Origin of the sequence: Micromonospora sp. NPDC005173, from assembly GCF_040608515.1 — a bacterium.
Classification (GTDB): domain Bacteria; phylum Actinomycetota; class Actinomycetes; order Mycobacteriales; family Micromonosporaceae; genus Micromonospora.
Genome location: NZ_JBEXIK010000009.1, coordinates 1 through 115,343, shown reverse-complemented (window position 1 = coordinate 115,343; position 115,343 = coordinate 1). Strand labels below are relative to the sequence as shown.

Here is a 115,343-nt window from a genome sequence, read left to right as displayed (position 1 = left end):
CGTGGCCGCGACCTGCGAGGAGCAGCCCGGCGTCACCGCCCGCCGGCTGCACTACGACCACGAGTCGCAGGCCCCGGCGATCGTCGAGGCGCACGCCGGCCAGGTGGACGCGTGGCTGTTCACCGGCGTGGTGCCCTACACCCTCGCCCGGGAGGCGAACTCCCTCAACCGTCCGGCGGTCTTCGTCGACTACACCGGAGCGACGCTGCTCCAGGCCGCCGTGCGGTTGTTGCGCGCCGGGCACGACGTCACCCGGATGTCGATCGACACCGTCACCGGCGCCGACGTCGCGACCACCTTCGGCGAGGCGGTCCTGCCGGTGGACCGGGTCCGGTCGCTGCCGTACCGCAGCGGCCTCAGCTCGGAGGACGTGGTGGCATTCCACCAGCGGCAGCGCAAGGCCGGCGCGGACGTCGCGGTCACCTGCATCAGCTCGGTGTACGAGGTGCTGCGCCACGAGATGCCGGCGTTCCGCCTGGCCCCGTCGAACCACTCGGTCCGCACGGCGCTGCGCCAGCTCCTGCTGCAGGTGGGCAGCCAGGCCCAGGAGGACGCCCAGATCGCGCTCGGCCTGGCCAACCTCTCCGACGGCGACGACGGGCTGCTCAAGGAGGTCGCCGGGCTCGGGGGCACGCTCGCGCGGTTCGCCCCGGACACGTACCTCATCGTCACCACCCGTGGCCCGCTGCACGACGCGACCGGCGGGTTCACCGCGCTGCCGATGCTGCGCCGCCTCGCCGACCGGCACGAGACCGTGCAGATCGGCTTCGGCCTGGGACGCAGCGCCGCGGAGGCGGAGAACCTGGCGCGGCGGGCGCTGAGCCGGGCGCGCCGGGTCGGCCCGACCACGGCGGTGCTGTCGCTGCGCGGCGAGACCGATATCGTGCTCGAGTCGACCACGCCGGCCCCGCCGCCGTCGGAGGTGAACCTGGCCGTCATCGCCCAGCGGGTCGGCCTGTCGGTGCCCACCCTGCTGCGGCTGCGGGAGGTGCGCACGACGGTCGGCGACGAGCCGCTGACCAGCCGGGAGGTGGCCGACCAGCTGCGCGTGCAGCAACGCACCGCCCGGCGGATGCTGCACCGGCTGGAGCTGGCCGGCCTGGCCGAGAGGACCGGCAACCTCGCCTCCGGCACCAGCGGCCGCCCGCTGACGCTCTACCGGCTGACCCTCTGAGACGATCCCGTCGACGTGGACCGGATCCTCTCGGCACGCGTCAGGACAGCCACTCGTCCAGGTGCTCGGCGACGAAGTCGTCGTCGCGCAGGTGCTGGTAGGCCCGGTGCACCCGGTCGAGTTCGGCGAGCTGTCCCGGCGAGAGCTCCTCGTCCGGGTCCAGGCACCACCGGCCGGCCAGCAGGCCCTGCCGGCGCAGCACCTCGTGGATGCCGGGAATGCAGCCGTGGTAGCCGTTGGCGGCGTCGAAGATGGCCGCGTTGGCGTCGGTCAGGTGACCATCCAGGGTGAGCAACCGGCGCAGCGCGGTGTCGTCACCGGCCCGGGCCCGCCGGGCCTCGTCGAGCAGGGTCACCGCGGTGCGCGCCCAGACCGCCCACTGGCCGAGCAGGCCGCCGACGAACTCGACCTCCACCGCCCGCCTGTCGACGACGACCCGGTGCGGCGCCACCAGGTCGGCCAGGATGTGGTCGTCGTTGCCGGTGTAGAGGGCGAGGTCGCCGTTGCGGCCGGCCGCGCAGACGCCGTGCAGCACGTCGAGCGTGCGGTAGCGGTCGAACGGCGCCACCTTGATCCCGACCACCGAATCGAGGGCGGCCAGCCGGGCCCAGAAGTGCCGGGACAGCACCCGGCCGCCGACGGCCGGCTGCAGGTAGAAGCCGATCACCGGCAGCACCTCGCCGACCGCCCGGGCCCGTTCGACGAGAGCGTCCTCGTCCAGCGGCCCGTACGGCGACAGCAGCACCATGTGGTAGCCGAGCGAGGCCGCCAGCTCCGCCTCGGCGACGGCCTGCGCGGTGTCCCCGCAGGCCCCTGCGACCAGGATCGCGTCCGAGCCGGCCGCGGTCTCGGCGGCCAGTTCCAGCACCGGGGCGAGCAGGCCCACCTCCGGGTCGTGGATGGCGAACTGGGTGGTGTGCACGCCGACGGCGATGCCGCCAGCGCCGGAGGCGAGGTAGTAGCGGGTCAACGCCCGCTGCCGGCGCTCGTCGAGCTTGCGGTCGGCGTCCAGGGCGAGCGGATGGGCGGGGATGACGCACCCGTGCCGGAACCGGGCCAGCGCGGCGGCCTGTCGGGTGCTCGATGCGGTCAACACGGTCTCTCCTAGAACTTGCCGTCGCGGCGCTGGAAGCCGGTCGGCTTGTCGAGCAAGGGCTGGCCGTCGGCGACCCAGTCCGCCGTCAGCTCGATCAGCTCGGCGAGGGGTACGTCGGGGTAGCCGAACAGGCCGTGGCAAAGCTGGGCGTTGGACAGCAGCGCGGTCGGCGCCTCGGTGCCGGTGAGGATCGGCTCGCGGCCCAGCCGCGCGGCGACCGCGGCGGCTACCTGGCGGACCGAGACCAGCTCCGGCCCGGTCAGGTTCAGCACGAACGGCGGTGTGGCTGTGTGGTGCAGGGAGCGCAGGACGACCTCGTTGGCGTAGCCCTGCCAGACGACGTTGGCGTGTCCCATGGTGAGGTCCACCGCCTGGCCGGCGTGCACGGCGCGGGCGATGTCCACGAGCACGCCGTAGCGCATCTCGACGGCGTAGTTGAGGCGGATCAGGGCCAGCGGGGTGTCGTCGCGCAGCGCGAAGTTGGTGAGGATGCGCTCGCGGCCCAGGCAGGACATCGCGTACTCGCCGACCGGCTGGACCGGGGTCTGCTCGACGCAGCCGCCGGCGGTCACCGGCACGAGCGGGTAGACGTTGCCGGTGCTCAGCGCCACCAGGCGCGACCCGGCGAAGCGCTGCGCGACCCGGCCCGGCAGGTAGGTGTTGGTGGCCCAGGTGGCGTGCTCCCGGCCGGAGGTGCCGAACTTGGCACCGACCAGGAAGACGACGTTCGCCGCGTCGGGCAGCGCGGCCAGCATGGCGTCGTCGGCGACGTCCGCCTCGACCACCTCGGCGCCCTCATCGCGCAGCGCGTCGGCCAGGCCGGCCTCGGAGAAGCGTGACACGGCGACGACCCGCGCGCCGGTGCCCGCCGCCGCGACCCCCCGCAGCGCCAGCCGCACCAGGCTGGGCCCCAGCTTGCCCCCCGCGCCGAGGACCAGGATGTCGCCGTCGAGCTTGCGCAGGTCGTCCACCAGGACGTCCCGCGGGCGGGAGAGCCGCTCCTCCAGGTCCGCCACGGTACGCATGCCACCACACCCCTTCCGAAGTAACGGTCATGACCGTAACTTCCGGCCACGGGAGCGTCAAGGTGTCCGGGGAGGTGGGTCGACCGGCGCGGGCTCGACGGGCACGGCGAACCGGCCGTCCGGTTCGCACCTCAGGGGCAAGCGGCCGGCTGCGCGGTGTCATGCCGGGGCGGCCGGACGGGCTGCGCGGTGTCAGGCCGTGGCGCGCGCCGCGGCGAGAAGGCCCAGCACGGCCCGGGTCTGCGCCCACGGCACCGGGCTCGGCCCACCCCGGACCATGCCCAGGAACGCGTCGATGGTGGCCCGGTAGCCGAGCTGGTCCGGGCCGCCGCGCAGCACCACCCGCTGCTCCCCACCGCCGGTGTGGACGGTCACCTCGTACGCCTCGCCCTCGCTGACCCCGAGCACCTCGACCGCGCCGGGCACCCCGTCCTCCCACTGCAGCGCCAGCAGCCCGGTGTCCTCGGAGCGCAGTCCCCGGTGCCGGCGTACGGTGCCCGCGGCCCCGACCAGCCGTACCGCCGGCCCGAGCAGCGCGACCAGCAGCTCCACGCCGTGCAGTCCCATCATCACCAGCGTGCCGCCACCCACCGCCGGGTCGTCCTGCCACGGGTTGTAGCCGGTGGCCCAGAGGCCGACATCGTGGCGCACCGTGGCCCGGACCGACAGCACCTCGTCGCGCGGCACGTCGAACGCCACGAAATCCGGCGCGAAGCGCAGCACCGAGGAGGTGAGCACGAGCTCGGGCGCCCGCTGCACGACGCGTTCCAACCGGTCGAGCTGCCCGAGGGTCGCGGCGGCCGGCTTGTTGACGAAGCAGGGCAGCTCGCGGGCCAGCACCTGGGCCAGCGCGTCCGGCACGTCCGGGGTCGGGACGGTGAGCACCACACCGTCCGGGCCGGTCGCCAGCAGCGCGGCCAGGTCCGGCGCCACGGCGACGTCCGGCTGCTCGGCCCGGAACCGGGCCAGCCGCTGCGGATCGGGCTCCCACACCACCAGCTCCGCGTGGTCACGCAGCGCGCGGGCGTCGGTGTAGGGGTGACTGGTGGCGAGTCCGGCCAGAGCGATGCGCATGAGCGCAGAGGCTACTTCTCCGATCTCCGGCCGCGCCAGCGCAGGTCAGCCCGGGTCAGCCCGTCCGGTCGAGCTGCTCCGGCCGCACCTCGTAGGCCAGCGGCCGCCCGCGGAGGAACCGGTCGATCTCGGCCACCACGATCGCGCCGGCCCGCCGCCGCGACTCCACCGTCCCGGCCGCCTCGTGCGGCGTCAGCAGCACGTTCGGCAGCCCGCGGAGCGGATGGTCGACCGGCAGCGGCTCGGCGTCGAAGACGTCCAGCGCGGCGTCGATCCGGCCGGTGCGCAGCGCGGCCAGCAGCGCGGCCTCGTCCACCAGCGCCGAGCGGGCGGTGTTGACCAGCAGCGCCCCGTCCGGCAGCAGGGCGAGCTCGCGTGCCCCGATCATCCCGGCGGTCTCCGGCAGCACCGGAGCATGCAGGGAGACCACCAGGCTGCGGGCGAGCAACTCGTCGAGGCCGACCCGCTCGACGCCCAGCGTCACGGCCTCCGCGCCGGACAGGTAGGGGTCGGCCACGAGCACCCGCGCTCCGAGCGCCCGCACCAGGCCGAGGTACGCCCGGCCGGTCCGGGACGCGCCGACCACCCCGACCGTCGCGCCGCGCAGCTCCCGGCGGGGCGGGGCGCCCTTCGCGCTCGCCCAGTCGGCCCCGGTGCGCAGCGCGTGGTCGAACCGGTGCAGCCGGTGCAGCAGCGCGAGGGTCAACGCGAGGGCCTGCTCCCCCACTGCGTACGCCATCGCGTCGCCGGCCTGGGTGACGCGTACCCCGCGGGCGAAGCTCTCCGGGGTGACGAACGGTTTCACGCTGGCCCCGGTGTGCGCGAGCAGCCGCAGCCGGGGCGCGGCGGCGAGCGCCGCGGCCGTCAGCGGTGCGGTTCCCCAGCCGGTGACGACGACGTCGGCGTCGGCGAGCAGTCCCGCGAGCACGGCCTCGTCGCCCACGTCGGCGCGGTCGGCGGGCAGCCGCACCTCGCCGAGGCGCTGCAGCGCGGCCCAGGTGTCGGGGTCGAGGAACAGCTCGCGGACGTACGGCGTGGCCGCCACGGCGATGACGCTCACCCCTTGATGCCGGTGGTGGAGACGCCCTCCTGGAAGTACCGCTGGCCAATCAGGTAGGCCATGAAGATGGGCACGAACGCCACCACCGAGCCGGCGAGCAGCATGTTCAACGGCACGTTCTCCTGTTGCAGCGAGGCGATGCCGGTGGTGAGGGTCCGCATGTCGAGGCTCTGCCCGACGATGAGCGGCCACAGGAAGTCGTTCCAGTGCCAGAGGAAGACGAAGACGCCCAGCGTGGCCAGGATCGGCTTGATCAGCGGCAGCACGATCGAGACGTACACCCGCCACTCGGAGCAGCCGTCCAAACGGGCCGCCTCGAACAGCGAGTCGGGCAGCGACGCGATGAACTGGCGCATGAGGAAGACCGCCTGGGCGTTGGCCAGCGTCGGCAGGATCATGCCCCAGTAGGTGTCCACGCCGTTCAGCTCGGAGATGATGATGAAGGTCGGGATCATCGTGACGTGGTACGGCACCATCAGCATCGCCAGGAACGACCAGAACATCGTCTCCTTGCCCGGGAATCGCTTCTTGGCGAAGGCGTAGCCGGCCATCGAGGCGAACAGCAGCACGCCGACGACCGACACCACCGAGTAGACGAGCGTGTTCCCCATCCAGCGCAGCACGCTCTTGGCACCGATGACCTGGTCGTACGCCTCGGTGGAGAACGGCCAGGGCAGCAGACTGTCCGGGAAGGTGACCGGCCCGGTCGGCTTGAGCGACAACACGACCATCGCGTAGAAGGGGAAGAGGGTGAGCACGGCACCAGCCAGCAGCAGCGCGGTGCGCCCGATCACCCAGCCCCGGCCGGCCCGGTCCGCGAGGTAGGGACGCCGGGCGCGCCGGGGCCGTTCGGTGGCTGGCGCGGCGGTGGCCGGGGGCGTGATGGTGTCGGTCATTCTTCCCTCCCCAGGGTCAGCCGCTGTATCAGCGCCACGACGATCGTCATCACGAACAGGGCGACCCCGACCGCGCTGGCGTAGCCCAGGTCGAAGTACTTGAACCCCTGGTCGTAGAGCAGGTAGACGAGGCTGTAGCTGGAGCGGACCGGCCCGCCGCCGGTCATCACGTAGATCATGTCGAAGACCTGGAACGACACGGTGGTCTCGATGATGGCGACGAAGAACAGCGCGGGCCGCAGCTGTGGCAGCGTGACATACCGGAAGCGCTGCCAGGCCGAGGCGCCGTCGGTCAGCGCCGCCTCCTCCAGCTCCGCCGGGATGTCCTGGAGCCGGGCGAGCAGGATGAGCATGCCGTAGCCGAAGCGGGACCAGACCGATACCAGCACTAGGGCCGGCACCACCAGCGCGCTGTCGGCGAGCCAGGAGCCGGCCGGCAGGCCCAGCGCGCCCATCGCCCGCGACCACGGCCCACCGTCGGCGAAGACCCAGGTGAAGACCACCCCGGCGAGGACCAGGCTGGTCACCACGGGCAGGAAGAAGATGGACCGGAAGAGCTTCGCGCCGCGAAAGGCGCGGCGGGTCAGCAGTGCCATGCCGAGGGAGGCCAGCATCGACAGGGGTACGGACAGCGCGGTGAAGACGACCGTGACGCGCAGCGCCGACCAGAAGGTCGGGTCGTCGACGAGTCGGCGGAAGTTCTCCAGGCCGGCCCAGCTCGTGTCACCGCCGATGGTGTAGTCGGTGAAGCCGAGGATCATCCCGGCGATCGCCGGCCCGAACCGGAAGATGGCGAAGAGCAGCAGGAACGGCAGGACGAACAGCAGGGCCGTGCCGGCCTCACGGGCGGATGGCCGGCGGAGGCGCCGAACCTCGCTCCCCGGCTGGCGTGGCCGCCGGACTTGGCTCTCCGGTAGTGCAACCATCTGACAACCTTTCTCGGCGGCTCGCGGTGGGCAGGGTACGCCCACCGCGAGCCGCGCCAGGATCAGCGAAGCAGCGGAGCGGCGGCCTTCGCGGCGTCGTCGAGCGCCTGCTCCACCGACTTCTTGCCGAGCAGGGCGGCCTGGATCTCCGGGAAGAGGACGCCCTGGACGTCCCGGGCCTTCTCGTGCAGCGGGCCGACGGTGCTGGTGGCTACCTGCTGCTCCTGCACACTGAGGACAGGGTCACCGGCGTAGAGCGTGCCGGTGGACTTCCGCGGGGAGAAGAAGTTGGAGGACAGGTCGTACTTCTTGGTGTTGTCGGCGTTGGTCGCGAAGGCGATCCACTTGCCGGCCGCCTCCTTGTTCTTGGCGCCCTTCAGCATCGACAGGGAGCCAACGGTGCCGTAGCCGATCTGCTTGACGTCGGTGAAGTGCGGGACGGCCTGGATGTTCTCCTTGCCCCACAGCTTTTCGACCTCCGCCACCGGCACGTGCCAGACGCAGCCGACCTTGTTCTGGCCGATGCGGGTCTGCTCGATCGACGGGACGTTGGTGATCAGGCTCTTGTCGACGTAGCCGCCGTCGACGAGTTGCTTCACGAAGGTCAGCGCCTTCTTTGCGGCGTCGCTGTTGAAGGCGACCGACGTGCCGTCCGGGCTGAACACGTCACCGCCGGCCGACCACATCAGCGGGTAGAAGGTCTGGTTCAGGGTCTGCTTGGAGTCACCGGGGTACGCCGCGATGTCGTAGCCCTTGGCCTTGAACTTCGGCGCCAGGGTGAGCAGGTCGTTCCAGCTGGTGGGGTAGGTCGTCTCGCCGACGGCGGCGAAGACCTTCTTGTTGCAGATCGGGGTGGCGGCGCTGGTGAGGATCGGCGCGCCCATCATCTTGCCGTCGATGCTCACCGACTTCGTCACGTTCTCGTGGTAGTCGCTCTTGGCCGCGTCGTCGAGGTACTTGTCGACCGGCTCGATGTTGCGGGCGTACTTGGGCAGCTGGTCGGGGATCAGGTAGACGACGTCGGGCCCCTTGTTGCCGGCGATGGCGGTGGCCAGCGCCTGGTCCCGGTTGGCCCAGGGGAAGATCTCGGTCTTGACCTCGATGTTCGGGTTGGCGGACTGGAACGCCTTGACGGTCTCGTCCCAGTGCGCGCGGTGCTTCGCCTCGTCGACGATCACCGGATATATCCACATCGTCACGGTGGTCTTGCCGGAGTCACCGGAGCCGGAACCGCCACAACCCGTGGCCGCGAGTGCGGCGACGAGCGCCACCGCGACGGCCGACAGGCTCTTGCGAACACTCATCTCGCATCCTTCCGGGGGAGTCAGGTTCGCCGTACATTAACTTACGGTCCGGGCCGATACTAGAGCCGAAGAGTATCGAGGTCACACCGTTACTGTTCGTACGAGCGTCGCGCCGGATCGATCCAGCCCCGTAATAGTGAAGGAACCCGATGACCGTCTCCCTGGCCATCGTCGGCGCGGGCGACCGCGGTACCACCTACGCCGGCTACACGCTGCGTTCCCCCGACGAGGCGCGGGTCGTCGCCGTCGCGGAACCCCGGGACGCGCACCGCACCACGCTCGCCGACGCCCACCGGGTGCCGCCGTCCGCCCGGTTCGACTCGTGGCAGGCCCTGGCCGCCCGGCCACGGCTGGCCGACGCGGTCGTGCTGGCCACCCCCGACCGCGAGCACGCCGAACCGGCCGCCCGCTTCGCCGCACTCGGCTACCACGTCCTGCTGGAGAAGCCCATCGCACCGACCGAGGCCGAGTGCGAGGCGGTCACCGCGGCGGCGGAACGCGCCGGCGTCCTGCTCGCCGTCTGCCACGTCCTGCGCTACACCCGCTACACCGAGGCGGTGAAGCGGTACGTCGAGGCGGGCACGCTCGGCCGCATCGTCGGCGTGGAACACCTGGAGCCGGTCGGCTGGTGGCACTTCGCCCACTCCTACGTGCGCGGCAATTGGCGCCGCGCCGACACCTCGTCCAGCAGCCTGCTCACCAAGTGCTGCCACGACCTCGACTGGCTCCGCCACGTCGTGGACGACACCCCGGTACGGGTCAGCAGCGTCGGCGGGCTGCACCATTTCCACCCCGGCAACCGGCCGGTCGGTGCCGCCGACAGCTGCCTCGACTGTCGCGTCGAGCCGCGCTGCCCGTACTCGGCCGCCCGCTTCTACCACGACTGTCTCGCCGATCCCGACCGTCGGGTGTGGCCCCTGTCGGTGCTGACCCGCGACCTGACCCCTGCCGGGGTGACCGAGGCGCTGCGGAACGGCCCGTACGGGCGGTGTGTCTTCACCGGCGGCAACGACGTCGCCGACCACCAGAGCGTGACGATCTCCTTCGCCGGCGGGGCGACCGCCACCCTGACCATGAGCGCCTTCACCCCCGGCGGTCACCGGCGCACCCGCATCATGGGCACGCACGGCTACCTGGAGGGCGACGGCGAGCAGGTCACCGTCACCGACTTCGTTACCGGCGCCACCGTCACCACCGACACGCGGGGCGGCGGGGCGGACGCCGGAACCGGCCACGGCGGCGGGGACATGCGGTTGATGGCGGCCTTCGTCGAGGCCGTGGCGACCGGTGATCGGTCCGCGGTGCGGTCGGGGCCACGGGAGTCCCTGGACAGTCACCGGATGGCGTTCGCGGCGGAACGCAGCCGGCTCGCGGGCGGCATCCCCGTCGCGCTCGCCGCGCCCGACAGGGGCCGACCGAGCCCGGCCACGTCCCCGCCGGCGCCCCGGGCCGATGTTGATTCTTCGATGCCTTGATGATTACGGTGAGGGCCAAAATAGACGAAGGGATGGTTCATGGCTCTCGATCGACCACGGCGCGCCGCGCCGCTCGCCGCCCTCGTGACCCTGCTCGCCGCCACCGCCGTCGGCGTCCCCGCGCGCGCTGCACCGGTGACAGAAGTGCTGGTGGGAACCCCTCACCACAACCTCGCGATCTACGGCGCGACGTTCGGGTCGACCGCCGCCGGCGACTACGCGTACGCCGTCGCCCGCGGCACCACCGGCGAGCTGAGCGTGGTGGACACCCGCACAGCGGAGGTGATCCGGACAATGCCGTTACCCGGCGCCGGAGGATCCTGGGGCGGCACGGTCATGCCCGACGGCACCGCCTACATCGGTGCCGACAGCAAGCTCTTCCGCTACCGGCCCGGCGCCGACCAGGTGGAGGACCTGGGCTCGCCCGCACCGGGCGAGACCGCCACGTGGCGCCTGGCGAACGACGGCCGGCGCGTGTTCGTCGGCACCTTCCCCAACGGAAAGATCTACTCGGTCGACCACCGCAGCGGGGCGGTACGCGACTACGGCCAGGTCTGGCCCGGCGAACAGTACGTGCGCAGCCTCGGCGTGGCGAACGGAAAGGTCTACGCGGGCCTGGGCACCGTCGCCCGGATCGTGGAGGTGGACGTCGAATCCGGCGACCGCCGCGAGATCCCGCTGCCGGAGCAGTACCGGGCCGAGCAGTTCGTCTACGACCTCGACGTCCACCAGCAGACCCTCTTCGCGCGGCTGACCAACAGCAACCGGCTGCTGGTCCACGATCTCAGAACCGGCGAGTGGGTCGCCGACCTGGGCACCAGCCCCGGGTTGAACGTCTCGCCGCCGGACGCCAAGAAGAACGTCTACTTCGGATCGACCGGTGGCCGCCTCATGGCCTACAACCTGAACAACCGCACCGTCACCCCGACCGGCTTCACCGGATTCGGCACCGCTCGCGGCTTCGGCTGGACCCACCTCGACGCCGACGGTTGGCCCGGCCGGACGCTGGTGACGATCAGCCTGGGCGGGATGCTCTCCTACTTCAACCCGCAGACCGGGGCGCACAAGGTCGTCTCCTCCGGCGTGCAGGGCCTGCCCGCCCAGTTGCAGACCGTGGTAGCCGGCCCCGACGGCAAGATCTGGTCAAGCGCCTACCCCAGTGGCGGGATCACCTCGTACGACCCCGCCACCGGCACCTTCACCGAGAATCCCACCGCACTGGGCCAGGCCGAAGGGCTGCACTCGTACCGCGGCCTGATCTACGCCGGCGTCTACCCGGGCGCGAACCTGTTCGAGCTCGACCCGGCCAGGCCCGTCGTCCGGGGCAGCAACCCGCGCCAGTTCGGGTCGCTCAGCTCGGCCCACCAGGACCGCCCCTTCGCCATCACCGGCCTCGGTGACCGAATCGCGTTCGGGACGATCCCGGAGTACGGACAGCTCGGTGGCGCGCTCGCGATCGCCGACCCGGACACCGGCGCGCAGCAGGTGCACCGCGACGTCGTACCCGACCAGAGCGTCACCGCCCTGGCCACGGTCGGAGAGTTGGTGCTGGGCGGCTCCGGCGTCTGGGGTGGGCTAGGCGCGGTACCGACGCAGACCGAGGCGAAGCTCTTCCTGTGGGATCCGGCGACCTCGACGAAGGTCTGGGAGGGCGTACCCGTTCCCGGCGCGAAGGCGATCACCCGGTTGATCGTCGGCGCGGACGGTCACGTGTGGGGCGCCACCGCCGGGACGCTGTTCGAGTTCGACCCGGTGGACAGGAAGGTGCTCACGACCGTCGAGGTGGAGCCGTTCGACTGGAACGTCGACCACGTGTGGCGCAGCGATCATCTGGCCTTCGCGCCGAACGGCGACCTGTGCGGCAACTTCCGCACCACCGTGGCGTGCGTGGACCCGGCCACCCTCGCCGTCAAGAGGCTGGCGACGGGGATCGACGACGTCTGGACCATGGACACCACCGGCACGATGTACTACGCCCGAGGGGGCCAGCTCTACCAGCTCACGCGCTGAGCCCCGACGCCGACCAGCCCCGCTCTCCTCTCGGGGGGAGAGCGGGGCTGGTCCGTCTGATCGCCGCCACCCGGCGGTGGCTCGACACGCCGGGGATGACCCGCTCAGGGCGAGAAGCCGCCGGCGCGGCGGCTACCGGCCGATGCCGGACCGCGCGCCCGCCGCCACGATCGCGTCCTTCTCGCCGCCGCTGAGCAGGCCGGCCTCGACCAAATCGCCGGTGACTGAGGCGACGTGTGCGACGAACGCGCCGTGGCTAGTCCAGTGCGCCTCGTCGCGGATCAGGTCGTTGACCGTGCACCCACGCTCGGCGTACCGGTTCGGCACGCCGGACCCGCCGCCCGCGTGCACCTGGGCCCGCAGGTCGGAGCGGGGGCAGTCGTCCGGCTCCGGCACATACCGCAACAGGTGCGAGCCGTACTGGACCGCCCCGTTGGCCGCCTTGACCCCGTTGCGGAACCAGAGGTTGCCCTCGCCGTCCTGGGTCACCCGGTAGGTCTGCGTGTCCCGGATGGTCCGCACGGCCTTCGACAGTGGATCGATCCTGTGCAGGTACCCGTCGAGCGCGGCGTAGACGTGCTCGTCGGCGGCGCTGACGACGAGTTCGTCGGCCACCCCGGAGGAGCGGCCCGGCACGTCGAGGCGGTGCGTCACCGCGCCGGTCGCCGGGTCGAGGACGAACACCTCGCCGTCGGCGAGGCCCCAGATCATCCCATCCGGGCCGGCGACCAGCGAGGTGATCGAGTCGGCGCCGGGCACCGGGGTGTACTCGGCGGTCTTCTCGCCGGTCGCCAGGTCGGCCGTGAACACCTCCGCCTCGGCGGCGCGCGGCACGGTGCCCCCGCCGCCACTGATCGTGGTGCCCGCCCACAGCTGGTCGCCGACCACGGCAAGGCTGATCACGCCCTGGTCGGCGACGATGTTCCGGCGGGTGGTACGCGCGCCGGTCGCCGTGTCGTAGACCGTCAGCGCGCCGCCCCACAGGCCGTAGTCGGGGGTGCTGCCGACGTAGATCCGGCTTCCCGACGAGGCAAAGGCGAGCGGCCGGTTCTGCCCGTCGGGCTGGAGGCGGAACAGCTCGCGCGGGTTGGTGCCGAGCTGGTACGGCCGGGCCGGGTCGTAGACCAGCACCCCGCCGTACGGGTACACGCCCTGGTACATCCTGCCCTCGTGCCAGCCGAAGCCGTCCGCCTGCCCGAGCCGGCCCACGTTGATCGCCGTGCCCGTGGCCGGGTCGAGGACGGCGAGGTTCCCGTTGATGTAGAGGTTGGTCCAGATCCGGCCGTCCGGGCCGGCGGTGATGGTGTTGATGTCCAGGGCCTGCGGCGGGAACGGCAGCCGGTACCGCTCGCTAGCCCCGGTGGCCGGGTCGTAGCGCAGCGCCTGCCCGCCGTAGTTGCCGATCACGGCGTACAGCCGGCCGTCGAGGAAGCCGAACCCGATGCCCGCGCCGTCGCTGCGCACCGGCGCGCCGGCGGCGTCGCGCACCGGCCCGACGGTGTCGGTCGGCAGGTCGTAGCGCCAGAGTTCGGTGCCGGAGGTGAAGTAGACCGACCGGCCGTCGGGGGCGAGCGGCGAGGTACCGCGCGAGCCCATGGTGAACCCGTCGGCCAGGACCGCGCCGGTGTCCGGGTCGAGCACCAGCCCCTGGAGCTTGTTGCGTTTGACGAAGAGCTTCCCGCCGACCAGGTTGATGTCGTACGGGTAGTTCGCGTCGCCGCGCAGCGCCTCCGGCCAGATGTCGCGCTTCTCCCCGGTGCCCAGGTCGAGGCGGACCAGGTGGCCGGCGGTGCCGACCGCCGCCCAGAGCACGTCGCGCGAGGGGTCCACCGCGACATCGACGACGTACTGCTCGCCGGCGTACATCCGGCCGTGATCGCGGAAGCCCTCGCCCGGGGCGTAGGAGAAGACGTGCGCGCCGGGGTAGGTGCCGCCGTAAACCCGGCCGTCCGCGCCGGGCCGCAGGCCGTAGAGGACGGTCTGCCCGGCGACCGGGGCGCCGAGGTCCACGGTGGTCCGGGTCTGCGGGTCGTACGAATAGAGATGGGCGTTTGGGTAGCTGCCGGCGTACACGGTGCCGTCGGCCGTCTGGGTGATCCCCCAGGCGCCGGAGGAGTCGGGCAGGTAGGCGGTGTCCAGCAGCTCGCGGGTCACCGGGTCGGTCACGCTGAGCACCCCCGGTGATCCCATCTGGACCCCGTAGACGACCGGCCGGTTCTCGGCGCCGGTGCCGTAGTGGGCCTCGAAGACGGTGAGGGCGGTCTGCTGGACACCGAAGTCGGTGACGGTGCCGGGCGTCGCGCCGGCCGGAACCGCCGAGGCGGCAGCGGCGGCCGGGAACAGGGCGGCGACGAGCGCCAGGACGGCGACGGGCACGAGGGTACGGCGGAACGACGACACGGGCGACCTCCACGTTCGACGATGCCGGCACCCTATTACGGTGGCGTCCGGAATTCCAGAGCCGGTGATCGATGCATGCTATCGGTGGCGAACTTGCGGGTGGAGCCTCGACACGATGCGCCCGGCATGGTGCGCTGTAGCAGTTACAGCCCTGACCGAAACCCTGAATCCCTGGAGGTCGTGTTGCGACGTATCGCGCTGACCGCGGCCCTTGCCCTCGCCGCCGCCGCGCTGGCGGTCCCGGCGGCAACCGCCCACGCCGAGCCGCTGGCCGCGGCGGCAACCGTCCACGCCGGAGCACCGCCCGGCACCGTCACCGACCTCGGACCCGCGTCCGAGGTCACCTCCGTCAACGGCGCCGAGCTGATCGACGGCACGATCTACACGGCCACCGGTGGTGTGACGCCGATCGTGGTGGGCGGCTACGACCTGGCCGAGCAGCGGGTGAACCGGAGCTACGAACTGCCCACCGGCGGTGGCGCCTGGGCCACCGCGGCGGTCGGCACCGACCTGTACGTCGGCACCTATGACCCGGGGGACCTGTACCGGGTGGACACCACCGGCACCGCGGTCACCAAGGTCGCCGACGTCTCCCCCGACCAATTCATCTGGGCCCTGGCCACCGCGCCCGACGGCGTCCTCTACGGCGGCACCTATCCCAACGGCCGGGTCTTCTCCTACAACCCGGCCACCGGCGCCACCCGCGACTACGGCGTCGCCGTCCCCGGCGAGCAGTACGTGCGCAGCATCGCCGTCGACGCGACCACCATCTACGCCGGCGTCGGCGCGCACGCCCACCTGATCGCCATCGACCGGGCCACCGGCGCGAAGCGGGAGATCCTGCCACCGGAGTTCGCCGACCGTACCTTCGTCGGCACCCTCGCCCTGGAGGACGGTCTCCTCGCCGCCGCCCTCTCCCCCACCGGCACCATGCTGCTGATCGACACCGCGGACCCGTCGCGCTACGAGGTCGTGCAGACGCCGGACAGCTACATCACCGCGATCGCCATCGACCCCGGCCGCAACGACGTCTACGTGGGCACCCGGCCCTCGGGCACGCTGCGCCGGTACGACCGGGAAACCCGGCAGCTCAGCACCCTGGCCGTGCCCTACGACGGCGCCTCCTTCGGCCGGCTCTTCGTCACGGGCGACCAGCTGCGCGGCGTGGTCACCAACACCGTCGTCACCTACGACCTGACCACCGGCGAGTTGACCGGCGTCGACCTCACCGAGGCCGGCATGCCGCCGGCACCGGAACTGGCCATGGCGATCGCCACCGACGGCCCCCGGGTGTACGTCTCCGGCAAGGCCGGTGTGCAGGTGCACGACCTGGTCGCCGGCACCTCCACCCGCCGGTTCCTGCCCGGCGAGGCCAAGGCGATGACCCCGGTCGCCGGTGAGATCTGGATGTCGGTCTACACGCTGGCGTACCTGTTCCGGATGGCACCCGACGGCGACCCGCGCAGGGTGACCACGATCGGCCACGAGCAGACTCGGCCGCTCGACGCGACCTGGTCCCCCGCCGACAAGCTGCTCGTCGTCGGCACCGAACCGGAGTACGGCCGCCACGGCGGCGCGGTCTCGGTCTACGACCCCCGGTCCGGCGCGCTGGACGTGCACCGCGACGTCATCCCGGACCAGTCGATCCGTTCGGTGGCGGTCAAGCACGGCACCGCGTTCCTCGGCAGCAGCATCAACGGTGGACTGGGCACCACGCCCCGGGCCACCGAGGCCCGGCTCGCCGGCTTCGACCTGGCCACCCGGACGAAGACCTGGGAGATCAGCCCGGTACCCGGCGCGAAGCAGATCGTCGAACTGGTCGCCACCGGCGACCGGATCCTCGGCCTCACCGAGACCGGCGTGCTCTTCGCCGTCGACCAGCGGACCCGCCAGGTGGTGGCCACCACCACTGTCGCGTCCGGGCAGAACACTCTGGTGCAGGTCGGCCCGGCGATCTACGGCACCAACGGGAGGGACGTCTGGAAGCTGGACCCGGCGACGATGACGGTCACCCCGTTCGTCACCGGCCTGAACGCCGAGTGGTACGGCGGCGGGGCGCTGCTCACCGCCGCCCCGGACGGCTCGGCGCTGTACGCCCTGCGCGGTCGCAACCTGGTCCGCCTCCAGCTGTAGACCCCGCATTCCGGTGCGCAGGACGCGGGCCGGCGATCCCGAGGGGGATCGCCGGCCCGTCTCCGTCTCTGCGTTGTGCGCGGCGAACGGGCGGCGGTCAGCCGGTCACGGTGACCCGGTACAGGTGCTCGCCGGCGCCGAGGAAGAGCCGGCCGTCCGGATGCACAGCGAGGAACTCCGCCGGCTGCTCCAGCAGCTGCCGCGTGGCGCCGGTGGCCAGGTCAACCTGCACCACCTGCTCGCCGCGGACCAGCGCGTACAGCAGGTGACGCGGGGCGTCGTAGCCGAGCTTGCCGCGGCTGTCGGCGACACCCGGGGCGAGCTGGAGGCGCTGGACGACCGAGCGGGTGGCCAGGTCGACGGCGAAGAGCTGGCCGCCGGCCAGGCCCCAGAGCAGCCCGGTGCGGTCCACCGCCAGCGTGGGGATCGCCGTCGCGCCCGGTACCGGTACGAACTCGAACGTCTTGGCGTCGCCGGCGACGTCCCAGCCGAACAGCATCGCCTCGGTCTGGGTGGGCGGGGGCACGCTGTACCCACCGGAGATGGAGGTGCCGCCTACGAGTAGGCCGTTGACGTGGCTGAGGCTGACGATCGACTGGTCGGTGAACACCGGCCGGTGCACGCGCGACGCGCCGCTGGCCTTGTCCACGATGGCCAGCACGCCACCGAGGGTGGTGTTGGGCATGGTGCCGTACGCGACCTTGTCGCCGGCGTCGGTCAGCGCCCGGGCCCGCACCTGGTCGGCGGCCTTCAGGTCGAGCAGCTTCGCCGGGTTGTCGGCGCTGCCGGGCAGGCCGGGCGAGTACTCGGGGCTGTGCCACGGCGCGGCCGGGTCGTACCGGTACAGCCGGGAGTCCGGGTACGCCCCGAGCCAGATCCGGTCGCCGGTCTCCAGCACGCTCTCTACCTGGGCGAACCGCTGGAAGGTCGACACGCCCGTGTCCGGGTCCACCCGGGCCAGGCCGCCGTTGAGGTAGCCACCGAGCCAGACTGTGCCGGTCGGGCCGACGTGCAGCGCCGCGATGGGGATCGGCGCGCCGGGCACGTCGGTCGGCACCACGTCGGCCCGCCCGGTGAGCGGGTTCCAGCGGAACATGTCGCCGCGCCAGAGCAGCCCGACCAGCGTGCGACCCGGCCAGTCCCGGTCGTGGAGGTTCACCCAGCCGATGCCCCGGTTGTTGACCACCCGGCCCGGGAAGACCAGCGGGGTGTCGGTGAACGTCCGCTTGCCGGGGTGGTAGCCGATGAGCCGCCCGGCGCGGGTCAGGTAGACCAGGCCGCCGGGTCCGGGTGCGGAGACGTCCAGGCCGGCGACGTCGTCGATCAGGTCGGTCCACCGCCGCCGGGCGATGTCGTACACGCCGAGCCGGCCGGTGGTGGCCGAGCCGAACCGCGCGTACACGCGGCCGTCGTGGGCGTTGAGGTCGTACACCGTCTGGCCGGTGCCGTCGCCGAGACCGTCGGGCAGCGGGAGTTCGCGCCGCTCGCCGGTCAGCTTGTCGATCTCGAACAGGTGGGCGTCCGGCTGGGTGCCGGCGTAGATCGTGTCGGCGGTGACCGCGAGGCTGCGGACGTACTGGGCGCCGGGCAGCACCTGGCCGTAGTCGCGGGTCGTCCCGGTGGCCGGGTCGTGGGCGAAGACCCGCGCGCCGGGGAAGGTGCCGCCATAGACGATGCCCGCGTCGTCCACGGCGATCCGCCAGATGTACGTCTCGGACGGCAGTGGACGGCCGAGGTTCTCGATCGGGCTGTCCGGGCCGGGCTGGCGGCGATACAGGTCGCCGGTGTTGTACGCGCCGACGTAGACGGTGCCGTCGGGTGCGGCGGCCACCGCGTACGAGCCGGGGGCGCCGGTGAGGTCCTGGACGGAGACGGTCCGCCCGGTCGCCGGGTCGATCGCGGCCAGCCGGGCGGGCTCCCCGGACACCGCGGACCAGAGCACCGGCGTCCCGGTCGGGCCGGGGGCGACGGTGCCACCGATCAGCAGTACGTCGCGCAGGGGGATGCCGAAGGGGTCCACGGTCACCCCGGCGGCGGAGTCCCCGGTCGTGACGCCGGCGGTCGCGGGGCCCGCGGTCCAGGCGACGGGCAGGGCCGGCACCGCGGTGAGGGCGACGGCGGAGCGGAGCAAGGTACGGCGGTTCGTCATGGGGCGCCTGCCTTTCTTCCAGCGGCCACCGGGGAGCCGGCGGCCGAGCCGTGACGGTCAGGTACCGGAATCTCGATGAGGGCCGGGACAAGCGATCCATCCCGGGCATCGGTGAGCTGTTGCTGGTGCGACCCCTTGCGATTCATATCGGGCGGGACCGCAATGACCCTAGGCCGCGTTCTTCGTCGGCGTCAACGCCTCGCGGTCACCTGCCGGCGGCTGTGGTCCCGGTAGGTGTCACCCTCAACTAATCAACGAATTCTCCTTCGACCATGTCCCGGCGGCAGGCAGCCGTACTAGACTCTCCGCAATTCCGGTCCCGGCCGAAAGGCAGTGCCCATGGTCGCCCGTCGTCATCTCCTGCAGGCCGCCGCGCTCACCGGCGGAGCGGCACTCCTCCCGTCAGCCCCTGCCCACGCCCAGGCCGCCGCCGAACCCGAGGGCACCGTGACCGATCTCGGCCCGGCCAGCGTCACCACCCCGCTGGGGAACGGCGAGTTCGTCGGTTCGGTGCTCTACGCCGGCACCCGCGGCCTCTCGCCCAACCTCGTGGGCGGCTACGACCTCGCCGCCGACGCCGTCACCTCCCACACCGACATCCCCAGCGGAATCGGCGTGTGGGCGATGTGCCGGGTTGGCACCGACGTCTACGTCGGCACCCACAGCCGCTCCGACCTCTACCGGCTCGACACTGTGACGGGTGTCCTCGACAGGGTGGGCGCCTACCCGTACCACTTCATCTGGAACCTCGCCTCCGCACCGGACGGCAAGGTCTACCTCGCGATCTCCGAGCCCGGCCGGGTCGTCGAGTACGACCCGGCGACGGGAGAGAGCCGCGACCTGGGCGTGACAGTCGACGGTGAGGCGTACGTGCGCAGCATCGCCGCGGACGAGACCACCGTCTACGCGGGCGTCGGCGCGCACGCCCACCTGATCGCGATCGACCGGGCGACCGGAGCCAAGCGCGACATCCTTCCCGCCGTGCTCGCGGGCCGGGACTTCGTGGCGAGCCTGACGCTGTCCGACACCCACCTGGCCGGCGGCATCTCCTCCAACGGCGAGGTGCTCGTGCTCAACAAGGCCGACCCGGCCGATCACCGGGTACTGGCCACTGGCGAGAAGTACGTGACCTCGGTGCTCATCCACGACGGCTACGTCTACTACGCCGGACGGCCGTCGGGGATGCTCTACCGCTGCGCGATCGACGGCGGGGCCGTCGAGACCCTGGGCGTGGCCCAGCCCGAAGCCGCCACCCACCGGCTCCTCATCCGCGACGGCCTCGTCTACGGCGTGCAGGACGGCGCGATCGTCGTCTTCGACCCCGCCGACCGTTCGCTGCGCTACGTCAACGTCGTGCAGCGCGGCTTCCGGGCCGCGCCCGAGGAGCCCATGTCGGTACACAGCGACGGGAGGCGCGTCTACGTCGGCGGTAAGGGCGGCGCGGACATCCACGACCTCGCCACCGGCACGCGTACCCGCGTGGGCATACCAGGCGAACCCAAGACGGCGCTGACCGTCCGCGACGCCACGTACCTCGGCGTGTACACCCAGGCCCTGCTCTACCGCCACCGCGCGGGCGAGCCCGAGGCCACCCTGCTGGCCAGGACCGGCAACCAGCAGGACCGCCCGCGGGACCTGGCGTACGACGACGCGACCGGGCTGATCGCCATGACCACGCAGCCGGAGCCGGGACACCTCAACGGGACGCTGGCGCTCTACGCCCCGCGGACCGGCCGGTTCGACACCTACCGGCCCGTCGTCGAGCGGCAGAGCCTCTACGCCGTAACCTGCCGCGCCGGCGTCGCCTACCTCGGCACGAACATCCAGGAAGGGCTCGGCCTGCCGCCGGTCACCACCACCGCCCGGCTCGCCGCCTTCGACCTGCGCAGCCGCCGGTTGTGCTGGCAGGTCGAACCGGTGCCCGGCGCGAAGGTCATCCCCGGCCTCGCGCACACCGCACTCGCCGTCTACGGCATCACCGACAGCGGGGTGCTCTTCGAGTACGACCTGCTACGACGCCAGGTCACCCGAACCACGAAGGTCGGCGCGCGCGGTGCGGACCTGCACGTCGTCCGCCGGGTCGCCTACACCACCGACGGCAACGCCGTCCACAAGATCGACCTGGTGACGTTCACGGTCACCACCATCGTCGACGGACTGGCCGGAGAGTGGTTCGGCGCCGAACCCAAACTCGCCCTGGACCCGTCCCGGCGCGCCCTGTTCGGCCTCAAGGAACGCAACCTGGTCCGCATCACGATCGCCGGCCACTGACAACGGGTGACCGCCCGCAACCCGCCAGTGACAGCCGGACTCCCACGGGCCGCGGATAGGGCCCGACTTCGAGACATCTCTCATGGAAGAGGAGCAGGCGCATGACGCATCTCAACCGACGTAACGTGATCCAACTAACGGCACTGTCCGCGCTGGGCGGCAGCGTGCTCGGCGAACTGCCGGCCGCAGCCGACGGACTACGTCAGCCGGGGCAGTTCGGCCCGGCGTCGCTGAGCGCGGCCATCGTCGGCATGGCCGTGGACGGCACCACCGGGTACTTCGTCACCCGGGGGCAGACGCCGCCGAAGGTGGTCACATACGACATCGTGTCCCGCACCGTGACCGACGTGGTCTCGCTCGAGCGGGGCGACGGCGGGTGGGCCTGCACCGTCTCCGGCGGCAAGGTCTACATCGGCACGTACTCGTTCGGCGACATCATCGAGTACGACCCGGCGACCAGGGTCGCCCGGCGACTCGGCACCATCGGCCCGTCGGGCACGATCGTGTTCGCCGCCACCACCGCGCCGGACGGCGTCGTCTACTTCGGCACCTATCCCCGTGGTGAAGTGTGGTCCCTGCAGCCGGCGACCGGAACGCTGACCAACCTCGGGCGCGCCTTCCCCGGATCCCAGTACGCCCGCCTGCTCGCCGCGGACGAGACCTACGTCTACGCGGGCACGATCCCCGCCCACATCGTCCGGATCGACCGCAGCACCGGGGCGAAGGTCGACATCATGCCCGTCGGCACTCCGCTCGATTCGGGTCTAGGCGCACTGGCCGCGGGTGGCGACCGGGTCTACGCCGCATCCTCCTTCGGGGTCCACGACATCGCCCGCGACGGCTCCGGCTACGTCGAGGTGCCCGCCGACGAGGAGTACCTGGTCGACTCGCTGACCGTCACGGACGACGGTGGGCTGCTCGCCCTCGGACGGCTGACCGGATCGATTCTCCGCCGGGAAGGCGACCGGTTGGCCAGGATCGCCCAGGGCCCGGAAGGCGACGAGGGACGCGGCGTGGCGCTGCTCCCCGACGGCACCGTCTTCGCCGCCAACGGCAGCGGTCGGGTGTCCATCCTCGCGCCCGGTCGGGACACGGTGGAGCAGGACGATCTGACCAACGACGCGCGGGCCGCCGGACCCGAACTTCTCCAGTCGATGTGCGCGGCGCCCGACGGCTCGGTGTATGTGGGCGGGCACTTCGCAATCACCGTGCACGAACCCGCTCGCGGCATCAGCCGCCGGTATCCCGTCGCCGGCGAGGCCAAGGACATCGCCGCGTGGCGGAACCGGATGATCAGTGCCCTGTACCCGAGCGGGGAGGTCATCGACCTGGACCCACGGACCGGTCGGGTGCGCAGCTTCGGCAGGATCGACAACAATCAGCAGCGGCCCTGGGACGTAGTGCACCACAAGCCGTCGGGCCTCGTCCTGATCGCGTCGGCCCCGCGTTACGGCAGCCTGCAGGGCGCCCTCACGCTCCTGGACCCAGCGACCGGGAAGATGGAGGTACGCCTCGACATCCTGCCGAACCAGGCGCTGAACGCCATCGCGTTGGACGGGGATATGGCCTACATCGCCGGGGACACCTGGGGCGGCAACGGTATCCCGCCCACCGAGCCGACCGCCCAGGTGGCGGTGTTCGACATCAGCCGGCGCGAGGTGGTCGACCGGTTCGCGCCGCTGCCCAACCAGCCCAGCATGCAACACGTCGAGGTGCTCAACGGGGTGCTCTACGCGCTCTACAAGCGTACGAGCGGCAGCTGGCTCGCGTACGACCTCGCGACCCGCACCGTTCTGCAGTCCGACAAGCTCAGCGGCTACGGGGAGATCGTCGCCCACCGCGGCCGCATCTACGCCGGGGCGAACTTCGGCGACAACATCTACGAGCTTGGCCCCGGGCTGGAGTCGGCGGTGCGGCTGCACACCGGCATCGGCACCAACTGGTACACGGTTCCTCGGATCGAGCCTGTCCTCGGGGCTCGCAAGGCATGGGCGGCGGTAGATCGGAACCTCGCCCTGATCGAACTGCCCTCCTGACGGGCCGCGGAGGGTGTGGCTCCGTTGCGTTGAGCGTAGGCAAGATCGAGGCAGACTTGAGCAGTGAGGTCATCGAGCCAGCCTGACCCGTGGCTGCCGCCGAAGTCGGCGTTCGCCGGGTTCCGGGTCTCCGCCGGAGGTGATCGTCGTCGCGGTGCGCTGGTATCTGCGGTTCAACTTCCTGCGCTCCCAGGCCGACGCCCTACTGGCGTGCGACTTTCTCGAGACGGTCATCCTGTCCGGGGCACGGATGTACGTATTCGCGGTGATTGAGCACGGCAGTCGCCGGATCCGGATCCTGGGCGCTACCGCACACCCGACAGCGGCCTGGGTGGTGCAGGCCGCGAAGAACCTCGTCATGGACCTCGAGGACGCCGGCTGTGGGGCGCGCTTGCTGATCCGGGACCGGGACGGCAAGTTCCCCGAGCTGTTCGACGCCGTCCTCAACGACTCGCGGATCGAGGTCGTGCGCAGCGGTGTCCGGGTGCCACGAATGAACTCGATCATGGAGCGGTGGGTGCAGACCTGCAGGCAAGAGCTCCTCGACAGGACCTTGATCTGGAATCAGCGCCACCTGCTCCACGCGCTGTGCGAGTTCGAACAGTTCTACAACGGGCACCGGCCTCACCAGGGCATCGCGAACGTCCGTCCACTCCGCTCGCTACCCGCGCCGGTCGCCGATCCAGACAAGATTGCCCATCTCGACATACGCCGACGTGATCGGCTCGGCGGCATCCTCCACGAGTACCAACATGCCGCCTGACCTGTGCGGATAAGGTTTTCGGCAAGGGCAACGCTGCCCAGGGACAGGCTGCGGTATTTGGGAAGCCACCGTGGGAGCAGGGGGCGTCGGTTGTGGCGCCACCGCTGCCGTAGCCGAGGCTTCCGCGATCCACAGTTGCCATCCGGGCGGCGGCGATCCCCATGCCGGGTCCGGCTTCCATCCAGGGCCCGGTATCCAGCCCGTCGGCGGCGTCGGCCAGGTCGGCGGCGCATTGAAGCGGTAACCCACAGCTCCAACCCCCATTTGTCACCATTGAACCGCAGACGTTAGCCCCCGAGGATGGGGCGGACATCCATCACCTGGCCACCAAATGCCCCCGCCCAGCCGCTCGAGAGTGTCCAACTGAACACCCGGCGTCATGCGTTGGTCGCGCAAACACAGCAATCAACGGCACGAAGCGGGCGAGTGGATTGGTGAAGGCCGGCGACCGGAGTCAAGTCGCCAGACGAGAAGCTCGAGGTAGATGCTGTCCGATCGCAGTGTCGGACTTGAGGTCATTCCGGGGTTGACACAGCCATGTCCGACCGCCGATCACGCTCGGCACAACTTTGAGGCTCACAGAGCATTTAGGCGTCTCAATGACATCTTCGGTGCCGCAGAAGAGGTGACAACGACGGAGGCACTGGTCATGGCGCCGCGGCTGGGATCCGGGTCTCAGCTGACGGGACCAGCTACCGGATCGGCATGGTCTGACGCTGTGCCGCTAGGCAAACCGTACCCCGGCGAAAACCAGCCATCCAGGGAGCAGGCAGCCCTGACCACTTCGGCGTCCGTTGGAAGGTCAAGGCATCGTTGCTGCTCATCGGCCTGGCCGGGACACCGGCGGGTAAGTAGTTGACTACAGTGACCACTACGCCGGCCAGCACCCGATCTGCTCCCAGCGCAAGCCCCGGTCACCACAGCGGGTCATTACCACCCCGCCCTGCCCACACTCCCCCACCAGCCGGGATAGACAGCAGTTGAAGTTCGTTCAGAGCCGTTGAGCACTGCTCGTGAAAATCGACGCCCTCCTGGCGTGACCATCAAGCCGAAACACCCACCCCATCACAGGCTTGAACGCGACGCCCTTTCAGGAACCAGCACCGAGAGGATCTCGGCGACGCAGACCGGCTTGTCACCGCCCTCGCGTTCGATAGTCACGCGGACCGTCGCTCGCGCGCCGTTTCGGCCACGGTTGAGCTCGACGAGCTCGGCGCCTGCACGGACCCACGACCCCACCGGCACCGGGGAGGGGAAGCGGACCTTGTTGGCTCCGTAGTTCACGCCCATGCTCAGCCCTTCGACCGTGTAGATCTGCCAGATCATCTTCGGGACCAGGGAGAGGGTCAGGTAGCCGTGCGCGATGGTGCTGCCGAACGGTCCACGGGCCGCCCTCTCGGCGTCGGTATGGATCCACTGGTGGTCGCCGGTCGCTTCGGCGAACAGATCAATCTGCTCCTGAGTGATGGTATGCCAGTCGCTGTCGCCAAGGTGACTGCCGACGGCCCGCTCGAACTCGTCGATCCCGTTGAAGGTTTTCATGATCTTCTTCCTCCGTACGCTCCGTCGAGGTCAGTCGCCGGGCATTGGCGAATTTCTCGATGTCTGCTTGACCGCGTCGGCCTGGTGCTTGCTGGGACCGATTTGGCCACTGGCCCCGGTGACGACGGCGATGTCGCCCTCGAAACTGTTGCTCATCTGCTGCCCCGCTCGACGTGTCGCGGTCGGTGTTTCGGCAGGTCATGACAGGCGCTCGAGGACCATCGCCATGCCTTGGCCCCCGCCGACGCACATGGTCTCCAGACCAAACTGCTTGTCGTGGTACTGCAGGGAGTTGATGAGCGTGCTGGTGAGCCGAGCGCCGGTCATGCCGAACGGATGGCCGACCGCGATCGCCCCGCCGTTGACGTTGAGCTTGTCGAAGTTAATCCCGAGGTCGCGGGCGGAGGCGATGACCTGGGCGGCGAACGCCTCGTTGATCTCGACCAGGTCGATGTCGTCGATGGTCATGCCGGCCCGATCGAGCGCCCGCTTCGACGCCTCGACCGGGCCGAGCCCCATGATTTCGGGCGACAGGGCGGAAACCCCGGTAGACACGATCCGGGCGAGGGGGGTTAGGCCCAGCTCGCTGGCCTTTGTGTCGCTCATGATCACGGCGACGGCGGCTCCGTCGTTCAGCGGGCAGCAGTTGCCGGCGGTGACAGTGCCATTAGGACGAAAGACCGGCTTCAGTTGCGACACAGCTTCCATCGTCACCCCCGCCCGGGGGCCGTCGTCCTTGCTGACCACGGTGCCGTCGGGCAGGGTCACCGGGGTAATGTCCCGCTCCCAGAACCCGCTCGCGAGCGCCTTCTCGGCCAGGTTCTGACTACGGACACCGAACTCGTCCTGCTCCGCGCGGCTGACACTCTTGAGCTGAGCGACGTTCTCCGCGGTCTGCCCCATGGCGATGTAGACGTCCGGAACCGCGTCGTAGCCGCGCGGGTCGATCCAGGTCTGTCCCCCGCCTGCGAACTTCTCGGTACGGGCCTCGGCCTCGGCGAACAGCGGGTTCCTGGTGCCGGGAAGACTGTCGGCGTTGCCTTTGGTGAAGCGGCTGACGGTCTCAGCGCCAGCCGAGATGAACACGTCACCCTCGCCCGCCCTGATCGCGTGCATGGCCATGCGGGTCGTCTGCAGGCTTGAGGAGCAGTACCGGGTTACCGTGGTGCCGGGCAGGTGGTCGAAACCGGCCAGGACCGCGACGACGCGGCCCATGTTGAAGCCGGACTCGCCGCCCGGCAGCCCACAGCCCAGCATCAGGTCATCGATGTCGGCGGGGTCAAGAGCCGGGATCTTGGTAAGTGCGACGCGGAGCATCTGCGCGGTCAGGTCGTCGGGGCGCACGTCCTTGAGCGATCCCTTAAACGCCCGGCCGATCGGAGACCTGGCGGTGGCGACGATAACTGCTTCAGGCATGCTGGTCCTTCCCGGGTGGGGTGTGCAGGTGTGGGGAATGGCGCTGGGTAAACAGCCGAGTTTTCGGCCGCTGCTCATTCGTGAATGCGTTGCCGCCGCTTTCGAGGCGCCGGACTCGGAGGGGATTGTCGGGCAGGCGACGGCAGGCGTCAGCCGGCAGCGCCCAGGTACGCCTCACGAACATCGGGATGACCGGTCACCTCGGCGAGGGTTCCCTGGGTGATGATCCGCCCATGGTTTAGCACCACGGCGGTGTCCGCCAGCGCATTCACCGCCTGCATCACGTGCTCAATCATCACGATGGCGATGCCGTCCGCGCGGCACTCACGCACTCGCTCGATCACGATGTCCACCTCGTGCGGGGTCAACCCAGCCATAACCTCGTCGAGCAGCAATACCCTCGGCTTCGAGACCATGCCGCGGGCGAAGTCGACGATCCGGATCATTGCTGACGGGATGTCTCCGATGGCCTCCCGCCGATACTGCCAGAGGTCGAACCGCTCAAGTTGCTCGCGAGCCAGTCGATTCGCCTCCCGGTAACCGCTCGCGCGTCGGTAAGCCGCCAGCGCAACACACTCGAAGACGTTCAGCTCGGCTACGTTGCCCGACACCTGGAATGTCCGCGCGACGCCCGCTTCGAACACCTTCGCTGGCGGCAGACCGGTGATGTCCACGCCGTTTAGGAGAATCGATCCACTCGTCGGTCGCAGCACGCCGGCGATCAGGTTTACTAGCGTCGACTTGCCGGCGCCGTTTGGGCCGATCAGGGCGGTCACCAACCCGGGCTCAGCCGTGAAGGAGACGTCCTGCAGTACCTTGAGACCGCCGAAGTTCTTGGCGATCGCCGTGACCTCAAGCATGCTCGCTCACCATTTCAGGGTCGTGGCTGCGATCGGGTGCGTGCCGGTCGGACGGAGCCTCGGACTTCGGGGCGCGCGGCGTGCCGGTACCGAAGAGGCGCACGATTAGCTGGTTCCATAGCGGAACAATGCCGGCGCCACCGAATCGGAGGATCAGGATGACGCAGATCGCGTAGGCGATCTGCGTGTAGCTGGAGACGTTGGAGCTGGACACGGCGAAGGAGCGCATCAGCTCTTCGAGCACCGCGATGCCGATCCCGGCCACGATCGGCCCTGCGAGGGTGGCCGACCCGCCAATGATCGCGCCCACGAGCATCGCTACACCGACCTCCACTGTGAGGACCGAGTCGTAGCTGACGAAGTTCGTGTACTGCGCCATGAGTGCACCGGGAATGGCGGTGAGCCCCATGCTGATGGCCATGGCGATCGCCTGGTTTCGGACCACCTTGATGCCCATGCTCGCCGCGACCACCTGATCCTCGCGGATGAACGGCAGCGAACGGCCAAAGCGGGTGCGGCGCATCATGAACGACACCCCGACCGTCAGGAGGATCAGGAAGCCGAGGGCGACGTAGTACAGCGGGGTGGCGTCCGTAAACCATTGCAGATGCAGAATGCCCTCCTGCATCGTGAGATTCTGCAGGCCGTCAACGCCGCCCGTGACGCTCCACGAGGCCGCGATCCCGGACACCGCGATCGCCAGGGCCAAGGTGCCCAGGGTAAAGAACAGCGCACTGACGCCGAATCGGCTCATGATCAGGCTGACAACCGTACCGATCGTCGCCGAGAGCAGGATACCGACGACGATCGCCAACCAGACGTTCCAGCCCTTCCCCCAGGTCAGCACCGCGACAGAGAACGCACCGATGCCGAACGCGCTGGCGTGCGCGACCGACAGCAGCCCGGCGAAGCCACCGGCGATGTTCCAGGTGAGGTTGCGTATCGCGAAGACCAGGGCGACGAAGCCGACGCCGATCATCGGCGCCTCGGCGAACAGCGGAAAGGCCACCGCCACGACGAGTGCGACCGCCACGACGAGGGTGTTCACCCGGTTGAGCGGGGTGGAGACGAGCCCACGAACAGATCTCATGCCGAGGCCACCGTCCTTCGCGCCAGGCCCTGCGGGCGGAACAGAATGACCAGGAGGAACAGGGTGTAGATCACGGAGGAGGCCAGCGAGCCACTGATGTAGACGCTGCTGGCCGCCTCGGCCATACCGAGGAGGATGCCGGCGGCCACCGTCCCCCACAGCGCGCCGCTGCCACCAATCACGACGACGATGAACGCCTTGACCGTCAACTCCAGGCCGTACAGGGGGGACACCGGCTGGAACGGGATCAGGAGCCCGCCGGCCACTGCGGCGGCGGCCGCACCCAGCGCGAAGGTCGAGCGGTACACCCGACGAACGTTGACGCCGACGAATATGGCGCCGTTGAGGCTCTCCGCACAGGCCCGCATGTAGACGCCCAGGCGGGTCCGGTAGATCAACCATGACAGAGCGAGCGCCAGGAGGAGGCTCACCGCCCCGGCCGCCAGCCGGGCGAAGCTGATCGTGACGCCGAGTGCGTTGATGGCCTCCATCGGCCAGGGGTTCCGGATGGTCTGGTATGGCTCGGGATAGAGGACCTGGAAGAGGTACTGCAGGGCGACGCCGATACTGAGCGTGATCACCAACTGCGCGTGGCCGGTCTTGTCGAGGGTCGACTCGATCAGGAAGCGCTCGACGAGATAGCCGAAGGCTGCCGCGATCGCGGCCACGAAGAGTAGAGCCACGGCATAGTCGGCCAGCGACCGAGGCGCCAGGGACAGCACCCCGTACATTCCGATCAGGACGAAGTAGCCGTGGGCGAAGTTCACCACCCGCATGACGTTGAAGATCAGGTAGAGGCCCAGTCCGATCAGGGCGTAAATCAGTCCCTGGAGCACCCCGGTGGTGGCGATCTGGAGAAGGGTCATCACCTACCTCTCCTCTCGTGTGCTGGTCGTGGATCCGAGGTATCCGTCTTCCACTAGATTGGAGGCGAGCAGCGATTCCGCGGTACCGGCCGCGATGATCTTTCCGCCGTCGAGCACATAGCCGCGAGAGGCCAGCCGCAGCGCCTGGTGGACGTTCTGCTCGATCAGCAGGACCGAGACGCCGGCAGCGTTGATGTCGCCGATTGTCCGCATGATCGTCTGCACGATGACCGGTGCCAGGCCGAGCGAGGGCTCGTCGAGGACCAGGGTTCGCGGTTGGAGCATGAGCCCTCGGGCGATGGCGAGCATGCTGCGCTCGCCCCCGCTCAGGGTTCCCGCGAACTGACCGGCCCGATCCTTCAATCGCGGAAAGAGCTCGTACATGGCCGCCAGGTCGAACGGGCCCGCTTTGGACCTCGGTTTCGCCCCGACCAGGAGGTTCTCCTGAACGGTCATTCCCGCGAACAGCGACCGTTCCTGCGGGACTAGAACGATTCCCGCCCGCACCCGGTGCCAAGGCCGCAGACCGGCAATCGCACGACCGTGGAACTCCAGCTTCCTGGCACGGGCGGGGATGACGCCGAGCAGCCCCTCGGTGAGCGTGGTCTTGCCTGCTCCGTTGGAGCCGAGCAGGCAGACGAGTTCGCCTTCACCGACCTCGAGATCGACAGATCGTACGATCTCCGACCGTCCGCGCCAGACACTGAATCCTTCGACCGACAGGGCCGTCTTCATCATGGTCCCCCGATCCGCCTATGGCCTCGGGTAGACGGTCGAGTTCGCGGCCGCATCCGCCGGGTACACCGGGACGTACTTGCCGTCCTGAATCTGGGTGACGAGACCGATTGCCCGCTCGTTCGTACCCTTGGCGTTGAATTTCACGCCGTGGCTGACGATCCAGAGCCCGTTCTTGTCGCCGTTGATGCCGGCGATGTCGACGGCCCGGAGGGCCGAGGTGATCGACTCCTTGTCGTCCGGGTTGCCGGCCGACGAGAGGGCGTCCGCCAGCACCCCGACTGACGCGTAGTAGTAGGCACCGACGCCGTCGGGTGTCTGTCCCTTGTACTTGGCCTTGTAGGCGTCCGCGTAGCCCTGTGGCGTGTGCTTGGCGCCGTCTGCTGACTTGAGCAGAGAGGTCCAGTAGTTGCCGGTGATGTCACCATCGGCGATGGCACCCACCGTCGGGATGAACTGCGCGTTGGTGTTCCCGCCCAGCACACCGACCGTCGCCTTGGGCTTCCAGCCTGATCGGGCGAGCGCCGGGTAGAAGAGGAATGCGCCCTGCGGGTTGCCTCCGAACAGGAGGATGTCGGGGTTCGCACTCTTCGCCTTGCTGATCAGCGGGGCGAAGTCCGTCGTCGCCGCCTCGTCGTAGGAGGTGGAGTTGAGCACCTTCACGCCCGGGTATTCCTTCTGCAAGGTTCGGCTCCACGCCTCCTTTGCGTCCGGGAAGGCCCCGGCGCTGGCGTAAATCAACATCGCCGTCTTCGGCGTCTCGCCCTTCTTCTCCGCGGCCCCCATCACGGCGCGGATCGATTGTGCTGCCCAGCCGTTGTCTGCAAGGACCGAGGGCGCCAGCTTAAAGACGTACTTGCGACCGGCTCCGATGATGTCGTCGGCTGCCTCCATCGGCACGATCAGGGGCACCTTCAACTGGTCGGCGGTCTGAGCTGCGGTGATGGTCACCGGGCTGGACGACGCTCCGACGATGACGTTCGCACCGCCTGATGCGAGCCGGCGCATCAGGGCGGGGACCTCCTCCGGCTTCGAGCGGTTGTCGAGCACCTCTACCGCGAGCTTGCGTCCGTTGATACCACCGGCCGCGTTGAGGTCGGCGATGCCCATCTGGAAGGAATTGACACTTTGTACGCCGTAGGGTGCGGCGATGCCGGTCAGTGCGGCGATCACGCCGACCTTGATGTCGCCGCCGCCCTCACTGCCGCCTGAGGGACCGCTTCCGCATGCGGAAAGGACGAGGCTGGCGGCTAGGGCCACGGCGATTGAGCGGCATATGGTGCGAGACCGTTGGGGTGGCTTCATTGCTGTTCCCTTCGAACCGGTGGGGACGAGTGCGGTGGGGTGATCCGGACGGAGACGGGGTGGGATTTCATCGGCCGGACCACTGCGGAGGTCGCTTTTGCCGGAAGGCTGCAGTGCCCTCCGCGCGGTCCTCGCTGAGGTAAGGGCTGGGTCCGGGATTGAGGCGTAGCGCGGTAGCGATCGGTAGGGACGACCCGAGGTGCACCATCGCCTTGTACCGCTGCAGGGTGATCGGGGCCCTGCTCACGAGGGTCGCCACCAAGGCCTGCACCGTCGCGTCGAGTTGCTCGGGCGGCGTGACCCTGTTGAGCAGCCCCATCCGGAGGCCGGTCTCAGCGTCGAACGGTTCGGCGAGGTAGAGCACCTCAAAGGCGAAGCCGGCGGGTACCAGCCGCGGAAGCATCTGGCTGCCAAAGTTGGCGCCCAGGCCCACCTTGGACTCGGGCATCAGGAACCGCGTGGTGTCTGTGGCGATGCGCAGGTCGCATGCCATCGCCAGTTCGAATCCGCCGCCGACGACCCAGCCCTCCAGCGCCGCGATCGTGGGCTTGCGACACTCCAGCACTGTTTCGTACGGATTGCGGGTGGCCTCGCGCATCGGCTCGTACGGCAGGTCCTCGGCCGTGTCCCGGGCGTGCATCTCTTTCAGGTCGGCCCCGACCGAGAATGCCCGTCCACCGGCCCCCCGCAGCACGACCGCCCGGACGTCGCGGCGCCGGTCGAGCTCGGTGAAGACCGTCGTGATGTCGCTCAGCAGGCCGCGGCTCAGGGCGTTGAGGTGGTCGGGACGGTTCAGCCGGACGAAGGCGACGCCGTCCGCGCTGACGTCGACCAGGAGATCGGGCTGGCGGTCTACCATGGGACCACCTCCCCGAGGGGAGACCCGACCTGGGTCCCCTCTGTCGAGGAGATCAAGCTCCAGAGGCTCGGCAGGCTCTTGTTCAGCGCCGCACGGCCGATGAAGATCGACCAGTCCCGGCTGGTGCCGAACTCCCCCTGCCAGCTCCACAGCCGTGTGGTGAAGGCCGGCAGCTCGTGCTCATCGGTGACGCCGATCGCGCCGAGCACCTGGTGAGCCGACCGGTTCAACTTGCGCGTGTCCTCCTTGGCGGTCACGGCCGCAGACGCGGCGGCCAGCAGTCGTTGACCGGGGTCGGCCAACACGGCGGCTCTGACCGCGAGCATCGCTCCGGCCGCAGCTTCGGCCACGTCGACCAGGTGGTGCTGCACCGCCTGGAAGGTTCGGATCGGCTTGCCGAACTGCTCGCGCGTGTCGGCGTAGGCCAGCACCATGGCGAGGACCCGCTCCATGGCGCCGGCGGCAGAGGCGGCACGCAGCAGGACTCCGCGGGCGCGCAACTCCGTGGGCGACGGCCCCGCAGACTCTGCGATCGCCGCAGAGGGTACTCGTACCCGGTCGAACAGGACGGTGTCGCGCGGCTCCCCTGCGAGGTTCTCTCCGGTCCGGACCTCGGCCGGGCGCGGCAGGAGAACCGTGCGGGCGGTGCCTTGGACATCCGCGACCGCCACCAGATGATCCGCCCTGCGCCCCCACGGGACTCGATGGAGTGTCCCGGAGATCTCTACGTCGCCGCCGGGCAGTGGCTCCGTCCGGAGGTTGTCCAGCGGATGCGCGACGGCGCTGAGGGTCAGGCCCTCCGGGCGGTCGAGGGCGGATCGGGCGAACAGCCAGGACACCAGGCCGGTGGTCTCGACTAGGGGGATCGGGATGGCGTGGCGGCCGACGCAGGTCGCGACGCCGACGATCTCCTCCAGGCCGATGTCGCCCTCGTCGAGGTCGAAGTAGGTGAACCCGCCGGCCTCCACGGCCGACCAGACGTCATCCGGCCAGGTCGCGCCCCGCTGCGCCGGACCCGAGCCGGAGCGGGTGAAGATGGAGGCGAGCGCCTGCTCGAGCATCTCGGACGTCTCCGACATCAGGTGCTCCTCGAGGTGCGGGTCAGATGCTTGGCAATGACGGTGCGGAGGACCTCGTTGGTGCCGCCGCGCAGCGTGAAGGTCGGGGCCGTCACCACGGCGTCCGCCAGCAGGGACCGCAACCCCCCGGCCGAGGGATCCAGGTCGTCCGCCACGAGTTCGCGCAGGATCTCGATGACGTCGTTCTCGAACTGCGTGCTGATGTCCTTTACGAGGGCCGCCTCGACGGCAGGGGTCTCACCCCGATCGAGGGCGCGGGCGATGGACAGCGACAGATTGCGCAGGGTCCAGTAGCGCGCGGTGACCAGTCCGATGAGACGTTCTGTCTCCTCCGACGGGCTTGTCTCGGCCAGCGCCGTGTAGACCAGTTCCAGCACCGGGACGACCGACATGAACCGATCAGGGCCTGAGCGCTCGTGTGCAAGCTCGGATGTGACCTGGCGCCACCCGTCGCCGATTTCTCCCAGCACCATGTCGTCGGGAACGAAGACGTCGTCGAAGTAGACCTCGTTGAAGTGGTGGAACCCGTTGAGCAGGCGGATCGGGCGGATGGTGACGCCGTCGGCACGCAAATCGACGATCAGCTGACTGAGCCCGGCGTGTTTTTCCTCGGCCGAGGTCCGGCAGAGGGTCACCGCGAAGTCCGCGTAGTGCGCGCCCGAGGTCCACACCTTCTGCCCGGTCACCAGCCAGCCGTCCGCCGTCCGGGTGGCCCGGGTGCGTACAGAGGCGAGGTCGGATCCACTGCCGGGTTCGCTCATGCCCAGGCAGAACCAGACCTCCCCCCGGACGATCGCCGGAAGGAAGCGCCTTTTCTGCTCCTCAGTGCCGAAGCGCAGGAGGATCTGGGCGGTCTGCCGGTCGCCGACCCAGTGGGCGCTGATCGGGGCCCCGGCGGCCAGCATCTCCTCCGCCACCACGAAGCGGTCGACGGCGCTGCGTCCCGGGCCGCCGTACTCCTTGGGCACGACCATCCCGACCCAGCCGCGACGGGCGACCTCGCGACTGAACTCGGTGTTCGCCTCCGCGTTGATGCCCAGGCCAACGGAGAAGCGGTTCTCGCGCCGCGCTGCGGCCAAGAACTCACGTACCTCGTCGCGAAGTGCGATCTCCGCCCCGGTCAACCGAGAGGCCTCGAAATCAATCATGGCTGGCCGCCTCAGCGCGGTCGGAGGCCGCCAGATGCTTGAGGCGACGGTTCTGCGTCCACAGCTGGACCCCGCGTTCCAGCTCCAAGGCGACCGGCCAGGGAAGCCGCTGATCCGAGGTCTCAAGCCGGAACGAGCGCGCGACCCGAGTGGCCAGCAGCGGGTCAGCGGCGATCCGCCCGGCCATTTCCAGCGCCGTGGCCTCCACCTCGCCGTCCGGCACGGATCGCCAAGCCAAGCCGAGGTCGCGCGCTCGGTCGCCGTCAATCTCGTCGCTGAACAACCCCATCCCGGCCGCGGCCTCACGCCCGGCCAGCCGGTTCAGGATCGTGAAGAATCCACCCCCGGGGTGGATGCCGGCGCGCAGGAAGCCGGCCAGCAGCCGCGCGCTGCAGGAGACGATCCGCAGATCGGTGGCGAGCGCCAGGTTGAGCCCCGCCCCGACGGCGGCCCCGCGCACCGCCGCGATCGTCGGCACCCGAAGCTCCCCAACCCGGACGAACGAGCCGTACATCTGGTCGGTCTCGGCGTACGCGCGGTCGCTGAGGGCGTCCTCGGCGTAGGAGTCTCGCCACGAGTTTGTGTCCGCACCCGAGCAGAACGTCCCGGCGTCGCCGCGGATCACCACCGCCCCGAAGGTTTCGTCGCCGTCGATCCGCTCGCAGCAATCCGCCAGCTGCCCGGCCATGTCCATGGTCAGCGCGTTCTTGATCGCCGGATTGGAGATGGTCACGAGCGCCACGTTGCCGTGCCGCTCAAGGGTGACCGAGGGGTTCATCGGGCTTCTCCTTCAGAGTTCTTCGGATGGAACATGCGTCGCTGCCGGCGACTGGAGCAGGAGGAAGTCCAGGGCGATCGCCTGGCCGTCCGGAGTCACCCGCAGCGGGTTGACCTCCAGGTCGCTCAGGCGCGCACCGATCGCGACCGCCAGGAGACTGATCCTGGAGATGGCCTGTGCGGCACCGGACAGATCCACCGGGGGGCTGCCGCGGAAACCTGTCAACAACGGGGCCGCGGTCAGCGAACGCACCATTTCCTCGGCCCGCTGCGGGGACACCGGCGCGAATGCCGAGACCGCGTCCCGGTAGATCTCGGTGGCGTATCCACCCAGGCCCACGGTGACGATCGGCAGGCTGCCGGTGGACCGCGTAACGCCCACGATCAGCTCGACGCCCGTCGGGGCCGTCTCCTGGACCAATACCCCCGCGGGCTGCTCGGCCTCGAAGGACGTCATCAGCTCGCGGTAGGTCCGCACCAGCTGTTCCGCAGGCACGCCCAACCGCACGCCGCCACGCTCGGACTTGTGGAGCACGCTGCTCGCCTGGATCTTCAGGACGCTCGACCCGGTGACCTGGGCGGCCAGCGCTTCCGCCTGGTCCACGGAACGCACCAGGACCGAGTCGGGCCGGGTCACCCCGGCGAGCCCGAGCAGGGTCGCACCCTCGGACTCGGTGACCACCGCACCGACCCCCGCGGCCGCCTGCTGGATCTGGTCGACCGGGAAAGTCGCTGAGGCGAAGCTGTTCTCCACTACCTTCGGATTACGGAGCGCGGCCAGCACACGGGCTGCCTGACGGGTGGAGTCGAAAACCGGCCATCCCGCCTTCGCCAGAAGGTCCCGCGCCTCGGCGGTCTGCTCGTGGGCCGCCAGCCAGACCAGAACGATGGGCTTTGCCGGGTCACGCCAGGCCTTTACGAAGGACTCGGCCATCCGAGTGGCCAGCGTCCCCGTGACGAGGGTGAGGGTGATCATCACGGCGTCGATCCCGTCCGCCTGGTAAACACGATCGCAGACGTCCACAAAGGCCGAGGGGTCGCTATCGTGGAAGATCTGGGCCGTGACGTCGACCGGGTTGTCAACGGCGCCGAAATTGGGCACGAGAGTGCCCAGCTCGGCTCGGGTCTCTTCGGGGAGGTCGTCGACCGAGAAGCCGACAGCCGAGAGCTGGTCCGCGGCAAGGCTACCGGCGCCGCCTGACGTGGTGACGACCGCGATCCGCTCGCCAGCGATCGGCGGAGAGATTGTCAGGCCATGCGCGAGCGCCATGAGGTCGTCGACGTCCTCGGCCTCGATTACCCCGAACTCGCGGACGGTCACCCTGTAGCCGGCGTCGTCGCCGACGATCGCGCCCGTGTGTGAGGCGGCGGCGCGAGCACCGGCGGGGCTGACCGCGGAGCGCAGGACGACCAGCTTCTTCCCCAGCTCGACGACCCGACGGGCGAGGTCGCGGAAGGCGTAGTCGTCCACGGCGGTTTCGAGGTACAAGGCGAGGACGCGAGTCTCGTCCTCGTCCACCAGGTAGCGGGCGAGTTCGACGGCCGTCAGGTCGGCCTGGTTACCGGTGCTCGCCCAGGCGGTGATACCGAGGCCGCGCTCGCGCGCCAAGCTGAGGATCGATCCACCGACCGCGCCGCTCTGGCCGATGTAGGCCAGCCCTCCGGTGGCGACCGGACCGGGCTCGAGGGCGGCGGTGAACGTTCCGAACATCCCTTCGCCCGTGTGGATCACGCCCTGGCAGTTGGGCCCGAGCAGTCGGACGCCCAGCTTGCGTGCGGTGTCCCGGAGCTGCGCCTGTAGCGCCTGGCCCTCCTGCATCTCCCCGAAGCCGGAGGCGAAGACAACGGCGGCGCGCGCACCGGCCGCCGCGACGGCGGGCAGTTCCTCCAGCACCCGTGCCGCCGGAATCAGCATCAACACCAGATCGACCGGGCCGGGCAATGCGGCGAGAGACGGGTAGCAGCGCATGCCGGCGAGCTCTGCGTACCCGGGGTTGACCGGGTAGAGGTCGCCGGCGAATCCGAACTGCGCCAGGTAGTGCAGGGGGCGAGCGAACGGGTTCGCCTCCCGGCCTGACGCGCCCAGGACCGCCACCGCCCGCGGGTGGAAAAGCGCATCCATGCCCGCGTGCGGTCCGTCAAGGTCGCGGGGTCGCCCGAGCGGAACTCGCATACCCCCTCCTTCTGCTGGAGCTGAAGCCTTGAAGTGTGGTAGCTCTCACAGCTAAGTTGAACTTGGCGTCGGAGTCAAGTAGTCGCCACGACGAAGTCGAGGTCTGGAGCGAAGCGATGAGATTCGGCATCAGCCATTGCAATGTCGGTGAGTTCGCCGAGCCCGGCCGGGCACGCGACCTGGCACGCTTGACCGAACAGGCCGGTTTCGAATCGCTCTGGACCGTCGAGCACGTGGTCATCCCGGAGGTCTACGAGCCTCGTTACCCCGAGACACCTGACGGGCGCTTTTGGTTCCGGCACGACCTGCCGCTCGCCGACCCACTGATCTGGATGGCCTTCGTCGCGGCCGCGACCACCCGGCTCCGTCTCGGCACCGGGATCATGATCGCCCCGCAGCGGAATCCGTTGATCACGGCGAAGGAGATCGCGACCCTCGACCGACTCAGCGGCGGCCGCATCGAGATCGGCGTCGGGTCGGGCTGGCTCCGCGAGGAATTCGAGGCCCTGGGCGCCAGCTTCGACCGGCGAGGAGCGGCCTTGGACGAGTCGATCGCCGTGATGCGTGAGCTCTGGCGTCCGGGTCCCCGCACGTACCGGGGTGAATTCTTCACCTTCGACCTGGTGCACAGCGAACCCTCACCGCACCGGGCCTCGGTGCCGATCCATATCGGCGGCTCAAGCACTGTGGCTGCGCGGCGGGCAGGTCGGACCGGCGACGGGTTCTTCCCGGGCGGCTACGACCGGGAGGCGGTGGCGTCGCTGGTCGCCTGCGCCCGCAAGGAGTTCGAGGCGTCCGGACGCGTGGGCAGCCTGGAGATTACTGCCCGCTGGACAAAGGACCCGAGCCGGCTGGGGGATCACGAGACCCTTCGGTTCATGCAGGATCTCGGCGTCGACCGGGTCCTGCTGCCCGCGCAGACCATCGCCGAGAACGGCCTGGAGCGAACCATCGCGGAACTCGGCTCCAACATCCTCCCCACCTTCGCCTGAGCCACCGGCCCAAAGGAGCGCAGAGCATGAGTACCGTCCCCACCGTTCGCGGCCCTGTTGACTCCAGCGAACTCGGCCAGACGCTGATGCACGAACACGTCTTCGTGCTCGACACCGAGGTCGAGCGCAACTACCCCGGCCGCTGGAACGAGTCGGCCCGCCGGGCCGATGCCGTCCAGAAGCTGGAGAGCGCCTACGACCACGGCATCCGAACCATCGTCGACCTCACTGTGATCGGACTTGGCCGTGACGTGGAGCGGGTCGCCGAGGTCGCCCAGCAGGTCCGGATGAACATCGTGGTCGCCACCGGCCTCTACACCTACAACGATGTCCCGATGTTCTTCAATTTCCGGGGCCCCGGGAAGCTCGTCGACGGCCCGGAGCTGCTGACCGAGTTTTTCATCAAGGACCTTACGACCGGGATCGCCGAGACGGGCATCCGCGCGGGCATCATCAAGTGCGCCACCGACCAGAGCGGCCTCACACCTGGAGTCGAACGTGTGCTCCGGGCGGTGGCTATCGCGCACCGCGAGACCGGGGCGCCCATTTCCACCCACACCCATGCCGGCACGCGGCGCGGTACCGATCAGCAGCTCGTCTTCCGGAGCGAAGGGGTGGATCTCGAACGCGTGGTGATCGGTCACTGCGGCGACACGACCGACCTTGACTACCTACGCTCCCTGATGGACGCCGGATCCTTTATCGGCATGGACCGCTTCGGCCTGGATCTGATGTTGCCGTTCGAGGCACGGGTGCAGACCGTTGCCGACCTCTGCGCGCAGGGCTACGCGGACCGTATGGTGCTGTCGCACGACGCCTCGTGCTTCACGCACAACTTCGATGTCGCCGACAAGGCCCGCCTGCTCCCGAACTGGCATTACAACCATCTCCACGAGGATGTCCTGCCCGCCCTGCTCCAGCGTGGCGTGACGCCCGAGCAGATCCATACGATGCTCGTGACCAACCCCGCCCGGATTCTCGGCTGAGCCGCCCGGCGGATGGTGCACGCGCGACTTCTTCAGGTGGTCGGATCTTGGTGAACGGAGGACCTCCGCAGTCGGCTGTGGAGCTGCCGGACAGCCGACTGCGGAGGCCTTCCCCACCCTTGCGGGCGGAACGGCTAGGAGTCGCTGGACGCAGTCCGCGGTTCGACCTCGATACCCAGCGCTTGGGCCCAGAGCCGGCTCAGCGTGAGAATGGCCGTCTCCTCGTCGTAGTCCTCGTCTAGGACCAGCCACATATAACAGAAGTTGCTGACCATCGAAATGAGCGCGGCGGCGGTGTAATCCGGCGGCAAGCTCGGCGAGACCAGGCCAGCCTCCTGGAAGCGGCGGATGCCGCGCTCGGTACGTGAGCGGAAGGACTTCCGCGTCTCCCGACGCATCTCCCGGAAGGCGGGACTGAAGCTCGCCACCTGCTCCAGGATCATCAGCAGGCCGGCCTCCTCACGGTAGGCCCGGACGTATGCCCGCGTGGCGTGCTCGATGCGTTGGTAGGGGCTAGAACCGGCGCCGGCGGGCACCCGCGACTTCGTGAACATCCGCTCGTTCACCTCATCGATGACCGCGCGGAAGATCACCTCCTTCGACTCGAAGTAGGTGTAGAAGCTCCCGTTGGCGACGCCGGCCTCTGCCGTGATGTCAGTGATCTTGGTATCCAGGAAGCCCTTGCGCGCGAAGACCACTGCGGCCGCATCGACCAGCTTGGTCATGGTCCGCCGGCCCCGCTCGGTCACCGGAGAGGCCTGCTCCGTCGTTGACATGGCCCCCCAATATCGATCGACGTTTCGGAACGCAGCGTAGCATCACCAAGTTGACTATGACGCCATGTTCAGTTTACTGTGTTCGAGATTACTTTGACGTCTCCGGGAGGGCCGATGACCCGCTCCGACATCCCCGCACCTGAGTGCCTCCGAGTCGTCACCGAGTGGCTTCAGAACCTCGAAGCCGCGATGGACACAGAGGACCTGAACCGGCTCGCCGATCTCTTCATGCCAAATGCCGACTGGCGTGACCTCGTCTCATTCACCTGGGACGTCCGAACCACGCTCGGCGGCCGAGAGGCTGCCGCCGGCCTCATCGCGCGCAACCGCGACGTGAAGGCGCACGCCTTCACCCCGGTTCACGGACGCACACCACCCCGGGTCGTCGTCCGCGCCGACGACGACGTCGTCGAGGGCTTGTTCACCTTCGAGACGGCGTTCGGTCACGGCACCGGCGTCCTGCGGCTCGACCTGGGGGCGGGGCTGCCGCTGCGGGCCCGCACCTTGTTGACGACCTTGCAGGATCTAACCGGATTCGAGGAGCGTCGCGGAGCCAACCGGCCACACGGCACGGCGTACTCGCGGACATTCGGCGGAAAGAACTGGCTCGACCTCCGCCAGGAGGAGCAGCGTTACGACGACCGCTCCCCCGAGGTGTTGATCGTCGGTGCAGGCCAGGCGGGCCTGTCAATCGCGGCCCGGCTGCGCACCATCGGTGTCGACGCCCTGATCGTGGACAAGCACGAACGCGTGGGTGACGTCTGGCGCAAGCGCTACCACTCACTCACCCTGCACAACGAATCCTGGGTGGCGAGCCTGCCATACCTGCCCTACCCCGACACCTGGCCCACCTACATCCCGAAAGACAAGCTGGCCAACTGGTTCGAGCACTACGCCGACATCATGGAACTCAACGTCTGGACCGCAACCGAGTTCGCCGGCGGGACCTACGACGAGGGCGAGCAGACTTGGACGGTCACCGTTCGGCGCGACGGTGCCGAACGGATCCTCAGACCCCGGCACGTCGTCATCGCGACCGGCGGCGTGAGCGGCGTGCCCAACCGTCCGCGCCTTCCCGGCCTCGAGAACTTCCGCGGCGACGTCCTCCACTCCACGCAGTACACATCCGGAACCCAGTTCCAAAACCGCAAGGCCTTGGTCATCGGAACGGGAACGAGCGGACACGACGTCGCGCAGGATCTGCACGCCCTCGGGTCCGACGTGGTCATCGTGCAGCGGCAGCCCACGACCGTGGTAAGCCTCGAACCTAGCGGGATCATGGTCTACGCCCTCTACTCGGAGGGCACCCCCACCGAAGACGTCGACCTCATCGCGGCGGCCAACTCGTTCCCGACTTTGATCAAGGCCAACCAGATCCTCGCCCAGCGGATGCTCGAGGCCGACAAGGAGATCCTGGACCGCCTGCACGCCGTCGGTTTCCGCACGGACATCGGCGAGGACGGCACCGGCTTCCACCTGAAGTACAACCGCCGCGGTGGTGGCTACTACATCAACGTCGGCTGCTCAGAGCTGATCGCCGACGGCGAGATCGGCCTGCTGCAGGCGGACCAGATCGCTTCGTTCACTCCCCAGGGGATCGAGCTGGTCGACGGAACCGTCCAGGAGTACGACCTCGTGGTGCTGGCCACCGGTTACCGCAACCAGCAGGAGGAGGTCCGACTCTTCTTCGGCGACGCCGTCGCCGAGAAGGTCGGGCCGATCTGGGGGGTGGACGACGGCGGCGAGATGCGCAACATGTGGCGCCCCACGGCACAGCGCGGCCTCTGGTTCAACGCCGGCAGCCTCGCCGCCTGCCGGGGGTACTCGAAGTATCTGGCGGTCCAGATCAAGGCCGCTCTCCAGAACACCAGCCCCGGCTACCAGGCGAGGCCACATGCGTAAGGCTGCCGTCGTCGCGACCGCGCGGAACCCGATCGGCAAGACGTACCCCGAAGCCTTCAACGACACCCCGGGTCAGCACCTCGCCGCACAGGCGTGCGTCGATGGCGATATAGGAGCAGCCGGACTGTTCGAGGTGGCATCCTAATGAAGGCTTCGACCACTTTCGATTTCGACGGGGCGGCGGTCATCGTCACCGGCGCCGCCCGCGGGGTAGGACTCTCCATCGCGACCAGGTTCGCCACGGCCGGCGCACAGGTGTTCATGGTCGACTTCGACCGCGAGGAGCTGGAGCGGGCTGCGGCGGACATCGGCGGAGTGCCAGTGACCGCGGATGTCTCCCTTACCACCGACGTGGAGGCGGTCGTCGCCCAGGTCCTCGATAGCTGTGGCCGGATCGACGTCCTGGTCAACAATGCCGGCATCCTGCGCGACCAAGTCGTCTGGAAACTCAGCGACGCGGACTGGGATGCAGTGCTCGGAGTGCATCTTGGGGGCACGTTCCGGTTCACGCGGGCCTGCACACCCTCGTTCAGGGCCCAGAACCGGGGACGCGTCATCAACGTGACCTCATACACCGGCCTGCGTGGGAACATCGGCCAGTCGAACTACGCCGCCGCCAAGGCAGCGATCATCGGCTTCACCAAGACGACCGCCAAGGAACTGGCCCGGTTCGGCGTGACTGTCAACGCAATCTCCCCCAACGCCGAGACCCGGATGGTCGCCTCGATCCCCGACGCCAGGAAGGCCGAGCTGGCAGCCGCGATTCCCCTCGGACGGTTCGCCCACCCCGACGAGATGGCCGACGCCGTGGCATTTCTGGCCTCTGAGAGCGCGTCCTACATCACCGGCGTCGTCCTGCCTGTCGACGGCGGTATATCCATCTGACGGCTGGCTGATGTGGCCAAGCCGTTGAACGAGGCGATGGCCGACCTCAAGGTGCGCCAGGCCGCTGTCGCCAACGACGAGGAGAACTTCGGCCACGTCTTCGAGCCGGTCTTCGAGGAGAAGACGTTGAACCACTTCGAAAACGTCGCCGACCTCGGTCGCCGCTACTTCGGTCCGCAGTCGAACTTCCCAGCTCGCTCAACCGCAGCGCCGCCTGGCGACTGATCCGCCGACAAAAGGGAGTCGTCGACGACAAGGCAGGACAAGACAAGACAACACCCAGATTTGCGCCATGACCTGCTGCGGACCCTATCTACATCAGGCTGGGCACTCCACGACTTTACTGGGCCTTGCGCACCGACTGCCGCGACACAAAGCTCCCGCCGTCTCGCATCGGCGCCGTAGCAGCAGGCACGGGAGGCGGCTGGGCTACTGGCCTGTCCCGAATTTGGCCCACTTGACGGCTGTGCGGTGGGCGACGATCCGTGCACCCCGCGACCGGGCCCCCGGGCCGCCGCTACTGCCCAGTGCACGCTCCGAGTGACCGTTCCTTCAGCGCTGACGGACTCGGTGGCGGCGGATCGGAACGTCCGACAGTCACTGAGCCATTTTCATCGCGACGGTGCAGGTCACGGGCAGTGCGGGAGGCCGGTGTCGACATAGGACGAGGCTCCCGGTAAGACAGCAATCGACCAAGATCAGATGCCCCAGCCGGGAGCCTCGCTGTGCTGTCTTACCCTGCCGCGATTCCGTTGTCCACCCGCAGCCTGAACCACCTCGCCGGTCTCATCCGAGCCCGCCGTGACCAGCGGCGATCCCGATGGCGGCGCCTCGACCCCGGCCGGCAAGCCCTGCTCGCCCTGGCCCACCTGCGTAACGGTGACACCCTGACCCGCCTGGCCGCCGGGTTCGAGATCGGTGTCACGACGGCCTGGCGCTACGTCCGAGAGGCCATCGACCTACTCGCCGTCACCGCCGACGACCTGACCACGGCGATGACCAGGATCCGCCTGCTGGCCTACGCGATCCTCGACGGCACCCTGATCCCGATCGACCGAGTCAGCGACCAGAAGCCCTACTACTCCGGCAAGCATCGCCGTCACGGCGTGAACGTACAGGTCATCGCTGATCCGGCAGGCCGGCTGATCTGGGCTTCGGCCGCCCTACCCGGCTCAGTCCATGACCTGACCGCAGCCCGTACCCACGCCATCATCGACGCACTGACCAACATGAACGTGATGACCCTCGCCGACAAGGCCTACCAGGGCGCCCGCGGCAGCATCCGAACCCCGTTCAAACGCCACCGCTACCGGCCGAAACTCTCTCTGGCAGAAGAAGGCCAACCGCGCTCACGCCCGAATCCGCGCCATCGGCGAGCGCGCCAACGCCACCCTCAAGACCTGGAAAGTCCTGACCAGGCTGCGCTGCAGCCCGCACCGGGCGACCCCGATCGTGCAGGCCATCCTCGTCCTACATCACGTCGAGAACCCGACCCACCGAGGATGAAAATGGCTCACTCAAGGACGTCCACCCGCATTGCCACGAAACCACCCACCCCCAGGAGACTCCTATAGGGAATGCGGCGACGTTTTGGTTATGATCTTTATTCTCCGTAGATCCTCCCACACCCAGCGAATCGCCATCTGGGTGGCGGGCATCCGGTCGAGCACGTTGAGCCGGTCCCCGTGAACAGCAGTGCGTACCCAGGGCGCGCCTTCCGGGCGCCGGGCCATGACCAGCCGATACACCTCGTCCAACCGTTCGCGGCCGTAGGCAACCTCTAGGTCCGCGGAGTCCTCGATTGTGACCTTAACCGTGGCGGCTTCGCCGTCCAGCAAGGGCACCAGGACGGTCGCGATCCCCGGGATAGCTCCGCCCAGGAAGATGTGGCACTCCGCCCGGTATGGCATAAGCAGCGCCCGCTCCATCGTCGTGGACAAGCTCGGAAAGTGTCGCCGTACGATCTCCGCATACGCCTTGATGGCCGCCATGTGAACTGCCGCGACCCGCGCAGTCAGCTGCTCGCTTTGGTAGCCGGACCACACCGCATTCGGCGGAAACGGACCGGGGGGGCGACCTGGCCACGGATCGGCCAGGAGTCGCATCGGATCACCCTCCAAGGCAATCTCTACCAGTTCCTGCACCTCGGCCCGGGCGTACCGCCTCTTGCCATTGCCAGCGAGATCCGCTCCGTGCTCGTCCATACTCGTCAGGAGTTGCCGGCCGTACATGGCGACTTGTTCGGTGAAGGACATGGCCGTGTGCCGCGCGAACTGCTTGGGGCTCATCGACGAGGGCATCAAGCCGGCTGCCCGGTCGTGCCATTTCTCGCCGCGGAGCACTTCGATGTCAGGATCGCGGCGCATCGCCGTCAGCAGGTCGATCGCGGACCTCTCCGCCAGCGCCTGCGCCACTCGCCACGGTGCCGCTGGGTGCCTCGACACGGCCAGTCCCAAGCGCGGAAGATATCGAGTCGGCTTATCCGCGCCCTTCTTCCGCACACCGACTTCAACCCAGTCGTCAGCGGCTGAGAGAAAGAGGTCCAGCCCGGGGTCTGCGATGGGGCCAACACCCCAAGGCGCAAGCAGCTCAGGGATCGCGCCAGCCCAAGTATTGAGCGCGAAACGCACGCGCGCCGGTGAAGCGGGCCGCTCGTGATGCTGCTCTTCGCCGTTGTCACGCCTTGGGTGATCGTGCAGCGGGACGGCTTCGCCCAGCGTCCACGCGGCAGCCCCCGGATGTGCCGCGACCAATGCCGCGATCGGGCCGGAAGACTCGTCCCAAATGCCCATTGCGGCGGCCAGTGGCCACGCCGGTCGCCAGAGCTCCCAGGACTGAAGGGAGGCCATCTGCCTAGTCAGGGGGACCTCGCCTCGGAGCAATGCGCTCGCTGCGAAGTACTGCTCGAGGATTGGTGACGCGAACCGCAGTACATCGTCGTGGCGGACGACTAGGCGTGTAGCGACCAAGGCTTGCCGGACCTCGAGCGCGCCGGCTTCGCGCTGCGCGACGCGACCTCTGCCGTGCATGCTCTTGGCGGCGAGGCGACGTAGGAAGGCATGGATGTCGATCCCTGCTTCGTTCTCTCGTTCGAGCACCTCCTCTGCGAGCGCGCCGAGTAGTTCGATCGGCGTCCGGAATCGCGGCTCTCGGCTGCGAAGGTATCTGGCGGAGAGGATGGCGAAGAGCGGCTTGCGCGCCTCCTCCTGGAGTCCTCGCGGCAGCGACCAGCGGCGCAGATGCTCACCGCCGACGATCCCGAGGATCAGGTCGACCTGCTCGTCAGTAAGCAGTCCGATGATCGCGTCGGCATCGATGCCGAGGTATCCCGGCCGCGAGAAAAGGAAGATGGTGGAGCCGGGCGAGAGAAGCGTGAGGTGACGCGCCTGGCTTAGAAGGTCACGGGCCTGATCTCGGCCCACCTCGTCCAGGCCATCGATGACGACGTGCCATGAGGTCGCGTCGGGCGGCCCTCCGGCTCGTACGGCCTGATCTAGCTTCTCCGATGCCAGATCTCGAGCCCCTAAAAAGGCTGGCCAAGGCGCCGCCGGCTCGGATCGCGCCCGGTGGATCGCGTTGCGATGCAACATGTCCGCATGAGTCGACTTGCCGCTGCCCAATTCACCCTCGACCACTATAAGACCCGTCAGGCCCCGCCCGCCAGAGGACCTGATCGGCGGTGCCAGCTCATGCCACCGCACCTCAATCTGATCGACGGCATCGGAGGACACCTGAAGTGACTCTAGGCGTTCGTGAACGCGAACAATCGAACGTTGCTCCAGGTCGTCGAGAACAAATGATCGATCAAACTCATTTTTGCTAAGCCGACTTGCATGGATTCTGATAACCATCACGACGGCCATGTGCAACACGACAGCAATGACGAAAGGGATGACGGTAGCAAGGCGACTACCGTTGGTGACGACGTTGGTCGCGACGGCCGACCCCACGGCGGCGAGGACCTCGACCGGGGCGGCGATCAGCTGCCACTTCGTCTGCTGCTTCATAGGCTGCTGCGCTGGCTTTTTCCTAGAGGGGCGCACAGTCGGCGCCGAGCATCCTGATGATAGGGGTCGTCGACCAGCAGCAGCGAGGGCCGAGCGGTCTTGCACGTTGCACCACGCCTGCTCACGTGCCTCCGCCAGGACCGCCGCGCCGGCCTCTCACGACTGCCGGTGCAGCTCGGGTCCGCGCCACACGTCCATGCCAGCACCGCGGGCCTGCACATGGATCTGTCTGCCGGAGACGATGTCGGCGGTGGCCGAGACGTACCCGGCCACGACGGGTTTACTGATCGAGCGCTACGGCGAACTAGGCCACGTGGTTGGCGGCGATGACCCCCGGTCTTCGCCGCGTGCTGCCGGGCAGCGGTAGCTCGCGCACCGCAGTGACGACCACCGAGAGGTCGAACTCCGATCACTCCGGTACGACGGCATTGCATCGGAGTAGCGGCCCGGCGTTCCTCCTCAGCCATTCGACAGGCAGGATCCTGGTGCCGGTCACGTCGAGGGAGCTGGATGGGATCGCCCGAGTGTCCTCAACGGCTTACGCCGCTGGTCGGGGCATCGCAGCGCCCATTCGTGCCGATGATCAGATGCCTTGCCCAGCCGGTCGCGCACCGGGGTAGGGGAGTCGAGCTGCGCAACTTCGCTGCGGCACATCCCCTCGACATCGGTGAGCAGCGTTCCGACTGCCCGGGGCGGGCGCGCTGGCCGTGCCGTCATGTGGGACGCTGATCCCATAGGCAACGCTCTGGCCAGTTCTTCGGCTTGGAAACCTCTTCGGCGGATCTGAAGTCGCCGGCGTCCGGGCGTCGACGCCGGCGTCCCGCAAGAAATCATAGAAACTCCATCACAATTGCGAGGCGCGTACGGCACCCACGCTGTAGCCGCGTGAACCGCCCCGAGTCTGGTGGAGTCCTCGATGCGACGACGTCTAGGGAGACCGACTCGGCGTCGCTAGAAGGCGTCGCCACTCAGCCAGGTATCTGGTAGGCCGAACCAACACCGGCCACCGCAAGGTCCGCGCCCGTGCCGAACACGCCCTCGCCCGGCTCAAGACCTACAAGATCCTGTGCGACTACCGTCGCGCCGCCCGAACCTTAGCCACCACCGCAGCCGGCATCGCCCACCTGCACAACATCGCCCTGGCCGACTGACCCGCAGCCGTTCACCAGCAACACCTGCACCGAAATACGAGCCATCGCTCCCGTCGCGGATCGTTCGACTCCTTCCACGTCTTGGTCCGCTGGAACGTGATCTCGTGTTTGCGCAGCAACTGCCGCAGCCGTGCGCGGCCCACCGACACCCTGCGGTCAGGGTGTGTCGGCCAGGTGGTCGGCGAGTTTGCGAATGCTCCAGCGGGTGAACGGCAGCCCGAGCTTCATCGGGCGGGTGTTGGCCGTCGAGACGATGAACTGCTCGTCGTCAGGACTGATCTGGCGGGGACGGCCACCCGACCGCTGAGGGTCCAGGCTGGGCATCCCCATCTCGTTAAAGCGGTGGATGACTTGGCGCACGCAGTCCTCGTCGGCCTGCACGAGGCGGGCGATCGCCGAGACCGTGTTCCCGCCGGCTGGGGCGAGCACGACCATCGCCCGGCGCAGCCGCACCGCCGACCCGGTCCCGCGACGCACCAGTCGCTGCAGCTTGCAACCCTCTTGATCACTTAGTCGGCGTACTCGAACGGGTTCTGCCACCGCCACAGCCTCAACCGATGCCGGGTCCGCTACGTGGACCCGACCCGGTGTGTCACCCAACTCGGCCAACGTTTGTGGTCACGGCACTAGCTGCCACAGCTCTAGGGAAGTCGCCCCAAAAACGGCCTGCCCGTTCCGGTTCCGCGCCGGGCCGGGCCGCGAGTGCGGCTCCCGAGTGCCTTCTGCGTCTACGATCGGCGCATGTCGGATCACCCGTTCCCGCCCGATCTGATGGACGATCTCCGCTACGTGCTCAACGACATGGATGCGTGGCAGCTCGACGTTGTGGGCTGGGCGCGCGTCGACACCCTCCTCGAGCGGGTAACGGCCGCCCTCCTGGCCGGGACAGCCGACAGCCTCCGGGATGCCGTCGACGCCTTGGAACTGAGTGGGCCTACGAGGACGAAGAGTGCGGACAGCGGGACCACGGACAGGCAGCCGCCGAAGATCCGCGACAAGATCGTCACCCTCAAGGACACCCTTGACAGCCCCAAGCGCTCCGGCGCGACCAAGTCGGGCGGTGAGTCCCGTCAGAGCCGCTGACCAGGAGCTCGTGGTTCACCTTTTTGCCCGAGCGGACGGACCGTACGCCGTGGCCGCCTACGACGAACTAAGAGAAGTCTGGCATCGCTGTCGGGACGTGCTAGGCATGACCGCCCCGCTCTCGCGCTCGGGGTTGCCGGTGACCCTGCCGCCGACACTGGACGACCTACCCCGAGACTCGGGAGGCGGGGAGCTGGTCGTGGCCGCTCAGCAGCACCCCAGCATGCTGTACCAGGCGATCCTGCGCCGCTTCCCCACAATGATCAACTTGTCGGCGGTCCTTTCCCCCTCGCCGCAGGCCGGCGCGCCAGGCTGGAGGGAGCTGGATCAGTTGTGGCGGTCGGCGGCTGGACCCTGGTCCGGGCAGCTAATAGGGGCGGCGTATCTGTTCCTGGGCAAAAGTGGTCCGCTCACGGTGGACGATCCGGAGCTAGCGCAGCAGGTAGCCGCCGACCTGCCGCGCATCGAGTCACCCGGATGGTGGCACAACGGGATGATGACCGCCGGCGGCTTCGCGCTCTGGGAACCCGGTCTGCACGGCTCCGACGGCCGTACCGAGCGGCAGTTCCTGATCCTCGCCCTCCCGGACCGCGACGACCAGCTCAGCGACTGGACTTGGTCGAACGGCGAAGCGGTCTTGCCACCGCTCGGCCACCACCTTCGGCACGCCGCCGCGGTCCGCCACCAGGTATGTGTGTGGCAGGAGGCGGACGACATGCGCCGAGTGCAGCACCAACTCGACACCGTTGGCCCCGAGGAACTGCCGAGGATCCGCGCCGACCTAGCGTACTGGCGGGCGGCCTTGCGCGAGATGCGGCAGAGCATGAAGAACACGGAAGCTGCCATGCGAGCTGCCCTTGGCCCGGACGCCTCCGCCGCCGCCGGCCCGATCGCCGACGACCTAGCGCTGGTCGCGTGGCTCCGCGGCGGCCTCAAGGACGACCTGGCGAACCTCACCATCGCCGACGATCGAGCCCGTGCCCTCAGCCAACTTTCAGGAGAAACCGCACCGATGCCGAACTCCCGCGACGTCTTCGTGATCCACGGCCGCGACGACCAGGCCCGCCGGGCCCTCTGGAGCTTCCTTCAGGCCATCGACCTGCACCCGCTCGACTGGGAGGAGGTCGTGCAGGAAACCGGTGGGCCGTCGCCGTACATGGGTGAGGTTCTGGCAAAAGCCTTCGAGCACAACCAGGCCGCCGTCGTCCTCATGACCCCGGACGACGGCGCCATGCTGCACGAGAGTCTGCGGGACAAGGGCGATGCATCCTTCGAGAGCGAGCTGACCGGCCAACCTCGCCCTAACGTCCTAGTGGAGGCGGGCATGGCTCTGGGCCTGCAACGCGACCGCACGGTCATCATCCAGGTCGGCAGGCTGCGGCCGATCTCCGACCTAGCGGGCATCAACACCATCCACTTCAACGGTACGGTGCCTAGCCTCCAGAAGATCGCACAGCGCCTGAAAGCCGCCGGCTGCGCCGTCAACACGACGGGAATTGACTGGCTGGACGTTAGCCGCTTCAAGGACCTGGCGACGTACGACCGGACGTTCTGACCGGTCGCACGCCGCCGTCAGGCGTCGCCGACCACGACGAACGGCGCCCAGTGCTCGGGGAGCTCGGCGAGGCGGCGCCGATCGCTGTCCGAGTGGAAGACTCGCGGCAACCTGGCATCCGCTGCGAACGCGTTTACCTCGGTGGCGGTGGCGTTCCGCAGCCACGCCTGTGCCCGGCTCAACGCACGGGCCGGCCGCATAGGCCCTTCCCCCGTACCGGGGTCACCTTGCAGGTAATTGCGGTAAAAGCGGCACATGAGCACCGGCGCGGTCTGATCAGAAACTGGCCACAACGAGCCGATCGCGGTGGCCGCGCCTGAGTACAGCAGGCCAGTCGGCAGGCCCAGCGCTTCCTCGGGTGTACGCGTCAAATCAGTCACGGCGGTCTCGCACGCCGAGGCGACGGCGAGTCGCACCCCGCTGAGCAGGTGACCGTCGAACAGGTCGCGTAGGGTCACCATCGAGGAACCGGCCAGCAAGATCCCGGACTCGAATGGACGGACCGGCTCATACGCCGCATGACAGGCAACGTGTAGATGAGTGGTTCCCGGCAGGGCCGCCAGCAGCGCCTCCTGGGTCGCTTCCCGGCCTGACAATCCGGTGCCGCCCGAGGCGAACAATGCCCGAACGGCTGCCGTCTCAGCGACCGTGCCCGGCAACGAGGCAGCACTCCTAAGCGGATCCGAGATCGTGAGAAGCCTGCGGGGACGATCCGGCAGACGAGGCACGCGGGCAGCTTGCAGCACTCGCGCGGATGGCGCGTACGCCACGTCCATCTCGTCGATCAAGCAGCGAGAGCCCGTCTCTCGCGTGTACCGCGCGGCATGCACGGGAAGAGCGCTGAGCAGCCCCGTTCCCACGACAATGATCTGCTCGACACCGAGCACGGCGAGTCGCGCGGCCACGATACCCAGAAATTGGCCCCCCAGGAGATCGAGAACCGGCCGGCTCCACAGCTCACCTGTCGTCAGTAAGGCGCTGATGAGCTCCGTTTCGGTCAGCGGCGCGTACACAGCTTGAGTCGTCCCGTCCGGGCCGACGATCAGGGCGACACTGCCCCGCTCCGCGGCCACGAGGTAGGCGATTACCTCACCTGAGTGGAGAATCCCCGAAGCGTCCGCGACGTCGCTGGTTGTGGCGAAGTCTGTGAGGCCGCGCTGGCTTCTGATCTCCGCCCGGACGGACCGCAGCCGGGCCTCGGCGCCGGTGATCCGGCCGTACAACTGGTACCGCTGCTCGGTACCGATGTCGTGGCGACGCTGCAGTGCTTCCAGGACCTGTAGCTCCTCCGTCGCGTTCCGGTAGTCCTCGGCCAGCCGAGGGTCCAGGTCCCGCAGCCCGGCCAGGTCGATCCCATCCCGATCGAGCAGGCGTGCCACCTCGCGAGCACGCGCCCTTTCCAGTAGGGCCACGGCACCGTGTACATCGCCGGCGCGGGCGACGGCGTAGGCGGCCTCGCGGTGGAGTCCACCGATCCGGTACAGCTCGGCGGCGCGGCCAGCCGCCAAGCCTGCAGCCTCGTACCGGGTATCGGCGATGGCGACCGCCCTATGGAAGATATCGGCGGCGCCAGTCCAGTCGTCGTCGAAGGTGTGCAGGCGTCCGAGCATCTGCAGGGCTGGCCAGGCTAGGTCTGGCGCCGACAACGTTACGGCCAGCGGCGCTGACCGGTCCAACAGGCTCCGAGCACACGCGAGATCACCGGGGCCGTCGCGGAGAATCAGAGTTCTAGCTAGCTCATTTGCTGACTCCAGCCAGTGCAGCGGCACCTCGGCGACCGGCCGTCCGGCCAAGGCCAACCTGTGCTGCTCAACAACCTCATCTAGATCACCATCTGGTTCGTGTTCCAGCGACAGTGCGAGGTTGTAGTGAGCAGCCGCTGCATCGTACCGCTGGTCGTGTCGTTCGTAGATCTCCGCAGCGAGCCTGTTGCGCTCCGCCGCCTCCCGCAGGTCGTCCCTCGTTGGGTCATCCAGCAGGCTCAAGGTATTGGACAGATTGTCGCAGATGTTGGCATATTCGACGGGATCGTCATCGACGCTGATCAGCGCCAGTGCCTCACGGTAAAGGTCGAGCGCCTTCCGAATGTCGGTCTGCTCGGCGCGGCCGCGGCTTTGAGCGAGCGCGTCAGCCATCGCGCGCATTGCCACAGCAACCTCCACGGGCTGTCCGAGCTGGCTGTACAGGTCGCGAGCCTGCTGGGCGTACCGCAGAGCCCGAGCGTGATTAGCATCTAGGTCTCCGCGAAGCCTCTCTCGGTAGACAAGGCTCAGGTTCAGGGCTGTGCTCGCCCGCGCCGCGGGATCGGCGAGCTCGCGCAACGCCTCCCTCAGGCATCGCCGTGCTTCCTCCATGTTCTCGGGATCGGAGGTCATCGCCCGGTCGGAAAGAACCAAGCCGAGGTTAGTCATCGTGGTGGCCCAGTTCTGCGGATGCTCCTCCCGAGTGAAGACCGTTAGGGCGGCGCGCAAGCGATGCAACGCCCGCCTGAGGTTGCGCGGCCGGTCCTGAGGATGCTGCCGATATACGATGGCGAGCGTTGCCATCGCCCGTGCCCAGTCGTACGGGTGAGTCTTCTTCCGATAAATTCTCAGTGCACGGCGCAGCGCTGCGATGGCCAAGTCGGCGTGCGCGGCTAAGTTGCCGTTCCGGATGTTGCGCCTAGCGATGGCGGCGACCACGAGAGCCTCCGCGGCCAACTCCTCGTTCCCTTCATGGCACAACAGCTCAGCGGCTTCTGTTGCCTGATCTGCGGCCCGAGTCAGCTGACCTGAGTTCATCTCGCCGCAGGCGCTCACGAAGAGTCCGAGACCGGGGCCATCCGGAAGAGCCGGAGTGTCAGGCTGCTCGTCGTTGAGTGCCTCGGCCAGGAAATGTCGCACGACGGGAACCAGCTCATGACCGAGCGGCACGAGCCGGATGAGCGCGGCTTGGGCATACTGCTCCGCAAGCCGGTCGTCGCCGGCCATCCGCGCCAGGCGGGCCGCAGTGAACGCGCTGGACCCAGCGCGCGCAGGCTCGTGCGCGGCATCGAAAAGCTCTTTCGCGGCGCTCAGGAGGTCGATCGCCGACTCGAAGTCGCCGCGTTCGGCGCGGTCCTCGGCGAGCGCCACTAGCGTTCGTGCCTCCCCGCTCCGGTCACCGATCTCAGCGAAGATCGATCGGGCGTCCTCCGTGTAGCGAAGCGCCAGATCCTCGTCGTCGAACTCAGCCACGATCGGCGCCAGGTTGCCGTAACAGCGAGCCTCGCCCAGCCGATCGCCGAGCCGTTTAAAGATCACAAGCGCTTGGTGCAGCTTGTCGATCGCCTGCTCAGGTTCGTGCCGCTCGAACAGGACCTGGCCCAGATGCGCGAGAGCCTGCGCCTGCAGATCAGGCATGCCAACCTCTCCTGCCAGCCGGGAGACGAGAGTGAAGGTCTGCGCGGCGAAGGCCGGCTCGTTAAGATACTGCTCGCCGATGCCGCGGTTGTGCAGCAGGCGCAAGGCAGTGAATGGGTTCGCGGGACCCGCGAACAGAACACCGGCGGAGGCGACCTCCGCCAATTCAGGCCACCGTTCGAGCTGCGCGAGCACTACTACTGCCGCCTCCGCGACCGCGGCCAGCGCTTGATCCGGTGCCTGCGGCGCCGACCGGATGTATTGCAGCACTTCCTCAAGGGAGGGCGGCACGGACGGATGGGACACCCCATCATGTTGGTTGACGAGTACGGCCAACGCCACTGCCAATACCGACCAAGCCGCGCTGCGTGCTGGTCTGCCGACCCCGCCATCTGCGGGAAACACTCACATCCGACCAACGCGAGGCCGAGAACGCCTGGCGTTACCTTGCCAGCCTGTACCGCTTGGAAAGTCGGTTACAGCTACGCCACCTGGGCGTATTCGTTGATCAGCCCGTTGAGGATCTTCCGGCGGCGAACTCGTGCTGTGGTCAGGTCGGCGACCGGTGAGGGCGGTACGTCGGTGGCGTTGGGTGAGTGTTGGCGTCGTCCTTGGTGAGCTCGGTGGTCGTTGAAGCGCGTCACGTACTCGCCGAGGCTGCCCAGTAGGTGGCGTTGGTTGTAGATCAGCATCCGGTCGAGGCACTCACGGCGGACGGTGCGTACCCATCGTTCCGCGTACGCGTTCGCCCGCGGTGCCCTCGGGCGGGGTACGCAGGATCTCGATGCCCTCGGTGGTGAAGACCTCGTCGAACGCAGCGGTGTACTTGCTGTCACGATCCCGAATCAAGAACCTGAACTGGGCCTCGATCTCCGAGGTCCAGCAACAGGTTCCGCGCCTGCTGGGTAACCCACCCCCGCCGGGTTCGTGGTGGCCCGGAGGATATGTACCCGCCGGATCGCAATCTCCATCAGGAACAGCACGTAGACCCGGGTCAGCCCGATCGTGTCCACAAGCAGGAAGTCGCAGGCCAGGACGCCCCTGGCCTGAGCTGTCAGGAACTCGGTCCAGGTCGGCCCGCCGCGCCGCGGAGCCGGGTCGACGGCAGCGGCGGTCAGGATCGTCCACACACGGTGCTGGGAGCGACCCGATAACCGAGCCTGAGGAGCTCGCCCTGCACTCGGCGGTGGCCCCAGGTCGGGTTCTCCCGGGCCAGGCGCAGCACCAGGGCGCGGATCTCCGCCCGTATCGGTGGACGCCCGGGTCGTCGTTGCGGGTAAGTCCAATTCCGGGCGACCAGTTCACGGTGCCAGCGCAGCAACGTGGCCGCGGTGACAAAGAACGTCGGCCACCGGGAACGAGGAAGCAGCCGTGAAAGGGCTGACAGCATCACTCGATCGTTGGGCTCCAGGTCCAGGCATGCCACCTGCCGGCGCAGGACCGCGACCTGATGACGCAGCACGAAAATCTCGATGTCCTTGGACCGGTCGCCGCGCAGGCCTTGGCCTACCAGCCGCAGGATCTGACACAAGATCAGATACCCGAAAGACAGGAACATGCCCGCCACTTTGCCCCACGGCCGGCCAACCGGGCCGTACAGAACCGCACCTCAGAGGCCAGAACCGGGTTTCCGAGCGGTACAGGCCAACACCCTTTCCAGCTCGACGTGCTGAAGGAGCGGTTCATCTCGTACCCGCAGACGCGCCGCACAAGACGGCGGGGTCACGTTGAAGATAATGTGCTGGTTGTTGCGCCGGAAATGGTTTCGTAGTTTCTCAATGAGGCTCTGAGGTTCGTTGCTATCTCTTCTGTTTCGCCAATTGATAACTCCTGGACATCGCCCCACTCTGTGCCGCCGCCAGGAAGCGTTCCTGCCACATGGAAATGGACGTGTGGAATTGTCTGATGTGCCGGAACGCCGTTGTTCTGCCATACGGCTATGCCTGGCCGCTGCTCTGTCAGGTCGATAGCTCGCGCTGCTCGCCTGACTAGTTGCATGATCGCTTGTGATTCATCTTCTTCCAGCTCAAGAAGCGTTGGGCAATGCCGGACGGGTGTGACTAGGAGATGGGACGCGCCTCGCTGTTCTCGGGTGACTAGAATGGCTGCTAGGTCCGAGCGTTCGAGAATCGAGTAGGGCCTTTTGCCGGACAGGTAATCACAAAAGGCGCAGTCGTCGGTCTGAGGGATTTCTAGATGCGATGACATGTCAAGAATCCTGTAGTGATTTCAAGAAGGCCTGAAGTTCCAGCATGTCGAGGCGCTCCACATCTTCGGGGCGAACCACGATATCCAGTCGATCACATACTCGTGTCTGGCGAGATGCAAACATAAACGACATGGCGATGAAGCGGATTGAGTCTTGGGCGGGAAGAATTTGAGAAAGACGTGCAAGTCCGCCACCCACTACGGGTATCGCTACGGGATCGCCGTTGGCGCGCGCTCTGACCTCGCGCCAAAGACTCTCCAAACTGCACCAGATGCCATCCATCGTTGAATGCGCCTGATTTGCTGCGTCCATCTCCCCGTAGGCGACACAAAAGTAGTGCTTGCGATGTTGCTGAATGGTAACGACCGTTCCGGCTGCATAGCGGACGGTCTTTCCTGGCTTCTGGATGTGCCCCACAGGTGTGTGCTGCGTTAGCCCCTGCGCAAGGTCGCCGTCCAGTGCTGCCAGGTCGTTCGAATACACGCGCTCAAGAAGTTGGCCTTGAATGCTCCGGGGATGGATGACGTGGGGAATCTGGGTGTCGAACGTCGTTGTCATACCGATGACCAGGTTGCTTTGCTGGGAGAACAGATCTCCCTCGACAATGCGAATTTCCGTACTAGGCTTCGAGTAATTCTGTGATACTGGTCGCGGGTATGAGCGGATCGCTGCGTAGGTTATTGCAACCAGCAGCATCGGAAGAAGGGAAGGAAAGTTTAGTTTTGAGATGGCGTTAGGTTCGAGAACGTCGTATAAGCCGAACAATATTGCGATCAGGCCGATGCATGAGAATGCGTGCGTGGCGAACGCTTGCCAAAAGCGGGGACGCTTAATATCCCGCAGGACGCCAAATCTGCTCATAATCCTAGCTTCGTGTAAACTTCTGACTTGTAGTGGTGGGGGCCCGTCTTGTTGCTGCCAGCGAAGGCTGGTGCGTAGTTGTCCAGTGCGAGCTTTATAATCGCAGGCTGGAACGAGACCGACAGGGTGTAGTAGTCGGCGTCGAGTAGAGGGCGAGGGATGAAGTCACGGTCGATGCACCGATCGCCATCCAGGTTCGCAACAACCACCGGAAGCTTGAGTCGAAGGATTGCGCCGACCTCATATGCCAGGAATGAAGTGCCGTCGCTGCCCTTTTTCTTGCCGATCTTAGACCCGAGAAGAACTACCTGCTTGGCATTCTTTATTCTCTCCCCGAGTCTGGATTTTATGGACTCGGGCTGACTTGAGTCTCGGGCCTGGTATAGATCGTGGGCGTCGTAGAAGTTAAAATCGATGTGCTGGTTGTCGCGCCATGCCTCCATCAGCCAATAGCACTTGATGTCCTCGCTGGCAAACGCGACATATGTCTTGTTTCGGTAACTCATCATCCCCCCACGGGCCGGTGCCTGCAGTTCCGGTGGTGTGGTGCATAGGGACCGGAGTGTACCGAAGTTGGGCGCGAAAGCGTTCCCGCTGGCTCCTTGGCTTAAATGCAGGCCAGTTGTACCATTGACCGTTTTGAGACGAATAGTGTTGACCCGTCTGATCGGCCTGGTGAGAGAGAGCTCAGCCCCGGCCGTAGCCCTCGAGTTAGCGGCGGAAACCGCCACGATTGACGGCGCCAACGAAGACAAGCCAGGCCGCCGGGTCAAAGGTCAGAACAGGGCCAGCCATCTCTGGGTAACACCACCCCGGTCCGTGATGTCGAATCTGCGCAACTATCCCGCTCGGGTACGCGCCATCCTGGGCAACGCCAACCCAGGCGTGGCATCACGGCTGGCCACAATCACCCCGCTCTGGGCGGGACGCGGCCCGCGGCGGCGATCGGGAAGCGGCGAGCAGAACAACAGCCAGCCACGCATCACCACACAGCAACGCCGATCAACATGAGATCGTCTGCACCGTCATCCAACGGCGCTCCGGCTATCGGCTGTAAGCCCGCCCCGACCACACCATCCGCATCGCGTCGGAGCCAGAGCCGCCCTACTGCGGCGTCGCCCTCACGGCGGGCGAGGACGACACGACCTTCGTAAAGGTCGAGTTGTCCGGAGGTGACCGGCTCGAAGACCTCGCCGGGCGCCTCCGTCACCAGGAATCGGCGAGTCGCGGTAAGGGCCAGGCCACCACAGCCCTGCGCCAGTTCCGGCAGGTACTGACGCACGTACGCGCCGCCTCCGGCGATGTCTCCCCTACGGCTCTCGACCTACGTTTCAACATCGGCATACTGCTGGTCTCCGAAGACAAGGCCGCCGAGGCCGCGGAAGAGCTGCAACCGCTGCACGACGACCTTTGCGTCGTCTACGGCCCAGATCATGAGCTGACCCGGGAAGTCGCCGACCTACTTGCCCGGCTCCGACTCGCCGCCGACGGATAGTTCGGCCATGACCGCCGCACAGTTCAGTTCGATCGGACTGGAAACGTCTAGTCGTTGCGTTGGCAGTCCCGACCAGTCGAGGCTGGTGTGCATTTCTTTGGCGAAAGATCGCAAATACTTCAGGTAACCGGGCGTCGCGGTTTGAGACAACGTGAGGCGCGGTAGGGCGACCTTGAGCGCGTTCTTGCCTTCCCCGAGTTCGATCGCCATGCACGGTTGGACGTCGTTGAGTGCTCGGACCGAGAGGGCCAGACGTTTCCAGAGGGGTTCGAGTGCCCCGTGCCGTTCGCTGGCGTGGGCACGGGCAGATGCGTAGACCGTTTTCGGCCCCCGATCAACCAGGTACACGCGGTCTCGTCCAACGCTCAGGCCGCGGAGGTCGTCGAGACGATCGATCATTGCCCCGATGAGCGCCTCGGCAACGTCCATACCTGTGGTGCTGACGACCCAAGAGGCGAACTGTTCTGGGGCGGCGATCGTGGGGAGGTAACGCCACAGTGGGCTGGAGACGGCTGCTTCGGCGCCACTGCCGTTCAGGGCGGCGGCAAGGTGTCTGATGAGAGTGGTCTTCCCGCTGCCATCGATCCCGTCGACGAAAATGATCATAGAGATGCCGACTCTTCGAGCATGCTCCTCGCGGCCACGAGCGCACCTGGCACCCGAACGGCGAGCCGCTCGGCCTGCTCTATGTCGTCTGCACCTGCGCGGCGGTAGGCGTCGTAGTCTTGGAGGAGCAATCTGAGCTCGCTGTCCGGCCATTCGCGCAGGGCTTCGGCCACGTCGGGAAGCCGCAGGCTTACCTCTGGCGCTCTGCGTGTGACGAACAGCCGGCCGGCGCTCGACAGGACCGACAAAACCCGGCGGGCGGCGTCCTCGCGTTCCGATTCTGTGTGGTGGTTCGCGGCGAGACGGCCGACCGCGAACTTGTGCAGTACGGCAAGGTCACCAGCGAGATCGATCAGTTCCGGAGCGTCGGTGAGGGTAGGGGCGGCACCCGCAATCACGGCGGTGTCGAGCCCTACGCGGCGTAGCACCACCCGCATCTTCATGTCGTACAGCGGGCCGAGGCGACGGGCGTCGCCTCTGTGGCTGTCGGCGAGGTGCAGTGACGCTCGAGGACCGTGGCGTTGGGCCGCTTCGCTGACGGTCTCGTGGAGCGCCGTGGCAGCGGCCGACGTGGGGGGCAGGTTCCAGGCGATGAAGTCGACGTCGCTCCAGCCCTCGATGAAGTCTCCTCGTGCGGCGGATCCACACAGCCCGACCCCGGCAAGCGAATGTCCGGCGATGACGGCCTCGGCCTCTGCCGCCACCTGGTTGACCAGGTGACTGAGTGTCCGGCTGAACGGCAAAGGATGAGCGGCGCGCCAGGTGATGACGGCAAGGGCGCGATCCAGCACCTGCTGGAACTGGGGATGGCTGGCGGCCTGCCGTGCGGCGGGAGCGTCGAGCCAGTGGGCCTGGATGAAGCCTTCGTCTCGGGCCGGCGTCGTGGCGGTGGTGGCTGTCGTGAAGAGGAACCAGTCGACGGTCTTCGCCGCTGGTGTGCCGTCGTTGTCGGTGAAGGTGTAGGCCTCCTGCCCGAGGTACGCGCTGTAGTGCGTGTCGGTGAGGCCGGCTTCCTCGGCCACTTCCCTCTTGGCTGCGTGAAGTGGCGCCTCGCCCGGCTCTAGTCGGCCCTTGGGGGCGACGGTCTGTCGTTCACCGGTCTTGCGGATCTGATCGAGGAGCAGGATGTGAGGGGAGCTGAGGTCGTCGGTCACGACGACGGCACCGGCGGAGGCGTATCGACGAGTCATGGCTGGATGCCTCCCGAGGATGTCTGGATGGTCTGGAACGCGTCGTGCAGACGAGCCCTGAAGGTGATGATGTCGGCAGTGTTGTCGACCCAATGATCGGCAATGGCGCGCCAGGCCGGGATTTGTTCGTGGACGCGTTTCCGCTCGTCTTTGCGTCGGATGATGCGTCGAGCCTCATCGGCGGTCAGCCCCCGGGCCTCTGCCAGGCGCCTGACGCGGACGGGTTCTGGTGCGGTGATGAAGGTGATCGCGCATGGCGCCGACCACTTTCGCTTCACAGTTGCAGCCAACGCGGCATCGATGAAGCTCTCGACTGCCAAGGGCGTCTCGCCGCCGTCGGGCAGTTCGAGGAGTTTCGAGACGAACTCGTCGTACCCGAAGTCTTCCCGGGTTTCCACCCCCTCGTGGTAGGCCTGTCGTCCTGAGCCGAGTCGTACGAGGATCGTCCTGATCTTGACGCGGCGGGCGCCGAGGGCGGCCAGATACTCGCCCGCGCTCGACTTTCCGGCCTCGCTGGTGCCAGCGAGGAGAAGCATCGGAGGTGCGACTGGCTGCCGCATCACGATGCTCCTCCTATCCGACGGATCACCGAACTGACGCTGGTGGGCAGATCATCTGGCTTGCCGATCCCGACGCGGAGGACCGGTACAGCGGCCAGTGCGTCGAGTGCGTTCTCCCCGGAGTTGGATGCGGGAAGGCTGCTGCTGATGGTGACATCGTCGGCCGAGGAGAAGATCGACACGTGGTCCAGAGTCGGGTCGCGTAGCTTCGCCTCGTGGTCGTTCACCGCGGCGCGCAGCAGATCCCGGGCTGCGGGAGCAGGTGGTTCGCGCAGTTCGCCCGGCGCAAGGCCGTGATCCGGAATGACGATGAGGCTCAGCGGCAGCGGGCGGTGTCCGCCCGTGGCGGGGGCGGGAAGATCCACCGCGTAGAGGAGCTGTTCGGTGGCGTGGGGTGCCAGCAGCGGGGCCATGTCGGCGCGTACGTGCCAGGGCAGGGTGGGCATGGGCACGACGCAGGGCTGGCCGCCGGGGAAGACGGTGAAGGCGAACTCGTCGACCAGCAGGCTGCCTTCGCGAGCGGCGACGCCCAGCGCGAGGGATGTCTTGCCCTGCCCGCGTCCGCCGTCCAGCACCGCTATGGCGGACCGTCCGCCGTCTGCGGTCACTGCGCTCCCGTGCAGGAGCGCCAGTTCGCCGTCCCTCATGACGGCCACGGATCGTGCCGCGGCCTGGAGTACCCCGATCTCCAGCGTGGCGGGATCGCCGAGCAGGTTCGCAGCCAGTTCCAGTAGGACCTCACCTCTGTCGACGTCGACGGTCAGCCGGGTCTGGTTCCCACCACGTACCTGCATGACCTGCCCGGTCGGCATGGTCGGCAGGTCCGTGTCAGCGAGTCGGGCGACGAAGCGCCGCAGGCGGCGTGGTGCCGACTCAGCGATCCGGATCTCCAGCGCGCGGTTGCCGACTTTCAGCAGACTCATCACCGCTCCCCGGGCTTATGGAGGACGAGCCACATCGAGTACCGACGGTGTCTGCCGCGCACCGGGGGCGCGGGAGTCGACAGGACGCCCTCCTCCGATGTCACGGTCGCGTACTGCCGGATGCCGCACGTCACCGCGAGGAGATACAACTCGTGGGCGGTGGTGAGGTGTGCGTAGCCGGGCGCCGCTCCGCTGGCCTTGTTGGCGAGGTAGATGATGTCGCGCGCGGGCAGGGGCCGTGAGCCAGTGCGACGCTGCCCCCGCCATCGCGCGGCGCGCGCGGCCAGGTCCAGCAGATTGGCGATACGGACAAGCCCGAACCGGCCGGCGTAGTGCCAGTTGAACGTCTCCACCAGGACGGTGCCTCCCGGGGCGCACACCCGCCACATCTCGTGCAGGGTCTCCACCCGCTCGGCCTCGGTGGCTAGCGCATTGAAGGAGAAGCGAAGGCACCACACCTGGTCGAAACTGTCTGCCGGTAGCGGCAGGGCGTTCATGCTGCCGTGCACGAAGGTGCCGTTCGGGCACGCGGCCCGCGCAGCGGCCAGGGCCGCCTCGTTGATGTCGACGCCAACAATGTTGCCGTCGAGCGCGGTTATCGCCCGGGTGACGCGACCGGCACCGCACCCCACATCGAGGATCCGCGCCCCCACGCCGAGCCGGTGGTAGAGCGCCTCCTCGCAGGGACGCAGCGGTGCGGTGTTGTAGAACGACGTCTCACCCGCGTAGTGGACCTGGTTCAGGGCGCGGATCATGGCTGCGTAGTCGATCTCGGTGATGCCGCCGTGGGTAGTCGTCATCGCAGTCCCAGTCCTCCGTCGACGTGCAGCGTGCTGCCGGTGATGTACGACGCCTTCGGTGACAGCAGGAACATGATCGCGTCCGCCACCTCTTCCGGTTCACCACAGCGCCTGAGTAGGCAGTGGTAACCGGCGGCCTTGTCGGGGGTCATCTGGGTGGCGAATGCGCCCGGCACGACCGTGTTGCCGCGGATGCCTCGGTCGGCCAACTGCCGGCCGGTCACACGGGTGAGCGCCTCCACGCCGCCTTTGGCGACCGCGTACCCGAGTCGCTCCGGGTGCCCGTAGTGGGCGTTGACCGAACTGACGTTGACGATGGCGGCAGGAGCGGCGGCGTATACGACGAACTCACGGATCACCAGGAAAGCGGAGCTCAGATTGACCTCGAGCATCCGCTCCCACTCCGCGACGTCCGCGTCGATGATCGAGGTGCGCTCCACCGCTCCCGCGCAGTTCACCAGCCCACCCACTGATCCCGGCTTGACGTGATCGGCGAAGAACGACCGCAGCTGCTGCTCGTCCGTGACGTCGACGTCGTGCCAGGAAGGGCTTTGGTGTCCGCGCGGCACGTCTGCGGGCACATGAATATCTAACCCGCACACAGGGAGGCCCCTGCTTATCGTCGCCCGCACGGTGGCGAGCCCGATTCCCCGCCCGGCACCCGTCACGATCAGGGCGGATGGAACTGTCTCATGCTCCACTGGCACCTCCCAGGGTCGTGAAGAACCAGGGCGGATCTGGCGAGTGGTCGCGCCCCGTTCTCTTCACACTCGCCCTCGGAGTCGCTGTCGTGAATGCCGAGCATGCGGACGAAGTGGTTGTCCGCATACGGCGCGCCTTTGGCCGGCGGCAATGCGGCGCTGTTCCCAGCGTTCCTGGTTGCGCCGCGCTGAACACTGAGTGACCCTATGTGCGCGATGTCCACGCTGCTCAATGCCATAAGGCTGCGAGCAGCCCGAAAGGCGGTGCCATGGGCCAGACCCCGCGGGCGCTCCAGCCATCCCTGTCCGAGCGCCACTTCTTCGGCGCCGAACTGCGGCGGCTGCGCGAACGCGCCAATCTCTCGCAGGCGCGGCTGGGCACCATGATCCGTTTCAGTGCCGATCTGGTGCGTCGTGTGGAGACGGCCGACCGGTTCCCCTCACGAGAGTTCGTCGAGGCCTGCGACGAGGCGCTGGCGACGGGAGGCGCCTTGATGCGCCTTCTGCCGCTGCTCGACAAGAACCGGACCAGCGACGGCAAGCCGACCACCACCTCACCGGCCGGCGGCGGCCTCAGCAGCGTGCTGTCCAATCGCCCGGCAGAAACGTCGGGGCTGGCCGAGATGGTCGCTCGGGTTCCGTTCCAACCCGGTGTCCTTGATCGCGCCGCCCTTGACTGGCTGAACGCTGCGGCGGGACCCCGGCCGCCCGTTGCCGGACGACCCGGCTCGCCTGACCAGGTTGACGAAGAGGATCTTCACTCGGCGGAGACGGCTCTGGCGATGTTCCGGCAGTTGGACCACACCCATGGCGCCGGACGAGTCCACGCCCAGGTGCAGCGGTACGTCGAAGGCGAACTGAACCGGCTGCTGGCGAATACTCCCACCTCCGAGGCTGCCGGCCGCCATCTCTACAGGCTGGCGGCGGGATTTTTCGAGCTCTGCGGGTACCAGGCGGTCGACACCGGCGCTCATGGCCTCGCCCAGCGCCGATATCTTCGCGCTCTGCGTCTGACGGAAGCCGCCGACGACCGCCTGTACGGCAGTTATTTGCTCGCCGTGAACATCGGCCACCTCGCGCTGCACTGCGGGCACCCCGAGCCGGCACGGCGGATGGCGCTGACAGCGGTGAGAGGGAGCGAGACCCAGGCGACGCCCGCTGTGGCAGCCGCGCTGCACGCGGTGGTGGCGCGTACGCACGCCCGCCTTGGACGCGAAGGCGAATGCCTGACCCATCTCGACATCTCGGAGAGGCAACTGGCCCGCAGCAAGCCCGAGGACGAGCCGCCGTGGATTCGGTACTTCGACGCGGCGTACCTCGCCGACGAGGTCGCCCACTGCTTCCACGACTTGGGCCGACCGCAGCAGACCCAGCGGCACTTGGGCGACGCCCTCACCGCGCTGAGCCCCACCCATGTCCGGCGACTCGCCATCGATACCGCGCTCCTGGCTTCGTCGCTGGCCGCCGCCGGCCGCATCGATGAAGCCTGCGCTACCGCAGGCGAGGCAGTGGACTACGCCGCACGAACGACCTCACACCGCTGCCTGCAGCGCCTCGTCGAGGTACAGGCCGACCTCGATCCCTACCGGTGCGAACGGGAGGTCCGCGAGTTCGGCGAGTATGTGCGTCACCGACTACCGCTGGCGGCTGTGTAACTCCCGTTGATCGTTGGCCGCGTTCGCCACCACCGAGCGGTAGTGAGCCAGCTCGGCCTCCAGCGCTGCGCCCGCTCGGCGGGATGTCGCCACATAGTGGCCGACATCAGGGAGGAGCAACACCTCCGGCGCCATGCCGAGGGACGTCAACTCGTCGGCGAGTTCGCGTACATCGCCTACCACCGCCACCTCGTCGGCAGTGCCATGAATGAGTAGCACCGGCCTCTGGACTGCGGCGGCACGGACCCGGCCGGCACCACCTCGCAGCCGCATCGCATGGGCCTGCTGGAACCGGGGCACCGTCTCTGCCCACTGGTCAGGATCGACGATCGCCGACACGGCGGTGGCGGCGGCGAACGGGCCGTCCTGTGCCACCGCGTGCAATGCGGTGTATCCGCCGGCGCTGGCACCACGGATGAACACCTGCCCGGGCACCGCCCGCCCGGTCGACAGCAGGTGCACCGCCACCGCCGCGCAGTCATCGACGTCGTCCAGACCCCACCGGCCGTACAGCGATTCCCGGAACGCCCGGCCGTACCCGGTGCTACCCAGGTAGTCGACATCAACGACGGCGAACCCGCGACTGGTGAAGAACTGCACCTGCCAGTCCAGGCGCAGCAGGCAGGAGGCGGTAGGCCCAGGATGCGCCCGAACGATCACCGGTGCCCGCCAGTCCGCAGCCGAGCCCGTCGGCGGGTACACCAGGGCAAGCACCTCCCGACCGCTCGCCACTCGAACGCGCAGCTCCGTCGGCGTCGATACTCGCGCCCCGTCGAGTCCGGAGTGCTCCGGCCTGGCAAGCACCTCGACCTGGGGATCGGCGTCAGCCAGGTCCATGAGCGCGACCTGCGGGGCTGCGGTCGGTGACGATCCGATCAACGCCACCGTCGTCCCTTGAACCGCCAGGTACGGCTTGATCGACGTGTACGGAAGGTTGACCGGGCGGACAGTGCCGTCGGGCTCGATGACGACAAGGCGGTGTCGCGGCCCCTCCTGCACCGCCACGACGATCCGACCGCCGTCGAGGAAGCCGTACGACGCGTAACCCAGCTCCCACGGCTCCGCGGCGCACTCACCCGCGATCAGTGCCACCGCCTCCACCTGGTGGCCGTCCCACCGGTAGAGGTTCCACCAGCCACTGCGATCCGACACGAAGTACAACGCCCCGTCGGGTCCCCACCGCGGCTCCACCGCAGACTCATCCGGACCACCGGCCAGTCTCACTGCGCCCTCGACCGAACCACGCGGCGAGTAGGAGGCCACCCACGCCTCACACGCATCCCACGGCATGTCGCGCTCGCTCCACGCGGACCAGGACAACCAGCCCGGACCCGGCCGAGGCGCACCGAGGAACCCCCGGGACGAGGCGAGAGTCCGCACCTGCGGAGCACCGGTGAGCGACACCGCGACGAGTTCGTCACCCTGCTCCGACTCCCGCACAGCCAACAACTCGCCGTCGCCGATCGTCAGGTCACCGAAGGATCCATGGCTGACCAATTCGAGTTCCCGGCCGTGACGACGGCTCCGGTAGAGGCCATCTTTGCCGACGCACCACGACGTCCTCTCGACGACAGCGAACGATCCGCCCCCGTACAGGTGAACGCCGCTGCTGATGCCGAAGCCCTCCGGACTGACATCACGCATGCCCTCGCCGGGCCGCCACCGTGTCACCGTCGCACCCCCGCCGACGTCGGGGCGAGTCTCCAGCCAGTACAGGCCGTCATCACCGGTACGCAGCTGGTCATAGCTCACCGAGGCGCGGACGGCGTCGCCCACCGACACTTCAGCGATCCTGTCCGCCAGCCTCATGGGTCCTCCTCTAACAACTTCCACGCGGGCCGGACGACGGCGGGCTCGTCAACCGGTCGCCGGGGCACCGGCAAGGCCAGCGGCAGGTCTCGGTCCTCCGGGCCGCGCGACTGCTCAGACGTGGCTGACTCTACGCCCGAACGCCTTATCCCTGCCGCTGGATGGCCGTCGCAAACTGCCGCCGGCCCGTTCGCTCTCGTGGGGCAACGTCGATGCGGACAGAGCTGTTGTCCGCATCTTCGGTATCCACCAAGCCATTCGAATAGAGCCACCATTCGGAGCGGTAAGGCTATTCACGGGCGGTGCGGCGATGAATGGGGCATCTCCCGATAACGACCTCAATGGAAGGGCGCGTATAACTACAGGAAAATTGGCGCGCTACGGCCATCGCCAGGAGTTTGCCCGGAGGGTGCATTTTCGGGACCGGGTCGCGTACGGGCTCGTGTTCATGGTGCCGATCGCGCCGATGGCGTCTTCGGCAGCGTGTACGTCGGTTCCGGCGGGATGGTGGCCTTGGCGTACGAGATGGGCGTGGCCGCGCTCGTGCCTGGGTTGCTGTACCTGGTGGCGTCGGTGGCGATGCACGCCACCGTGTCAGCGGTACCGGCTTGACTGTGGCTGCTCGGGCTCGTCGCGGTCACACGGTCGTCAACTCGGTCGGCATCTGCACGACCACGATGGTGACCCGGGTGATGCTCGTCGGCGAGCTGATCGTCCTGGCAGTTGCCGGCTGGGCCCTCGCCTCGGGCAGGGGCCGGTTCAGCTGGGAGGCGTTCTACAACGCCGAGACGTTCACCTGGTCCCTTGTCGCGGGGCGGTGTCCATCGCGGTGCTGTCCTTCCTGGGCTCCGACGGGATAAGCATGTCGGCCGAGGAGACCAAGGGCGGCGGCCTCGATCGAGGCGACGATGGCAGACGGTGCCCGGGCCGTTGATCTGGGAACGCGGTGCCTAGACCACCACCATCATTTCCTGATCATGCCGTGGGCCTCGGCAGGAGGCCGTAATGGTCGGCGAAGGAGCGGACAAGGTCTTCGAGTACGGCCTTGCCCTTGGCTGCGGTGGCGTGGGACGGCAGACCGATGACGCCGCTGGTGGTGTAGCCACCCATGCCCCGCGTGAGCAGGTGACGTCGGTCTTCCGCTACGTGGTCGGCATGCTGGAAGCCATCACGCACGACCTCCGGCGCAACGTGCAGGAGCAGCGAAACTTCGAGCTCTCCAGCGTGCATGTCCTGGTGGGCTGTGCTGTGCAGGCCGGCGGCCAGTCGAGCGTCGTCCCAGTCGGCCCGAGCAGGGAACAGAGTCATCCGTGGTCCGGCGACGTTGGCTTCCTGAACGACGTTGGCAAGCGCGTAGTTTCCGCCGTGTCCGTTGATCACGGCGAGCTGATCGATGCCCGATTTATGCAGGGAGCCGGCGATGTCAACGACCACGGCGGCGAGGGTGGTGGCGCTGATACTGACCGTTCCACGCCACGCCGCGTGCTCGTGGGAGCAGGAGATCGTCACGGGCGGTAACAGGAAGAGGCGGTAGCGTTCGGCGACTGCCTTCGCGATCGCGCATGCCACGATGGTGTCCGTCAGCAGCGGCAGGTGGGCGCCGTGCTGTTCGAAACTTCCGACTGGGAGGACCGCGACGGACGCCGCTCGCTCGGACTCGTCGGTGCTCGTTGCCGTGGTGATCAGGTCCACGGGCTAATGGTTGCACGCTTCGAGAGTCGCCTGCCGGTAGGCGAGCACGAAGGCCGCCGCCTCGGGAACGGCTGGCTGCTGTCGAAGGGCCACCGCCGTGGGGTTCAACCAGCGCAGAGCCCGCGCGGAGGAGGTACCAGCGGCCAAGGCCAGGGCGTTGGTAGCCTCGGTCGCCGCGCGTTCGACGTTGCCACTGTTGACGTAGGCGGTGGACAGGGCCGATCGCCACAGGGCCTCGTCGACGCGCCACTGAGCTGGCCAGTGGCGCAGGAGCTGCTCGTAGAGATCGACTGCGGCCGCCGGTTGGCCGAGGAGTAGACGGCACTGCGCTTCATGGGCAGTCACGTACACCGGGTCGCAGTGGACGCCAACATCGATCGGCAGTTCCGAGTCCCAGTCGGCGCTGCCGGCGACCCTGTGCGCCTTGTCGATGCTGGCTGCACAGGCGCTCTGGTCACCTCCCATCGCGTAAGCCTGGGCCTGGCGGACCAGCAGTAGAGCGCGGATGCGGCCTGGTAACCGAACCTCGTCCAGCGCCCGCTGCGCCAGGGCGGCGGCCTTACGCGGGTCGAAGCGCTCAAGGGCGCGTTGGCTCTGCCTCATCAGGACGTAGCTTGCCAGCGCCGGCGCGTTGGCTTCGACAGCGTGCTGCTGGGCGCGTCGCAGCCATGCGTCCGCCTCGGCGGCGTCACTCTGCTCGTCGATCCAGCTGAGGAACTCGGCCCACATGGCCTGGGCGATGAGTACGTCTCGACGGTCGGTTGAGCTGCTCCGCCGCCCGATGGCGGCTGCGGCGCTGATCTGCGCATGGGCGGTGGACGCCATCCCCGCATATCCGGTGCGGTTTCCGGCAATGGCGAGACCGGCGAGCTGCTCGTGCCACGAGCGGAGCAGGTCAGTCTCCTCGGGAGGATCCATGACGGCCCCGAGCTGGCCGTCCGCACCGTCGGCCAAGCGGTAGCCGACGCCGGTCAGTCGACGCTCACGTTCGAGGTCTGACAGGAAGCGGACCAGCTCACCACCCGTCTGCAGTGCGGCCTCACACGACTCGACGAGGCGCGCGGACGGCCACCGTTCGGCCTTCTCCACCTTGCCGATGAGGTCCCCGCTAACGTGCACCAGCCTGCCTAGAGCCCGCTGGGACAGCCCGCGGCACTCGCGCCACTGTCGCAGCGCGGCGCCGAACCCATGCAGCACTGATCGATGCGGGGTCAGCCGTCGTGGAACCTGAGCCACCGATACTCCTGGATGCCGTTGCCCGTCGCCGCCGCAGTCAGACGAGCCTGACCGTACGTGCTCAAACGCTACGCGGGCAGTTGCATGCGGACAACACCGCATGTCCGCATCGCCGCTATCGACTCATCTGACCCTGTGCGCAATTCTCGTTGCTGAGATACCCGTCCGCACGCCGGGCGAATTATGAACGGCGGTTCGCCCGACGAACAGGTGTCTTTCGCTGACGGGCCAGCCGCGAAGTCGTGAGATTACAAACATTTGAGGAGTCAAATGAGTCTCCAGAATGACCTGTCGCGATATGGATATCGGCAGGAGTTGAGCCGTCAACTACGGTTCCGGGACTTGGTGGCCTACGGGCTGGTGTACATGGTGCCGATCGCGCCGATGGCGATCTTCGGCAGCGTGTACGCCGGCTCGGGCGGGATGGTGGCCCTGGCCTATGCGATCGGTGTGGTGGCGCTGGTGTTCACCGCGTTCTCGTATGCGCAGATGGTGCGGGCGTTTCCCATGTCCGGGAGCGTCTACAACTATGCCGGCCGAGGGATCAGCCCACCGGTGGGCTTCCTCGCCGGTTGGGTGATCCTCCTCGACTATGTCCTGGTTCCGGGGTTGTTGTATCTGGTGGCGTCGGTGGCGATGCACGCGACGGTGCCGTCGGTGCCGGTGTGGCTGTGGCTGGTTGGCTTCGTCGGTGTCAACACGGTCGTCAACTCGGTGGGGATCCGGATGACCGCGGTCGTCACGCGGGTCATGCTCATCGGTGAGCTGATCGTCCTGGCGGTCTTCCTGGCCGTCGCCGGCTGGGCCCTGGCCACGGGTCGGGGCCGGTTCAGTTGGGAGGCGTTCTACAACGCTGACACCTTCACCTGGTCGGTTGTCGCCGGGGCGGTGTCGATCGCGGTGCTGTCTTTCCTTGGTTTCGATGGCATCAGCATGCTGGCCGAGGAGACCCGGGGCGGCGCCCGTCAGATCGGCCGGGCCATGGCCGCGGTGCTGGTGTTGGCGGGGGTGTTGTTCATCGCGCAGACGTGGCTGGCCGCGATGCTTCTCCCCGACCCGGGGTCACTGCTCAGCGACGGGGATCCGAACGGCACGGCCTTCTATGACGCCGCCGCCGTCGCGGGCGGGGGTTGGTTGGCGACGCTGTGCGCGGTGGCGACGGCGATCGCGTGGGGGTTGCCGAACTCGATGGTCGCCCAGGTCGCGACCAGTCGGCTGCTGTATGCGATGGCGCGGGACCGGCAGCTGCCGGCGTTTCTGGCGAAGGTGTCGATCCGCCGAAACGTGCCGATCAACGCGACCCTGCTCACCGGGTTCGTGTCCCTCTTCCTGGGCCTGTACATGGCCACGCGTGCGGATGGGATCACCCTGCTGTCGTCGTTGATCAATTTCGGGGCGATGGTCGCGTTCCTGGTCCTGCACGTCTCCGTCGTGGTGCATCACCTCATCAGAGGTCGCAGCACCAACCTGTGGGCGCACCTGGTCATGCCGGCGGTCGGCTTCGCGATCCTCACCTGGGTGGTGATCAACGCCAACATCGCCGCGCAGCGCCTCGGCCTGGCGTGGCTCGCCCTCGGCATCCTCGTCCTGGCCGGCCTGTACCTGTCCGGGCGGCGGCCGACGCTGTCCGGGTTGGCGCCTGCGCAGCAGCCGCGACGGCTGCACGCGGAGCGGGTGTGATCGGCATGGACGGCATCGTGTACTCCCCCGGCCCCGACGAGCTGGCCTACACGTTCGGCGGCCGGATACCGGTGGCGCATGTGCGCTCGGGTGACGTGCTGCAGGTCTTCACCGAAGACTGCTTCGGCGGCCTCGTGCGCGGTCCCGGCGATCTGCCGTCGCAGGTGTGCCGCATGCCCTACCTCAACCCCGTCTCCGGGCCGTTCTTCATCGACGATGCCGAACCGGGTGACACGCTCGCTGTCCACATCGCCTCGATCGTGCCCGCCCGCACGTGGGGTGTGTCGTCCACGTTCCCGCACTTCGGCGCGCTCACCTCGACCAGCCACACCGCCACGCTCCAGCCACCGCTGCAGGAGCGGGTGTGGGTGTACGGGATCGACAACAGGGCCGGAACAGTGCGCTTCCGGGCGACGGGCAGCGACCACACAGTGGATCTGCCGCTGGACCCGATGATCGGCACGATCGGCGTCGCGCCGGGCGGGTTCCAGGCGCTCTCCACCATCGTCCCCGGCACTCACGGCGGGAACCTCGACTCCCCCGAGCTGCGTGCCGGCGCCACCGTCTACCTCGGGGTGAACGTGCACGGGGCGATGCTCGCCCTCGGCGACGGCCACGCCCGCCAAGGCGAGGGTGAAGCCTGCGGCGTAGGCGTGGAGATCGCCACCACCACCACGCTGATCGTCGAACTGCTCAAGGGCATGTCCACTCCGTGGCCCAGGGTGGAAACCGACACGTCGATCATGTCGGTCGGCTGCGCCCGACCCCTGGAGGATGCCTATCGCATCGCTCACCACGACCTCGTCGGCTGGACCGGCGCACTCACCGGCCTGGACACCCTCGACGCCTACCAGCTGGTGTCGCAGGCAGGGCGGGCGCCGATCGGCAACGTGTGCGACCCGAACTACACCGTCCTCGCCGCCGTCGACAAAACCCTCCTACCCGCCCCACGCGCCGCGTACGACGGGGTGCACCGCCGGCTGCGACAGCTCGCAGCCGGACTGCGGTAGGAGCGAGCTGATGACCACGTCGATCCCCCAACTGCCGTTACGCGACGAGCTGTTCCTCCTCGGCCACGACGACGACACCGGCCACCCGCATGTGCACCGCCAGGCCCTCGCCCTCGGCATGGCCGGCGCAGTCCTGATCGACCTGTTCCTGGCCGGACGGGTCACCCTCGACCCGAACGAGACGACCCGCCCGGCCCCCGTCCCGCAGCTTCGACTGCGCATCGACCGGCCCGTGGGCGACCTCATCGCTGACACCGCGCTCGCCTCGATCCGCTACGCCCACCCCACCACCGCAGGGGTAAAGCCTTGGCTGCGGGGCTTCGCCGATGACCTCTACGAGCGCACCCGCGCCGGCCTGATCGCCGCCGGGATCCTGCACCACCACACCCGACGCCGTCTCGCTGGGCTCATCCGCGCCGACACCTATCTGCCCACCGACACCAAGTGGACGGTGGTCCCCCGCGCCCGGCTGCGCTACCTCGCCGCCGGACGGGAACCACCGAACAACCACACGGCCGCCCTCGCCGGCCTGGTCGCGGTCCTCGGCCTCACCCCACACCTCTACCTCGACGAGGACACCACCGCACTCACCGCACGCCTGACGACAGTCGCCGACCAGCACTACCGGCAGGTCCGTGACATCACCGCCGCGGTCGACGCCGCCGTGGGTGACCTCACGACCGCTGCCTACCGCTGAACTCACCGGAAGGCATGCATCCCCCGGCCACGGCGGCAACGCCCAATCCGAGGAATCCGCCCGCACCTACCGTCACCCCCCGACCCGCACGCCGGAGGCTCCCAGCCATGCAGGACATTCCCCGTATCCGCGCCGCCCGCTGGGCAGACAAGGGCCCCGTCGCCGCCCTGATCGCCGACGCCCTACACCCCAGCACTCTCGCCGAGTGGCTCGTCCCCGACCCGCAGCAGCGGCGCCGCATCCTCGCCGACGTCCTCGAAATTTGGGTGGAGCACGCCATGTTCTACGGCGACATCCACATCACCGACGACCTCAGCGCCGCCACCGTCGGCTTCCACCGCTACCGCCCTATCCCACCACCGGCCAACTACCCGGATCGGCTCACCGACGCCGCCGGCCCACACGCGCACCGCTTCGACGCCCTCAATCAGATCCTCACCGATCAGCGACCGACCGAGCCGCACTACGACCTTGCGTTCCTCGCCGTCGCAGCGCGTGCTCAGCGCACCAGGCGTGGCAGCGCGATCCTCAACTACCACCGCAGCCGCCTCGACCGCATTGACCTGCCCTCCTGGACCGCGACGACCAGCGAGTCTCAGCGCCTGTACGCCCGCTACGGATACATCTCCCGACCGGCGACCACGTTGCCCGACGGCCCGCTGATCTGCCCAATGCGCCGCAACCCCAACCACCCCGCTGACGCACGCCCGGTCACCAAGGCCCACCCAGCGCTGTCCTACGCACGCGACCACAACGTCTAACCCTCGGCCGGAGGGCGGTCAACCCGATCGCGCCAGCAGTAATCCGAGCAGGACCGCCATCGCTGCTCCCAATTTGCTCCCAATTTGCTCCCAATGTATGCCACACATACAGAGAAGCCCGTTACCGGCTACTCCGGTAACGGGCTTCTGACCTGCACATACGAACGGTGGGCGATGCTGGTATCGAACCAGCGAGCGCTTCGGTGTGAAACGGGACGCTGCACCCCCTCTGAACTTATAAAACATGGAACCGCAGGTTGGCGCCAGTTCCGTTCAAGCAGTTCAACGCCGTTGAGCGCAGTTGCGGGCTGTTCAGCACACCCGCCTGCTCCCAATCCGCTCCCCATCCTCGAGTTCAATTTGGCGGTGCTACAACCCTCTGGCGCGATGGGGCCGGCGCTGCCGCGCCTCATCCGATCCGCGGTCGGGCTGCACCGGCGACGACGGGATTTCGCAACGTCCCGATTCCGTTGATCCGGCACTCCGCCACGTCGCCGGGGTGGATCTGCACGGCGCCGGGTGTCCCGGTGGAGATGACGTCGCCGGGGAAGAGCGGCATCACCCTGCTGTGGAAGCTGACGAGGTGCCGGGGGCTGAACATCATGTTGGCGACGGTGTTCGCCCGGTGGACCACGCCGTTGCGGACGGTGGCCACCGCGACTGAGGCGATGTCTCCGAACGCGGCCAGCACGTCGCGCATCGGCGTGATGTGAGGACCGAAGGAGAAGAAGGCCGGGAAGTTCTTCGCCCGGGTCAGAAAGCGCGGGTTGCGGGCCAGGATGTCCTCGGCCGTCTGGTCCAGCACTGGCACGACACCCCAGACGTGGTCGAGCGCCTCCTCGATGCTCACGTCCCGGCAGTAGCGGCCGATGACGAGTCCGAGTTCGGCCTCCGCCGTCACCCGCTCGCTCTGCCACGGCAGCGGGATCGCCTCACCGGGCCCGACGATGGTGTGGTCGCCCTTGATGAACGACGCCGGCTCCTCGGTGGGGCTGGACTCGGCGAGGTCCGCCGCGTGTTCGACGTAGTTGAGCCCGATGCCCCACACCTTGCGGGGGCGGCGGTACGGCGCGGTGAACTGGACGTCGTCGACGGGTCGGAAGCGATGGCCGGCGGTGACCACCAGTCGCTCCTGCGGCTCTCCGGCGGTGAAGCGGGAGAGCACTTCCAGAGCGGTCGGGAAGTGGCCGTTGACGACCTCGTCGACGGCCACCACTCCCCGCTCCGCGTCGATCAGTACGGCCGTTTCCCGGTCGCCGATGACAGCGGTGGCGAGTTGCATGACGTCCTTTCGGTGATGAACTAGTAGGAGCCGACGAGCTCGCCGTCGCAGCGGATCTGCTCACCGGTCACGTACGCGGCGGGCACGCCGCAGAGGAAGGTGACCACCGAGGCGAACTCCTCGGGGCGCCCGTACCGGCCCATGGGGATGGCCGCCTGCGAGCGCGCCCGTACGTCGTTGACGTCGGTGCCCTCCCGGTCCGCCTGGGCGCGGTCCAGGGCCGCTACCCGGTCGGTGTCGATGCGGCCCGGCAGCACCATGTTGACCGTCACCCCGTCGGCCGCCACCTCGCGCGACAACGTCTTGAGGTCGGCCGCCAGCGAGGCCCGCCCGAGGTTGGACAGGCCAGCACCTGCAGCGCCCGCACCATCAAGTAACAGGTGGCGAAGACGAGGTCTCCCGGCAGCCCTTGCGGCGCATCGGAGAAGGCGTCCGGGATCGTCACGGCCAGCACGAAGACGACCATCATGATCGCGAACCCGACCAGGGGCATGACGCCCTGATCGACGCGGACGAGGTTGCCCAGCGCGGCGAAGGTGGTCCAAGCGAACCAGAGCAGGGCCAGCACCAGGAGGCTCTTCACCAATGCGGTCAGGGTGAGGTATTTGGCGTTCGTCGCCGTCACGTTGAGAAAGGCGAAGACGAAACCGGGTCGTGGAAGAGTTCCAGCGGGGTCACCTTGCTCCCCGGCGCGGCCGGCTCCAGCCGCCGGTTCCTGGGCGCTGACCGTCGCTGCTCATACTCGCGAGTCTTGCAGCCGGGCCGGAGCCGAGATGCGGTTATCACACGATCCGCGGCCAGAGGCAGGCCTTCGACTCACTCACACCGCTCGCTTCCGCGTAGGCAGAGTCAGACGTCAGGACCCAGGATGCAGCGCCGCCAGCTGGATCTCCAGCGCGAGCCGTGTTCGCGGCGACTCTAAATCGATGTGGACGACCTCGGTCAGGCGGCGCATCCGGTACCGGAGCGTGTTGGGGTGCACGTGCAGCTGCCGGGCAGCCTTCTTCGGGTCACCCTGCTGCTCGAGCCACGCGGCGACCGTGGCGACGTAGTCAGTCCCGTGCTTCCGATCATGGGCGACGAGGTCGGGCAGCGGTCCGCCGAGCAGCAAGTCAACCGTCGGCACCGCAGTGACCACGCGGTGTACGAGCAACTCGGCCCAGACGTCCTCGAATCGCAGCAGTGGACCTCGCTGTCGAGCCGAGCCGTGCAGCGCGAGCAGCTCCGCCGCCTCGGCGCGTGATCGCGGCAGGTCCGTCAGATCCATGGCGACACTGCCGGACGCGGCGCGCAGCCCCGGGTCGTGCACGGCGACGTCGCGAATCAGCCTCTCCAGCCATAGCCAGGAGCCGGGCGTCTCGCCCTCGTCACGCACGACGGCGAACAGGACGTCTCCGACGTCCGCGATGAGCGGCTGGCGCCAACCGTGACGGCGGGTGATCGACTCCCACAAGGCCAGGTTGTGCACCATCTCCCCCGTCCCGCTGTGCGCCCCGAGCGCGACAACCCGCCACGGACCCTTGGGGAGGCCCAGTTCCTGGCCCATCCCGACGGGGGCCCGCAGGGCCGCCCGCAGGCGATCGGCCGACACCCGGCGTGCGACATCAGCCTGCACGCGGAGGCGGAGCAGGTGGAGCGCCAGCGCGGACGCCGGGCCCTGGAGATCGCGCAGGCGCTCGTCCGGCACCGGACCCTCGACGACGGCCCAGATCGAGCCGAGCAGCTCACCTCCGGCACGGATCGGGATCACGAGCCGGGACAACGTCCCGTCCGGACCCTGCGGCACGAAGATCGGCTCGCTGCCCTTCGCAAGCTTGCGGAAGACGCCGCGGGAACGGAAGTGCGCAACCACGTCGCCGGGGACACGTCGTCCGACAATCGTCGAGACGCGCGCCGGGTCGGTGCGGTCTTGACGCGACGAGTAGGCGAGTACCCGGTACTGGGCATCCTCGATCGTCACCGGTGCGTCGACGATGGCGGCAGCCGCGTCGGCAAGGGCGAAGAGTTCGTCGTACACCCCGGCTTCTCCGGTCTCGGGCGAGCCGGGCGCGGCAGCCCTGTCGATCACCCCGCGGAGCAGCCACACAAGCTGGGCCCACGAGCCGTGCCTCTGCAGCTTGACCAGGGTCAGGTTGCGTTCGGCGGCGGATGACGTCACGGCGGGGTGCGAGGCCAGCGGAGGCTTGAGGACAAGGCCGGCCGCCGCAGCCTCCGAGCAGCGTTCGACGACGGCCAGCGCCTGGTCCGGTGTAGCGATCCCCGCACCGAGGACGAGGTCGCCAGCCTGGCCGGTTATTGCTTCGTCGAGTTCAGCGAGGGTCACATCGCGGACCTCCGCCTCGGTGGCGGGGACGACGACCTTGAGCAACGCGGCGCCGAGGGCGTCCGCCACGCCAGCCACGGTGATCACGACTTGATTGTGCCTCGCATTGTTCGTTTCGGCCAATCGTTCGGACGAACGTTGGGCTGTCGGAACAATGACGTCCCGGTGTGGCCGGGACAGGATTGCCGCGATCCCAGTTGCCCTTGAAGGAGAGAACGATGCCTGCCATGCACTCGGTGCCCGCCCCTCAGCACGTCGCCGTCATCGGTGCTGGGATGGTCGGGCTGGCCACCGCCTGGTTCTTGCAGGAGCGGGGGGTGCAGGTCACCGTGCTCGACCGCACGGGTGTGGCCGCAGGCGCGTCCTGGGGCAACGCGGGCTGGCTCACCCCCGGCATCACCACTCCCCTGCCGGAGCCGGCGGTGCTCCGCTACGGGCTGCGCGCCGTCCTGAGCCCGTCCTCGCCGGTTTACGTGCCGCCGCGCGCCGACGCTCGGCTTCTGCGGTTCTTGGCGGGCTTCGCACGGCACAGCACGCCCTCGAAGTGGCGGACCGCGATGCAGGCCTACATTCCGATGAACCGGCGCGCGTTCGAGGCGTTCGACGCATTGGAGGCTGGCGGGGTCGCGTCGATGACGAACGAGGCGAAGTCGTTCATAGCGGCGTACCGGACCGAGGCCGAACGGTCGGTCCTTCTGGATGAGCTGGGGCACATCCACTCCGCGGGCCAGGAGATCGAGTTCGACGTCCTGACCGGGGCCGAGGCGCGTGAGGTGGAACCCTCGCTGTCGGACGACATCGGCGCCGCCATCCGCCTGCATGGTCAGCGGTTCATCAACCCGGGGCACTACATGCACGCGCTCGCTGATTCCGTTCGCGCACGCGGGGGATCGCTCGTCACCGGGGCGGACGTCGTGAACGTTCGCGACGAGGGGGCAGGGGTCCGAGTGGTGACCTCCGCCGGCGCGGATGAGCGCTATGACGCGCTGGTGCTGGCAACCGGCACGTGGCTCGGTGAGCTGGCCCGGCGCTTCGGCGTCCGGACCGTCGTGCAGGCCGGCCGCGGGTACAGCTTCAGCGTCGCGATCGAGCACGTCCCGGCCGGTCCGGTGTATTTCCCAGCGCAGCGCGTCGCGTGCACGCCCCTGGGAGACCGGCTGCGCGTCGCCGGGATGATGGAGTTCCGCAGCGCCGAGGCGCCGCTGGACCGTCGCCGTATCTTGGCTATCGCCGAGGCCGCACGGCCGCTGCTGCGCGGCGCCGACCTGGACGCCCGCACCGACGAGTGGGTCGGGGCGCGACCCTGCACCCCTGACGGACTGCCGCTGATCGGTCGGACAGGGTCACCGCGTGTCTTCGCTGCCGGCGGCCACGGCATGTGGGGCATCACCCTCGGCCCGCTCACCGGCAGGCTGCTCGCCGAGCAGATCACCAGCGGCCACCAGCCGGCGGAGATCCGACCCTTCGACCCGCTGCGCTGATGCGTCACCTCGTCGTGTCCGCGATCGCTCGCGGTCGCCGCGGCACCGTCACGCCGCCTGTCGCCCCGCCGACCCGGCGGCAGCCCGGCCAGCGCCGCCGCCATCACAACGGCCGACATTTACATGACCGGCACCAGCGGGCGGAGCGCATCAGGCGCTCCGCCCGTTCTGTCACCTCAGAGCAGGAAGGAAGCTCAACCGTGTACGTCGTGAGCAGGCAGGACGAGCTGGGTGTGCTGCGGATCGTCCTGGAGGAGCAGTACGAGCGGCACAGCACCCAGCTGGCGCTGCTGGCCCGCCAGGCGCGCAAGATGCCCAATGACGGGGCCGACCTTGAGGCGGCTTCCTCAATCGCCGCCGCGACGCGACAGGCTCTGGGCGACATCGCCCGGGCATTGCACTACCTGGAACAGGGCCGCTACGGGACCTGCGAGGGGTGTCACCGCGACATCCCGATCGAACAGCTGGCGCACCGGCCGTCGGCCCAGTTCTGCACCACTTGCCAACCCGAACATCGCCAGCAACGCCGCCCATAGCATGCGCGCCGCACCCACCACCACCCGGACCGGCACGCGCACCGCTTGAGGACAAGGCCCATGCCCGCTCGAGTGATCGGCGGATGGCGGTTTGCCGAGCAGCGCCGTCGGTCGTTCCGCCGGTATGCCGGCGCCGTTGCCGCACAACCACGAGCCCGCCATCGCATACGTCGCATCGCCCGCGTCGGCCCTCGCCCTAACCGGGACCGGCGAACCATGCCGGCGCGGCCGCGCCCGCAGGAAAGCGCACCCGCGGCGTGGTGCCTTCGGCGCCGTCAGCGGCGTTGCTGGCACGGGACGCAGTACCAGGCCCAGGGCAGGACTTCCAGGCGGGCCAGCGGTATATCGCCACCGCAGCTCTCGCAGCTGCCGTAGCTGCCTTCGGACATCCGCCGCAGCGCCTGGGCGGTGTCCGCGACGCCCCCCGGGCGGCCTCCATCAGCCGGCGCAGACTGTCCGGGTCGTAGCCCCCACGGTCGAGCTGTCGGCTGTGCATCGTCAGCTCGGTGAGCTGGTCGGTGTGCTCCTGGAACTTGCGCTCCAGGAAATCGCGCAGTGCTTCGGCACGGTCGTTCACGGTGTGCGTCATGGTCTCGTGGCTCCTTCCGGAGGGGCTTCGGGATGTCTGCGTCGGGCCGGGGCGCGGTCTCAGCTCCCGGCCGGGTGTCGGCTCGCCGCCACGGCTGCCAGGCTGGTGCCGGTCAGTGCGGCGGTACGTGGCGCCGCGACGCGGTGCACGGGAACTCCCAGGGCGGCGACCAGATGGGCGGTCAGGTCGGGTCGGGTGGCACCGTCCCCGACGACGACCACGCCGCGGGCCAGGGCCGCGGTGACCAACGGCCGCACCGCCGGTCGTCGCCGCAACTTCCGCACCAGTCGCGTGACGGTGCCGGCGAGCATGGCCGCGGTGACCCATGGTTCAGATCACGCGTGCCGAGCTCGGCGCGCCGGGCGGCGACGACCCGGCCGTCCTCGAGCACGGCCACCTCGCTGAGCTGGGCGCCGATGTCGGCGAGCAGCAGCGTGCCGGCACCGATGGCACCCGCGCGTACTGTCGACGAAGAGCAGCCGCGCGGGCGCGAGCACGGCGGTGAGCACGCCACGGATCGCATCCTGGTCTGCCGTGGTGGCCAGTACCGGACGGCAGGCGACGACCAGCGCTCCCGCCGGCACCTCCGTGCGGTGATCGCGCAGCAGCCGCGTCAACTCGGCGACGCAGGCGGGGCCGTCCACAATCCGACCGCGCCGCACCACCGGCGTCCGCGACCCGCCACCGACGGGAGCGCTCAACATGCCCGCGCGCCGAGCCAGATCCGCAGCTGGGCGCTGCCGAGGTCCACGGCTATCGGCTTAGGGTCGGCGTCGCCGTCGGGCGGGTGGCGCGGGAACCGCCGGCGACAGCCTCGGCGCTGCCCGATGCGTGACCGGAAATGACGTGGACGGGCATACCGACCTCTTTCACAGGTGGACACGACGATGCCGCCGCCGTCCGTCGGGGCGGCGCGGGAGATCGACGCGCCGGAGCCGGCCGGCTGGGCGCTGGTGGGACCGTCAGGTCGCGGAGCCGCGCGATGACCTCGCGACCGGGCCGGCGGACGCCGACTGCGGGGTCGGCGCACAGGCTGCCGGCAGGGATGGCGAAGCCACCGGCGTGCGGGTCGTCATCACCGCCTCCTCGCTGGTCGGGCGTCGGACCTCCAGCGTGGGCCGAAAACCACGCCCTGACAGTGCACGCGGCCGGCCAACAACCGCCGGCCAGGTTGCCGACCGTCGGACATCTCGACTGCTCTTTGTCCGGTGATCGTGACCCCCGGTAACGACCCCGGGCTGCCGCGCCGGCTGCCTCGCGCCCGTCGCCGGGCGGCGTCGACCGCGATCCGGCACGGGCGTCCGCCGTACGGCTATGGTGGGCCGATGCGGAACCGGCAGCACCCGGGTGACATCGACCAGCATCTCGCGCTGTCGATACTCGTCGCGCTGCCGGTGCTCGTCGCGGCTGTCCGTGCCGGTCGCGCGCTGGGGATGTGCATCGTGGTCCGGCTGGCCCGCGCCATCCCGGGCTGTGTTCCCGCCTGGTCCGCCGACCGGGCGCCGCCGGGCACGCCGTCCCTCGCCTGACGGCCGTCGCCCGACCACCCACCGCTGCCCGGACCGACGACAGGCTCCCCGTCCGCCCGTGGCGGACCGGCGCGTCGAACGGACCAGCCGTTTCCGGATGGAGCACGCATGGACATCGAACGCACGACCCTGCCCGGCATCGGGGTACGGCACACCTTCACCACCGCACAGGGCCGCCGGATCGGCATCGTCGAGTACCGCGCGGGCGACCGCCGGGACGTCATCCATGACGACCCGGACGATCCGGACTGGATGGTGAGCCTCCGACTCACCCGTGTCGAGGCGATCGCACTCGCTAACCTGTTGGGCTTCCCCGACCTGGTGACCACGGCCACGATGGCCGAACCGGGTTGAGGGCCTACGACATCGGCCCGGGCCGCGGCTGGCGCGGCCAGTCCACGCTCTCGCGCCGAGGACGGCGGCGTGCAGGGTGAACCGGTCACGCGGGTCAGCGGGGTCGTAGCCGCTCAGCGTCCTGATCCGGCCCAGCCGGTAGGTGACCGTACAGATCGACGCGTGCAGCCGGCGGGCCGCCTCGGTGGCGACCCCGCCGCTGGCGAAGTACGCGTCCAGGGTGTCCAGAAGCGGCTCGGCCCCGCCGCGGGTACGGCGCAGCGGGCTGGGGACCGCCTGCACGAGGTCGACCATGGCCGGCTGGTCACGCAGCAGGACACGGTAGATGAGCAGGTCGTGGGCGTCGATGACGGCGGTGTCGGCGTGCAGCCGCTGTGCCATGGTCAGCGCCTCGCGGGCCTCCTCGTAGGAGCGGGCGATGCCGTACAGGCCGGGGTGCGGGCAGCCGACCGCCACCTGCCACGGCCGGCCACGCGGCAGCCGGTCCAGCTCCGCGTGCATCAGCCGGCCGACGTCGCCCACCGACGCGCCCTCGCCGGAGCCCCGGTCGGGCGTCACCGTGTCCGTTGGGGCGATCACCACGAGGAGCCCCTCCTTCGTGGCCACCAGCACGTCGCGGTCGCCCAGCCGGTCGAAGATGACCGCCTCCAGGACACTGATCGCGGCGCCGGTGTCCGGCAGGCGCCGGCTCGGCGACGCCAGCGCCACCTGGTGCACCCGCGCCAGGTCCAGTCCGAACGGCTCCGCGCGTTCCACCAGCCCCCCCCAGGTCCGAGTCGCCCCGCAACAGGTCGTCGACGAGTTCCCGGCGCAGCGCTTCCTCCCGGCGGATCAGTTCCCGGCGCGCCACGGCGTATCCCTCGGCGAGGGTGGCCACCGCGGCGTCGACGACGTGCAGCACGGCCTCCGCCGCCGCGCGTACCACCTCGCTGTCGGTGGACCGCACCAGCTGCGGCAGCTGCTGCCAGAGGCGGCGGGCCGCGGACAGGTAGAGCCGGACCGCCCTCCCCGCGGACACGCCCTGCTCGGCGGCGCGCCGGCCGAGCACACCCACCGCGTCGAGTTCGCCGCGCCGCGGGCGGCGCCCGGTCGCCGCCGCGTCGGCGAGCAGCCGCAGGTAGTCGCCGAGCAGCTCCACCGGCACACCACCGGCGTCGGCGCTGGCGGCGCGGGCGACCGCGGCGAGCCAGGCGTCGTCGGAGTGGGTGCCGGCGGGGCCCGCCCGACGGACGCCCCCGGTCATCGCGGACTCCTTTGGCAGGTGGACGGCGAACGAGGCCGGCCTCGTCGTTGGACATGACTTCGTCATCGACGGAGGCGTCACCGCGTAGCGCGGGCCGGGCCGAGGGTGTTGCCTCCTCCGGCGAGGTGCGAGGGGGCACCATCGGCACCGGGCCGGTGTCGGCCAAAGCCCGGGTGCCAGCGAAGGCGTTCGCGTCCGAGGGTGCATGCCCGGCCATGTCGACGCCGCACAATCGCGTCGACATGGCCGGCACGGCGACTTCAACGCCCGCGGCGTGCGTTCAGGACACCGCCTCGATGATGCGCAGGTCGCGTTCGGCTCCGTCGTCGAGCACCCGCAGCGCCTGCTGATAGGCGGGGCTGTCGTAGGCGGCGACAGCGGCGTCGACACTGTCGAACTCGATCAGCGTCGTGCGCTCCACGATTCCGGACTCGAACGCTCGAGCCGGAAGTCCGCGCGCCAGGAACCTGCCACCCGCGGCGCGCATCGCCGGCCCGGCCAGCTCGACGTAGGCGGCTAGCTTCTCCTCGTCTTTGATCGACCGAAAGGTGTTGATCCAGTATGCCTTCGCCATCTTCTCTGTCTCCTGCTCGAGTACGGGGCAAGTAGAACTTCGGCCTTCCTGGGACGTAACACGGGGAAGTCCCAGATCTTCCACAACCGCCAACGCCGCCACAGCTCGCTCGACATGCTCACCCCGATGGAGTATGAAAAGCTCCACCGTTCATCACGTCCGTAGCCTGAGTCCACCAACATGACTCCACGGAACCCGGGGCACATCAGGCCGGGTGCGAACCTGCTGAATCGACGCGTGGTTTGTGACCTGCCGCGGAGTGGTCTCCGGAGCGTCGCTAGTCCACGCAGACGCGCACCAGCAAGCCGCGCCTGACAGCGCCCACCAAAACTCCCCGTGGACGGCCAGTTGCGGTGTGGCTGTGAGTGATCGCTCTTCGCTCGGTAGCTTCGGCGCGGCGCGTGACGAGCAAGCCGGAACGGCGCTGACCGCTGGTGGGTCAGTGGCGTCCCGCGCGGGTCAGGGCGTCCTGGGCCTGGGTGGCCATGGCGGTGACCAGGTCCTCCGCCGAGGGCAGGTCGGTGATGAGGTCGACGGCCTCGCCCGCCCAGACCGGCAGCGGGGGCACCGCGCCGCGTGCCACGTCGTCCTGGTACGCCTGACGGGCTTGGGGATCGGCGGCGAGCTCGGCCTCCCGGCCGCGCCAGCGGTCGAGGTAGGGATGGCCGAGGGTGCGGGCGGGGTACTTCGATGGCCATCGGGATCCGCGCGCGATGTCCAGCACGGTGCTGCGCTCGGTGTCCTGCCCCCGCCCCTCGAGGATCGCCTTGGTGATCGAGGGATCGACCAGGGCCTCAGTGCTGGCCTGGAAGCGGGTGCCGATGAGCGCTCCGGCCGCGCCCAGCACGAGAGCCGCCGCCACACCACGTCCATCGGCGATCCCGCCCGCTGCCAGCACCGGCACCGGAGCTACGAGATCCACCACCGCGGGCACGAACGGCAAAGTGGACCGCCCGCGCACGGCTCCGTGCCCACCGCTCTCGGTTCCCTGAGCCACGATCACGTCGGCGCCCAGGTCCACGGCCTGCTTGGCCTCCTCCAGATCTGTGACCTGGAGGATCAACAGAGCCCCTGCCCGGCGTACATGCTCCGCGTATGGGCTCGGATCGCCGAAGGACAGCATCACGGCGCTGGGGCCGTAGCTCAGCGCCAGCTCCACCTCGTCGAGATCGATCCCCCAGGTCAGGAATCCGACACCCCACGGCCCTTCAGTACCCGCGACGATCGGCACCTCACGTGCCAGCCACTCCGGGTCCCCGTACGCGCCGCCCAGAATCCCGAACCCACCACCGCGGGAGACAGCTGCGGCCAGCGCGCCACCGGCCGACCCACCCATCGGCGCCAGCGCGATCGGGTACCGCACGCCGAGCATCTCCGTGAACGCCGTCGACAGCGCCATGCCCAAATCATGCCGCCTCGTCCGACGGGCAGAACCACAAGGCAGCAACCCACCTCCGCGGACCGCACCCGCCACGCCTAGCGATCAGCTCGTCACAGGCTCGGGACTGCCCCCGGTTCGGTTGACTCCTGACCTGTGAGGATGCGTTCCTCGCTGGACGGATGTCTGTCGTGCCGAAGGCGTTCCCGCCGGAGTTCCGTCGTGACGTGGTCGCGGTGGCCCGCAAGGGTGAGGCACCGATCGCGCAGATCGCGAAGGACTTCGGGATTTCCGAGTCGTGTCTGCACCGCTGGCTCAAGCTTGCCGACATCGACGACGGGGTCCGTCCCGGCACGACCAGCAGCGAGTCCGCTGAGCTGCGGGAGTTGCGTAAACGCAACAGGCTGCTGGAACAGGAAACGAGATCCTGCGCCGGGCGGCGGCATTCTTCGAGATCCTGCGCCGGGCGGCGGCATTCTTCGCCAAGGAGATCGCCCCAAAATGATGTACCCGCTGGTCGGTGTCCAGCAGACAATCTCGCCTCCGGTGCGTCTGGGACCTATGGCACAGTCCTGAGTGTGCAGCTGGACGAGTTGCCGGACTGGGTACCGGCTTGGTGTCGTGACCATCTGGGCGGCGAACCCGCCGGCGTGCTGTTCCAGTCGCATCAGGTCTCGATGGTGTTCGGTCTGCGGTTGGCCGGTGGCAGGGACGTCGTGGTCAAGGCGCGCGCCGACGACGGCCGGGCCGCTTCGTGTGTCGCGGCGCAGGCCCGGTTGGCCGAGCGCGGGTTTGCATGTGCCCGGCCGCTCACGCCGGTGGTCGGTGTCGGTGCGCTGGCCGTGCACGCCGAGGAATTCCGGCCCGGCGGCGAAGTGCTGCGGGGGGACTCGCTGGACATAGCCAGGCGCTGCGCTGAGGTGTTCGCCCGGCTGATGGCCGAGCTTTCCGGCGTGACCGTCGCGCCGCCGCTGCCGACTCCGCCCTGGGTCCGCTGGGACCACACCGATTCTGGGGTGTGGCCGACGATCGACTTTCTTGACAGCCGGGACCAGGGTGCGGTGTCCGAGCACATTGTCCAGACGGCTGAGCGGGCCCGGGGGCGCCTGCTGGCCGCCGGCTTGCCGTGCGTGCTCGGCCACGCCGACTTCGAGGCGCAGAACCTGCGGTGGCGGGGTAGGCGGGTGTGGGCGGTGCACGACTGGGACAGCCTGGCGTGGCAGCCGGAGGCGGCGCTGGTGGGAGCGGCGAGCGGGTCTTTCGCCAGTGCCGGGCCTCCCATGCTGGCGCCGATCGATAGTTCCGAGGCGTTCCTGTTGGCCTATCAAGACATTCGAGGGCGCCTGTTCTCGGCCGTGGAACTGGAGATCGCGTGGGCGGCCAGCCTGTGGATGGCTGCGTACAACGCCCGCGAAATGGCACTGTGCGGGGGCACCCCGGCAGGTGGCGATGCACTGCGGGCACAGGCGGCCGAACGCCTCCACCGGGCCAATGCGTGACATCAGCACACAACCTCAGCGAGTGCCTGCCCCCGCCGTAACGCCGGGGCACATCCGCCCTTCGAGATCATCACCGCCGCCAATACCCTCCTCGACGACCTCGGCCAAGCCCACGACACAATCAAATCGTCCAAACCAGTTGCGCACCAATCTGAGTCAACTCGGGATTCAGGATCATCAAGATCCGGAGAAGTCGACGCGCCGGATATCCCGCCAGCGTGGCCGGAGCAGCTCGCTCCCGACGGCCGGCTCGTCGTACCGCTGCGTCTGCGCAACCTCACCCGCGCAGTCGTCTTCGAACGCAACGGCCACCACCTGACCGGTCGCGGGTACGGCGTCTGCGGGTTCGTGCCGATGCAGGGCGCAGGCCAGTGGCGAGAGCGCCTGCAGCTGCTGGCGGGCGAGCAGGTGGGGCTTCGGTTCGACCGAGCCGTCCACATCGACGTGGAACCGCTGAGGCAGGCGTTGACCCAGCGCGGGGTCGAGGTCTGGACAGGCGTGACCGTCGGCGAACAGGAGCCCTTCGACGATCTCGACCTCTACCTGATGACCGCCCTGCCGTCGTTCTGCATGCTGGCCGCCCAGAAATCGGCAGTCGACAGCGGACTGGTCAACGCGCCGTGGATGGTCGCCACCCCCGCCGTGGTCGACGGCGCAAGCTTCGCATACCGAATGCGGCCCCGACCCACCGACGACACCCGCACCCGAGGCAGGCCGACCGGGGGGCGGCGGTGTCAGCCGGTGCCCGCTGCCGGGGGCGAAGGGTCCGTCCAGGGCAGCCCATTGCAGGAGCAGGATCGTTTTGCCGTCGGCGATGCGTCCGTCGCGGACCATGGTGAGCGCCTCTGTGACGGGCAGTTCGAGCACTTCGATGTCCTCGCCGTCCTCGTCAAGACCGCCGCCGGTTCCGGTGCGGTCGGCCGGGGTGTAGGGGGCGGCGTAGAAGTGCAGGCGCTCGGTGACCGAACCTGGGCTCATATAGGCGTCGAGGACGTGGGCGATCGGGCCGAGCGTGACGCCGAGCTCCTCGGCGGCCTCGCGCCGGATGGCGGCGAGCGGGTCGTCGCCGTCGAGCAGTCCAGCGGCGGCCTCGACGAGCATGCCGTCCCGGTGGTCGTTGACGTAGGCCGGGTAGCGGAACTGACGGGTGAGCAGCACACGGCCGCGCTCGGCGTCGTACGGCAGGACGACCGCGCCGTTGCCGCGGTCGTACGTCTCGCGCTGCTGGGTTTCCCAGCGTCCGTCGCGGCGGCGGTAGTCGAAGGTGGTGCGGCGCAGGACGTGCCAGCCCTGGGAGGTGAGCTCCACGTCGCGGACCACGATGTCGGCGTTGCGGTCCAGGTCGCGTCCGGCCCGGTCGAGGCCGGTGCGGCCGCGGTGGTCGGGGATGTCGATGCCGGGGCGGGCCATCACGCGGCCCTGCCTTCCTGCGGAGTGCGGCGCGGGATCTCGGCCGCGTCGTGGTAGACGGGCAGGCCGCGGCGGCGGGCCGTGGCGACGTCCTGGTCGGCTCCGGTGGAGTCACCGGGGAGCCGGAGCACGGCGTCGCAGTGGGTGAGCAGGCGCGCGGCGGTCGGGTAGAGCACCTGGTCGGCGAGGGGATCCGTGGGGCCCGCGCCGGCCGAGCGCAGGACGGGCAGGGCCACCCACTCCCCGATCACGGGCACGTGGCCGGCGGCGAAGACCGGCCACGCTGCCGCTTCGAGGCGGCCGAGGTTGGCGGCCATGGCCCGCAGGTCGCCGTCGGTGCCGGAGCGGTAGGGCCCGGCGATGAGGATGAGCATCGGCTTGTCGGTCATGACGCGCTACGATACATGCAGAAACGTGCAAGAACATGAAGGAGTGTGGATGCTGGCCGCTCAACGGCGTGCTCACCTGCTGGACCTGCTCGCCCGACAGGGCAAGATCGTCGCCAAGGACGTCGCCGCAGACCTGGGCATCTCCGAGGACAGCGTGCGCCGCGACCTGCGCGACCTTGCCGCCGAGGGACTGTGCCAGCGTGTCTACGGCGGGGCATTGCCCGTCTCCCCGGCCGTGGCGGACTACGCCGCCCGGAAGACGGTCACCCCCGACGGCAAGCAGAAGGTCGCCGCGGCGGCCGCCGCGCTGGTGCGGCCGGGCAGCGCCCTGATCCTGGACGGCGGCACCACCGCCCTCGCTGTAGCTCATGCCCTTCCGCCGGACCTGGACTTCACCGTGATCACCCACAGCCCGACCGTCGCGGCCGCGCTGCTGGAGCATCCGCAGGCCGAGGTTTTCCTGCTCGGCGGCCGCATCTTCAAGCACTCCGCGGTTGCCTGCGGCGCGGCCGCGGTCGAGGCCGCTCAGAACATCTCCGCCGACCTTTGCCTGCTGGGCGTCACCGGCGTCCACCCGGACGCGGGGCTTACCACCGGCGACGCTGAAGAGGCCGCGATGAAGCGCACCCTGGCCGCGCGGGCCGCAGACACCTACATCCTCGCCTCGTCCGAGAAGATCGGCACAGCATCACGGTTCCGCGTCCTGCCCTGGGAAGACATCAGCGGACTGATCACCGACGCCGACCCCCACCACGCAGTCGTCGAGTGGCTCACGGCGCGCGGCGTGGAAGTCCTGGCAGCCGGCTGAAAACCATCGGGCCGAACAGCATGGGATCGCAGGAGATTCAAGGCACCAGCCCGCCACCGTGGTTCAGCCATCCACAGGATTTGACAACTGCTCACCTGCGCAAGCGCCTGCACCAGCTGCAGCTGACCGCCACGCCAGCCCCGGCAACGAGCCCTGGTTCCCGGCCGGGGCTGGCCATCCCCCGAGGTGAAGCTGATGGACGAGCACCTAGACGCCGCCGTGCGCCAGGCTCATGAGCGCACCATATCGGCTGATGCTGGCCCGAAGCACCGCTAGCCGTGTCAGCTGTTGAAGCGGAACTGAGAGCGGCTGCCCCACCACCAGCGGGAACGGCCCGCGACGCCTGCTCACACGGCGTCTGCGGCTGTCATGGTTCCTCGCTGGTTGACGACGTTTCACGGCTTCCTGTGCCCCGGATGACTCTCCGACCCCATTCCGCCGTCGCCCGGCTCGGCGCTCGTCGTTGAGCTGCCGGCGCATGAGGTTGATGAATTCACATCCGCGACACCACCTACGCCGAAGACGCCAGCCGCCTACGCACCGGCCACGCGCCCCGCGTCATGGCCACCCTGCGCAACACCGCGGTAAGCCTGCTCCGCCTGGCCGGCACCACCACCATCGTGAAAGCCCTACGCCACAACAGCCGAAATCCCTACCGACCACTACAACTGCTCGGAATAACGTGAAACGGGCATACAGCCACCTTGCCTGAGCCCTGGGGTCCTGGAGTATGCCCCCGGATGAATCAACCAGATCGCAGTTAGTCGACAACCGAACGACCGTGGGGACTCGGCGGCCTGATCGAACATAGGCGGCAATCACTAAGATCCATTCACATGGACCTACCAACAAAACCCCTGGTCAAGTCATGTTTATCGATCTGTTACCAAGGGCGGGCTTCGCAGACGCTGCGATACCTATACGGTCCACCTTAGAACACCTGTAGATACGGAGGAATTCATGAAGAAAGTAACGGCGAAGCGACTCGCAGCGGCGGGTGGAGCACTCACACTCGCGTTTTCCGGCATCCTTCCTGTCGCGACATCGGCATCTGCGGCGATCGAACCCATTCCGACCGCAACGGCGAACGAGATGGGCGCCGAACCGATGGACGTCGGAACCATGGCCTCATGCTCGAACTGGACGCCACATCTGAGGCGAGTCATCGTCGGCAGCGCTAAGGTGCACACCAGCTATTCGGGGTCATCCCCCGTGATAGCTACGTGGAAGTCCAAGACGCTTTTCCGTGTCGACAAGCGTTGCGTGAACGATGCCGGAAACCTCTGGTGGCACTCGGACTGCTGCACGGGCGTTAAAGGCTGGATCTGGAACGACTATACAGAGTTCGCACACTACAACTAACAGAGCCCACCTACCACCGCTGGTCGCCTTTTTGGGTCTTGCCCCAATGTGACGTACAGCGTTGGCCCCTCGAAGAAGATTTCCGGGAGTGGCACCACCACGAACCCGCCCTCCGGCGTCAGCCGCCCTCTCGGCGGTGCCAGGAGACACGACGAACACCACCAGCGGACCGACGTCCACCGCTGATGGTGTTCGTCTCCCGTCCCTGCCACCCCGTGAGGAGAAGACCGTGTCCACCCCGCTCGCCCATTCCGCCCCGGCCTCGCGGCCGGCCGTGACGCCCAAGCTCTGCGTCGCGCCGCCTTGCCGGAGCTCTCCGGCTGGCTGGAGCACACCGCCGCCGCCAGCGGCTGTGCCCGCCCAATCCGCCTCACCGGCACCATCACCGCCGTCGACCGGGACACAGGCCGGGCCCTGAGCGAGCAGCACGACGGACTGCTAGCGGGAGACGCTCGGGTAGAACAGACGGTTCAGCGAGACTTAAATCTCGTTATCCAGTCTGCGTTGAGTTGATCGGCCTGTCGACGGTGCCCGACCACCAGTTGCCGATCCGGCGGAACATTCAGACCGAGATAGTCGAGCACCTTTTGTGCAGTGCGGGGCGGATCCGCCGCCAACTCCTCATACGTCACCTCGCAAGGCACGATGCCGTGAGAGGCGAACCAAACTGTCCAGTCCGCCTCGGATCTCTCGATCGTGGCGACAAGCCGACCAATCAGCTCTTCGTCGTAATGAGGATCCTGACCTCCGGGCGCGACGGCTTCGCCCGGATGCCAGAAATGGGTTTGCAGTGACTTTGCCCACGACACCGCCTGGGCCACGACGTCGCGTCGACGCAGGTGAACGAATCTGAGTTGACCCAACTGGGCGCGCAATAGGTCTACATCCGTCACCGCTGGTATAGATACGGCGGCGGCAAGGCCACTTATCAGTTCCGGCAGCGTCTCCGCCATGATCCTCCCGCCAAAGACACCGTTCGAAGTCTTGCCGGCGGTTAGCGCCGCTCGAACGAACGCTTCGTCGATCCGTCCATCACGCGGTCGTGCTATACGCCAGTCGTCGGCGTACTCATTCAAACTCTTGCGATTGAAGTAGGAGGCCGGGTGGCCGGCAACCCCGGACGAGTCCAGCAGACCGCACAGCAAGGTACTTCCCGAGCGGGGCGTCGCGCAGATCAGGTACGAGTCAAAACCTGGGCGTGTCACAGTGGAAGACCGTAACCACGCGTTGACCTGGGACCAACCGAATTCCCGCACGTCGGCGGGCGAGTGAAGACGGCTCTCCGGCACCGCCTGACCGACTCGATGGGATGAGGAAATCGAACAGCTGGCAACGGTCGATTGGGCGTCAGTTACGTATGGCAGCGCCAGCTGGCCGGCGAGCTTCCCGGAGGTCAGCGTGGGCCACGGCCAACTGCTCACGGATCTCGGTGAGTTCGCGGGTGAGGCCGTCCTCACCGTTCGCACGTACGGCGACACGGCCGACAAGCCTAGAGGCCACGATTAGTGCGCAACCTCCCGACCGGAACCCCAGGTCAACGCCCTACGACCCGCCGAAAACCGACCCAGTGATAAGAGTCCGGTTCTAACCAGCTCAACTCGAAGGCCGGCTGCTGGCCCACATCCAGGTCCGCCGCTACCGCAAAGGGTTCGGGCGTGCAGACCTCGCCGGCGCCCGACCGCCCCGCCGTTCCTTCTTTCCTGACGCTGACGCTGGCGTTCGCCGCCGCCGCGGCCGTCGGCGTGCTCGGCGGGATGATCGGCCTCGGCGGCGCCGAGTTCCGCCTGCCCCTGCTGATCATGCTGTTCGGGTTCGCTGCTCTGCAGGCCGTGATCCTCAACAAGGCCCTCAGCCTGGTCGTGGTCCTCACCGCCCTACCCGCCCCGGCCGTGCTGGCGCTTGTCAGCGTGCCGCCGTCCGGCGGCGTTGCTGTCAGCGTTGCTGTCGACAGCCGTTCCGCCGCGACCCAGGCCGACCCCCACCGTGGGAGTCGTCGTGGTCCGGTCCCCACGCACGTAGGTCGTCGCGCAGGTGAGCCGAATGCGGATGTGCAACGATGATCGGCATGTCGACCCCACGAAAGGGCAATGCCGCGTAGGCGCCCCGCACAACTGCGTGCCGACTCCATCTACCGGCGACCGCTTGACGGATCAACCTCTGTGATCCCCGGGCTCTCGGTCCGGGGATTGAGAGCCATCGCCTACCTCGAACGCACCCGCCTCTGGAACCAGGCCGTCACTGATGCACTGCGGACCTGGTCATGGTTCGTGCGCCACCCATGGCATCGCTTGTGGGACCCCACCTCCGGCTGTGGGGTGATGGAGTGCTGTCCGAATCCGCCCGAGCTGCGCTGGATCCTGGACGTCGCCGTTGTGGTCCTGCCTCCGAAGGATGCCCGAACCCTCCGCAAGCAGATCGCAGCCCTCGATGAGCAGTGGTGACACGCCCCAAGGGAATCTCGTCGGCTCGGGCGCGTCCGATCCGTCGTTCATGACCCCCGTCGGGGGGGAAGCGGACACAGCTCGTCGACTCGTGCCGGGCGTTGTCGACCTGTGCGACCGAGCAGCTGACGCGAGATGTTCTCTGCTGCCTCCTACCCGCCTAGATCAAAGGGCCTGCTGCCTCGTCGCTGCCTCCAGCCCTCGGCTTGGTCGTCTCCGCCGTAGCCCGAAACTTGTACCGGATTCGGTCGCCGACGGCCTGGGCCTCGTACGCACGTTGCCAAGCGGGCACCAATCCAATGCAGTCGCTGCGTAGGGTGAACGTCGTGAATGGCGAGCCTCATCCTCGTTGGCGAGCGCGGTTCTTGAGGATTGCGGCCAAGCCTCGCCGTCATGCTCGTCGTATGCGCTGTCGGTGGCTACCTCGCGCGACCTGTCGTGGCTAAGGCGGTCTACACGCTTCTCTCACCGATCACGGGCGGGTGCATCGCCGTACCAAACGAGCCGACGAAGCTAGCTGATGAGGCGGTGTTTCAGCGGGTGCCGGCAGGCGCTTCGTCGATTGGCGGGCCGACCGTGCAGCAGCCGTGCGCCGACGGTCGCCGCGACAGTGAGAGCAAGATCTTCGGCGAGGTGACCGTCGAGTATCGCAGTGACCTGTCGGACGAGGAGATTCGAGGCCACTATGAGGCGGTTGCCCGCGAGTCGGGGTGGACGTTCGACGTCTCCAGCGTTGCCGGCTGGCACCGGGGTAAGGAACGTCCAGGCTGTGTCCCCGGTAGGCGGGGTCCAGGTCGACGAGTTCCTCGGCGATGAGCTGGATCGTGTGCTGCTCGGTGTGAGGGCCAATGCCCGGCTGGTATGCGCGTCCTGTGGAGCTGACGGCCTGGGGGCCGCGGGCGTCGGCCTCTCGCAGGGCGGTTGCGAAGTCCGTGACTAGCCGCGGCAGATCGATCACCACGGGATCGTGCCACTTCTCAGGCTGCTGTCCCAGAGACCTCCGCATTACGCGTCGGCTCCCCGCCCCTGCTCCATTGGGTGCTCGCCACGCACAGCTGGGCGTGCCGGTCCGCGATCGTCCGCCGGCGGTCGCTGGTTTGGCTGCTCGCTTGGCTGCTCGTCGCCCTGCGTCGGCCCAGGCGCTGTCATTGTCGTACGCGTCCGCTCCGAGCGCCCTGCCGGGCATTATCGGTGGCGGGCGACGCGCAGCGACTCGGCAGCTGTCAGGAGAGCGGCACCGAGGAGCACCGTGTCCTTCAACAGGAATTGCCCCAGCTGAGAAAGGCTGAACATTCCCTGCCCTTCCTGCCGAGTCCCGGGCGCCGTGGCCAGGAAACTGAGCGTGGTGAGGAACATCCCCACCGCCCCGAAGCTACCGATCGCCGACGCTTTGGGCGCAAACGGCTTCGTGGCGATCAGAGAGCCCACGGTGATCTCCGTGACACCGATGAGTCGGTTGAGCTTTTGTGCGCCCAGCTTCTCTCGGAACCGCGAGAACAGCGGACTCGAGGTGACCAGGGGCTCGTCGTTTTCGACCTCGTACTGCTTGAACTTGAGCGCACCGATCCACAAGATGTTCGTCGCCAGTGCGGAGCGCAGGACCGAGAAGCCTACGGAAGCGAGGTCATCGGCCGAGGCGTGTCGTGTGCCCATCGCTCGCTCCTAGTCGCTGTGTCGACGGCCGGCGTGCCGGGGACCATTACCCGCTGGGACCCGCCACACACACCGAGGGCGCGACCCCGCGCTCAAGACCATCCCAGGGTCGGTCTCGCTCTTCACGGCTCTTCCGAGTGAGCCTTGCCGCGCAAGCGGTTGACTACGTGGTGTGATCAGGTGATGCGGTTGTGGTCGACGTGGATCCCCGCTGGCGACTTCTCGCTTACAAGAGGAACATGTCGCTGGCGCGGCACCCCGGCTGCCTGGAAGTAGCCCAGACTGGACCATTTCACCCATGCCTGTGGCTACTTCCGTCTGAGCTCTGTGCGGGTCGTCCGGCGTCGTCTGTCCGCGTTCGCGACCTCGGGCGACTGTCCGCACGCTTCTGCCGACGGGCGTCCTCGTCCAGCCCGGTTGCTGTCGCCGTTGCTGTCGACGGCTGGCTATGGTCGTCATCGTGAAGACGCGGGTACGTATCCTCGCCGCCTCGATCGCCGCGCTGGCCGTGTCGGGGTGCGACGCCCCCACGATGCCGACTGCCCAAGGGACAGCTCAACCAAACGCGTCGCCGACTTGTCCCCCAGGGCTGGTTCCCGTCGATCTCACCGTACTCAGGCCGGACGGGACCAGGCTGAACGTGCTCAATGCGAGCGACGTCAAAGGACTTGAGCTCACGGTGTTCGTGGAGCTCGGGAAGCGGGGCTTCCAGATGCTCTCCACAACCGACCGGTACCGGGACGGGCGACGCTATCCCGAAGCGGCCGTGATCCGCTACGGGCCGCAGACAGTCGGGGCCGGCTGGCTCGTGTCGTCGTACATCCAAGGACAGGTGAAGACCGAGTTCGACATCCACCGCTCCAACGACCGGATTGATGTCATTCTGGGAAGCGCGTTCGAGAGCATCCGCACGCCAACGGAGGCCAACCAGGCGGTTGCGGCGGCCGGGCAGCCTTCCTTACCGCCTGGCACCTGCCCTGTCCCCGACTGAGCGGGCCAGTCAGCCGTCGCAGGTCCCGAGACCCGACGTGACGTCCTAGTCGTCACTGTGGTGGGTGCGCCTTCGTCCCTGGCCGCCCGCGATCGTTGATGTCAGCCGCAGATGTCAGGCGCGCGGGGCCGACACACGGTTTAGGAATTGTCGGCGCTCGGGAGCACGCCTACGCCACCTGGTTGGTCACTGACGGCGTCCCGATCAACCTGGTGCAGCGGGTCATGGGGCACGAGCAGGCGTCCACGACGCTCAACCGATACACCCACACCCCGGACGACTACGCCGCCCGCGCCCTGGAGGCGTTCGACGGCTCTGCTGCCGCTCCGCTGCCTCCAACCGCAGAAACGCCGTTCTTGGGCGGCCTGGACTGGCAGGAAGACGACCTGTGACCTGCTGCGGCGCGCTCACCCCGGAAAGGGACGACCCCCGTCGGGGGGAAACGGTAACAAGCTCTCGATCAGTGAGATCGGGCATCAAGCAGCCCTGAAATCAACCTACTGCCTGCGGTTAGTTGACAGGGTGTTGCAGCCGCGGCCGCAGCTTTCGCTGTCTCCTTGCTGCCTCGACCTTGACCGGGGTACCGGTTCGCGGTTGCTGTCGCCAGCGGTTTCGCCAGCACCCGTGGCAGCAGCGAACCCGGCTGGACTATCGCTCCCACGGAGCAACCGGCCACACTTGGATCGTGAGCCGCTTCGTTGACGACATCCGCCGGGCTCGAGCTGCCGGCAGGATGGCCGATCGCTTCCGTCCCAACGACGTCCGCCGCGCCTGTCCCGGCTGGGCAGATCACACCTACGGCGTCTTCCTGCCCAAGCATCGGCAGGGGAACCCAGGCGGCTACACCGCATACTTTCTCCACAACCCCGACGGCACCTACAGCCTGCTCGCCTGAGACCGGTCACCGAGACCTACGCATTACGAGTCGCTAGCGACCCCGACGTCTTGGCGCTGCGCCGCTCGATCCGGCTGGCGCCGGTGTGCGCACCAGTCCGCTGACGTCCGCGGCTTGGCTGCTCGGTTGGCTGCTCCTCGCCACTGCCGGTAGCAAAGCTCCCACGGGCGATCACCCGGACGGCAACGCGACCGGTGAGACAGCGGATCTGTTCACCACCTGGCCGCCAAAGGCAGACGTAAGCAGGAACTGGCCCCGCCCGGCGCCGTCCGCGAGCCAAATCGGCCAACGGGTAGATTGACGCCGATGAGCGGTCTGTTGCGTCAGGAGTTGCGCGGGTTGGCCCGCAGTCGGGCACTGTGGCTCCTGCCGCCCCTGGTCGCGCTCGCCGGCCTGAGCAGTCTTTCGTTCAACGACGACGCCTACATGTTCTACGTCTACTACGACCCGCAGACTTTCGAGGAACAGCTTGACGCGTATCACTTCGACGTCAAGGCGATCCACACCTCGGGCCTCGGCTGGGCTCAACTGGCCGCGCTGGCGGCCGGGGCGTTCCTGGTACTGCGTGATCCATGGCTGACCGGCCGCCCGGCCCGGCGCTCCCTGCCGGCCCTGGTATCCCCGCCGGCCCGACTCCCCCCGCCGCCCCGTCCCGGCCGGTACTTAATAGCGAAGGCGGGCGTGGCCGCGCTGTTCGGTGTGCTCCTCGCCGTGGCCGACCTCGCCGCAGTGCTGCCACTGGCGCCCAGAGTGGTCGCCGACCACTGGGTTCGGCGCGAAGTGGCCTCGAAGGACATCTTCTTGCCGGTACAGATCTTGGCCGACGAGTCGGTGTGGCCGGTGGTGCTTCGCGCGGCGGCCGGTGTCCCGCTGTTCGCGATCGTTGGGATCGGCCTGGCCGCGCTACTCAACCGCTGGTGGGCGGTCACGGTGGCCGTCGTCGTCCCAATCTGCGGGTCGCTGTACATGACCGCTGACCCGTTCTTCGGCGCCCTGACTGCTCCGAGCCGACCGGCCCTTGCCGCGACCATGATTCCGAGCCTGGAAGCGGCCGCGATCGTCTTCCTGCTCGGCTACGGCGCGACGCGGTGGCGACTGGCCCGGGCGCCCGCAGTCCGGCCGACCGGCGCGGAAGCTTGAGGCTTCGGCCGCATACGGGCCAGAGACGGCCCGACGCTTGGCCACGGACACTCGCTTACAAGAGGAACATGTCGCTGGCGCGGCACCCCGGCTGCCTGGAAGTAGCCCAGACTGGACCATTTCACCCATGCCTGTGGCTACTTCCGTCTGAGCTGTGTGCAGGTCGTCCGGCGTCGCTGTCCGCGTTCGCGACCTCGGACGACTGTGCGCGCCCGGCGGCGGGCGGCTGTCCCTGTCGTGGCTCGTTGCTGTCACCGTTGCTGTCGACAGCCACCCGGGGTGAAAGAGTGAGCGCGTGGGGCTGGACAAGGAGGCCGCAGCGCAGCTCGCCGAGGCACGCCTGGCGGAATGGCGACGCACCGGGTATGGCGAGTGGTGCGCGATGCTCGACGACAAGGAGATGCGCCTGGTCGTCGGCGAGGACGGCAAGCGGTACAGCGTGACCTGCGTGGGCGATGCTGGTATCGAACCAGCGACCTCTTCGGCGTGAAACAGGACGCTGCACCCTCTTTGAGCTGCGGAAACGTGGAGCCGCAGGCAGGGTTGGGTGCAGTTGAGGGACGTTCGACGCCGTTAGGCGCAGTTCGACGTCGTTCAGGGCACCCTGTTGCTCCCAACCTGCTCCCCGGTCCTGGGTCCGCACCGGACCGCCTGCCGAGCCAGCCGGTGTTGCCCGGGACGTTGGCTATCGGCGTCCGTCAGGCTCTGGCCACCGGCTGGCGGCCCCTTGTGGCCGGCGCCTGCTCTTCAGATGCTCCTGAGCGACTCGTCGCACGCACGGTGACGGCCGCGCCGTCGGATGCCGTACGTTATCTGCGGCAGATCCGTGCATCTGTCACGGCCAGGGATGAGGCCGCAGAGACCGCTCCGGCGGACCGAACACAACCGCGCCGATGTACTTTCCGCGTGTGGACCGCGTTCACCTTGCCCGCATCCTGCACCGGCCCGACAGCACCCGGCCCCAGTAATGCGAGTCGGCGAATAGCCAACGCTCGTCGTGCGGTGCCTCGGCGGGCGCGGGCTCGCCCGCGAAGTACGCCGCCAGCTCCGCGTCGCCTGCCCCGGCCAGCCAGCGCTCGGCCGCGCAGCGCCTCGGGGGACGGCACCGGGCCGCACGTTCCGGCACGCCCAAGAGCAGCTGATAGCGCTGCATGAGCGGCCACGGCAGGTCGGCGACCGGCCATAGGGTGCCGATCACGCATCCTGCGCCGGCTCGCAGGAAGCCTGCGGGCAGACCGACCGTCTCGTTCGGCAGCCGCCGGACGTCGGTCACGGCCGTCTGGCATTCCCGATATCCGCCGCTTGGCACCGGATCTGATGACACCCTGAACGCGGCGAGTGCGGTCGCGAGCCCAGGAGAGGCGGCATCGGGATCACGGTGAACGGCTTCTGATGCGTACCGCGTTGATCGTGTTGGCCGCGCTGGCGACGGCCGTGGTCGTGGACCTGGTCTCCGGCGTGCTGATCCGCCGGGGTGCCCGTGGCCGCTACAAGTGGCTGCTGGAGCCGCTCCGGGACGCCTGCCGCCGCCCGGCGGCCACGATCCTGCTGGTCGGGGCGCTGTACTACGCGCTGCCGCCCGGACCGGCCGAGTGGCAGCGTTATCTGCGGCACGCCATCCTGCTGGTCCTGGTCGCCGTCAGTGCGTGGCTGGTGATCAAGGCATTGAACGTTGCCGAAGCGGTCGCGTTCAGCCGACTGCCGAGCGATCCGGTCACCAACCGGCGGGTCCGGCGGGCCCGCACCCAGATCCGCCCGGTGCGGCGGCTCACGGTGGCCGTTGTCACGGTCCTCGCAGTCGGCCTGATCCTGATCACCTTCCGGCCGGTACGCCTCTTCGGCGTCTCCATTCTGACCTCGGCCGGAGTGGTCGGCGCGGTGATCGGCCTCGCCGCCCGAACCGCGCTCGGCAACGCGTTCGCCGGCATCCAGGTCGCCTTCGCCGACGGGCTGCACGTCGGCGACGTACTGGTGGTCGACGGCGAGTGGGGCCGGGTCGAGGAGGTGAAACTGACCAACGTGGTAATCCGGCTCTGGGACGAACGGATGCTCATCCTGCCGACCACGTACTTCACCGAGCGGCCGTTCCAGAACTGGACCCGGAACGAGTCGCGGGTAATCGGCAAGATCCAGATCCATGTCGACCACACCGCCGACCTGGACGACCTGCGCCGGGAGGCACGCCGACTGGTCGAGTCCTCACCGCTGTGGGATCGAGACCGGTGGGTGCTCCAGATGGTCGACGCCACCCCGCAGACCGTGGTCATCCAGGTGCAGGCCTCGGCCGCGGACGGCGCCAGCGCCTGGGACCTGCGCTGCGACCTACGCGAGGGACTGATCCGCTACCTGCGCGACCAGCACCCCCAGTGGCTGCCCCGCACCCGCAGCCAGTACCAGCCCTGACCGTCGGTTCCGGCGTGGCCGCCGGGCGCCGATGAATGAGTCGGCGCCTACCGGGGACTAGCTGGACCAGGCTGAGAGGGACGGGAGGCGGCGATGGGCGTCGACCGGGACTGCACCGAGGTGGGGGACGACTTCGTCCGGGTCACCCGTACCGTCAACGCTCCCATCGGCCAGGTTTTCGAGTACGTCATCGACGTCGACCTGAGCCACATCTTTCCCAGATTTGGACACTCGCCGGCAATCCTGGCCAGCAGCGTCACCACCGGCTGGAACACCCCAGGCGTGCGCCGGACGAACACCTCTGACGACGGCTCGACCAACGAGGAGGAACTACTGACGGTGGAGCCGCCGAACTCGTTCTCGTACCGGGTCGACAATTTCAGCTCGCAGCGGCTGCGCGAGGTGGTCGACAGCATCGAGGGGTCCTGGTACTTCAGCGACCAGGAGGACGACACCACGAGCATCGAGTGGACGTACGCCCTGAACCCGGTGGACGAGCCGGCCCGGGGCGGCCATCAAGGAGGACCTGCTGCCGCTCTACGCCGAGCGGCTGAAGATGGCGATGAGCATCCTGAAGGGCGACCTCGAGTGTTGACGACGGCGCCACGGACCGGCGCCGCGCCCGGGGGAACGGCCGGGCCGGCTCCGGGAGTGTGGTGACCGAGCGCGGGTCCGTCGTCGTGGGTGTCGTGGCCGCCCCCGGGGCCGCGGCCGACCTGGCGCGGGAGGCCGCCACGGAGCTCGCCGACCGGCTCCGCAACCGGGTCCCGGAGGTCGACTGGGCGGTACGCCTCCAGGTGGCACGGCTCGTCGAAGGGCCGGCCGACCTCGGCCAGCTCATCGAGGCAACCCGGCGCCGGATGCTGGCCGAGGGCTGGAGTCTGGTCCTCTGCGTGACGGACCTGCCGTTGCAGACCGCGCGGCGGCCCGTGGTCGCGCACGCCAGCACCACCCACGGCGTCGCGGTCCTTTCCATGCCCGCGCTCGGCCCCGTCGCCGTGGCCCGGCGGATGGCCGAGGCCGGGGACCGGCTCCTCGCGGCACTGCTCGGCGATACCGACGCGGTCGGCGACCCGGTACGGGCCGGCCCGCGCCGCCGGCGCCTGGCCACCGGACGGCGGGCCCGGGAACTCGGCGCGCGCGTGAACCACCAGGCGTCCGGCATCGGCCTGCTGGCCGGGGTGATCGGCGGCAACCTGCGGCTGCTGCTCGGCATGCTCCGGGCGAACCGGCCGTGGCGGCTAGCCGTCCGGCTCTCCCGGCTGCTGGTCGGCGCCTTCGCGACCGCCGTCCTCGCCCTGGTGAGCGCCGATATTTGGCAGCTGTCGGCGGCCTTGGGCAACCTGCGGCTCGCCCTGCTCGCGGCCGGCTCTGTCCTGGCGGTGGTGCTGACCATGGTGCTCGGCGCGCGCCTCTGGGAGCGGGTTCCGCGCGACCCGGGTGCCCGGGAGCAGGTCGTCCTCTTCAACCTGGTCACCGTGCTCACCGTGGTGATCGGCGTCCTCGCGCTGTACGTGGCGCTCGCCGCGCTGACCATCATCGGGGCGATCGCCCTCGTCCCCTGGGACCTGCTCGCTGAATCCACCGGCCGACAGGCCGGCGTCGCCCACCAGGTCAAGCTGGGCTGGCTGGCCAGCTCGCTGGCGACGGTCGGCGGCGCGCTCGGCGCCGGACTGGAGTCCGACTCGGCGGTACGGGAGGCGGCGTACCGCTATCAGCCCGACGCGGAGCTGACCGGCGAGCAGGGTGGGCCGGACCCGACCGGCGGGGCCGGACCGGGACCGAGCGGCGAGTCCGGGTCACCGCGCAGAGACAGGTCTGAGCCGGAGCGGAACCACGAGGCCGGCTGACGGCCCTGGTCAGCGCTGTGATCAGGACCCGGTCGCGGTTGCCCTCGGCGGCGCGGATCGCCAGCAGGGCGACGTCGTCGGTGGGCTGGTCCACGCGGTGAGGCTGGCCATCACGGTGGCGCAGACCACCGCGGGCCGGGACGGGGCGTGGGTGCACGCCCAACGGAGTAACAAACCACGACGCACGCCGACGGGCGGTGGCGAACGACGGCGGACTTCGACCGGGCGTTCGTCTACCCAGCGAACCGCCGCTGACCTGCTGCGGACGGTCGCCGAGCGGGAGCCGCGGATCCCGGCGCCGTGGCGCCGCTGCCCGCGGTCGACCCGGAGCTGCTGAACCTCGCTGGCCCCTGGTACTGGGGGCCGGCCCCCTCCGTCCTGCGGCCGCTGGCCGACGGCGTCTTGGAGCTGCCCCCGCTGTCCGGAGGCGAGCGCGGCACCGGCCGCGACCGACCGGCGACGGCCGGTGGGAGGGGTTCAGCGGCTACGTCGCCGGCGAGCGGCTGCGGGTCGAACGCGACGCCGCAGGCGCGGTGAGCCACCTCAACCTCGGCACCTTCGTCTTCACCCGGCATCCCTACGACTCGGCGGCGCCGGTGCCCGGCGGTGTAGACCCGGCCGCTTGGCGAGTCCTGTCACCCGGCAGCACGGATCTCGACCTGCTCGCAGTCACATTGAAAGCACTTCAGGAGACTCCCGCGCGCGGCGAGCCGTGGTTCACCCCGGCAGCCCGGCTCGGGTTCGCGCAGCCGGCGATGGACGGCGAGACACTTATCCACTCCGACCTCACTCCGGCCAACTTGATCGTGACCACGCACGGCCTACGAATCGTCGATTGGGCGTGGGCGACCAAGGCGGCTCCGTGGGCCGAACTCGCGTTGCTCGTCCAATGGCTGATCGGCAGCGGCCACAGCGCCGAACAGGCAGAAGTGTGGATGGCGCAGCTTCCCGCATGGACCGCGACTGACCACGAGGTCTTGGACGACTTCGCGTCAAGGAACGCAGCGAAGTGGGCGGCCAAGTCCCGGCAGAGCACCGAGGTTTGGGTACACGACCTCGCAATGTGGACGGGCGAGTGGGCGGCCCACCGGACCGACAGCCATCAGTCAGGCCGTTAGCCATAGCCCGGGGCATCCTCTGGTCGCGGGCATCGGTAGCGGTATGTCCAGCTCCTGAATTAGCCAGCAGGCCCGCTTCGGGACCGGAACTCAGGTCCCGTCACGAACCCGTCGATCGCGGCCCAGCTGCGCGCACGCCGTTGACCACCAGTCGGGCTCTTGGGGGTGACGGGCCGAAACCCATCCGTAGTCACGCGGCCAAGATGCGCGTCACCCGCTAGTACGGGTCCGGCCGGCGGACCGGCCGGACCCGTGGACGGTCAGCCCAGCCGGTAGGCCCGAATGATCGTCTCCTTGACGGCGTTACCGTGCACATCCTCGGCGGACGCCCGCAGCGACACGAACCCCCCGGCAGAGTCGGGGTGCCGTACCGTGGCGAAGCCGTCCGCCACCGGCACCCGCTGCCAGGTCGCGCCGTCGTCGAAGGAGACCTCGACGGACAGTTCCCGGACGCGGGCAGTGGTCGCCGTTCCGTCGACCCGGACCGGAAGCGGGACGGTCTGGCCAGCCGGCAGCTGCCCGAGCCCGTCGAGCCGCGGGTCGAACCGGACGGCGAGCAACGGCAGAGTCATGCTCTCCGCGCCGTACCGCGACTCGAACGTCCACTCCGCCGACACTTTGGTGGAGCGGATCGCGCCCGGCACGGTGGTCCGGGAGACCAGCCGGTACTGGCCCTTGTCCGGCCGCACCTGGAAGGCGGCGCTGTCCGGCCGGAGGCTGCCGGTGACGAGGCGGCCATCCCGGTACAGCACCGTCTCGCCGACGCCGCCGATCCACGTTGAACTCGCGTAGTGGCCGGACGCGCTGTCCGACACCAGCGGCACGGAGAAGTTGAGCAGGTTCCCGGACCGGACGGACGCGCTGCCGACCACCGGGCCGAGGACCGAGGCGTACCAGTCCTCGTGCAGGGTCCCGCCGTTGGCAATCGTCCGGACGCTCTGGTTCTGCACTTGGAGGAACTTCGGCGCCGTCTGGTACAGCGTTGAGCTCCACCGCACCCCACCCGCGCTGTAGAAGTACGAGGTGAGCCGGCCGGGCAGCGTGATCTCGTCCTTGTTGATGGCCTCGGCTGGCGGGGCGGACGAGCCGGGCGCGACCGCGAAGTCGACCCGATCGCCGGTGCCCGCCGTACCGGTCGAGCCGAAGTCGGCTGTCACCGTGGCCAAGTCCGCGTCGGTGATCATCGGGTGCGACCTGACCGGGCCGGACTGGTTGGCCACGGACACGTTGCAGACCCGTCGGGAACCGGGGCCGCAGGTGGTGCTGCCTGGTACGTCGCGCAGGTACTGCACCGAGGTGTACGTCAGTCCGGGCACCTCGGCCGGTACGACGTACGCCTCCGGGGCGCTCGCCGCGAACGCGGTCCCGGTGCCGGCGATGCCGAGCGCGGAGCCGGTGTACGTGCCGGTCTCGACGCCGTTGAGGGTGACCCGGACCCGCTCACCGGCCCGGGCGTCGAGCACCACCTCGCGCGCGGTGTCCAGGCTGACCTCTGTGGCCGCCAGGGTGAACGACGGGTACCACGGCTCGCGGTCCGGGGACTGGGTCGGGATCCAGGAATACACCCCGTACCGGCCGGCCGGCAGCTCACCACTGAGCGGGCGGCCGAACGTCATTCCGGAGTACGTGACTCCTGTGTCGAGGTTGGTCAAGAACACCGAGAAGCCGTACGTCCGGCCGTTCGTCACCCCGTCCCGGTCGATGGTGCTGACCGTGATCGGCTGGGTGACCGGGTTCGCGTAAGCCGACACCGCCGTCTGCACCACGGTGTCGTCGCCGGTGGCGGTGACCCGGGCCCCGTACCGGCCGGCCGCCTGGGCGGTGACTGTGACCTGCGCGATGCCTCCCGCCGGCACAGTGACGTGCTTCGCGCTCAGCGTGAACGTGTCCCGGGGTGCCGCCCGACCGGCCAGGTCGGTCGCGGCGAGGTCGAGCTTCAGCTTGACCTCGTCCCGCCCGTCGTTGCGGTACGTGATGGTGCCGCTCGCCGGCGCGTCGCCGACGGTGAACGGGCCGAGCGTCAGGGTCGGCTGGACCGCGTATACCTGCTGGCGGGTCGCCCGGTTGAGGTCGAGCCGCCCGCTGCCCTGCCCGTACACCGTGGCGCCGGCCTGCGGTTCCGCGGCGCCCACCAGCGTCGACTTGAGCCGGTCGGCAGTCCAGTCGGGATGCGCGGCGGCGAGGATGGCGGCGGCGCCGGTCACGTGCGGGGCGGCCATCGAGGTGCCGCTGGCCTGGATGTACTGGTCGTCGATCGGGTAGCCGATGGTCGTCCCCGCAGCCCGGCCGGCGACGATCGCGTACCCGGGGGCGGTGATCTCAGGCTTCACCGCGTGGTCGCCGACCCGGGGGCCGCGGCTGGAGAACGCGGCGAGCTGCTCGTCGTCGGTGACCGCGCCGACGGTGAGCGCGGCGTCGGCCGCCCCGGGCGCGGTGACGCTCTCGTCGCGGCCGTTGTTACCCGCCGAGATGACGAAGAGCGTGCCGTGCTTCGCGGTCAGCGTGTTGACCGCCCGCGACATCTCGTCGGTGCCGTCGGTGGCCCCACCGCCGAGGCTCAGGTTCACCACCTTCGCCCCGGCTGCCGCAGCCCACTCCATCCCGGCGATGATCGCCGAGTTGGGGCAACCGCTGATCTTGCAGACCCGGCCGATGAGCAGCTTCGCGTCGGGCGCGATGCCGGAACTCCGGCCGGCGCCGGCAATGATCGTCGCGACGTGGGTGCCGTGCCCGACGTCGTCCTTGGTACCGGTCGGGCTGCCGGTGAAGTCCTTCTCCCCGACGACCCGTCCGGCGAGGTCGGGGTGTGCCGGGTCGTACCCGGTGTCGAGGACCGCGACCGTGACGCCGGCGCCGGTCAGGCCGCGCCGCCACACCTGCGGGGCGCCGACCTGTCGGGCGCTGTCTACATCGTGCGGCTGGGCGACGCCGTCGAGCGACACCCGGGCGATCCCGCCGGCGAGGCTCGCCGCCTGCCGTGGCGCGGACGGGTTGACCGACTTCCAGAACGCGGCCGCGCCCGCCGTCGGTACCTCCACCGCCTTGCCGCGTACGGAGGGCAGGTCCCGCTCCACCTCGGCCCCGCCGGCGCGTAGTCGCGGCGCCGCGGTGGCCGCTGCGGCCTCCGAGCCGTACGTGACGATAAGCGGAAGCTCGCCGGCCGGGGTGGGCGTACGCAGCAGCGTGGTGACGTCGAACAGCGCCCGGTCCAGCACGCCGGTGTCCACCAGGCGCTGCGCGTCGAACGGCGTGACGGTGACCTGGCCGTGCTCGGTCCTCTGCAGAAACGGCATGCCCTCGCGCCCGGCAGCCGGCTGGAACGTCACCGACGGCGTGCCGGCCTCGTCCCGGACCAGCGTCACCTGGTCGCCGGTGACCAGGGTGACGGTGCCCGCCGGTACGCCCGGCACGATCGCCGCAGACGCCGCGAGGGTCGCGGCCGTCGTGGTCTCCGGGGCCGGCGAGGCGGCCTGCGCCGGCTGGCCCACGACGGCGGCGCCGATCGTGAGCACCGTAATGATGACGGCGGCGGCCGCCCTCGGGTGGGGCCGGGTACCGGCATGCGGCCGAGCCGTGGGTCTCACGCGTACTCCTTTGTCCACTTCACTAATCAACGAGTCAGCGCGAGACTGGCACGCGACCTGAAGATCAGGGAAGGCTCTGCCGTGGTCGAAATGCGGCACTGCCGCAAAACCAGCAGGAGGTGACGTGTTCGAGGCACTGGGGTTGACCCGCGCCGAGGAGGCGATCTGGCAGAGCCTTGTCGACCGCCCACCGGCCATAGCCGCGGAACTGCGCGACAGTGAGGGTCTGTCGGCCCGCGCGGTGGCGGCGACCCTGGCGAGTCTGCGCGCCAAGGGACTGGTGATCGTCCTATCCGGCCGGCCGATCCGCTACACCGCCGCCGCGCCCGACATTGCGCTGGACGTACTGATCCGGGCCAAGGAGGAGGAGGTGCGCCGTACCCGGCTGCTGACCGGTCAGGTCATGGAGCGGTACCGGTCGGGCCGCCGGGCCGCCGCACCCGAGGACGTGGTCGAGGTCGTCCGGGGCGCCGAGGCGGTGTTCCAGCGTTGGTGCCAGATCCAACGCGCAGCCCGGACCGAGCTGTGCGCGCTGGACCGGCCGCCGTACCTCACCGACACCAACCCGTACGAGGTCGAACTGCTCAACTCCGGGGTCCGGTTCCGCGCCGTGTACGACAGCGCCGTCCTCGACCTGCCCGGCAGACTCGCCGCGATCGAGGCGATGATGCGGCGCGGTGAACAGGCCCGGGTCGGCGCGGTACCGGTGAAGTTCCTGCTCGCCGACGACCGGATCGGCATGATCTCCCTGCAACACCCGGCGACCACGGACGCCGTACTCGTCGTCCATTCCTCGTCGCTGCTGGTCGCGCTCCGGGGACTCTTCGACGCGATCTGGCGTACCTCGGTGCCGGTTGCCACCGGGTCGAGCGGCGACGAACTCGACCCGGACGACCGGCGTCTGCTCACCTACCTCGCCGCGGGGATGACCGACGACGCCATCGCCCGGCAGCTCGGCTGGCATCTGCGAACCGTGCAGCGCCGGGTCCGGCGGTTGATGAGCGAGCTCGGGGTGCGGACCCGATTCCAGGCCGGCCTGCACGCCGCCCGGCGCGGCTGGCTGTAGGTTTCCGCGCTGGTCGCTGTCCGTCGACCCGCGTGGAGGCCCGGCCGAACACCGGCGGGGAGGTCTGTGCGCGCAGTCCGCCTGAACTCACGGCTACACGCCTCGTCCCGCTGGTCAGCCAACTCGGCTATGTAGGAATTGACTTCGGCCTCCAGCGCGGCGGCCAGCATCCGCCTCGCACCCTCCCGGACGATCTCATCGATGAGCGAGGAACCGTCGGTGGTGGTGCCGTCGGCGTTGACCACGCTGAACACTGGCGCGCCTTCCCGACCGGTGCTCGCAGCACCGGCCTACTCGATAACCATCAATCGATCACTCGGGAAAGTACGCCCTTCGCTTCAACCCGAGGCCCATCCACAGGTCGTGAGCGCATTGCTCCGCTCAAGGTCGCTCACCACGATCTTGAAGTTGGTAATGGGTGCGTCCATCGCGTGGACCTCCGTGTGAAGTCAGTGATCCCAGGGGTGTTCCCGCGCCGTATCTGCAGCGGCGCGGACGGCGATGGCGTTCGCCGACGGGCCACCAGGTGGCTGACATCGGCGGGGAACATCTCCGCGCCGTCCGAGCGCACACAGCCCGGCAGCGGCAGCCGCCGGCCCAGCCTCAGCCGGCGTACGGCATCCGGGGCCCGCCCGGTGGCGGCGCAGAGCTCGTCGAGGACCACGAACTGTCTGCTGACGTACGCGTCATCCGCTGCCGTCACCTGGCCTGCAGACGCCACGGCTCGTCCGGGTTGGTGGTAACGACGAGGATGTGCACGTACCAATGCCTCGTCCGTACGGGCTGCGGTCCCTTTCTGCCCTCGGTTAACGTGCGGGTGACCATGGCGCGTTGGACGCGGAGGAAACCGGTGAGCAGCCTTGACGAGGAACCCGACACGACGGGCGCCTGGGCTGCGACGGGCCTGTCCGAGTTCGATGAGGCGCTGTATGTACAGATCCTGCAGCAGCCGCATCTCCGGTCCGCGGGTTGGGCTCGAGTACTTGGCGCCTCCGAGGCGGCGGTGCGTCGGGGCAGCGATCGACTGGCGGAGGTGGGTCTGCTCCGACGCTCGGATTCGACCGATACGCTCCGCGCGGTCGATCCCCGGTTAGCCGCTCGCGCGCTGATCCGTGAGCGGGAGGCCGAGTCCGACCAGCTCGCCGCGGCCGCCGCGCAAGTCGCGGAGACATTCGAGCAGAACCGGCTGCAGTCGGTGCCGTCTCGACTGGTCGAGGTCGTTCGGGGCGAGGACGCCAGTGCCGCGCGACTGCGGGAGCTGTACGCGCGGGCAGAGCACGATTTGTGCGGATTCGATGCCCCGCCCTACCTGGTGCCAACGGACCTCAACTCGGACCTGCAGACCGAACTGCTCATCCGCGGGTTGGTCTGCCGAACGGTGTACGACAACGGCGCGTTCGCGCATCCGGAGATGCTGTCCTGGGCCCGCCACATGCGACCCCTCGGTGAGCAGGCTCGAGTGCTGCCCGCCGTACCGCTGAAGCTGCTGTTGTTCGACGGGCGTACGGCTATCCTGCCGCTGACCCGTGGCGAGTCCGGCGCCGAACAGAGCGTCGTGATCGTCCGGGAGTCCGCGCTCACCGACGCCTTGCAGGCCCTCTTCGAAGCGCTATGGCGGCAGGCCACGCCGCTCTGGGACGACGCCGACACCCACCCCGAGGGAACCGAACAAGCCGAGCTCACCGAGGCCGAACAGACCCTGGTCCGCCTGCTCGCCGTCGGCATGAAGGACGAAGACATCGCCCGCCACCTGGACATCAGTGTCCGGACCCTGCGCCGTCGGATCAGCGACCTGCAAACCCGGCTCGGCGCCGGCGGCCGCTTTCAGGCGGGCGTACAGGCGGCCCGCCGCGGTTGGACCTGAGCCGAAGCTCACCCCGGCATCCGCCGCCCTGGCCGCACCGGTGCTGGTCCGCGCCGTTGTTGACCGAAAGGGGCGCTGGCCTGTGTCGGTCAACCGAATCCATTGATCGTGGCAAACATCGCCCCAATGATGTCGGCAACTCTCCAGGAGAGCCCCCTCTGGGAGAGCCGCTTTCCTGGAGCCGCCGACATCACGAGGAAGGAACCGCCGATGCGACAACGGCATCGCGTGTTCGCGGTCCTGAGCACGGTCAGCGTGCTCGTGGCCATGAACCCCATGATGGGACAGCCACCCGCCACCGCCGCCACCCAGTCAGCCGGCTCACCGAAGATCGACACCCGCACGGTCACCCTGATCACGGGTGACACGGTGACGGTCGGTACGGCAGACGACGGAAGACAGGCCGTTTCCGTCGACCGGGGCACTGGCCGCGAAGCGATCAACTTCGCGTCCGTCGAGGACAAGGGCGGAATGTACGTCATCCCCGACGACGCCCAGCGCCTACTCAAGGCCGGCAAGCTGGACCGCGAGTTGTTCAACGTCACCCGACTGGTGCGGGACGGCTACGACGACAAGACCGTGGCCTCGCTTCCGCTGATCATCAGCTACGGCACCGGCGCCGGCGCGGCTTCGCGCGTGGCACAGCCCGCTCCGCAGGCCAGCAGCAAGCGGCTGACCCTCAAGAGCATCGGCGGCATGGCGGTGGCGGCGGACAAGGGCAAGGCGGAGTCGTTCTGGACCGACATCACGGGCGCTAGGACCGACCGCAGCGCCGCCGCCGCGGACCAGTTCGACGACGGCATCGCGAAAGTGTGGCTGGACGGCAAGGCCACTGCATCGCTGGATGTCAGTGTCCCGCAAATCGGTGCGCCACAGATGTGGCAGGCCGGGTACGACGGTACCGGTGTCAAGGTCGCGGTGCTGGACACCGGGGTCGACGCCACGCACCCGGACCTGGCGGACGAGATCGTGGGTTCGCAGAGCTTCGTGCCCGGCGAGGCGGTCGCCGACGGCCACGGGCACGGCACGCATGTCGCGTCCACGATCGCGGGTAGTGGCGACGGTTCGGGCGGCAAGTACAAGGGTGTCGCCCCCGGGGCGGACCTGCTGGTCGGCAAGGTACTCGCCAACTCCGGTTCCGGCGACTACTCCTGGATCATCGCGGGCATGGAGTGGGCCGTGGCGTCCGGCGCGGACATCGTTTCGATGTCCCTGGGCGGTACGGCGTACGAGGCGTCGGACCCGCTGAGCCAGGCCGTCGACCGGCTGTCCACCTCGTCCGGGGCGCTCTTCGTCATCGCCGCGAGCAACGCGGGACCCGCCGAGCAGACCATCGGCTCCCCGGGCATCGCGGACTCGGCGCTCACCGTGGGCGCGGTCAGCAAGACCGAGGTCCTCGCGTCCTTCTCCAGCCGCGGGCCGCGCGTCGGGGATTACGGCGTGAAGCCGGAGATCACCGCGCCCGGGGTGAGCATTGTGGCGGCCCGGGCGGCCGGCACCACCATGGGCACGCCGGTCGACGGCCGGTACACGTCGGCCGGCGGCACCTCGATGGCGACGCCGCATGTTGCCGGCGCGGCAGCGATCGTGGCGCAGGCGCACCCCGACTGGACCGGGCAGCAGATCAAGGCGGCGTTGTCCAGTACGGCCAGGACGAACGCGGCGTACACGCCGTTCCAGCAGGGCAACGGGCGGGTGGACGTACCACGGGCGGTCACCCAGAACGTCTTCGCGACACCCGCCCTCAGCTATGGCCTATTCCAGCACGACGCCAGCGCGCCGGTCAGCAAGGAAATCACGTACACGAACACCACCTCGGCACCGGTGACCCTGAACCTGACGTCGACGGTGACCGGCGGATCGCTGTCGCTGAGCGCGTCAGAAGTGACCGTACCGGCGAACGGCACCACGACCGTCACCACGACCGTCGATTCCGGCAAGCTCGCCATCGGCCGATACACCGGTTACGTGACGGCGAACGACCCGAGCGGCGCGATCGCGGTCACCACCGCGGTCGGGTTCGAGAAGGAGACGGAGCGGTACGACATCACGGTCAACTTCCTCGACCGCAACGGCGAGCCGGCCGAGTGGGCTCTCTACACCATGCTGGAACTCGGCGGCGCCGTCACCGGCTACGGGTGGACGGGCGGCACCCAGACCTTCCGGGTGCCACCGGGGACGTACTCGATCGGCAGTTGGATCTCGACGCTCGACGGTGCCGGGAACGAGATCAGCACCAGCGTCGTCGGTGACCCGCAGATCGAGGTGTCCGGCGACGTCACGCTCACCTTCGACGCGCGCAAGGCCGTCGAGATCAAGCCGGTCACCATGCACCCGGACGCGGAGCACCAGGGCATAACTACGTCGTGGTCCCGCGGGCGCCCGGGAGTGTCCTCCTACGGCATGACCCGGGTTCAGGGCGCGTGGGGTGGCTTGGAGCACGTCTACGCGGCCCCCACCGAGCAGGTGACCGATGGGGTCTTCAACTTCTACAGCAAGTTCCACCTGTACGCGAAGGAGCTGACCGGAAAGGTCACCGGCCCGGAGCGGTTCACGCTGGCGCCGAAGTACGCCAACAACTACTCGGGTTTCCCGGTCAAGATCACCGGCGACCGCCGGGTACGGCTTGTCGGCGCGGGCAACGGATCGGCGGAGGCATTTAAGGGCCTGGACGTGCGGGGCAAGGCCGTCCTCGTCGCACTCGAGCCGACCGACTGGGCGCACGAGGCGGTCGAGAACGCCATCGCCGCAGGGGCCGGCTACCTGCTGGCGTACCGCAAGACACCCGGGCAGTGGTGGACTGCGGTCAACAGCACCACCATCCCGGTCATGACGGTCTCCGGTGAGGAGGGCGCCAAGCTCCAGTCGCTGCTCGCCAAGGGCAAGGTGCAGCTCGAACTCGGCGGCACCGCGGTCAGCCCGTACATGTACGAGCTGATGTTGCCGGAGAGCGGCCGGATCCCAGAGCAGCTCACCTACCGCATCGACCGCAGCAACACGGCGAAGGTGATCGCCCGCTACCCCGGCACCGGGAAGGGCGAGGACATCGGCCTCGACACCCGGTTCACGTTCCGCCCGGGAGACCTCGCCGCGCTCGGCGTGGGGCACTACCTGCAGCTCGGCACCGTGCGGACCGAGTACTACAGCGCCAACGACACCACCTACACGCGTTGGGTCGCCCAGCACTGGTCCCACGGCGGGGAGCAGCACGGCCCCTACCACACCTACCAGCCCGGCGCGACCAGCACGGAGAGCTGGCTCGGGCAGGTGGTTCGGCCGGCGACCGTGGCCCGCTACGGGGCCACGTCTCGCACCGGGGACAAGCTCACCGTGCAGATCCCAGAGTTCTCCGCCGCGGGCGACGGGTACTACGGCTACGCCGGGCAGGGAGACACCGTGGCGACGAAGCTGTACGCGAACGGCGCACTCCTTGGTGAGCTGAAGACGTGGGCCTGGGGCACGCTCACCGTGCCGGCCGGCAACGTCGCGTACCGGCTGACGGTGGACGCCACCCGGCAGGCCGACTGGGCCCCGTACTCGACACGGTCCAGCACCGAGTGGTCCTTCACTTCGGCAACCACCAGCGAAAAGCAGGTTCTGCCGTTGTTGTCGATCGACTACGACATCGACCTAGACCTGTACAACCGGGCCGACGACAAGTGCCGGTTCACCTTCGGGCTGAAGATCCGGCACCAGGAGGGGAGCACCCCTGCCCCGATCACCGGCGTGAAGGCGTGGGCATCCTATGACGACGGCGTCTCCTGGCAGGCGATCGAGATCGGGCCGAACCGGGCGGGCGGCTACCGGGCCACCGTCCAGCACCCGGCGGTCCGCGCGACCAACGGGTACGTCTCGCTCCGAGTCCAGGCGACCGACGCGAACGGCAACCAGCTCGACCAGACCGTCAAGCGGGCGTACGGGCTGAAGTAGGCACCACCGCGGGGGCGGCGTGCACCGCGCCGCCCCCGCTCCACCCGGTTCATCCCAGCCCGCACGCCCGCCCCCGCGTGGGCCTGTCTCCGGCCTGGCCATTCCCTTCCGATAGCCTGCCTCGACGGTGGATCGGAAGCCGGGGGGTGGACCTGGTGGGTGGTACGGCCGGGAAACCCGGCACGGGGCGCGCGTGGGCCGTGGCCGGCCTGTCCGAATTCGATGAGGCGCTGTATGTGCGGATCTTGCGACAGCCGCGGATCGGGCCGTCGGGCTGGGCTCGGGCGCTTGGCGTCTCGGAGTCGGCGGTCCACCAGGCCAGCGATCGGCTGGCGGAGGTGGGTCTGCTGCGGCGCTCGGATTCGAACGGCGCCATCCGTGCCGTCGATCCGCGCAGGGCGGCCAATGCCCTGATCCGCAAACGAAGGGCCGAGTCCGACCGGCTCGCCGCGGCCGCTGAGCGGCTGGCCGAGATGTTCGAGCACGGCATGCTGCGCTCAGACCCATCTCGGCTCATAGAGGTGGTCCAGGGCGGCGGCAACGTAGACGCGGTGGGAGGGCTGGTTCACGCGCGACATGAGGTGTCGGTGCTCCACGCCCCGCCGTCGCTGGTACGGATGGCGCTTCACGGGGACGAGCAGCGGCAAGCGCCATGTGGCGAGGCGGAGATTCGCGTCTTGTGCGCCGCAGCCGACCCCGATCTTCCGGAGATGCTGGCCTTTGCGCGCTGGATGCGTCCAGAAGGTGAGCACATCCGAGTGCTGCCCGCCGTACCACTGAAACTGGTGCTGATCGACAGGCGCACCGCTCTCCTGCCACTGATCAGCGACGAGGCCGGCGCCGAACCAAGCATCATGGTCGTACGGGAATCCGCGCTCACCGACGCGTTACAGGCCCTCTTCGAAGTGCTGTGGCGGCAGGCCGTGCCGCTGTGGGATCACTCCGACACGCCGCCAGAGGCGACTGAGGCGGGTGAACTCACGGACGCCGAGCGCAGCCTGGTCGGCCTGCTCGCCGTTGGCATGAAAGATGAGGCGATCGCCCGCCACCTGGACATCAGTGTCCGGACCCTGCGCCGTCGCATCGGTGATCTGCAAGCCCGGCTAGGGGCAGGCGGCCGTTTCCAGGCGGGGGTGCAAGCGGCCCGCCGCGGCTGGACCTGATCGGCTTCGTCAACGGGCCAGGTCAAGTGGGCCGGCAGCCGCGTCGACCTCCAGCCGGGGATCCTCGGCTCGTTCCCAGACGCCGACACGCTACTGTCCCGGCGGCGCTGTTGCATTGTCGGATCGGTAGACGCGGTCAGCTTCTCGATCCTGAGGGGCCGAGCTTGCGGATCGTGACGGCTCGTGGTGATGAGCACGAGGTCACGCCGCGTTCGGCAGGCTGACGGCTGCCCAGCCTGTAACA

At 68.7% G+C, this 115,343-nt stretch carries 95 protein-coding genes and 8 pseudogenes (1 of these 103 running past the window's edge); 46 read left to right on the top strand and 57 right to left on the bottom strand.

From position 1 onward, the window contains the following. Positions 1 to 1,174 carry the 3' portion of a hypothetical protein gene (locus ABZV00_RS13540; RefSeq protein WP_355605379.1) on the top strand. It extends 47 nt beyond the left edge of the window, so only the last 1,174 of its 1,221 coding nucleotides appear in the window; the start codon falls outside the window, past its left edge; its stop codon occupies positions 1,172 to 1,174. A gap of 40 nt (positions 1,175 to 1,214) precedes the next feature. On the opposite strand, the gene ABZV00_RS13535 is transcribed toward ABZV00_RS13540, so the two are convergent. The 7 genes from ABZV00_RS13535 to ABZV00_RS13505 form a co-directional block, all read right to left on the bottom strand. Then, the gene (locus ABZV00_RS13535) at positions 1,215 to 2,270 is read right to left on the bottom strand and encodes a dihydrodipicolinate synthase family protein (protein WP_328415047.1); all 1,056 of its coding nucleotides are present in this window, start codon (positions 2,268 to 2,270) and stop codon (positions 1,215 to 1,217) included. 8 nt (positions 2,271 to 2,278) lie between these two features. Next, on the bottom strand, positions 2,279 to 3,295 hold the full coding sequence (locus ABZV00_RS13530) for an NmrA family NAD(P)-binding protein (protein ID WP_328415045.1): 1,017 nt from the start codon (positions 3,293 to 3,295) through the stop codon (positions 2,279 to 2,281). A gap of 192 nt (positions 3,296 to 3,487) precedes the next feature. Further along, positions 3,488 to 4,369: a Gfo/Idh/MocA family oxidoreductase gene (locus ABZV00_RS13525; protein ID WP_355605376.1), complete on the bottom strand. Its 882-nt coding sequence runs from the start codon at positions 4,367 to 4,369 to the stop codon at positions 3,488 to 3,490. A 55-nt stretch (positions 4,370 to 4,424) separates the two neighbouring features. Next, positions 4,425 to 5,429: a hydroxyacid dehydrogenase gene (locus ABZV00_RS13520; RefSeq protein ID WP_355605373.1), complete on the bottom strand. Its 1,005-nt coding sequence runs from the start codon at positions 5,427 to 5,429 to the stop codon at positions 4,425 to 4,427. After that, entirely contained in the window at positions 5,426 to 6,325 is a 900-nt protein-coding gene (locus ABZV00_RS13515; protein ID WP_355605370.1) for a carbohydrate ABC transporter permease, read from the bottom strand. Before ABZV00_RS13515 ends, ABZV00_RS13520 begins: the two co-directional genes overlap by 4 nt. Next, positions 6,322 to 7,251, bottom strand: coding sequence for a sugar ABC transporter permease (locus tag ABZV00_RS13510; RefSeq protein WP_355605367.1), 930 nt, complete (start codon positions 7,249 to 7,251; stop codon positions 6,322 to 6,324). Before ABZV00_RS13510 ends, ABZV00_RS13515 begins: the two co-directional genes overlap by 4 nt. 62 nt (positions 7,252 to 7,313) lie before the next feature. Continuing rightward, positions 7,314 to 8,555 (bottom strand): sugar ABC transporter substrate-binding protein, encoded by a 1,242-nt coding sequence (locus tag ABZV00_RS13505; RefSeq protein ID WP_355605364.1) that lies wholly within the window; start codon positions 8,553 to 8,555, stop codon positions 7,314 to 7,316. 149 nt (positions 8,556 to 8,704) lie between these two features. Here ABZV00_RS13505 and ABZV00_RS13500 point away from each other — a divergent pair, with 149 nt between their 5' ends. Together ABZV00_RS13500 and ABZV00_RS13495 are read left to right on the top strand one after the other, a co-directional pair. Beyond that, positions 8,705 to 10,030, top strand: a complete 1,326-nt coding sequence (locus ABZV00_RS13500; protein WP_355605362.1) for a Gfo/Idh/MocA family oxidoreductase — start codon at positions 8,705 to 8,707, stop codon at positions 10,028 to 10,030. A 39-nt stretch (positions 10,031 to 10,069) separates the two neighbouring features. After that, positions 10,070 to 12,040: a hypothetical protein gene (locus tag ABZV00_RS13495; RefSeq protein ID WP_355605359.1), complete on the top strand. Its 1,971-nt coding sequence runs from the start codon at positions 10,070 to 10,072 to the stop codon at positions 12,038 to 12,040. A gap of 132 nt (positions 12,041 to 12,172) precedes the next feature. On the opposite strand, the gene ABZV00_RS13490 is transcribed toward ABZV00_RS13495, so the two are convergent. Further along, positions 12,173 to 14,440, bottom strand: a complete 2,268-nt coding sequence (locus ABZV00_RS13490) for a PQQ-binding-like beta-propeller repeat protein (protein WP_328415029.1) — start codon at positions 14,438 to 14,440, stop codon at positions 12,173 to 12,175. Positions 14,441 to 14,620: 180 nt separating this feature from the next. Here ABZV00_RS13490 and ABZV00_RS13485 point away from each other — a divergent pair, with 180 nt between their 5' ends. Then, positions 14,621 to 16,573 (top strand): hypothetical protein, encoded by a 1,953-nt coding sequence (locus ABZV00_RS13485; protein ID WP_355605355.1) that lies wholly within the window; start codon positions 14,621 to 14,623, stop codon positions 16,571 to 16,573. A gap of 97 nt (positions 16,574 to 16,670) precedes the next feature. On the opposite strand, the gene ABZV00_RS13480 is transcribed toward ABZV00_RS13485, so the two are convergent. Then, positions 16,671 to 18,722: a hypothetical protein gene (locus ABZV00_RS13480; protein WP_355605353.1), complete on the bottom strand. Its 2,052-nt coding sequence runs from the start codon at positions 18,720 to 18,722 to the stop codon at positions 16,671 to 16,673. Positions 18,723 to 19,061: 339 nt separating this feature from the next. Between ABZV00_RS13480 and ABZV00_RS13475 the strand changes: the two genes are divergently transcribed. The 3 genes from ABZV00_RS13475 (at position 19,062) to ABZV00_RS13465 (ending at position 23,792) form a co-directional block, all read left to right on the top strand. Then, complete coding sequence (locus ABZV00_RS13475) at positions 19,062 to 20,993, top strand: hypothetical protein (protein ID WP_355605350.1); 1,932 nt, start codon at positions 19,062 to 19,064, stop codon at positions 20,991 to 20,993. A gap of 101 nt (positions 20,994 to 21,094) precedes the next feature. Next, positions 21,095 to 23,029 (top strand): hypothetical protein, encoded by a 1,935-nt coding sequence (locus ABZV00_RS13470; RefSeq protein WP_355605347.1) that lies wholly within the window; start codon positions 21,095 to 21,097, stop codon positions 23,027 to 23,029. Between the two features lie 139 nt (positions 23,030 to 23,168). Further along, the gene (locus ABZV00_RS13465; RefSeq protein ID WP_355605344.1) at positions 23,169 to 23,792 is read left to right on the top strand and encodes an integrase core domain-containing protein; all 624 of its coding nucleotides are present in this window, start codon (positions 23,169 to 23,171) and stop codon (positions 23,790 to 23,792) included. Positions 23,793 to 24,857: 1,065 nt separating this feature from the next. On the opposite strand, the gene ABZV00_RS13460 is transcribed toward ABZV00_RS13465, so the two are convergent. From ABZV00_RS13460 to ABZV00_RS13400, 13 genes are all read right to left on the bottom strand, one after another. Then, on the bottom strand, positions 24,858 to 25,334 hold the full coding sequence (locus ABZV00_RS13460) for a MaoC family dehydratase (RefSeq protein WP_355605342.1): 477 nt from the start codon (positions 25,332 to 25,334) through the stop codon (positions 24,858 to 24,860). 30 nt (positions 25,335 to 25,364) lie between these two features. Then, complete coding sequence (locus tag ABZV00_RS13455; protein WP_355605339.1) at positions 25,365 to 25,490, bottom strand: hypothetical protein; 126 nt, start codon at positions 25,488 to 25,490, stop codon at positions 25,365 to 25,367. A gap of 42 nt (positions 25,491 to 25,532) precedes the next feature. Continuing rightward, a complete protein-coding gene (locus tag ABZV00_RS13450) occupies positions 25,533 to 26,750 on the bottom strand; it encodes an acetyl-CoA C-acetyltransferase (RefSeq protein ID WP_355605584.1) in 1,218 nt (405 codons plus the stop codon). 149 nt (positions 26,751 to 26,899) lie between these two features. Then, positions 26,900 to 27,610 carry an ABC transporter ATP-binding protein gene (locus tag ABZV00_RS13445; protein ID WP_355605337.1) on the bottom strand — a complete coding sequence of 237 codons (711 nt, stop codon included), beginning with the start codon at positions 27,608 to 27,610 and terminating at the stop codon, positions 26,900 to 26,902. Continuing rightward, a complete protein-coding gene (locus ABZV00_RS13440; RefSeq protein WP_355605334.1) occupies positions 27,603 to 28,658 on the bottom strand; it encodes a branched-chain amino acid ABC transporter permease in 1,056 nt (351 codons plus the stop codon). Before ABZV00_RS13440 ends, ABZV00_RS13445 begins: the two co-directional genes overlap by 8 nt. Before the next feature lie 38 nt (positions 28,659 to 28,696). Beyond that, positions 28,697 to 29,566, bottom strand: a complete 870-nt coding sequence (locus ABZV00_RS13435; RefSeq protein ID WP_355605581.1) for a branched-chain amino acid ABC transporter permease — start codon at positions 29,564 to 29,566, stop codon at positions 28,697 to 28,699. A 3-nt stretch (positions 29,567 to 29,569) separates the two neighbouring features. Beyond that, the gene (locus ABZV00_RS13430) at positions 29,570 to 30,304 is read right to left on the bottom strand and encodes an ABC transporter ATP-binding protein (protein ID WP_355605332.1); all 735 of its coding nucleotides are present in this window, start codon (positions 30,302 to 30,304) and stop codon (positions 29,570 to 29,572) included. Between the two features lie 15 nt (positions 30,305 to 30,319). Continuing rightward, on the bottom strand, positions 30,320 to 31,474 hold the full coding sequence (locus ABZV00_RS13425) for an ABC transporter substrate-binding protein (protein ID WP_355605329.1): 1,155 nt from the start codon (positions 31,472 to 31,474) through the stop codon (positions 30,320 to 30,322). A gap of 199 nt (positions 31,475 to 31,673) precedes the next feature. Next, on the bottom strand, positions 31,674 to 32,465 hold the full coding sequence (locus ABZV00_RS13420) for an enoyl-CoA hydratase/isomerase family protein (protein ID WP_355605326.1): 792 nt from the start codon (positions 32,463 to 32,465) through the stop codon (positions 31,674 to 31,676). Further along, complete coding sequence (locus ABZV00_RS13415; RefSeq protein WP_355605323.1) at positions 32,459 to 33,544, bottom strand: acyl-CoA dehydrogenase family protein; 1,086 nt, start codon at positions 33,542 to 33,544, stop codon at positions 32,459 to 32,461. The genes ABZV00_RS13420 and ABZV00_RS13415 overlap by 7 nt, the downstream gene beginning before the upstream one ends. Beyond that, a complete protein-coding gene (locus tag ABZV00_RS13410; RefSeq protein ID WP_355605321.1) occupies positions 33,544 to 34,692 on the bottom strand; it encodes an acyl-CoA dehydrogenase family protein in 1,149 nt (382 codons plus the stop codon). The genes ABZV00_RS13415 and ABZV00_RS13410 overlap by 1 nt, the downstream gene beginning before the upstream one ends. Beyond that, on the bottom strand, positions 34,685 to 35,470 hold the full coding sequence (locus ABZV00_RS13405) for an enoyl-CoA hydratase-related protein (RefSeq protein WP_355605318.1): 786 nt from the start codon (positions 35,468 to 35,470) through the stop codon (positions 34,685 to 34,687). Before ABZV00_RS13405 ends, ABZV00_RS13410 begins: the two co-directional genes overlap by 8 nt. Positions 35,471 to 35,482: 12 nt before the next feature. Beyond that, positions 35,483 to 37,591, bottom strand: a complete 2,109-nt coding sequence (locus ABZV00_RS13400) for an acetate--CoA ligase family protein (protein WP_355605578.1) — start codon at positions 37,589 to 37,591, stop codon at positions 35,483 to 35,485. Between the two features lie 167 nt (positions 37,592 to 37,758). Here ABZV00_RS13400 and ABZV00_RS13395 point away from each other — a divergent pair, with 167 nt between their 5' ends. Then, entirely contained in the window at positions 37,759 to 38,634 is an 876-nt protein-coding gene (locus ABZV00_RS13395; RefSeq protein ID WP_355605315.1) for an LLM class F420-dependent oxidoreductase, read from the top strand. A 26-nt stretch (positions 38,635 to 38,660) separates the two neighbouring features. Further along, a complete protein-coding gene (locus tag ABZV00_RS13390; protein ID WP_355605312.1) occupies positions 38,661 to 39,620 on the top strand; it encodes a hypothetical protein in 960 nt (319 codons plus the stop codon). Between the two features lie 134 nt (positions 39,621 to 39,754). Here the strand turns inward: ABZV00_RS13390 and ABZV00_RS13385 are convergent, their stop codons facing one another. Then, positions 39,755 to 40,396: a TetR/AcrR family transcriptional regulator gene (locus ABZV00_RS13385; protein WP_355605309.1), complete on the bottom strand. Its 642-nt coding sequence runs from the start codon at positions 40,394 to 40,396 to the stop codon at positions 39,755 to 39,757. 114 nt (positions 40,397 to 40,510) lie between these two features. On the opposite strand from ABZV00_RS13385, the gene ABZV00_RS13380 reads away from it, so the two are divergent. From ABZV00_RS13380 to ABZV00_RS13365, 4 genes and pseudogenes are all read left to right on the top strand, one after another. Continuing rightward, a complete protein-coding gene (locus ABZV00_RS13380) occupies positions 40,511 to 42,298 on the top strand; it encodes an NAD(P)/FAD-dependent oxidoreductase (protein ID WP_355605306.1) in 1,788 nt (595 codons plus the stop codon). A 144-nt stretch (positions 42,299 to 42,442) separates the two neighbouring features. Next, entirely contained in the window at positions 42,443 to 43,183 is a 741-nt protein-coding gene (locus tag ABZV00_RS13375) for an SDR family oxidoreductase (protein WP_355605303.1), read from the top strand. A gap of 12 nt (positions 43,184 to 43,195) precedes the next feature. Continuing rightward, on the top strand, positions 43,196 to 43,408 hold the full coding sequence (locus tag ABZV00_RS13370) for a hypothetical protein (protein ID WP_355605300.1): 213 nt from the start codon (positions 43,196 to 43,198) through the stop codon (positions 43,406 to 43,408). 500 nt (positions 43,409 to 43,908) lie between these two features. Further along, a pseudogene (locus tag ABZV00_RS13365) lies at positions 43,909 to 44,689 on the top strand (transposase family protein). Positions 44,690 to 44,751: 62 nt separating this feature from the next. Here the strand turns inward: ABZV00_RS13365 and ABZV00_RS13360 are convergent. Continuing rightward, positions 44,752 to 47,190, bottom strand: coding sequence for a hypothetical protein (locus tag ABZV00_RS13360; protein WP_355605298.1), 2,439 nt, complete (start codon positions 47,188 to 47,190; stop codon positions 44,752 to 44,754). 995 nt (positions 47,191 to 48,185) lie between these two features. Here ABZV00_RS13360 and ABZV00_RS13355 point away from each other — a divergent pair. Then, positions 48,186 to 48,341, top strand: a pseudogene (locus ABZV00_RS13355) (IS5/IS1182 family transposase); the annotation flags it as partial. A 156-nt stretch (positions 48,342 to 48,497) separates the two neighbouring features. Here the strand turns inward: ABZV00_RS13355 and ABZV00_RS13350 are convergent. Then, the gene (locus ABZV00_RS13350; protein WP_355605295.1) at positions 48,498 to 48,818 is read right to left on the bottom strand and encodes a helix-turn-helix domain-containing protein; all 321 of its coding nucleotides are present in this window, start codon (positions 48,816 to 48,818) and stop codon (positions 48,498 to 48,500) included. 264 nt (positions 48,819 to 49,082) lie between these two features. Here ABZV00_RS13350 and ABZV00_RS13345 point away from each other — a divergent pair, with 264 nt between their 5' ends. Together ABZV00_RS13345 and ABZV00_RS13340 are read left to right on the top strand one after the other, a co-directional pair. Continuing rightward, entirely contained in the window at positions 49,083 to 49,424 is a 342-nt protein-coding gene (locus ABZV00_RS13345) for a CATRA system-associated protein (protein ID WP_355605292.1), read from the top strand. Further along, positions 49,402 to 50,979, top strand: a complete 1,578-nt coding sequence (locus ABZV00_RS13340) for a CATRA conflict system CASPASE/TPR repeat-associated protein (protein WP_355605576.1) — start codon at positions 49,402 to 49,404, stop codon at positions 50,977 to 50,979. The genes ABZV00_RS13345 and ABZV00_RS13340 overlap by 23 nt, the downstream gene beginning before the upstream one ends. Positions 50,980 to 50,996: 17 nt before the next feature. On the opposite strand, the gene ABZV00_RS13335 is transcribed toward ABZV00_RS13340, so the two are convergent. The 13 genes from ABZV00_RS13335 to ABZV00_RS13275 form a co-directional block, all read right to left on the bottom strand. Then, positions 50,997 to 54,665 (bottom strand): CHAT domain-containing protein, encoded by a 3,669-nt coding sequence (locus tag ABZV00_RS13335; protein ID WP_355605289.1) that lies wholly within the window; start codon positions 54,663 to 54,665, stop codon positions 50,997 to 50,999. 176 nt (positions 54,666 to 54,841) lie between these two features. Then, entirely contained in the window at positions 54,842 to 55,195 is a 354-nt protein-coding gene (locus tag ABZV00_RS13330; protein ID WP_355605287.1) for an integrase core domain-containing protein, read from the bottom strand. A 278-nt stretch (positions 55,196 to 55,473) separates the two neighbouring features. Beyond that, complete coding sequence (locus ABZV00_RS13325) at positions 55,474 to 55,926, bottom strand: helix-turn-helix domain-containing protein (protein WP_355605285.1); 453 nt, start codon at positions 55,924 to 55,926, stop codon at positions 55,474 to 55,476. A gap of 155 nt (positions 55,927 to 56,081) precedes the next feature. Then, the gene (locus ABZV00_RS13320; RefSeq protein WP_355605282.1) at positions 56,082 to 56,567 is read right to left on the bottom strand and encodes an HIT family protein; all 486 of its coding nucleotides are present in this window, start codon (positions 56,565 to 56,567) and stop codon (positions 56,082 to 56,084) included. Between the two features lies 1 nt (position 56,568). Continuing rightward, on the bottom strand, positions 56,569 to 57,429 hold the full coding sequence (locus tag ABZV00_RS13315) for a macro domain-containing protein (protein WP_355605279.1): 861 nt from the start codon (positions 57,427 to 57,429) through the stop codon (positions 56,569 to 56,571). Further along, complete coding sequence (locus ABZV00_RS13310) at positions 57,426 to 57,935, bottom strand: TIR domain-containing protein (RefSeq protein ID WP_355605277.1); 510 nt, start codon at positions 57,933 to 57,935, stop codon at positions 57,426 to 57,428. Before ABZV00_RS13310 ends, ABZV00_RS13315 begins: the two co-directional genes overlap by 4 nt. Before the next feature lie 476 nt (positions 57,936 to 58,411). Next, the gene (locus ABZV00_RS13305) at positions 58,412 to 58,711 is read right to left on the bottom strand and encodes a hypothetical protein (RefSeq protein WP_355605274.1); all 300 of its coding nucleotides are present in this window, start codon (positions 58,709 to 58,711) and stop codon (positions 58,412 to 58,414) included. Between the two features lie 177 nt (positions 58,712 to 58,888). Beyond that, positions 58,889 to 59,530, bottom strand: coding sequence for a hypothetical protein (locus tag ABZV00_RS13300; RefSeq protein WP_355605271.1), 642 nt, complete (start codon positions 59,528 to 59,530; stop codon positions 58,889 to 58,891). Continuing rightward, complete coding sequence (locus ABZV00_RS13295; RefSeq protein ID WP_355605269.1) at positions 59,527 to 60,720, bottom strand: NUDIX domain-containing protein; 1,194 nt, start codon at positions 60,718 to 60,720, stop codon at positions 59,527 to 59,529. Before ABZV00_RS13295 ends, ABZV00_RS13300 begins: the two co-directional genes overlap by 4 nt. Next, positions 60,717 to 61,280 (bottom strand): hypothetical protein, encoded by a 564-nt coding sequence (locus ABZV00_RS13290; RefSeq protein WP_355605267.1) that lies wholly within the window; start codon positions 61,278 to 61,280, stop codon positions 60,717 to 60,719. The genes ABZV00_RS13295 and ABZV00_RS13290 overlap by 4 nt, the downstream gene beginning before the upstream one ends. Continuing rightward, positions 61,280 to 62,203: a hypothetical protein gene (locus tag ABZV00_RS13285; protein WP_355605265.1), complete on the bottom strand. Its 924-nt coding sequence runs from the start codon at positions 62,201 to 62,203 to the stop codon at positions 61,280 to 61,282. The genes ABZV00_RS13290 and ABZV00_RS13285 overlap by 1 nt, the downstream gene beginning before the upstream one ends. After that, positions 62,203 to 63,003, bottom strand: coding sequence for a class I SAM-dependent methyltransferase (locus ABZV00_RS13280; RefSeq protein WP_355605262.1), 801 nt, complete (start codon positions 63,001 to 63,003; stop codon positions 62,203 to 62,205). The genes ABZV00_RS13285 and ABZV00_RS13280 overlap by 1 nt, the downstream gene beginning before the upstream one ends. Beyond that, positions 63,000 to 63,671, bottom strand: coding sequence for an SDR family oxidoreductase (locus ABZV00_RS13275; RefSeq protein WP_355605573.1), 672 nt, complete (start codon positions 63,669 to 63,671; stop codon positions 63,000 to 63,002). The genes ABZV00_RS13280 and ABZV00_RS13275 overlap by 4 nt, the downstream gene beginning before the upstream one ends. Before the next feature lie 302 nt (positions 63,672 to 63,973). Here ABZV00_RS13275 and ABZV00_RS13270 point away from each other — a divergent pair, with 302 nt between their 5' ends. Next, positions 63,974 to 65,359 (top strand): helix-turn-helix transcriptional regulator, encoded by a 1,386-nt coding sequence (locus ABZV00_RS13270; protein WP_355605259.1) that lies wholly within the window; start codon positions 63,974 to 63,976, stop codon positions 65,357 to 65,359. Here the strand turns inward: ABZV00_RS13270 and ABZV00_RS13265 are convergent. Further along, positions 65,332 to 66,520, bottom strand: a pseudogene (locus ABZV00_RS13265) (prolyl oligopeptidase family serine peptidase). The gene ABZV00_RS13270 and the pseudogene ABZV00_RS13265 overlap by 28 nt on opposite strands. A gap of 958 nt (positions 66,521 to 67,478) precedes the next feature. Between ABZV00_RS13265 and ABZV00_RS13260 the strand changes: the two are divergent. Then, a pseudogene (locus ABZV00_RS13260) lies at positions 67,479 to 68,057 on the top strand (amino acid permease); the annotation flags it as partial. A gap of 86 nt (positions 68,058 to 68,143) precedes the next feature. On the opposite strand, the gene ABZV00_RS13255 reads toward ABZV00_RS13260, so the two are convergent. Both ABZV00_RS13255 and ABZV00_RS13250 read right to left on the bottom strand, forming a co-directional pair. Beyond that, the gene (locus ABZV00_RS13255; protein WP_355605257.1) at positions 68,144 to 68,860 is read right to left on the bottom strand and encodes a creatininase family protein; all 717 of its coding nucleotides are present in this window, start codon (positions 68,858 to 68,860) and stop codon (positions 68,144 to 68,146) included. A 3-nt stretch (positions 68,861 to 68,863) separates the two neighbouring features. Beyond that, the gene (locus ABZV00_RS13250; RefSeq protein ID WP_355605254.1) at positions 68,864 to 70,096 is read right to left on the bottom strand and encodes a helix-turn-helix domain-containing protein; all 1,233 of its coding nucleotides are present in this window, start codon (positions 70,094 to 70,096) and stop codon (positions 68,864 to 68,866) included. Between the two features lie 270 nt (positions 70,097 to 70,366). Here ABZV00_RS13250 and ABZV00_RS13245 point away from each other — a divergent pair, with 270 nt between their 5' ends. The 4 genes from ABZV00_RS13245 (at position 70,367) to ABZV00_RS13230 (ending at position 74,244) form a co-directional block, all read left to right on the top strand. Then, positions 70,367 to 71,776: an APC family permease gene (locus ABZV00_RS13245; protein ID WP_355605252.1), complete on the top strand. Its 1,410-nt coding sequence runs from the start codon at positions 70,367 to 70,369 to the stop codon at positions 71,774 to 71,776. A 5-nt stretch (positions 71,777 to 71,781) separates the two neighbouring features. Then, positions 71,782 to 72,786 carry an acetamidase/formamidase family protein gene (locus ABZV00_RS13240; protein ID WP_355605571.1) on the top strand — a complete coding sequence of 335 codons (1,005 nt, stop codon included), beginning with the start codon at positions 71,782 to 71,784 and terminating at the stop codon, positions 72,784 to 72,786. Positions 72,787 to 72,796: 10 nt separating this feature from the next. Further along, positions 72,797 to 73,483 (top strand): GPP34 family phosphoprotein, encoded by a 687-nt coding sequence (locus tag ABZV00_RS13235; RefSeq protein ID WP_355605250.1) that lies wholly within the window; start codon positions 72,797 to 72,799, stop codon positions 73,481 to 73,483. Positions 73,484 to 73,590: 107 nt separating this feature from the next. Next, complete coding sequence (locus ABZV00_RS13230; protein ID WP_355605247.1) at positions 73,591 to 74,244, top strand: N-acetyltransferase; 654 nt, start codon at positions 73,591 to 73,593, stop codon at positions 74,242 to 74,244. A 409-nt stretch (positions 74,245 to 74,653) separates the two neighbouring features. On the opposite strand, the gene ABZV00_RS13225 is transcribed toward ABZV00_RS13230, so the two are convergent. The 4 genes from ABZV00_RS13225 to ABZV00_RS13210 all read right to left on the bottom strand — a co-directional run bounded on the left by ABZV00_RS13225 (position 74,654) and on the right by ABZV00_RS13210 (position 77,936). Beyond that, a complete protein-coding gene (locus tag ABZV00_RS13225) occupies positions 74,654 to 75,526 on the bottom strand; it encodes a fumarylacetoacetate hydrolase family protein (protein ID WP_355605245.1) in 873 nt (290 codons plus the stop codon). Between the two features lie 20 nt (positions 75,527 to 75,546). After that, positions 75,547 to 75,798, bottom strand: a complete 252-nt coding sequence (locus ABZV00_RS13220; RefSeq protein ID WP_355605242.1) for an SDR family oxidoreductase — start codon at positions 75,796 to 75,798, stop codon at positions 75,547 to 75,549. After that, positions 75,795 to 76,151, bottom strand: a complete 357-nt coding sequence (locus ABZV00_RS13215; protein ID WP_355605239.1) for a low temperature requirement protein A — start codon at positions 76,149 to 76,151, stop codon at positions 75,795 to 75,797. The genes ABZV00_RS13220 and ABZV00_RS13215 overlap by 4 nt, the downstream gene beginning before the upstream one ends. Before the next feature lie 231 nt (positions 76,152 to 76,382). Beyond that, positions 76,383 to 77,936 (bottom strand): helix-turn-helix domain-containing protein, encoded by a 1,554-nt coding sequence (locus ABZV00_RS13210; RefSeq protein ID WP_355605237.1) that lies wholly within the window; start codon positions 77,934 to 77,936, stop codon positions 76,383 to 76,385. A 131-nt stretch (positions 77,937 to 78,067) separates the two neighbouring features. Here ABZV00_RS13210 and ABZV00_RS13205 point away from each other — a divergent pair, with 131 nt between their 5' ends. Continuing rightward, on the top strand, positions 78,068 to 79,330 hold the full coding sequence (locus ABZV00_RS13205) for an FAD-dependent oxidoreductase (RefSeq protein ID WP_355605235.1): 1,263 nt from the start codon (positions 78,068 to 78,070) through the stop codon (positions 79,328 to 79,330). Between the two features lie 209 nt (positions 79,331 to 79,539). Beyond that, positions 79,540 to 79,866, top strand: coding sequence for a TraR/DksA C4-type zinc finger protein (locus ABZV00_RS13200; RefSeq protein ID WP_355605232.1), 327 nt, complete (start codon positions 79,540 to 79,542; stop codon positions 79,864 to 79,866). Between the two features lie 275 nt (positions 79,867 to 80,141). On the opposite strand, the gene ABZV00_RS13195 is transcribed toward ABZV00_RS13200, so the two are convergent. Together ABZV00_RS13195 and ABZV00_RS13190 are read right to left on the bottom strand one after the other, a co-directional pair. Then, positions 80,142 to 80,255 (bottom strand): TraR/DksA family transcriptional regulator, encoded by a 114-nt coding sequence (locus ABZV00_RS13195; RefSeq protein ID WP_355605229.1) that lies wholly within the window; start codon positions 80,253 to 80,255, stop codon positions 80,142 to 80,144. Between the two features lie 259 nt (positions 80,256 to 80,514). Then, on the bottom strand, positions 80,515 to 80,739 hold the full coding sequence (locus tag ABZV00_RS13190; RefSeq protein WP_355605226.1) for a hypothetical protein: 225 nt from the start codon (positions 80,737 to 80,739) through the stop codon (positions 80,515 to 80,517). Between the two features lie 41 nt (positions 80,740 to 80,780). Between ABZV00_RS13190 and ABZV00_RS13185 the strand changes: the two genes are divergently transcribed. The 3 genes from ABZV00_RS13185 (at position 80,781) to ABZV00_RS13175 (ending at position 82,338) form a co-directional block, all read left to right on the top strand. After that, entirely contained in the window at positions 80,781 to 80,960 is a 180-nt protein-coding gene (locus ABZV00_RS13185; protein ID WP_355605224.1) for a hypothetical protein, read from the top strand. Positions 80,961 to 81,780: 820 nt separating this feature from the next. Then, complete coding sequence (locus ABZV00_RS13180; protein ID WP_355605221.1) at positions 81,781 to 81,984, top strand: hypothetical protein; 204 nt, start codon at positions 81,781 to 81,783, stop codon at positions 81,982 to 81,984. A 108-nt stretch (positions 81,985 to 82,092) separates the two neighbouring features. Continuing rightward, positions 82,093 to 82,338 carry a potassium transporter TrkA gene (locus ABZV00_RS13175; protein ID WP_355605218.1) on the top strand — a complete coding sequence of 82 codons (246 nt, stop codon included), beginning with the start codon at positions 82,093 to 82,095 and terminating at the stop codon, positions 82,336 to 82,338. Positions 82,339 to 82,458: 120 nt separating this feature from the next. On the opposite strand, the pseudogene ABZV00_RS13170 reads toward ABZV00_RS13175, so the two are convergent. Continuing rightward, positions 82,459 to 83,046 (bottom strand): annotated as a pseudogene (locus tag ABZV00_RS13170) (helix-turn-helix domain-containing protein); the annotation flags it as partial. On the opposite strand from ABZV00_RS13170, the gene ABZV00_RS13165 reads away from it, so the two are divergent. Further along, the gene (locus ABZV00_RS13165; protein ID WP_355605215.1) at positions 82,937 to 83,638 is read left to right on the top strand and encodes a hypothetical protein; all 702 of its coding nucleotides are present in this window, start codon (positions 82,937 to 82,939) and stop codon (positions 83,636 to 83,638) included. The pseudogene ABZV00_RS13170 and the gene ABZV00_RS13165 overlap by 110 nt on opposite strands. A gap of 223 nt (positions 83,639 to 83,861) precedes the next feature. Here the strand turns inward: ABZV00_RS13165 and ABZV00_RS13160 are convergent, their stop codons facing one another. Further along, positions 83,862 to 84,155, bottom strand: a complete 294-nt coding sequence (locus tag ABZV00_RS13160) for a DUF1330 domain-containing protein (protein ID WP_355605212.1) — start codon at positions 84,153 to 84,155, stop codon at positions 83,862 to 83,864. A 439-nt stretch (positions 84,156 to 84,594) separates the two neighbouring features. Further along, positions 84,595 to 85,554: a nitronate monooxygenase gene (locus ABZV00_RS13155; protein WP_355605209.1), complete on the bottom strand. Its 960-nt coding sequence runs from the start codon at positions 85,552 to 85,554 to the stop codon at positions 84,595 to 84,597. A 170-nt stretch (positions 85,555 to 85,724) separates the two neighbouring features. Between ABZV00_RS13155 and ABZV00_RS13150 the strand changes: the two are divergent. Then, positions 85,725 to 85,952 (top strand): annotated as a pseudogene (locus ABZV00_RS13150) (transposase); the annotation flags it as partial. A gap of 1,257 nt (positions 85,953 to 87,209) precedes the next feature. On the opposite strand, the gene ABZV00_RS13145 reads toward ABZV00_RS13150, so the two are convergent. Together ABZV00_RS13145 and ABZV00_RS13140 are read right to left on the bottom strand one after the other, a co-directional pair. Then, positions 87,210 to 88,442 carry an NUDIX domain-containing protein gene (locus ABZV00_RS13145; protein ID WP_355605568.1) on the bottom strand — a complete coding sequence of 411 codons (1,233 nt, stop codon included), beginning with the start codon at positions 88,440 to 88,442 and terminating at the stop codon, positions 87,210 to 87,212. After that, entirely contained in the window at positions 88,442 to 88,831 is a 390-nt protein-coding gene (locus tag ABZV00_RS13140; protein WP_355605207.1) for a DUF4406 domain-containing protein, read from the bottom strand. Before ABZV00_RS13140 ends, ABZV00_RS13145 begins: the two co-directional genes overlap by 1 nt. A gap of 49 nt (positions 88,832 to 88,880) precedes the next feature. Here ABZV00_RS13140 and ABZV00_RS13135 point away from each other — a divergent pair, with 49 nt between their 5' ends. Next, on the top strand, positions 88,881 to 89,639 hold the full coding sequence (locus tag ABZV00_RS13135; protein ID WP_355605204.1) for a DeoR/GlpR family DNA-binding transcription regulator: 759 nt from the start codon (positions 88,881 to 88,883) through the stop codon (positions 89,637 to 89,639). A 960-nt stretch (positions 89,640 to 90,599) separates the two neighbouring features. Further along, entirely contained in the window at positions 90,600 to 91,001 is a 402-nt protein-coding gene (locus tag ABZV00_RS13130) for a hypothetical protein (protein WP_355605201.1), read from the top strand. Between the two features lie 470 nt (positions 91,002 to 91,471). Here the strand turns inward: ABZV00_RS13130 and ABZV00_RS13125 are convergent, their stop codons facing one another. Continuing rightward, a complete protein-coding gene (locus ABZV00_RS13125; RefSeq protein WP_355605199.1) occupies positions 91,472 to 92,422 on the bottom strand; it encodes a Stf0 family sulfotransferase in 951 nt (316 codons plus the stop codon). A 234-nt stretch (positions 92,423 to 92,656) separates the two neighbouring features. Here ABZV00_RS13125 and ABZV00_RS13120 point away from each other — a divergent pair, with 234 nt between their 5' ends. Continuing rightward, positions 92,657 to 93,061: a hypothetical protein gene (locus ABZV00_RS13120; RefSeq protein WP_355605197.1), complete on the top strand. Its 405-nt coding sequence runs from the start codon at positions 92,657 to 92,659 to the stop codon at positions 93,059 to 93,061. Positions 93,062 to 93,160: 99 nt separating this feature from the next. Continuing rightward, positions 93,161 to 93,442, top strand: a complete 282-nt coding sequence (locus tag ABZV00_RS13115; protein WP_355605195.1) for a hypothetical protein — start codon at positions 93,161 to 93,163, stop codon at positions 93,440 to 93,442. 1,185 nt (positions 93,443 to 94,627) lie between these two features. Here ABZV00_RS13115 and ABZV00_RS13110 read toward each other — a convergent pair. Continuing rightward, positions 94,628 to 95,095, bottom strand: coding sequence for a DUF417 family protein (locus tag ABZV00_RS13110; RefSeq protein WP_355605193.1), 468 nt, complete (start codon positions 95,093 to 95,095; stop codon positions 94,628 to 94,630). 460 nt (positions 95,096 to 95,555) lie between these two features. Here ABZV00_RS13110 and ABZV00_RS13105 point away from each other — a divergent pair, with 460 nt between their 5' ends. The 5 genes and pseudogenes from ABZV00_RS13105 to ABZV00_RS13085 form a co-directional block, all read left to right on the top strand. Further along, a complete protein-coding gene (locus ABZV00_RS13105) occupies positions 95,556 to 96,086 on the top strand; it encodes a LytR C-terminal domain-containing protein (protein WP_355605190.1) in 531 nt (176 codons plus the stop codon). Between the two features lie 98 nt (positions 96,087 to 96,184). Continuing rightward, a complete protein-coding gene (locus ABZV00_RS13100) occupies positions 96,185 to 96,478 on the top strand; it encodes a tyrosine-type recombinase/integrase (protein ID WP_355605187.1) in 294 nt (97 codons plus the stop codon). 293 nt (positions 96,479 to 96,771) lie between these two features. Then, on the top strand, positions 96,772 to 96,981 hold the full coding sequence (locus ABZV00_RS13095) for a hypothetical protein (protein ID WP_355605184.1): 210 nt from the start codon (positions 96,772 to 96,774) through the stop codon (positions 96,979 to 96,981). A gap of 306 nt (positions 96,982 to 97,287) precedes the next feature. Next, positions 97,288 to 98,121: a hypothetical protein gene (locus ABZV00_RS13090; RefSeq protein ID WP_355605182.1), complete on the top strand. Its 834-nt coding sequence runs from the start codon at positions 97,288 to 97,290 to the stop codon at positions 98,119 to 98,121. A 245-nt stretch (positions 98,122 to 98,366) separates the two neighbouring features. Further along, positions 98,367 to 98,563 (top strand): annotated as a pseudogene (locus tag ABZV00_RS13085) (hypothetical protein); the annotation flags it as partial. A 477-nt stretch (positions 98,564 to 99,040) separates the two neighbouring features. Here the strand turns inward: ABZV00_RS13085 and ABZV00_RS13080 are convergent. Beyond that, positions 99,041 to 99,394, bottom strand: a complete 354-nt coding sequence (locus ABZV00_RS13080) for a hypothetical protein (RefSeq protein WP_355605180.1) — start codon at positions 99,392 to 99,394, stop codon at positions 99,041 to 99,043. Positions 99,395 to 99,513: 119 nt separating this feature from the next. Here ABZV00_RS13080 and ABZV00_RS13075 point away from each other — a divergent pair, with 119 nt between their 5' ends. The 4 genes from ABZV00_RS13075 to ABZV00_RS13060 all read left to right on the top strand — a co-directional run bounded on the left by ABZV00_RS13075 (position 99,514) and on the right by ABZV00_RS13060 (position 103,492). After that, on the top strand, positions 99,514 to 100,524 hold the full coding sequence (locus tag ABZV00_RS13075; protein WP_355605177.1) for a mechanosensitive ion channel domain-containing protein: 1,011 nt from the start codon (positions 99,514 to 99,516) through the stop codon (positions 100,522 to 100,524). 93 nt (positions 100,525 to 100,617) lie between these two features. Next, complete coding sequence (locus tag ABZV00_RS13070; RefSeq protein WP_355605175.1) at positions 100,618 to 101,184, top strand: SRPBCC family protein; 567 nt, start codon at positions 100,618 to 100,620, stop codon at positions 101,182 to 101,184. Next, positions 101,181 to 102,374, top strand: a complete 1,194-nt coding sequence (locus ABZV00_RS13065; RefSeq protein ID WP_355605173.1) for a hypothetical protein — start codon at positions 101,181 to 101,183, stop codon at positions 102,372 to 102,374. Before ABZV00_RS13070 ends, ABZV00_RS13065 begins: the two co-directional genes overlap by 4 nt. Positions 102,375 to 102,907: 533 nt before the next feature. Beyond that, a complete protein-coding gene (locus tag ABZV00_RS13060; protein ID WP_355605171.1) occupies positions 102,908 to 103,492 on the top strand; it encodes a phosphotransferase in 585 nt (194 codons plus the stop codon). A 260-nt stretch (positions 103,493 to 103,752) separates the two neighbouring features. Here the strand turns inward: ABZV00_RS13060 and ABZV00_RS13055 are convergent, their stop codons facing one another. Beyond that, complete coding sequence (locus ABZV00_RS13055; RefSeq protein ID WP_355605169.1) at positions 103,753 to 107,076, bottom strand: S8 family serine peptidase; 3,324 nt, start codon at positions 107,074 to 107,076, stop codon at positions 103,753 to 103,755. A 124-nt stretch (positions 107,077 to 107,200) separates the two neighbouring features. Here ABZV00_RS13055 and ABZV00_RS13050 point away from each other — a divergent pair, with 124 nt between their 5' ends. After that, positions 107,201 to 108,142: a helix-turn-helix domain-containing protein gene (locus tag ABZV00_RS13050; RefSeq protein ID WP_355605167.1), complete on the top strand. Its 942-nt coding sequence runs from the start codon at positions 107,201 to 107,203 to the stop codon at positions 108,140 to 108,142. Between the two features lie 101 nt (positions 108,143 to 108,243). Here the strand turns inward: ABZV00_RS13050 and ABZV00_RS13045 are convergent. After that, positions 108,244 to 108,396 (bottom strand): annotated as a pseudogene (locus ABZV00_RS13045) (IS256 family transposase); the annotation flags it as partial. Between the two features lie 557 nt (positions 108,397 to 108,953). Here ABZV00_RS13045 and ABZV00_RS13040 point away from each other — a divergent pair. The 3 genes from ABZV00_RS13040 (at position 108,954) to ABZV00_RS13030 (ending at position 115,099) form a co-directional block, all read left to right on the top strand. Continuing rightward, positions 108,954 to 110,006: a helix-turn-helix transcriptional regulator gene (locus tag ABZV00_RS13040; protein ID WP_355605164.1), complete on the top strand. Its 1,053-nt coding sequence runs from the start codon at positions 108,954 to 108,956 to the stop codon at positions 110,004 to 110,006. Between the two features lie 210 nt (positions 110,007 to 110,216). Next, positions 110,217 to 113,936 carry a S8 family serine peptidase gene (locus tag ABZV00_RS13035; RefSeq protein WP_355605161.1) on the top strand — a complete coding sequence of 1,240 codons (3,720 nt, stop codon included), beginning with the start codon at positions 110,217 to 110,219 and terminating at the stop codon, positions 113,934 to 113,936. 146 nt (positions 113,937 to 114,082) lie between these two features. Continuing rightward, positions 114,083 to 115,099: a LuxR C-terminal-related transcriptional regulator gene (locus tag ABZV00_RS13030; RefSeq protein ID WP_355605159.1), complete on the top strand. Its 1,017-nt coding sequence runs from the start codon at positions 114,083 to 114,085 to the stop codon at positions 115,097 to 115,099. Positions 115,100 to 115,343: the final 244 nt, after the last annotated feature.

Coding starts and splice junctions, on each gene's coding strand:
- ABZV00_RS13375 (WP_355605303.1), top strand. CDS start 42,443: ATGAAGGCTTCGACCACTTTCGATTTCGACGGGGCGGCGGTCATCGTC.
- ABZV00_RS13395 (WP_355605315.1), top strand. CDS start 37,759: ATGAGATTCGGCATCAGCCATTGCAATGTCGGTGAGTTCGCCGAGCCC.
- ABZV00_RS13315 (WP_355605279.1), bottom strand. CDS start 57,429: ATGAGCAGATTTGGCGTCCTGCGGGATATTAAGCGTCCCCGCTTTTGG.
- ABZV00_RS13175 (WP_355605218.1), top strand. CDS start 82,093: ATGGACATCGAACGCACGACCCTGCCCGGCATCGGGGTACGGCACACC.
- ABZV00_RS13075 (WP_355605177.1), top strand. CDS start 99,514: ATGCGTACCGCGTTGATCGTGTTGGCCGCGCTGGCGACGGCCGTGGTC.
- ABZV00_RS13185 (WP_355605224.1), top strand. CDS start 80,781: ATGGTTCAGATCACGCGTGCCGAGCTCGGCGCGCCGGGCGGCGACGAC.
- ABZV00_RS13480 (WP_355605353.1), bottom strand. CDS start 18,722: ATGACGAACCGCCGTACCTTGCTCCGCTCCGCCGTCGCCCTCACCGCG.
- ABZV00_RS13285 (WP_355605265.1), bottom strand. CDS start 62,203: ATGAGTCTGCTGAAAGTCGGCAACCGCGCGCTGGAGATCCGGATCGCT.
- ABZV00_RS13530 (WP_328415045.1), bottom strand. CDS start 3,295: ATGCGTACCGTGGCGGACCTGGAGGAGCGGCTCTCCCGCCCGCGGGAC.
- ABZV00_RS13225 (WP_355605245.1), bottom strand. CDS start 75,526: ATGCAACTCGCCACCGCTGTCATCGGCGACCGGGAAACGGCCGTACTG.
- ABZV00_RS13405 (WP_355605318.1), bottom strand. CDS start 35,470: ATGAACCCCTCGGTCACCCTTGAGCGGCACGGCAACGTGGCGCTCGTG.
- ABZV00_RS13390 (WP_355605312.1), top strand. CDS start 38,661: ATGAGTACCGTCCCCACCGTTCGCGGCCCTGTTGACTCCAGCGAACTC.
- ABZV00_RS13235 (WP_355605250.1), top strand. CDS start 72,797: ATGACCACGTCGATCCCCCAACTGCCGTTACGCGACGAGCTGTTCCTC.
- ABZV00_RS13205 (WP_355605235.1), top strand. CDS start 78,068: ATGCCTGCCATGCACTCGGTGCCCGCCCCTCAGCACGTCGCCGTCATC.
- ABZV00_RS13295 (WP_355605269.1), bottom strand. CDS start 60,720: ATGACTCGTCGATACGCCTCCGCCGGTGCCGTCGTCGTGACCGACGAC.
- ABZV00_RS13270 (WP_355605259.1), top strand. CDS start 63,974: ATGGGCCAGACCCCGCGGGCGCTCCAGCCATCCCTGTCCGAGCGCCAC.
- ABZV00_RS13195 (WP_355605229.1), bottom strand. CDS start 80,255: ATGTCCGAAGGCAGCTACGGCAGCTGCGAGAGCTGCGGTGGCGATATA.
- ABZV00_RS13435 (WP_355605581.1), bottom strand. CDS start 29,566: ATGACCCTTCTCCAGATCGCCACCACCGGGGTGCTCCAGGGACTGATT.
- ABZV00_RS13510 (WP_355605367.1), bottom strand. CDS start 7,251: ATGGTTGCACTACCGGAGAGCCAAGTCCGGCGGCCACGCCAGCCGGGG.
- ABZV00_RS13360 (WP_355605298.1), bottom strand. CDS start 47,190: ATGAAGCAGCAGACGAAGTGGCAGCTGATCGCCGCCCCGGTCGAGGTC.
- ABZV00_RS13445 (WP_355605337.1), bottom strand. CDS start 27,610: ATGCTTGAGGTCACGGCGATCGCCAAGAACTTCGGCGGTCTCAAGGTA.
- ABZV00_RS13135 (WP_355605204.1), top strand. CDS start 88,881: ATGCTGGCCGCTCAACGGCGTGCTCACCTGCTGGACCTGCTCGCCCGA.
- ABZV00_RS13140 (WP_355605207.1), bottom strand. CDS start 88,831: ATGACCGACAAGCCGATGCTCATCCTCATCGCCGGGCCCTACCGCTCC.
- ABZV00_RS13455 (WP_355605339.1), bottom strand. CDS start 25,490: ATGAGCAACAGTTTCGAGGGCGACATCGCCGTCGTCACCGGGGCCAGT.
- ABZV00_RS13130 (WP_355605201.1), top strand. CDS start 90,600: ATGAAGAAAGTAACGGCGAAGCGACTCGCAGCGGCGGGTGGAGCACTC.
- ABZV00_RS13230 (WP_355605247.1), top strand. CDS start 73,591: ATGCAGGACATTCCCCGTATCCGCGCCGCCCGCTGGGCAGACAAGGGC.
- ABZV00_RS13415 (WP_355605323.1), bottom strand. CDS start 33,544: ATGTCGGAGACGTCCGAGATGCTCGAGCAGGCGCTCGCCTCCATCTTC.
- ABZV00_RS13410 (WP_355605321.1), bottom strand. CDS start 34,692: ATGATTGATTTCGAGGCCTCTCGGTTGACCGGGGCGGAGATCGCACTT.
- ABZV00_RS13345 (WP_355605292.1), top strand. CDS start 49,083: ATGTCGGATCACCCGTTCCCGCCCGATCTGATGGACGATCTCCGCTAC.
- ABZV00_RS13290 (WP_355605267.1), bottom strand. CDS start 61,280: ATGCGGCAGCCAGTCGCACCTCCGATGCTTCTCCTCGCTGGCACCAGC.
- ABZV00_RS13145 (WP_355605568.1), bottom strand. CDS start 88,442: ATGGCCCGCCCCGGCATCGACATCCCCGACCACCGCGGCCGCACCGGC.
- ABZV00_RS13240 (WP_355605571.1), top strand. CDS start 71,782: ATGGACGGCATCGTGTACTCCCCCGGCCCCGACGAGCTGGCCTACACG.
- ABZV00_RS13110 (WP_355605193.1), bottom strand. CDS start 95,095: ATGGGCACACGACACGCCTCGGCCGATGACCTCGCTTCCGTAGGCTTC.
- ABZV00_RS13280 (WP_355605262.1), bottom strand. CDS start 63,003: ATGACGACTACCCACGGCGGCATCACCGAGATCGACTACGCAGCCATG.
- ABZV00_RS13320 (WP_355605282.1), bottom strand. CDS start 56,567: ATGTCATCGCATCTAGAAATCCCTCAGACCGACGACTGCGCCTTTTGT.
- ABZV00_RS13245 (WP_355605252.1), top strand. CDS start 70,367: ATGAGTCTCCAGAATGACCTGTCGCGATATGGATATCGGCAGGAGTTG.
- ABZV00_RS13035 (WP_355605161.1), top strand. CDS start 110,217: ATGCGACAACGGCATCGCGTGTTCGCGGTCCTGAGCACGGTCAGCGTG.
- ABZV00_RS13380 (WP_355605306.1), top strand. CDS start 40,511: ATGACCCGCTCCGACATCCCCGCACCTGAGTGCCTCCGAGTCGTCACC.
- ABZV00_RS13420 (WP_355605326.1), bottom strand. CDS start 32,465: ATGGTAGACCGCCAGCCCGATCTCCTGGTCGACGTCAGCGCGGACGGC.
- ABZV00_RS13430 (WP_355605332.1), bottom strand. CDS start 30,304: ATGATGAAGACGGCCCTGTCGGTCGAAGGATTCAGTGTCTGGCGCGGA.
- ABZV00_RS13090 (WP_355605182.1), top strand. CDS start 97,288: ATGAGCGGTCTGTTGCGTCAGGAGTTGCGCGGGTTGGCCCGCAGTCGG.
- ABZV00_RS13460 (WP_355605342.1), bottom strand. CDS start 25,334: ATGAAAACCTTCAACGGGATCGACGAGTTCGAGCGGGCCGTCGGCAGT.
- ABZV00_RS13160 (WP_355605212.1), bottom strand. CDS start 84,155: ATGGCGAAGGCATACTGGATCAACACCTTTCGGTCGATCAAAGACGAG.
- ABZV00_RS13505 (WP_355605364.1), bottom strand. CDS start 8,555: ATGAGTGTTCGCAAGAGCCTGTCGGCCGTCGCGGTGGCGCTCGTCGCC.
- ABZV00_RS13450 (WP_355605584.1), bottom strand. CDS start 26,750: ATGCCTGAAGCAGTTATCGTCGCCACCGCCAGGTCTCCGATCGGCCGG.
- ABZV00_RS13400 (WP_355605578.1), bottom strand. CDS start 37,591: ATGGATGCGCTTTTCCACCCGCGGGCGGTGGCGGTCCTGGGCGCGTCA.
- ABZV00_RS13155 (WP_355605209.1), bottom strand. CDS start 85,554: ATGGCGCTGTCGACGGCGTTCACGGAGATGCTCGGCGTGCGGTACCCG.
- ABZV00_RS13495 (WP_355605359.1), top strand. CDS start 10,070: ATGGCTCTCGATCGACCACGGCGCGCCGCGCCGCTCGCCGCCCTCGTG.
- ABZV00_RS13180 (WP_355605221.1), top strand. CDS start 81,781: ATGCGGAACCGGCAGCACCCGGGTGACATCGACCAGCATCTCGCGCTG.
- ABZV00_RS13070 (WP_355605175.1), top strand. CDS start 100,618: ATGGGCGTCGACCGGGACTGCACCGAGGTGGGGGACGACTTCGTCCGG.
- ABZV00_RS13525 (WP_355605376.1), bottom strand. CDS start 4,369: ATGCGCATCGCTCTGGCCGGACTCGCCACCAGTCACCCCTACACCGAC.
- ABZV00_RS13500 (WP_355605362.1), top strand. CDS start 8,705: ATGACCGTCTCCCTGGCCATCGTCGGCGCGGGCGACCGCGGTACCACC.
- ABZV00_RS13310 (WP_355605277.1), bottom strand. CDS start 57,935: ATGAGTTACCGAAACAAGACATATGTCGCGTTTGCCAGCGAGGACATC.
- ABZV00_RS13385 (WP_355605309.1), bottom strand. CDS start 40,396: ATGTCAACGACGGAGCAGGCCTCTCCGGTGACCGAGCGGGGCCGGCGG.
- ABZV00_RS13470 (WP_355605347.1), top strand. CDS start 21,095: ATGACGCATCTCAACCGACGTAACGTGATCCAACTAACGGCACTGTCC.
- ABZV00_RS13475 (WP_355605350.1), top strand. CDS start 19,062: ATGGTCGCCCGTCGTCATCTCCTGCAGGCCGCCGCGCTCACCGGCGGA.
- ABZV00_RS13515 (WP_355605370.1), bottom strand. CDS start 6,325: ATGACCGACACCATCACGCCCCCGGCCACCGCCGCGCCAGCCACCGAA.
- ABZV00_RS13100 (WP_355605187.1), top strand. CDS start 96,185: ATGTCAGCCGCAGATGTCAGGCGCGCGGGGCCGACACACGGTTTAGGA.
- ABZV00_RS13300 (WP_355605271.1), bottom strand. CDS start 59,530: ATGATCATTTTCGTCGACGGGATCGATGGCAGCGGGAAGACCACTCTC.